Source organism: Microbulbifer aggregans (assembly GCF_020524005.1).
Classification (GTDB): domain Bacteria; phylum Pseudomonadota; class Gammaproteobacteria; order Pseudomonadales; family Cellvibrionaceae; genus Microbulbifer; species Microbulbifer aggregans_A.
Window position 1 is genome coordinate 1 of the sequence record NZ_JAIVKK010000008.1, and the last position, 115,343, is coordinate 115,343.

At 55.9% G+C, this 115,343-nt stretch carries 107 protein-coding genes (1 of these 107 running past the window's edge); 33 read left to right on the forward strand and 74 right to left on the reverse strand.

The window, feature by feature from the left end; genetic code table 11:
- Window positions 1–409: 409 nt before the first annotated feature.
- The 4 genes from pssA to LC093_RS14605 form a co-directional block, all read right to left on the reverse strand.
- Window positions 410–1,309 (reverse strand): CDP-diacylglycerol--serine O-phosphatidyltransferase, encoded by a 900-nt coding sequence (gene pssA, locus LC093_RS14590; protein WP_226666256.1) that lies wholly within the window; start codon window positions 1,307–1,309, stop codon window positions 410–412.
- Between the two features lie 113 nt (window positions 1,310–1,422).
- On the reverse strand, window positions 1,423–2,448 hold the full coding sequence (gene ilvC, locus LC093_RS14595; RefSeq protein WP_226666259.1) for a ketol-acid reductoisomerase: 1,026 nt from the start codon (window positions 2,446–2,448) through the stop codon (window positions 1,423–1,425).
- A gap of 72 nt (window positions 2,449–2,520) precedes the next feature.
- Window positions 2,521–3,012 (reverse strand): acetolactate synthase small subunit, encoded by a 492-nt coding sequence (gene ilvN / locus LC093_RS14600; RefSeq protein WP_226666273.1) that lies wholly within the window; start codon window positions 3,010–3,012, stop codon window positions 2,521–2,523.
- A gap of 15 nt (window positions 3,013–3,027) precedes the next feature.
- Window positions 3,028–4,764: an acetolactate synthase 3 large subunit gene (locus LC093_RS14605; protein ID WP_226666828.1), complete on the reverse strand. Its 1,737-nt coding sequence runs from the start codon at window positions 4,762–4,764 to the stop codon at window positions 3,028–3,030.
- 528 nt (window positions 4,765–5,292) lie between these two features.
- Here LC093_RS14605 and LC093_RS14610 point away from each other — a divergent pair.
- Window positions 5,293–5,763 carry a DUF4124 domain-containing protein gene (locus tag LC093_RS14610; protein WP_226666275.1) on the forward strand — a complete coding sequence of 157 codons (471 nt, stop codon included), beginning with the start codon at window positions 5,293–5,295 and terminating at the stop codon, window positions 5,761–5,763.
- Window positions 5,764–5,838: 75 nt separating this feature from the next.
- Here the strand turns inward: LC093_RS14610 and LC093_RS14615 are convergent, their stop codons facing one another.
- From LC093_RS14615 to rluD, 5 genes are all read right to left on the reverse strand, one after another.
- Window positions 5,839–8,940, reverse strand: a complete 3,102-nt coding sequence (locus LC093_RS14615) for an efflux RND transporter permease subunit (protein WP_226666277.1) — start codon at window positions 8,938–8,940, stop codon at window positions 5,839–5,841.
- Window positions 8,941–8,992: 52 nt separating this feature from the next.
- Complete coding sequence (locus tag LC093_RS14620) at window positions 8,993–10,150, reverse strand: efflux RND transporter periplasmic adaptor subunit (RefSeq protein ID WP_226666278.1); 1,158 nt, start codon at window positions 10,148–10,150, stop codon at window positions 8,993–8,995.
- 52 nt (window positions 10,151–10,202) lie between these two features.
- The gene (gene clpB / locus LC093_RS14625; RefSeq protein ID WP_226666280.1) at window positions 10,203–12,809 is read right to left on the reverse strand and encodes an ATP-dependent chaperone ClpB; all 2,607 of its coding nucleotides are present in this window, start codon (window positions 12,807–12,809) and stop codon (window positions 10,203–10,205) included.
- 219 nt (window positions 12,810–13,028) lie between these two features.
- Window positions 13,029–13,790: a peptidoglycan editing factor PgeF gene (gene pgeF / locus LC093_RS14630; RefSeq protein WP_226666282.1), complete on the reverse strand. Its 762-nt coding sequence runs from the start codon at window positions 13,788–13,790 to the stop codon at window positions 13,029–13,031.
- A 36-nt stretch (window positions 13,791–13,826) separates the two neighbouring features.
- Entirely contained in the window at window positions 13,827–14,780 is a 954-nt protein-coding gene (gene rluD, locus LC093_RS14635) for a 23S rRNA pseudouridine(1911/1915/1917) synthase RluD (protein WP_226666284.1), read from the reverse strand.
- A 127-nt stretch (window positions 14,781–14,907) separates the two neighbouring features.
- Here rluD and LC093_RS14640 point away from each other — a divergent pair, with 127 nt between their 5' ends.
- Window positions 14,908–15,837 (forward strand): outer membrane protein assembly factor BamD, encoded by a 930-nt coding sequence (locus tag LC093_RS14640; protein WP_226666287.1) that lies wholly within the window; start codon window positions 14,908–14,910, stop codon window positions 15,835–15,837.
- 86 nt (window positions 15,838–15,923) lie between these two features.
- On the opposite strand, the gene LC093_RS14645 is transcribed toward LC093_RS14640, so the two are convergent.
- On the reverse strand, window positions 15,924–17,552 hold the full coding sequence (locus LC093_RS14645; protein WP_226666289.1) for an NAD+ synthase: 1,629 nt from the start codon (window positions 17,550–17,552) through the stop codon (window positions 15,924–15,926).
- Between the two features lie 94 nt (window positions 17,553–17,646).
- On the opposite strand from LC093_RS14645, the gene LC093_RS14650 reads away from it, so the two are divergent.
- The 3 genes from LC093_RS14650 to LC093_RS14660 all read left to right on the forward strand — a co-directional run bounded on the left by LC093_RS14650 (window position 17,647) and on the right by LC093_RS14660 (window position 21,413).
- Window positions 17,647–19,305 carry a sensor histidine kinase gene (locus tag LC093_RS14650; RefSeq protein ID WP_226666291.1) on the forward strand — a complete coding sequence of 553 codons (1,659 nt, stop codon included), beginning with the start codon at window positions 17,647–17,649 and terminating at the stop codon, window positions 19,303–19,305.
- Window positions 19,306–19,350: 45 nt separating this feature from the next.
- On the forward strand, window positions 19,351–20,748 hold the full coding sequence (locus tag LC093_RS14655) for a sigma-54-dependent transcriptional regulator (protein WP_226666292.1): 1,398 nt from the start codon (window positions 19,351–19,353) through the stop codon (window positions 20,746–20,748).
- A 98-nt stretch (window positions 20,749–20,846) separates the two neighbouring features.
- A complete protein-coding gene (locus LC093_RS14660; RefSeq protein ID WP_226666295.1) occupies window positions 20,847–21,413 on the forward strand; it encodes a GspH/FimT family protein in 567 nt (188 codons plus the stop codon).
- Here LC093_RS14660 and LC093_RS14665 read toward each other — a convergent pair whose 3' ends face one another.
- From LC093_RS14665 to LC093_RS20570, 7 genes are all read right to left on the reverse strand, one after another.
- Window positions 21,414–21,869, reverse strand: a complete 456-nt coding sequence (locus LC093_RS14665) for a type IV pilin protein (protein WP_319004934.1) — start codon at window positions 21,867–21,869, stop codon at window positions 21,414–21,416. It abuts the gene before it with no gap.
- A gap of 59 nt (window positions 21,870–21,928) precedes the next feature.
- A complete protein-coding gene (locus LC093_RS14675; RefSeq protein WP_226666297.1) occupies window positions 21,929–25,312 on the reverse strand; it encodes a PilC/PilY family type IV pilus protein in 3,384 nt (1,127 codons plus the stop codon).
- Window positions 25,313–25,344: 32 nt separating this feature from the next.
- Window positions 25,345–25,881, reverse strand: a complete 537-nt coding sequence (locus LC093_RS14680; RefSeq protein ID WP_226666300.1) for a PilX N-terminal domain-containing pilus assembly protein — start codon at window positions 25,879–25,881, stop codon at window positions 25,345–25,347.
- The gene (locus LC093_RS14685) at window positions 25,881–26,852 is read right to left on the reverse strand and encodes a PilW family protein (RefSeq protein ID WP_226666303.1); all 972 of its coding nucleotides are present in this window, start codon (window positions 26,850–26,852) and stop codon (window positions 25,881–25,883) included. Before LC093_RS14685 ends, LC093_RS14680 begins: the two co-directional genes overlap by 1 nt.
- Window positions 26,853–26,854: 2 nt before the next feature.
- The gene (gene pilV, locus LC093_RS14690) at window positions 26,855–27,322 is read right to left on the reverse strand and encodes a type IV pilus modification protein PilV (protein ID WP_226666304.1); all 468 of its coding nucleotides are present in this window, start codon (window positions 27,320–27,322) and stop codon (window positions 26,855–26,857) included.
- Window positions 27,323–27,333: 11 nt separating this feature from the next.
- Window positions 27,334–27,945, reverse strand: a complete 612-nt coding sequence (locus LC093_RS14695) for a GspH/FimT family protein (RefSeq protein ID WP_226666307.1) — start codon at window positions 27,943–27,945, stop codon at window positions 27,334–27,336.
- A gap of 348 nt (window positions 27,946–28,293) precedes the next feature.
- Window positions 28,294–28,392, reverse strand: a complete 99-nt coding sequence (locus LC093_RS20570; protein WP_226666309.1) for a prepilin-type N-terminal cleavage/methylation domain-containing protein — start codon at window positions 28,390–28,392, stop codon at window positions 28,294–28,296.
- Window positions 28,393–28,840: 448 nt separating this feature from the next.
- On the opposite strand from LC093_RS20570, the gene LC093_RS20375 reads away from it, so the two are divergent.
- Entirely contained in the window at window positions 28,841–29,026 is a 186-nt protein-coding gene (locus LC093_RS20375) for a hypothetical protein (RefSeq protein WP_264193117.1), read from the forward strand.
- An 84-nt stretch (window positions 29,027–29,110) separates the two neighbouring features.
- On the opposite strand, the gene LC093_RS14715 is transcribed toward LC093_RS20375, so the two are convergent.
- The 12 genes from LC093_RS14715 to murJ form a co-directional block, all read right to left on the reverse strand.
- Entirely contained in the window at window positions 29,111–29,557 is a 447-nt protein-coding gene (locus tag LC093_RS14715) for a type IV pilin protein (protein ID WP_319004935.1), read from the reverse strand.
- A gap of 62 nt (window positions 29,558–29,619) precedes the next feature.
- Window positions 29,620–33,051, reverse strand: coding sequence for a pilus assembly protein (locus LC093_RS14725; RefSeq protein ID WP_226666317.1), 3,432 nt, complete (start codon window positions 33,049–33,051; stop codon window positions 29,620–29,622).
- A 40-nt stretch (window positions 33,052–33,091) separates the two neighbouring features.
- On the reverse strand, window positions 33,092–33,628 hold the full coding sequence (locus LC093_RS14730) for a PilX N-terminal domain-containing pilus assembly protein (RefSeq protein WP_226666319.1): 537 nt from the start codon (window positions 33,626–33,628) through the stop codon (window positions 33,092–33,094).
- Window positions 33,628–34,611, reverse strand: a complete 984-nt coding sequence (locus LC093_RS14735; RefSeq protein ID WP_226666321.1) for a PilW family protein — start codon at window positions 34,609–34,611, stop codon at window positions 33,628–33,630. The genes LC093_RS14730 and LC093_RS14735 overlap by 1 nt, the downstream gene beginning before the upstream one ends.
- A gap of 2 nt (window positions 34,612–34,613) precedes the next feature.
- Window positions 34,614–35,081 carry a type IV pilus modification protein PilV gene (gene pilV, locus LC093_RS14740; RefSeq protein ID WP_226666324.1) on the reverse strand — a complete coding sequence of 156 codons (468 nt, stop codon included), beginning with the start codon at window positions 35,079–35,081 and terminating at the stop codon, window positions 34,614–34,616.
- A gap of 8 nt (window positions 35,082–35,089) precedes the next feature.
- Window positions 35,090–35,602 (reverse strand): GspH/FimT family pseudopilin, encoded by a 513-nt coding sequence (locus LC093_RS14745; protein ID WP_226666327.1) that lies wholly within the window; start codon window positions 35,600–35,602, stop codon window positions 35,090–35,092.
- Between the two features lie 185 nt (window positions 35,603–35,787).
- Complete coding sequence (ispH, locus tag LC093_RS14750) at window positions 35,788–36,720, reverse strand: 4-hydroxy-3-methylbut-2-enyl diphosphate reductase (RefSeq protein ID WP_226666328.1); 933 nt, start codon at window positions 36,718–36,720, stop codon at window positions 35,788–35,790.
- Between the two features lie 32 nt (window positions 36,721–36,752).
- Window positions 36,753–37,193, reverse strand: a complete 441-nt coding sequence (locus tag LC093_RS14755; RefSeq protein WP_226666332.1) for an FKBP-type peptidyl-prolyl cis-trans isomerase — start codon at window positions 37,191–37,193, stop codon at window positions 36,753–36,755.
- Between the two features lie 11 nt (window positions 37,194–37,204).
- On the reverse strand, window positions 37,205–37,723 hold the full coding sequence (gene lspA / locus LC093_RS14760; RefSeq protein ID WP_226666334.1) for a signal peptidase II: 519 nt from the start codon (window positions 37,721–37,723) through the stop codon (window positions 37,205–37,207).
- Window positions 37,716–40,520, reverse strand: coding sequence for an isoleucine--tRNA ligase (gene ileS, locus LC093_RS14765; protein WP_226666343.1), 2,805 nt, complete (start codon window positions 40,518–40,520; stop codon window positions 37,716–37,718). Before ileS ends, lspA begins: the two co-directional genes overlap by 8 nt.
- 436 nt (window positions 40,521–40,956) lie before the next feature.
- A complete protein-coding gene (ribF, locus tag LC093_RS14770) occupies window positions 40,957–41,934 on the reverse strand; it encodes a bifunctional riboflavin kinase/FAD synthetase (RefSeq protein WP_226666350.1) in 978 nt (325 codons plus the stop codon).
- A gap of 53 nt (window positions 41,935–41,987) precedes the next feature.
- Window positions 41,988–43,616: a murein biosynthesis integral membrane protein MurJ gene (gene murJ / locus LC093_RS14775; RefSeq protein WP_413231511.1), complete on the reverse strand. Its 1,629-nt coding sequence runs from the start codon at window positions 43,614–43,616 to the stop codon at window positions 41,988–41,990.
- A gap of 186 nt (window positions 43,617–43,802) precedes the next feature.
- Between murJ and LC093_RS14780 the strand changes: the two genes are divergently transcribed.
- The 5 genes from LC093_RS14780 (at window position 43,803) to rpsT (ending at window position 48,261) form a co-directional block, all read left to right on the forward strand.
- A complete protein-coding gene (locus LC093_RS14780) occupies window positions 43,803–43,952 on the forward strand; it encodes a hypothetical protein (protein WP_226666352.1) in 150 nt (49 codons plus the stop codon).
- A 189-nt stretch (window positions 43,953–44,141) separates the two neighbouring features.
- Window positions 44,142–44,840 carry an OmpA family protein gene (locus LC093_RS14785; protein WP_226666355.1) on the forward strand — a complete coding sequence of 233 codons (699 nt, stop codon included), beginning with the start codon at window positions 44,142–44,144 and terminating at the stop codon, window positions 44,838–44,840.
- Window positions 44,841–45,058: 218 nt separating this feature from the next.
- Entirely contained in the window at window positions 45,059–45,751 is a 693-nt protein-coding gene (gene pdsR / locus LC093_RS14790) for a proteobacterial dedicated sortase system response regulator (protein ID WP_226666357.1), read from the forward strand.
- 25 nt (window positions 45,752–45,776) lie between these two features.
- Window positions 45,777–47,837, forward strand: a complete 2,061-nt coding sequence (locus LC093_RS14795) for an ATP-binding protein (RefSeq protein ID WP_226666359.1) — start codon at window positions 45,777–45,779, stop codon at window positions 47,835–47,837.
- A gap of 157 nt (window positions 47,838–47,994) precedes the next feature.
- Window positions 47,995–48,261, forward strand: a complete 267-nt coding sequence (gene rpsT, locus LC093_RS14800; RefSeq protein WP_226666362.1) for a 30S ribosomal protein S20 — start codon at window positions 47,995–47,997, stop codon at window positions 48,259–48,261.
- A gap of 102 nt (window positions 48,262–48,363) precedes the next feature.
- Here rpsT and proB read toward each other — a convergent pair whose 3' ends face one another.
- From proB to rplU, 4 genes are all read right to left on the reverse strand, one after another.
- Window positions 48,364–49,500, reverse strand: a complete 1,137-nt coding sequence (proB, locus tag LC093_RS14805) for a glutamate 5-kinase (protein WP_226666372.1) — start codon at window positions 49,498–49,500, stop codon at window positions 48,364–48,366.
- Between the two features lie 58 nt (window positions 49,501–49,558).
- On the reverse strand, window positions 49,559–50,776 hold the full coding sequence (cgtA, locus tag LC093_RS14810) for an Obg family GTPase CgtA (RefSeq protein ID WP_226666379.1): 1,218 nt from the start codon (window positions 50,774–50,776) through the stop codon (window positions 49,559–49,561).
- A gap of 256 nt (window positions 50,777–51,032) precedes the next feature.
- Window positions 51,033–51,290 carry a 50S ribosomal protein L27 gene (rpmA, locus tag LC093_RS14815; protein WP_010132157.1) on the reverse strand — a complete coding sequence of 86 codons (258 nt, stop codon included), beginning with the start codon at window positions 51,288–51,290 and terminating at the stop codon, window positions 51,033–51,035.
- A gap of 18 nt (window positions 51,291–51,308) precedes the next feature.
- On the reverse strand, window positions 51,309–51,620 hold the full coding sequence (rplU, locus tag LC093_RS14820; RefSeq protein WP_226666382.1) for a 50S ribosomal protein L21: 312 nt from the start codon (window positions 51,618–51,620) through the stop codon (window positions 51,309–51,311).
- 300 nt (window positions 51,621–51,920) lie between these two features.
- Here rplU and ispB point away from each other — a divergent pair, with 300 nt between their 5' ends.
- A complete protein-coding gene (ispB, locus tag LC093_RS14825) occupies window positions 51,921–52,883 on the forward strand; it encodes an octaprenyl diphosphate synthase (protein ID WP_226666384.1) in 963 nt (320 codons plus the stop codon).
- Window positions 52,884–53,261: 378 nt separating this feature from the next.
- Here ispB and LC093_RS14830 read toward each other — a convergent pair whose 3' ends face one another.
- Together LC093_RS14830 and galU are read right to left on the reverse strand one after the other, a co-directional pair.
- Entirely contained in the window at window positions 53,262–54,611 is a 1,350-nt protein-coding gene (locus LC093_RS14830) for a phosphomannomutase (RefSeq protein ID WP_226666386.1), read from the reverse strand.
- The gene (gene galU / locus LC093_RS14835) at window positions 54,608–55,450 is read right to left on the reverse strand and encodes a UTP--glucose-1-phosphate uridylyltransferase GalU (protein WP_226666389.1); all 843 of its coding nucleotides are present in this window, start codon (window positions 55,448–55,450) and stop codon (window positions 54,608–54,610) included. Before galU ends, LC093_RS14830 begins: the two co-directional genes overlap by 4 nt.
- A gap of 261 nt (window positions 55,451–55,711) precedes the next feature.
- Here galU and fabA point away from each other — a divergent pair, with 261 nt between their 5' ends.
- Both fabA and fabB read left to right on the forward strand, forming a co-directional pair.
- The gene (gene fabA / locus LC093_RS14840; RefSeq protein WP_226666391.1) at window positions 55,712–56,236 is read left to right on the forward strand and encodes a 3-hydroxyacyl-[acyl-carrier-protein] dehydratase FabA; all 525 of its coding nucleotides are present in this window, start codon (window positions 55,712–55,714) and stop codon (window positions 56,234–56,236) included.
- Between the two features lie 62 nt (window positions 56,237–56,298).
- Window positions 56,299–57,522, forward strand: a complete 1,224-nt coding sequence (gene fabB / locus LC093_RS14845; protein WP_226666394.1) for a beta-ketoacyl-ACP synthase I — start codon at window positions 56,299–56,301, stop codon at window positions 57,520–57,522.
- Window positions 57,523–57,606: 84 nt separating this feature from the next.
- Here fabB and LC093_RS14850 read toward each other — a convergent pair whose 3' ends face one another.
- The 4 genes from LC093_RS14850 to LC093_RS14865 all read right to left on the reverse strand — a co-directional run bounded on the left by LC093_RS14850 (window position 57,607) and on the right by LC093_RS14865 (window position 61,986).
- Window positions 57,607–58,479, reverse strand: coding sequence for a sugar nucleotide-binding protein (locus LC093_RS14850; RefSeq protein ID WP_226666396.1), 873 nt, complete (start codon window positions 58,477–58,479; stop codon window positions 57,607–57,609).
- Window positions 58,480–58,494: 15 nt separating this feature from the next.
- A complete protein-coding gene (gene ssb / locus LC093_RS14855; RefSeq protein ID WP_226666398.1) occupies window positions 58,495–59,097 on the reverse strand; it encodes a single-stranded DNA-binding protein in 603 nt (200 codons plus the stop codon).
- Window positions 59,098–59,281: 184 nt separating this feature from the next.
- Window positions 59,282–60,454: an MFS transporter gene (locus LC093_RS14860; RefSeq protein ID WP_226666400.1), complete on the reverse strand. Its 1,173-nt coding sequence runs from the start codon at window positions 60,452–60,454 to the stop codon at window positions 59,282–59,284.
- A 113-nt stretch (window positions 60,455–60,567) separates the two neighbouring features.
- Window positions 60,568–61,986 carry a mannose-1-phosphate guanylyltransferase/mannose-6-phosphate isomerase gene (locus LC093_RS14865; protein ID WP_226666402.1) on the reverse strand — a complete coding sequence of 473 codons (1,419 nt, stop codon included), beginning with the start codon at window positions 61,984–61,986 and terminating at the stop codon, window positions 60,568–60,570.
- Between the two features lie 113 nt (window positions 61,987–62,099).
- Here LC093_RS14865 and uvrA point away from each other — a divergent pair, with 113 nt between their 5' ends.
- From uvrA to LC093_RS14885, 4 genes are all read left to right on the forward strand, one after another.
- Window positions 62,100–64,928: an excinuclease ABC subunit UvrA gene (gene uvrA / locus LC093_RS14870; protein ID WP_226666412.1), complete on the forward strand. Its 2,829-nt coding sequence runs from the start codon at window positions 62,100–62,102 to the stop codon at window positions 64,926–64,928.
- Window positions 64,929–65,378: 450 nt separating this feature from the next.
- Complete coding sequence (locus LC093_RS14875) at window positions 65,379–66,188, forward strand: CheR family methyltransferase (RefSeq protein ID WP_226666422.1); 810 nt, start codon at window positions 65,379–65,381, stop codon at window positions 66,186–66,188.
- Window positions 66,185–72,061 carry a non-ribosomal peptide synthetase gene (locus tag LC093_RS14880; protein ID WP_226666424.1) on the forward strand — a complete coding sequence of 1,959 codons (5,877 nt, stop codon included), beginning with the start codon at window positions 66,185–66,187 and terminating at the stop codon, window positions 72,059–72,061. The genes LC093_RS14875 and LC093_RS14880 overlap by 4 nt, the downstream gene beginning before the upstream one ends.
- Before the next feature lie 47 nt (window positions 72,062–72,108).
- Window positions 72,109–73,377, forward strand: coding sequence for a GNAT family N-acetyltransferase (locus LC093_RS14885; protein ID WP_226666425.1), 1,269 nt, complete (start codon window positions 72,109–72,111; stop codon window positions 73,375–73,377).
- A 24-nt stretch (window positions 73,378–73,401) separates the two neighbouring features.
- On the opposite strand, the gene LC093_RS14890 is transcribed toward LC093_RS14885, so the two are convergent.
- The 5 genes from LC093_RS14890 to LC093_RS14910 all read right to left on the reverse strand — a co-directional run bounded on the left by LC093_RS14890 (window position 73,402) and on the right by LC093_RS14910 (window position 79,400).
- Complete coding sequence (locus tag LC093_RS14890; RefSeq protein ID WP_226666428.1) at window positions 73,402–74,247, reverse strand: hypothetical protein; 846 nt, start codon at window positions 74,245–74,247, stop codon at window positions 73,402–73,404.
- 1 nt (window position 74,248) lies between these two features.
- The gene (locus LC093_RS14895; protein WP_226666430.1) at window positions 74,249–75,211 is read right to left on the reverse strand and encodes a glycosyltransferase family 2 protein; all 963 of its coding nucleotides are present in this window, start codon (window positions 75,209–75,211) and stop codon (window positions 74,249–74,251) included.
- A 40-nt stretch (window positions 75,212–75,251) separates the two neighbouring features.
- Entirely contained in the window at window positions 75,252–76,598 is a 1,347-nt protein-coding gene (locus LC093_RS14900; protein WP_226666432.1) for a hypothetical protein, read from the reverse strand.
- Between the two features lie 58 nt (window positions 76,599–76,656).
- Window positions 76,657–77,931, reverse strand: a complete 1,275-nt coding sequence (locus LC093_RS14905; RefSeq protein ID WP_226666441.1) for a Coenzyme F420 hydrogenase/dehydrogenase, beta subunit C-terminal domain — start codon at window positions 77,929–77,931, stop codon at window positions 76,657–76,659.
- Between the two features lie 185 nt (window positions 77,932–78,116).
- On the reverse strand, window positions 78,117–79,400 hold the full coding sequence (locus tag LC093_RS14910; RefSeq protein WP_226666451.1) for a polysaccharide pyruvyl transferase family protein: 1,284 nt from the start codon (window positions 79,398–79,400) through the stop codon (window positions 78,117–78,119).
- A 351-nt stretch (window positions 79,401–79,751) separates the two neighbouring features.
- Between LC093_RS14910 and LC093_RS14915 the strand changes: the two genes are divergently transcribed.
- Together LC093_RS14915 and LC093_RS14920 are read left to right on the forward strand one after the other, a co-directional pair.
- The gene (locus LC093_RS14915; protein WP_226666453.1) at window positions 79,752–81,251 is read left to right on the forward strand and encodes an oligosaccharide flippase family protein; all 1,500 of its coding nucleotides are present in this window, start codon (window positions 79,752–79,754) and stop codon (window positions 81,249–81,251) included.
- Window positions 81,205–82,695 (forward strand): hypothetical protein, encoded by a 1,491-nt coding sequence (locus LC093_RS14920; protein WP_226666455.1) that lies wholly within the window; start codon window positions 81,205–81,207, stop codon window positions 82,693–82,695. Before LC093_RS14915 ends, LC093_RS14920 begins: the two co-directional genes overlap by 47 nt.
- 41 nt (window positions 82,696–82,736) lie before the next feature.
- On the opposite strand, the gene LC093_RS14925 is transcribed toward LC093_RS14920, so the two are convergent.
- Window positions 82,737–84,188: a right-handed parallel beta-helix repeat-containing protein gene (locus tag LC093_RS14925; protein WP_226666458.1), complete on the reverse strand. Its 1,452-nt coding sequence runs from the start codon at window positions 84,186–84,188 to the stop codon at window positions 82,737–82,739.
- A gap of 549 nt (window positions 84,189–84,737) precedes the next feature.
- On the opposite strand from LC093_RS14925, the gene LC093_RS14930 reads away from it, so the two are divergent.
- The 12 genes from LC093_RS14930 (at window position 84,738) to LC093_RS14985 (ending at window position 99,941) form a co-directional block, all read left to right on the forward strand.
- On the forward strand, window positions 84,738–86,147 hold the full coding sequence (locus LC093_RS14930) for an undecaprenyl-phosphate glucose phosphotransferase (RefSeq protein WP_226666460.1): 1,410 nt from the start codon (window positions 84,738–84,740) through the stop codon (window positions 86,145–86,147).
- Window positions 86,148–86,309: 162 nt separating this feature from the next.
- On the forward strand, window positions 86,310–87,494 hold the full coding sequence (locus LC093_RS14935) for an outer membrane beta-barrel protein (protein ID WP_226666463.1): 1,185 nt from the start codon (window positions 86,310–86,312) through the stop codon (window positions 87,492–87,494).
- A complete protein-coding gene (locus tag LC093_RS14940) occupies window positions 87,451–88,077 on the forward strand; it encodes a polysaccharide biosynthesis/export family protein (RefSeq protein ID WP_226666845.1) in 627 nt (208 codons plus the stop codon). The genes LC093_RS14935 and LC093_RS14940 overlap by 44 nt, the downstream gene beginning before the upstream one ends.
- An 11-nt stretch (window positions 88,078–88,088) precedes the next feature.
- Window positions 88,089–90,356, forward strand: a complete 2,268-nt coding sequence (locus tag LC093_RS14945) for a GumC family protein (RefSeq protein ID WP_226666466.1) — start codon at window positions 88,089–88,091, stop codon at window positions 90,354–90,356.
- Window positions 90,357–90,706: 350 nt separating this feature from the next.
- Complete coding sequence (wecB, locus tag LC093_RS14950; RefSeq protein ID WP_264193118.1) at window positions 90,707–91,840, forward strand: non-hydrolyzing UDP-N-acetylglucosamine 2-epimerase; 1,134 nt, start codon at window positions 90,707–90,709, stop codon at window positions 91,838–91,840.
- Window positions 91,818–93,173: a UDP-N-acetyl-D-mannosamine dehydrogenase gene (wecC, locus tag LC093_RS14955; protein ID WP_226666468.1), complete on the forward strand. Its 1,356-nt coding sequence runs from the start codon at window positions 91,818–91,820 to the stop codon at window positions 93,171–93,173. The genes wecB and wecC overlap by 23 nt, the downstream gene beginning before the upstream one ends.
- A 2-nt stretch (window positions 93,174–93,175) precedes the next feature.
- On the forward strand, window positions 93,176–94,201 hold the full coding sequence (locus tag LC093_RS14960; RefSeq protein WP_226666470.1) for a hypothetical protein: 1,026 nt from the start codon (window positions 93,176–93,178) through the stop codon (window positions 94,199–94,201).
- Window positions 94,202–94,325: 124 nt separating this feature from the next.
- Window positions 94,326–95,087: a WecB/TagA/CpsF family glycosyltransferase gene (locus LC093_RS14965; RefSeq protein ID WP_226666472.1), complete on the forward strand. Its 762-nt coding sequence runs from the start codon at window positions 94,326–94,328 to the stop codon at window positions 95,085–95,087.
- 138 nt (window positions 95,088–95,225) lie between these two features.
- Window positions 95,226–95,984: a 5-oxoprolinase subunit PxpA gene (gene pxpA / locus LC093_RS14970; protein WP_226666474.1), complete on the forward strand. Its 759-nt coding sequence runs from the start codon at window positions 95,226–95,228 to the stop codon at window positions 95,982–95,984.
- Window positions 95,981–96,763, forward strand: coding sequence for a 5-oxoprolinase subunit PxpB (gene pxpB / locus LC093_RS14975; RefSeq protein WP_226666476.1), 783 nt, complete (start codon window positions 95,981–95,983; stop codon window positions 96,761–96,763). Before pxpA ends, pxpB begins: the two co-directional genes overlap by 4 nt.
- A complete protein-coding gene (locus LC093_RS14980; protein ID WP_226666478.1) occupies window positions 96,760–97,701 on the forward strand; it encodes a biotin-dependent carboxyltransferase family protein in 942 nt (313 codons plus the stop codon). Before pxpB ends, LC093_RS14980 begins: the two co-directional genes overlap by 4 nt.
- A gap of 197 nt (window positions 97,702–97,898) precedes the next feature.
- Complete coding sequence (locus LC093_RS14985; protein WP_226666479.1) at window positions 97,899–99,941, forward strand: chitinase; 2,043 nt, start codon at window positions 97,899–97,901, stop codon at window positions 99,939–99,941.
- Window positions 99,942–100,321: 380 nt separating this feature from the next.
- Here LC093_RS14985 and LC093_RS14990 read toward each other — a convergent pair whose 3' ends face one another.
- The 29 genes from LC093_RS14990 to rpsJ all read right to left on the reverse strand — a co-directional run bounded on the left by LC093_RS14990 (window position 100,322) and on the right by rpsJ (window position 114,823).
- On the reverse strand, window positions 100,322–100,579 hold the full coding sequence (locus LC093_RS14990; RefSeq protein ID WP_226666480.1) for a YeaC family protein: 258 nt from the start codon (window positions 100,577–100,579) through the stop codon (window positions 100,322–100,324).
- A 107-nt stretch (window positions 100,580–100,686) separates the two neighbouring features.
- Window positions 100,687–101,079, reverse strand: coding sequence for a 50S ribosomal protein L17 (gene rplQ / locus LC093_RS14995; protein ID WP_226666481.1), 393 nt, complete (start codon window positions 101,077–101,079; stop codon window positions 100,687–100,689).
- 123 nt (window positions 101,080–101,202) lie between these two features.
- Window positions 101,203–102,207: a DNA-directed RNA polymerase subunit alpha gene (locus tag LC093_RS15000; RefSeq protein WP_226666482.1), complete on the reverse strand. Its 1,005-nt coding sequence runs from the start codon at window positions 102,205–102,207 to the stop codon at window positions 101,203–101,205.
- Between the two features lie 45 nt (window positions 102,208–102,252).
- Entirely contained in the window at window positions 102,253–102,873 is a 621-nt protein-coding gene (gene rpsD, locus LC093_RS15005) for a 30S ribosomal protein S4 (protein ID WP_226666490.1), read from the reverse strand.
- Window positions 102,874–102,888: 15 nt separating this feature from the next.
- Window positions 102,889–103,278: a 30S ribosomal protein S11 gene (gene rpsK, locus LC093_RS15010; RefSeq protein ID WP_043320820.1), complete on the reverse strand. Its 390-nt coding sequence runs from the start codon at window positions 103,276–103,278 to the stop codon at window positions 102,889–102,891.
- Between the two features lie 44 nt (window positions 103,279–103,322).
- Window positions 103,323–103,679, reverse strand: a complete 357-nt coding sequence (gene rpsM, locus LC093_RS15015) for a 30S ribosomal protein S13 (RefSeq protein WP_010133823.1) — start codon at window positions 103,677–103,679, stop codon at window positions 103,323–103,325.
- Window positions 103,680–104,078: 399 nt separating this feature from the next.
- Window positions 104,079–104,195 carry a 50S ribosomal protein L36 gene (gene rpmJ, locus LC093_RS15020; protein WP_010133825.1) on the reverse strand — a complete coding sequence of 39 codons (117 nt, stop codon included), beginning with the start codon at window positions 104,193–104,195 and terminating at the stop codon, window positions 104,079–104,081.
- 38 nt (window positions 104,196–104,233) lie between these two features.
- Window positions 104,234–105,580 (reverse strand): preprotein translocase subunit SecY, encoded by a 1,347-nt coding sequence (gene secY, locus LC093_RS15025; protein WP_226666492.1) that lies wholly within the window; start codon window positions 105,578–105,580, stop codon window positions 104,234–104,236.
- 12 nt (window positions 105,581–105,592) lie between these two features.
- A complete protein-coding gene (gene rplO, locus LC093_RS15030) occupies window positions 105,593–106,027 on the reverse strand; it encodes a 50S ribosomal protein L15 (RefSeq protein ID WP_226666494.1) in 435 nt (144 codons plus the stop codon).
- A 1-nt stretch (window position 106,028) separates the two neighbouring features.
- A complete protein-coding gene (rpmD, locus tag LC093_RS15035) occupies window positions 106,029–106,214 on the reverse strand; it encodes a 50S ribosomal protein L30 (protein ID WP_226666496.1) in 186 nt (61 codons plus the stop codon).
- Window positions 106,215–106,283: 69 nt separating this feature from the next.
- Window positions 106,284–106,793 (reverse strand): 30S ribosomal protein S5, encoded by a 510-nt coding sequence (rpsE, locus tag LC093_RS15040; RefSeq protein ID WP_161859409.1) that lies wholly within the window; start codon window positions 106,791–106,793, stop codon window positions 106,284–106,286.
- Between the two features lie 10 nt (window positions 106,794–106,803).
- A complete protein-coding gene (rplR, locus tag LC093_RS15045; RefSeq protein ID WP_226666498.1) occupies window positions 106,804–107,154 on the reverse strand; it encodes a 50S ribosomal protein L18 in 351 nt (116 codons plus the stop codon).
- 9 nt (window positions 107,155–107,163) lie between these two features.
- On the reverse strand, window positions 107,164–107,697 hold the full coding sequence (gene rplF, locus LC093_RS15050) for a 50S ribosomal protein L6 (RefSeq protein ID WP_226666500.1): 534 nt from the start codon (window positions 107,695–107,697) through the stop codon (window positions 107,164–107,166).
- 12 nt (window positions 107,698–107,709) lie between these two features.
- Window positions 107,710–108,102, reverse strand: coding sequence for a 30S ribosomal protein S8 (rpsH, locus tag LC093_RS15055; protein WP_226666502.1), 393 nt, complete (start codon window positions 108,100–108,102; stop codon window positions 107,710–107,712).
- A 27-nt stretch (window positions 108,103–108,129) separates the two neighbouring features.
- Window positions 108,130–108,435: a 30S ribosomal protein S14 gene (rpsN, locus tag LC093_RS15060; protein ID WP_226666504.1), complete on the reverse strand. Its 306-nt coding sequence runs from the start codon at window positions 108,433–108,435 to the stop codon at window positions 108,130–108,132.
- Between the two features lie 9 nt (window positions 108,436–108,444).
- Entirely contained in the window at window positions 108,445–108,984 is a 540-nt protein-coding gene (gene rplE, locus LC093_RS15065) for a 50S ribosomal protein L5 (RefSeq protein ID WP_226666507.1), read from the reverse strand.
- 14 nt (window positions 108,985–108,998) lie between these two features.
- Window positions 108,999–109,316: a 50S ribosomal protein L24 gene (rplX, locus tag LC093_RS15070; RefSeq protein ID WP_226666508.1), complete on the reverse strand. Its 318-nt coding sequence runs from the start codon at window positions 109,314–109,316 to the stop codon at window positions 108,999–109,001.
- A 20-nt stretch (window positions 109,317–109,336) separates the two neighbouring features.
- Window positions 109,337–109,705 (reverse strand): 50S ribosomal protein L14, encoded by a 369-nt coding sequence (rplN, locus tag LC093_RS15075; RefSeq protein WP_226666510.1) that lies wholly within the window; start codon window positions 109,703–109,705, stop codon window positions 109,337–109,339.
- Between the two features lie 49 nt (window positions 109,706–109,754).
- Window positions 109,755–110,018, reverse strand: coding sequence for a 30S ribosomal protein S17 (gene rpsQ, locus LC093_RS15080; RefSeq protein WP_226666511.1), 264 nt, complete (start codon window positions 110,016–110,018; stop codon window positions 109,755–109,757).
- 2 nt (window positions 110,019–110,020) lie between these two features.
- Complete coding sequence (rpmC, locus tag LC093_RS15085; protein ID WP_043320803.1) at window positions 110,021–110,212, reverse strand: 50S ribosomal protein L29; 192 nt, start codon at window positions 110,210–110,212, stop codon at window positions 110,021–110,023.
- Window positions 110,212–110,625, reverse strand: a complete 414-nt coding sequence (rplP, locus tag LC093_RS15090; RefSeq protein ID WP_066967193.1) for a 50S ribosomal protein L16 — start codon at window positions 110,623–110,625, stop codon at window positions 110,212–110,214. The genes rpmC and rplP overlap by 1 nt, the downstream gene beginning before the upstream one ends.
- 11 nt (window positions 110,626–110,636) lie before the next feature.
- Entirely contained in the window at window positions 110,637–111,317 is a 681-nt protein-coding gene (rpsC, locus tag LC093_RS15095) for a 30S ribosomal protein S3 (protein ID WP_226666513.1), read from the reverse strand.
- A gap of 19 nt (window positions 111,318–111,336) precedes the next feature.
- Window positions 111,337–111,669 carry a 50S ribosomal protein L22 gene (rplV, locus tag LC093_RS15100; protein ID WP_043320801.1) on the reverse strand — a complete coding sequence of 111 codons (333 nt, stop codon included), beginning with the start codon at window positions 111,667–111,669 and terminating at the stop codon, window positions 111,337–111,339.
- Between the two features lie 15 nt (window positions 111,670–111,684).
- A complete protein-coding gene (gene rpsS / locus LC093_RS15105; RefSeq protein ID WP_020411388.1) occupies window positions 111,685–111,963 on the reverse strand; it encodes a 30S ribosomal protein S19 in 279 nt (92 codons plus the stop codon).
- Between the two features lie 37 nt (window positions 111,964–112,000).
- Window positions 112,001–112,825 carry a 50S ribosomal protein L2 gene (gene rplB / locus LC093_RS15110; protein ID WP_226666515.1) on the reverse strand — a complete coding sequence of 275 codons (825 nt, stop codon included), beginning with the start codon at window positions 112,823–112,825 and terminating at the stop codon, window positions 112,001–112,003.
- 14 nt (window positions 112,826–112,839) lie between these two features.
- Window positions 112,840–113,136, reverse strand: coding sequence for a 50S ribosomal protein L23 (gene rplW / locus LC093_RS15115; RefSeq protein ID WP_078084419.1), 297 nt, complete (start codon window positions 113,134–113,136; stop codon window positions 112,840–112,842).
- Window positions 113,133–113,747 (reverse strand): 50S ribosomal protein L4, encoded by a 615-nt coding sequence (gene rplD, locus LC093_RS15120; RefSeq protein ID WP_226666517.1) that lies wholly within the window; start codon window positions 113,745–113,747, stop codon window positions 113,133–113,135. The genes rplW and rplD overlap by 4 nt, the downstream gene beginning before the upstream one ends.
- An 18-nt stretch (window positions 113,748–113,765) precedes the next feature.
- Window positions 113,766–114,401, reverse strand: a complete 636-nt coding sequence (gene rplC / locus LC093_RS15125; RefSeq protein ID WP_226666519.1) for a 50S ribosomal protein L3 — start codon at window positions 114,399–114,401, stop codon at window positions 113,766–113,768.
- 110 nt (window positions 114,402–114,511) lie between these two features.
- Window positions 114,512–114,823 (reverse strand): 30S ribosomal protein S10, encoded by a 312-nt coding sequence (gene rpsJ, locus LC093_RS15130; protein ID WP_010133849.1) that lies wholly within the window; start codon window positions 114,821–114,823, stop codon window positions 114,512–114,514.
- Window positions 114,824–115,029: 206 nt separating this feature from the next.
- Between rpsJ and LC093_RS15135 the strand changes: the two genes are divergently transcribed.
- On the forward strand, window positions 115,030–115,343 hold the 5' portion of the coding sequence (locus LC093_RS15135; RefSeq protein ID WP_226666522.1) for an aminoacyl-tRNA deacylase. 163 nt of this gene lie beyond the right edge of the window; 314 of the gene's 477 nt are visible here — the first part of the coding sequence; its start codon is at window positions 115,030–115,032; its stop codon lies off the right edge, out of view.

A 115,343-nucleotide genomic window follows, 5' to 3' on the forward strand; every position in this document is an offset into this window, starting at 1 on the left:
CCTGATGGGCTGCCGGAGCCCCGGTCGACTTCACGTTGCCGCCTGGCGACCCCGTCGAAGTGGCGCGCATTATAGCGAGCTTTCCGACCTTGGCAAGCTGCTTTTTTAAAATTTTCACAGAACAAAAGTCTTTGAAAATCAATAGCTTACTCACCTCCCACCACTGTCTCAGCAGCGATGAGGGCGCGAACTATACGTCCCTGCCTGGCCCACGGCAAGCACTTTTTCAAGAAAGTCACAAAAGTCTTTACTGCCGCAATTTCAGATTACTTCAGGTTCAAGTCTGGATACCTGAAGAATCATCAGCGGATCCCTTAAGGGTAGTATCAGCAGCGTAAAGTGCCAAACAATGGAAGGGGAAATATGAGGAACAACCGGTCAGCGAGGACCACTGACCGGTGTTAAGAAGTCAGTCTTTATCGCGCTCGGTATTCTCAGTGTTTACCGCGCTGTCAACAGTCTCGCTTGGCGCGACCGAACCAGCCCCGATCGCAGTTTTGCGCTCCCGAACGCGCCGCCAAACCCAATAAAGCGGACCGGAAAAGGTATATATCACTGCGAGAACCAAAAGCACCCTGGGGGGATCGATAGTCACCAGGCTAAAGACCAGAATGATCGCCAGCATCATGACAAAGGGAACACGGCCTTTGAAATCCAGCTTCTTGAAACTGCTGTAGTGGAAGTTGGACACCATCAACAAACCCGCAGCAACAGTAACCAGCGCTGCGACGATACCCAGCCCCGCGCCAACTTCGATTTCATGCCCAGCCCACACCATACTCGCGACGATCGCGGCGGCGGTCGGACTTGCCAGTCCGATGAACACGCCCTTGTCGACAGTATCTACCTGGGTATTAAAGCGGGCCAGGCGCAGGGCGGCGCATGCGGCATACAGGAACGCTGCCGCCCAGCCGAGCTTGCCCAATGGACCCAATCCCCAATTGAACACAACCAGCGCAGGAGCCAGGCCGAACGAGACCATATCTGACAGGGAGTCGTACTGAACCCCAAACGCACTCTGGGTATCCGTCAAACGGGCCACTCGCCCATCCAGGCCATCGAGAATCATTGCGGCAAAAATAGCAATCGCCGCCGCCTCGAAGTTGCCATTCATCCCCGCAATGATGGCGTAGAAGCCACTGAACAGTGCACCGGTTGTAATCAGGTTGGGCAGCAGGTACACGCCTTTCGCCCTAACTTTTTTACCGCTGGCCGAGACTTCCTCTTCGATATGCTCATCCACCGGCAGGCGAATCTCTTCATCAGTACGCGGGCTTTCAGCTGCCGGCGCGTCCTTTTTGTCGCTCATATAAGCTCCGTATCAGGTTGTTATGCCAGCGAGTGTACAGTGGGCGCAAGGCAAAAAAAAAGCGGCGGGGTTCTGCTTTCGCAAAACCCCGCCGCTTTTATCCTAGATCCGAATCAGCTGTTGCCTTCGGTCTTGTCGATGATTTTGTTTGCCTTGATCCAGGGCATCATCGCACGCAGCTTGGCACCAACCTCTTCAATCTGGTGTTCGCTGCCGATACGACGCTCTGCTTTCAGGCGAGGCTGACCAGCAAGGGATTCCAGCATGAAGTCCTTGGCGAACTTACCAGTCTGAATATCCTTCAGAACACGCTTCATTTCCGCTTTGGTTTCTTCAGTGACTACACGCGGACCGGTTACATAATCGCCATACTCAGCAGTATTGGAGATAGAGTAGCGCATATCGGCGATACCGCCCTGATACATCAGGTCCACGATCAGCTTCAGCTCGTGCAAGCATTCAAAGTACGCCATTTCCGGCGCATAGCCTGCTTCCACCAGGGTTTCGAAGCCCGCCTGAACCAGTGCGGACACACCACCACACAGAACTGCCTGCTCACCGAACAGATCCGTCTCGGTCTCTTCACGGAAGTTGGTTTCAATGATACCGGAGCGGCCACCACCGTTTGCGGAAGCATAAGACAGCGCCAGCTCTTTCGCGTTACCGGAAGCATTTTGGTACACCGCGATCAGGGTAGGCACACCGCCGCCTTCCAGATAGGTGGAACGCACAGTGTGGCCTGGTCCCTTGGGCGCGATCATAATCACGTCAACATTTTCAGGGGGCTCGATCAGCTCAAAGTGCACATTAAAGCCGTGGGCGAACGCCAGTGCGGCGCCCGCTTTCAGGTTCGGCGCTACCTGGTCGCGGTATACCGCAGCCTGGTACTCGTCCGGGGTCAGAATCATAACGACATCAGCGTCTTTCACTGCGTCGGTTACTTCAGCAACGCGCAGGCCGGCTTTTTCGGCTTTGGCCCAGGAAGCGGAACCCTTGCGCAGGCCGACAACAACATTGCTCACGCCGGAATCTTTCAGGTTGTTGGCATGGGCATGTCCCTGGGAGCCGTAACCGATGATGGCAACGGTCTTGGATTTGATCAGGGAAAGGTCACAGTCTTTATCGTAATAAACGTGCATAACTTACTTCCTACGTATGTGTGCTCAATTAAGTATTTGCCACCGTGAGAGCGGCGATTGATTCATTGCCTATCAGACACTGAGTACTTTTTCACCCCGGGCGATACCGGATACCCCTGAACGGACCACCTCCATAATGGTGTGCTCGCCCAGTGCCTGTAAGAAAGCGTCCAGTTTTTCACTGGTACCTGACACCTGTACGGTGTACATATTGCTGGTGACGTCGACAATCTGGCCGCGGAAGATGTCAACACTGCGTTTGACCTCATCCCGCTGGGCACCAGTTGCGCGCACCTTCACCAACAGGAGCTCGCGCTCGATATGTGAACCTTCGGTAAGGTCCACCAGTTTGACCACATCGATCAGCTTGTTCAGATTCTTGGTGATCTGTTCAATCTTGTGGTCATCCCCGATGGTCGTCAGTGTCAGGCGCGACAGGGTCGCATCCTCGGTCGGCGCTACCGTAAGGCTCTCAATGTTGTAGCCCCGCTGGGAAAACAGGCCAACCACTCGCGACAACGCACCGGGCTCGTTCTCCATCAGAACTGAAATGATTCTGCGCATTGTATTTACCTCCCTTTACGTCCGTTCCGTCTTGCTCAGCCACATATCCCGCATGGAGCCATTCGGCATGACCTGCATGGGATACACGTGCTCGGACGGGTCGACATAAACATCGATAAATACGGTGCGATCCTTGATCGCAAACGCTTCTTCGAGCTTGCCGTGAAGCTCGTCGCGATGCTCAATCTTCATACCCAGGTGCCCGTATGCCTCAGCCAGCTTGATGAAGTCCGGAAGCGACTCTTCATACACGCTGTTGGACAAACGTCCTTCGTACTGCATTTCCTGCCACTGCTTCACCATGCCGAGCGCCTGGTTATTGAGGCACAGAATTTTTACCGGCAAGTGATACTGGGTCGCCGTGGACAACTCCTGAATACACATCTGGATACTGCCCTCGCCAGTCACACAGACCACCTCGGCCTCCGGGTGCGCCATTTTCACCCCCAGAGCGGCCGGCAGGCCAAACCCCATGGTGCCGAGGCCACCGGAATTGATCCAACGGCGAGGCTTGTCGAACAGGTAGTACTGAGCAGTAAACATCTGGTGCTGCCCCACATCGGAGGTCACATAAGCATCCCCCTTGGTGATCTCATGCACGGCCCGGATAACTTCCTGCGGCATAATCATGTCGCCGTCGGTACGGAAACGCGGTGCGGTGTAGAGACCGTGGCGCTCACGCCAATCGTCGATCTGTCGCCACCAGTCCACAATCGCGGACTGATCCGGCATCTCATCTGCAGATTTCAGCATTTCCAGCATGTCACTCAGGACAGACTGGACGGTGCCCACAATTGGCACATCCGCGGTAATGGTTTTGGAGATGGAAGCCGGGTCCACATCGATGTGGATAACCTTGGCGCTCGGACAGAATTTGTCCGGGGTATTGGTAACTCGGTCATCAAAGCGAGCGCCCACCGCGAGAATCACATCCGCATGGTGCATCGCCGTATTGGCCTCAAAGGTTCCGTGCATACCGAGCATGCCGAGGAAGCGCTTGTCTGTCCCCGGGTAAGCGCCGAGCCCCATCAGGGTGTTGGTCACTGGATAGTTCAGGCGCTGAGCCAACTCGGTCAGAAGTGCGGAGCCATCACCCTGGACAACACCACCACCGGCGTAGATCACCGGGCGCTTGGCCGACAGCAATAAAGCCACGGCTTTACGGATCTGCCCGGTATGCCCCTTGCCAGCAGGCGTGTAGGAACGCATGCGCAACTTTTCCGGGAACTTGTACGGGAAGCGGTCAACCGGGTTGGTTACATCCTTGGGGACATCAATAACGACCGGGCCGGGGCGGCCGGTAGAAGCAATGTAAAACGCTTTCTTGACGACTTCAGGAATTTCCTCGGCGTTCTTGACCAGAAAACTGTGTTTCACGATTGGCCGGGAACAGCCCACCATGTCCGTTTCCTGGAACGCGTCTTCGCCGATTTTATCGGTGGGTACCTGCCCGGAAATCACCACCATAGGAATCGAGTCCATGTAAGCGGTGGCAATGCCGGTAATCGCGTTGGTCGCACCGGGACCGGAAGTCACCAGTACTACACCTGTCTTGCCCGTAGCACGCGCGTAACCGTCTGCAGCGTGGGTTGCACCCTGCTCGTGACGCACCAGAACATGCTTGATACCCTTCTGTCGAAAGATGGCATCGTAAATATGAAGCGCCGAACCGCCGGGATAACCGAATATCAGGTCTACCCCTTCATCCTGCAGCGCGCGAACCAACATATCGCCGCCGGAGAGTAATTCCACTTGAGCCCCCTCAATATCTTCCATTTTTAGGATCCGCATCATCCTATAACCACAAATCAGCCACGCGACGCGAAAGCCAGACGGCGATTCTAAAGGAAAAGCGAGATAAATATCAGCCTTTAACGCAGATTTCGTCCGTTTTTTAGGATAACTTCACGGTGACAGCAAACTGCGCGGATCCCGGCCGACAACCGGGCCGATTCCAGGGATCCAAGGCCTCCAGATGGGGAGGGCCTCCTCGACAGGAGTGGGCGGGCGGATGGCCCACCGGAGAGAGACAGCGACCCGCAGGGTGTTGCGGGGATATCTACTTAGCCGAGTGAAGGGCAAATTGTGCAGCTTGTACCCGGAGTGTCAATAGTCTGGGCAGTCACATACTTCTATTCCCGGCATAAACAAAAGATTTATCCGGTATGCCCGTACAAATTGTTAACTGGGTTGCTAGATCCCTACCTTCCACCGTTACAATGCCAGTACGGCAGCGTCCGCCAACAAATAGAAGAATCACGACAACACAAGGTAGTTCCCATGCGCATCCTGTTCGCAACCCTGATTCTGGGGCTTGGCCTAGCGGCATCCACCCATGCAGATGGCATTTACCGGTGGGTGGATGAAAATGGCGTGGTGCACTTTGGCTCACAACCGCCCAAGGCAAAGCAGGTCGAAGTTATCAAGGAACCCAAGTCTGCGCGCTACAAACAGTGGCAACAGGCACAGGATGCACTGGTCGAACAGAAACAAGTCTCGACTGACAGCCAGGTAGAGAAAGCCCCGGCGCCTGCAGCAAAAAGTGAAGAGCAGCAACAGTCGGAGCAAAACCGGGCTGAGTTGGCAGCCCAGGCTCAGCGCTGCGCCAGTGCCCAGCAGCGCTTACAGGAACTGCACAGCCACCCCCGCATACGGGAAGTCGATGCCAACGGAAACTACCGGATGCTGCCGGAAGAAGAGCGCCAACAACGTATTCAGCAAGCCAAGCAGGTTATACAAGACAACTGCTGATACCGGAAAGCGCGAAGGTCCGTACGATCTTCGCGCTCCACCACTCCCCTCTAAATCATTCTCTACATCCGCCCGCTACACTCCACCTCCCTTCTCCACAGGCTTCCGGGTAGTAGCCTGATCCGTAGCTGCCGCGTAGTCCCGCCCGAGATACAGATACATCGCCGGAACCACGAACAAAGTAAACAATGTGCCGATCGTCATACCGGTGGCGACGACCAACCCCATGGCAAAGCGCGCTCCCCCCCCAGGGCCAGCCGCAACCAACAGGGGAACCATCGCCAGGACCAGGGAGGCGGTGGTCATTAGAATTGGGCGCAACCGGATAGAAGCGGCTTCCTCGATCGCCTCGCGCTTACTCCTCCCCTGCAGTTGCAACTGATTGGCAAACTCCACGATCAGGATACCGTGCTTGGAAATCACACCAATCAATGTAACCAACCCTACCTGGGTGTAAATATTCAAAGTGGTGAGGCCAAGACTGACGAAGATCATCGCCCCACAAACACTCATCGGTACCGTAATCAGCATAATCAGTGGATCACGCCAGGATTCGAACTGCGCGGCCAGTACCAGGTAAATAATGATCAAGGCAAAAAAGAAAGTCAGGACCAGCTCCGAGCCTTCGTTTTTAAATTGCCGCGACTGGCCCGAGTAATCCGTTGAGTATTCACGTGGCAGTACTTCGCCGGCCGCAGACTCGAGTACGCTGAGCGCTTCCCCGAGGGTGATTCCCGGGCGCGGAACCCCGGATATAGTGACGGCATTCAATTGCTGGAAGCGTTTCAATTGCTGCGGCTCCACGGATTCCCGAATCCGTACCAGGGTGGAGAGCGGCACCAGGTTGCCATCGCCGGCACGAATGTAGTACTGCTCAAGCTGATCGCCGGTCAAGCGCTCAACCCGCTCCACCTGTGGAATGACTTTGTAACTACGGTTTTCCAGGGAAAAGCGGTTGGTGTAGGCACCCGACAACATGGCCCCTAGCTCGCGGGCGAGATCGGCCATATTCACACCGATGGACGCGGCCTTGTCACGATCAATCACCACCGACAAACGGGGCTTATCGAGTTTCAGGTCAGAATCGAGAAAAATAAATTTCTTGCTGGCAAGCGCGCGCCCCATGATCTCCGCAGAAAAACCCGCAAGGTTGACCAGAGGCTCAGTAGAGCCGATCACAAACTCCACCGGCAAACGTCCACCGACGGTAGGCAGACTGGGTGGTACCACGGTTGCCACTTTTAATCCGGCAATTTGCGCAACCTCGCCGGCAATCAGCTGCTGCATCTCCTGGGTACTTTTGTCCCTATGCGTCCAGGAAGAAAGTACGAAGCCCGCGATTGCGCTGTTGGTGCTATTGCCAGCACCGCCCACACCATTCAGCAGGAAGAGGTTCTCCACTTCAGGATGGCGATCCTTGATAGCGTTGATCTGATTGGTGTACTGCTCCACGTAATCGATCGTGGCAAAGGAGTCCGCACTGGCAATACCCAACACGAAGCCGCGGTCCTCTTTCGGCTCAAGTTCGGAAGGCGAAGATACAAAAAGGAAGTAGCAGCTTGCCAATACAATCAAACCGAACACCAGGATCACCAGACGCTCATCCAGGGCACCGTGCAACCAGCGTCGATAGCCAGACTGCATCCCGTCGAGGCGTCGCTGCAGCCAGACTTCAAATCGATTGCCGCGCTCGCCATCACGGGCCCGCAAAACTTTGGCAGCCATCATCGGTGACAGGGTCAGTGCGACTACGCCCGATAGTAATACCGCGCCAGCCAGTGAAAAGGCGAACTCGATAAACAATGTGCCTGTCAGACCACCGAGAAAACCGATGGGCAGATATACCGCTATCAACGTGGTGGTCATCGCGACCACCGGCCACGCCAGCTCGCGCGCCCCCTTGATCGCGGCATCCAGTGGCGACATCCCCTCTTCAATATGCCGGTGTACGTTTTCCAGCACGATGATCGCGTCATCCACCACGATGCCGATGGCCAGCACCATCGCCAACAGGGTCAACAAATTGATGGTGAAGCCCATCAACAACATCAGGAACAAGGCTCCCACCAGAGAGAGCGGAACTGCTATTGCCGGAATGATCACACTGCGCAGGGAACCGAGAAACAGGTAGATCACCACGATCACGATCACGACCGCTTCCGCGATGGTTTTCACCACTTCGTCAATGGAGTCCTGGATATACTCGGTGCTGTCATAGGGTATTTCTCCCAGCATGCCCTCCGGCAGCTGTGGGAAAATTTCATTGCTCAACAGGTCCCGCACGTCGGCAATCACATCCAGCGCATTGGCATCCGGCGCGACTTCGACCGCGACGAAGGTTGCCGAGCGTCCATTGAAGGTCACCGAGGTATCGTAAGATTCGGATCCCAGTTCAACCTCGGCGACATCCTGCAGGCGTACAAGCTGATCACCATCGGCACGGACCACCAGCTCCCGGAACTGCTGCTCAGAGGCAATATCCGTATCTGCACGGATATCCATCGCCACCCGCGTGCCCTTGGTACTTCCCACCGCAGCCAATACATTGTTCTGGCGCAGGGCGCTGCTGACATCCCCCGGCGTAACTCCCAGCGCAGCCATTTCCGCAGGCTTGAGCCAGATGCGCATGGCAAAAGTACGATTGCCGAGTAACTCTGCCCGCTGAACCCCCGCCACGGTAGATAGCTTGGGTTGCACGACCCGGGTGATGTAATCGGTGATCTGGTTGTTATCGAGCAGGTCGGAGGAAAAGGACAGGTACATAGCTGCGATAGTTTCACCTATCGCCAGATCGACGGTTGGATCCTCGGATTCCACAGGCAGATCGCTGCGCAGCTTGTTCACTTTGGCCACGACCTGTGTGAGCACTTCATTGGGATCGTAGTCCAGACGCACATACGCCTGAATTACCGAAATTCCCTGCACTGTGGTTGATACCAGATAATCCAGGCCATCCGCGCTGGCAATTTCCTGCTCCAGCGGCGTGGTAATAAAACCCTGTACCAGATCCGCGTCAGCACCGACGTATACAGTACTGACGGTGATTACTGCATTTTCAAGTTCGGGGTACTGACGCACGTTCAGCTCGACCGCGGAACGCAGCCCGAGCAGAAATATGAACAGGCTGACCACGCTGGCCAGCACCGGCTTGCGAATAAAGATTTCGGTAAAGTTCACGCAGACATCCCTGTCAGCATTGCCCACCAGGCCTGGATTCCGATTCGAGCGGCTAACTGTTATCCGGTTGCGGATTCTTTTGCTGGGGTGGCGGGTTTTCATTGTTGACGATAACGGCGCCTTCATTGCGCAGTTTCAACAATCCGCTGGTCGCCACCAGCTCACCGCCCTTGAGCCCCTCGACAATTTCGATCAGATCCCCACGCTCTTCACCGGTTTTTACAAACCGTTTCATGGCGATCAATTCAGGCGCTTTCGCCGGGTCGGAGCCGGCGGCCGGTTTTTGGATCACAAACACTGCATTGCCGTAGGGCGCAAAGCTGATTGCCGTTCGCGGTACTACCAATACATCGCGGGACTTCTCCACCTTTACCACCACGTCGGCAAACATCCCCGGGCGCAACCGTAGCTCGGCATTCTCAAGGGTCGCCTGTAACAGAAAGGTGCGATTGCGAGGATCGATGGCAGGATTAATCGCGGTGATGCGACCATCAAATTGCTGCCCGGGAATGGCAGGTGGAGAGGTCATGATCGACATACCTTCCCGCACGCGGGAAAAGTCCTGCTCCGACAACGAAAAGTCTACGTAAATCGGGTGCAGCTGCTGCAGGGAAACCACCGCATCCCCCGGCGCGACATTCTGGCCGAGATCTACCTGGCGAATTCCCAACTGCCCGGAAAACGGTGCGTGAATACTGCGCTCACTGATGGTGGCATGCTGCACCGCAAGGTTCGCGATGACCTGATCTAGAGTGGCCTGGGCGCGATCCAGTTCCTGCAGGGTTGCCACGCCTTTTTTATACAGGGCGGAAATGCGTTTGAAGTCCCGCTCGGCGAGTCGCCGCTCGGCTTCCAGTACCTGAACCTGGGCCGTTTGCGGCGCGGCGGTGAGCTCCATCAGCAGGTCCCCTTTTTTGACCTGCTGACCGGATTCAAAATAGATCGCCTTGACCTCACCCTGGGCCTGGGTGGTGACATCCACACCATTCACTGCGCGCAGACTGCCCACAGCACTGAGAATGACCTGCCAGCGCTGACGCTCAGCAGGCGCTGAGGTAATCGTGGCGGGCGGCAGGGACATGTTGTCGAACACTTTGTTCATCATGTACTTGCCGAACATCTTGAAACCGAAAATACCGCCGAATACCAGCAGGCAGCCCAGCAGCATCCACAGCATGCGCCGGTTAAATATCTGCCTTGCCAGTGTCATACATCAGTTCCATTGATCTCCGCACGTCCGTGTGCAAGATTCGCTAATCCAGCTATTTGTGGAAAACGGCTTTATCGCCTTCCAACGCCGCGTGAATGGTATCTCCGGGGACGAACTTTCCAGAAAGCACATCCTGTGCCAGCGGATTTTCCAGCCACATCTGTATCGCGCGCTTAAGCGGGCGCGCGCCATAGACCGGGTCGAAACCAACATCGGCCAGTTTGTTCAGCAGTGGCTCTGCCACCTCCAGCTTCAGGTCCCGGTCCGCCAGGCGTTTGCGCAGGTTCTGCAGCTGGATTTCCGCGATAGAGCGCACTTCGGCACGATTCAGCGGGTGGAATACCACCACTTCATCAATGCGGTTTATAAACTCCGGTCGGAAGTGCTGCCCTACTACATCCATAACAGCCGCTTTCATCTGCCGATAGTGAATTTCGCTATCCACCTCGTCGTCATCGCGGGCACTGGCGTACTTCTGGATCAGGTCCGAACCCAGGTTGGAGGTCATCACCACCACCGTGTTGCGGAAGTCCACTGTGCGTCCCTGCCCATCGGTCAGGCGACCGTCCTCGAGCACCTGCAGCAGAATATTGAATACATCCGGGTGCGCTTTCTCGACCTCGTCCAGCAACAGGACCGAATAGGGCTTGCGGCGCACCGCTTCGGTCAGGTAGCCGCCCTCTTCGTAGCCGACATAGCCGGGGGGCGCGCCGATCAGTCGGGCAACGGAGTGCTTCTCCATAAATTCCGACATATCGATACGCACCATGGCGTCTTCGGTATCAAACAGGAACTGCGCCAGCGCTTTGCACAATTCAGTTTTGCCCACACCGGTAGGGCCGAGAAACAGGAAAGAACCGTTGGGACGATTGGGATCCGCGAGTCCGGCGCGGGAACGCCGCACCGCATTGGCCACCGCCTCGACCGCTTCGTGCTGGCCGATCACACGGTCGTGCAGGGCGCCTTCCATTTTCAGCAATTTTTCCCGCTCGCCTTCGAGCATTTTGGACACAGGAATGCCGGTCCAGCGGGAAACCACTTCCGCCACCTCCTCGTCGGTGACGCGGTTGCGCAATAGCTGGTTGTCACTGGTGTCCTGACTTTCCGATGCCAGTTTGAGCTGCTCTTCCAGCTGCGGAATCACCCCGTACTGCAGTTCCGACATCCGGGTCAGGTCACCGGCCCGACGCGCCGCGTCCATATCCAGTTTGGCCTGCTCCAGCTTGTTTTTGACATCAGCACTGCCGGCGAGCTTGGCCTTTTCCGCCTTCCAGATTTCTTCCAGATCGGCATATTCTTTTTCGATCTTGTCGATATCCTCTTCCAGCTTGTCCAGACGCTTTTTCGCCGCTTCATCGTCCTTGTCTTTCTTTACTGCTTCACGCTCGATCTTGAGCTGGATCAGGCGACGTTCAAGCTTGTCCATCTCTTCCGGCTTGGAATCGATTTCCATGCGGATCCGGCTGGCGGCTTCATCGATCAGGTCGATGGCCTTGTCCGGTAACTGGCGGTCGGTAATGTAACGCTGGGAAAGCTTGGTGGCGGCGATAATCGCCGAGTCGGTGATATCCACACCGTGGTGCACCTCGTAGCGCTCTTTGAGGCCCCGCAGGATCGCAATCGTATCTTCCTCGCTGGGCTCATCCACCAGCACCTTTTGGAAGCGGCGTTCCAACGCTGCATCTTTCTCGATATATTTGCGGTATTCATCCAGCGTGGTGGCGCCCACGCAGTGCAATTCACCGCGGGCCAGCGCGGGCTTCAACATATTGCCCGCATCCATAGCACCTTCGGCCTTGCCGGCACCGACCATGGTGTGCAACTCATCAATAAACAGAATAACGCGGCCTTCCTGCTTGGAAAGCTCGTTCAATACCGCTTTCAGTCGCTCTTCAAATTCACCGCGGAACTTGGCTCCCGCGAGTAATGAGCCGAGATCCAGAGACAGCAATCGCTTGTCCTTCAGGCCCTCAGGTACCTCACCGTTCACAATACGCTGGGCCAAGCCCTCGACAATGGCGGTCTTGCCCACGCCGGGCTCACCGATCAGTACCGGGTTATTCTTGGTGCGACGCTGCAGTACCTGGATAGTCCGGCGAATTTCATCGTCGCGGCCGATCACTGGATCCAGCTTGCCCGACTCTGCGCGCGCAGTGAGATCCATAGTGTATTTGTCCAGCGCCTGGCGGGCTTCTTCGGCCTGCGGGTCGTTGACCTTTTCATCCCCACGAATCTTGGTGATCGCATCTTGCAGGTGTTTCAGGTCACCGTGTGCGTTAAGAATCTTGGAAACTTCACCGGCTGCCGGATCAAATGCGGCCAGCAATACGGTTTCACTGGCAATAAAGCTGTCGCCATTTTTCTGCGCTTTTTTATCCGCGAGATTGAACAGCCGCATCAGCTCTTGCGACATGCCTACGTCACCGGTAGGCGTACTGACGGTGGGCAGGTTATCGAGGCGCTTGGCGAGATCGTTACGCAGGCCGTTGATATTGAATCCGGCCTGGGAGAGAAACGCAGACGTGCTGCCATTGGACTGATCCAGCAGAGCCTGCAGTAAATGTTCCGGGTAAATCTGGTTGTGGTCACGACCCACAGCAATGGATTGCGCGTCAGCAATGGCGGCTTGCAGCGGGTTGGTCATCCGATCTATACGCATTATTTATTACCCTCTCCTGATCATTGGCGCGCCGGAAGGGAATATAGGCGACGCGCGGTAACGCAATGACGAATACAGTCTAGTGCTGTTCCGTAATTTGCGGGCGGAAGGAGGGTTTTCAATACCCCCTCGAAAAGAAGGGGTATTTAATCGAATCCGGGAAGGTGGGAAGAAACCACCTGGGAAGGTTTCAGGTCCTGCTGGCAGGAGGCCACAGGATCATTCAAACCAGATAAGAGAGGCCATACGACCAGTGTCGCCATCACGCCGGAAGGAAAAGAACTCTGATTCTTCGGTGACCGTACAACGGTCACCGCCATAGATTTCCGTAACACCCAGCTCGCTGAGCTCCGCGCGCCCCAGTGCATAGATATCGGCGAGGAAGTGCAATGGCTTTTTAGAATGAGGTACAAAGCATTTGGCAATCGCCTCCGCATGATCCTCACTCATCGTCGACTCAAACGCCGCCTCCAACACATCCACCCCACACTCGAATGTCTGTGGACCAATCGCCGGACCAAGCCACACCAGTAGATCCTTCGGTGCGCTCTGCATCGCATTGATCGTTTCCCGGATCACCCCTCCGGTAAGACCGCGCCAGCCGGCGTGAATCGCGGCAACTTCGGTACCCGCACGATTGCTGATCAGCAGAGGCAGGCAATCGGCAGTCAGCACCGCACACACCACACCGGTCTCAGTGGTAAAGCTGGCATCCGCGGTACGCACTATGCCATCGGCTTGCGCGACCACGGCCTTGTCACTGTGAATCTGCTCCAGCCACTGTGGTGTATTCGGCAAGTTCAATTCATCCGCCAGCTGCGCCCGATTGGCGGCAACGGCTTCCGGATCGTCGCCCACATGATCGGCAAGATTGAATGCGGCATAAGCGCCCTTGCTATGACCATCTTTACGCAGGGTAAAGAATGCGCGCACATTGGCCGGTACGGGCCAGTCAGGTATCAGAAAGTGTTCGGCAGCCATATCGTGTCCTGTTATCGGGAAGATGCCCGGATTCGATCAATCATTGTCGTCCCGCAGCAGCTGAATGAGTTGCAGCATATCCTCAGGCATTGGCGCCGACCAGTGCATCGGCTCGCCAGTCACAGGATGGTACAGCGCCAGCTCCGCGGCATGCAGGGCCTGACGGGGAAACTGTTGCAGCGCTGTAATCAACTCCGGGTAGGCGCCGGGCGGCAGCTTGCTGCGACCACCATAAAGCGGGTCACCCACCAGTGGATGGCGAATATGCGCCATGTGTACTCGAATCTGGTGTGTACGCCCGGTCTCGAGCTGACAGCGAACCAGAGTCTGCGCACGGAAGCGCTCCTGTAGCCGGTAGTGAGTGATTGCTTCCTTACCACCAAAATCCAGCACGGCCATTTTCAGGCGATTGGTACGATGCCGACCAATGGGCGCTTCTACCGTACCGCCACCACTGAGGGTGCCCTGAACAATGGCATCGTACTGGCGATTGACCGTCCGCTCTTTGAGCTGATCGACCAGGTCCACCTGCGCCGGCAGGGTCTTGGCAACCACCATCAAGCCTGTGGTGTCCTTATCCAGCCGGTGGACGATACCCGCGCGGGGAATATTCTGCTGCCCGGGGCAATGTGCCAGCAGGCCGTTCAATAATGTGCCGTCCGGATTGCCCGCGGCGGGGTGTACCACCAGATCGGCGGGCTTGTTGATCACCAGCAGGTGGTCATCTTCGTAAACGATGTCCAGGTTCATGTCCTGGGGCTGCCACTCTCCCTGGGGTTCCAGCTCGGCGCGCAACTGGAGCTGCTCGCCGCCAAACAGCTTGTCTTTTGGCTTGCCGGTGCGCCCGTCAACGGTGAGTTGGCCTCCCTTGATCCACCCCTGCAGGCGGGCGCGGGAATAGTCAGGGATCAAATCCGCTGCGATCTGGTCAAACCTCTGGCCAGCACACTCTGCGGGCACTTGGATATCGATATGTATTTGATTGCTCATCAGACGCGGTCTAATACTTTGGGCTGGACTGGCACTATGGTTAAATAGCTGCCCTTCAGCCCCCGGTGAATTTAAAAGGGCGGCTAGTTTAATAAGGTTGAGACAAATAATGATAGAGCGAGGCGCTATGCAGGCCTGGAAAACTCTGTGGCTGGCATTGCTGGCAGTACTGATGACGGCCTGTGCCAGTACGGACGAAGAGCAAGAAGGCCTGCCTTCAGGCAACCGGACCGAACAGGCATTTTACGAAGCGGCCCAGCGCCAGTTGAAATCCAGCCAATGGGAGCTGGCGATCAAGAACCTGCGAGCCCTGGAAGACAACTTCCCCTTCGGTAACTACGCCGAACAGGCGCAACTTGAGCTGATCTACGCGTATTATCGCGACTATCAGAACGATGCTGCGATATCTGCTGCGGATCGTTTTATCCGTCTGCACCCTCAGCATCGCAACGTGGATTACGCCTATTACATGAAGGGGCTGGCCTCCTTCACCGAGGGCAGCGGTCTGTTCGAGCGCTTTCTACCCACCGATATGACCCGCCGTGACCCGGGATCAGCACGCGAGTCATTCGCCTACTTTTCCCAGCTGATGGCGCGCTATCCGGACAGCCGCTACGCGCCGGATGCACAGAAGCGCATGATCCACCTGCGCAACCTGCTGGCGCGCTACGAGATCCACGTGGCCAATTACTACTTCAAGCGCGGCGCTTACCTGGCGGCAGCCAACCGCGGTCGCTTTGTGGTTGAGAACTTCCAGCAGACCCCGGCAGTACCGGATGCCCTGGCGGTCATGGTCCAGGCCTACCACCTGCTGGAAATGCCGCAGCTGGAAGCCAACTCCCTGGCCGTGTTGCGTACCAACTACCCGCACCACCCGGCCTTCGAAAAAGATGGCGCGTTTAACTACAAATACTATGCTGGCGCCAGTGACCGCAGCCTGATCCACTGGGCCACCCTGGGCCTGTTCGAGAAATCGGACCCCCGTGGATTCGACAGCCGCGAGCTGTACAACGCCGAATACCGCCCGGAAAGTGCACCTCTGCCTCCAGAGCTGTAAATATCGGCAAGGTGGTTTCAGACACAAAAAAGCCCCGCAGCGCGGGGCTTTTTTGTGTCTGACTGTAGAGCCTGCTAACGTTGCGATTACTCGCCGGCTTTCCAACCATTGGTAATTGGGTAGCGGCGATCTCGGCCAAAACCACGCTCGGATATCCGCACACCCACGGGTGCCTGGCGGCGCTTGTATTCATTGCGATCCACCAGCCGCACCACCCGCATAACAATCTCTTCATCAAAGCCCTGATCGATGATGTATGCCGCGCTGTGGTCGTGATCGATATACAGGCTCAGAATCTGGTCGAGAATTTCGTAGGGCGGCAAGCTGTCTGAGTCCACCTGATCCGGCGCCAGCTCAGCACTGGGCGGGCGGGTGATTACGGATTCCGGGATCACTTCCGAGATGGTGTTGCGGTAACGGGACAACTCAAACACCAGAACCTTGGGCACATCCTTGAGCGCGTTGTATCCGCCCACCATGTCGCCATAGAGAGTGGCGTAGCCCACTGACATCTCACTTTTGTTACCGGTGGTCAGCACCATAAAGCCTTTCTTGTTGGAAATGGCCATCAGTAGCATGCCACGGGATCGCGCCTGCAGATTTTCTTCCGTGGTATCCCGCTCGCTGCCGGCAAATTCGCTCTCCAGAGCCGCCATTGCCGCGTCAAAGATGCCCTCGATACTGATGACCCGATAGTGAATCCCCAGACGACGGGCTTGGTCCTCGGCGTCGTTTTTGGACAGATCCGAGGTATAGCGAAACGGCATCATCACCGCTTCAACGCGATCTGGTCCCAACGCATCCACGGCAATGGCCAGAGTCAGGGCCGAGTCGATACCACCGGAAAGCCCCAGCACCACGCCCTTGAAGCCATTTTTGTTCACATAATCGCGTACCCCGAGTACCAGCGCCTGATAGGTTGATGCCAACCCATCCAGTGGCTTGGCATCGCTGCCCTGTTCAAGGCGCACATCACCTTCTTCCGCAACTACGGTCACAGGCAGCAGGCTTTCGACAAACTCCGGGGCCCGCGCGCGCAGCTCACCGTTGGCGTCAACGGCAAAGGAACCACCGTCAAATACCAGTTCATCCTGGCCGCCAACAGAATTGACGTACACGATGGGCATATTGCCCGCCTGCGCCTGGCGTCCCAAGAGCGCCTGGCGCTGCTGGGCTTTGCCGCGGTGGAATGGCGACGCATTGATATTGAGCATCAGACGGGCACCGGCACGCTCTGCCTGCATCACAGGCTCCGGATGCCAGATGTCTTCACAGATGGTAATTGCGGTGGGGATACCCTTGATATCTACCACACAGGGTTGATCACCGGGCACGAAATAGCGCAACTCATCAAACACCTGGTAGTTCGGGAGCTTTTGTTTTGCGTACTCTGCCACCAGCTCGCCATCCTGAATCAGCCCCGCCATATTCAGCACGGTACCGGCGACTACGCGCGGATAGCCGACCAGAACAGCACAGGGCAGATCCGCCTGCTTGAGTTTTTCCAACGCACCATCGATACGCTTTTGCATGCTCGGACGCAACAGCAGGTCTTCTGGCGGGTAGCCGCACAGGGTCAACTCCGGAAACAACACCAGATCGGCCCCGTGCTCCCGGTGAGCACGCCGCGCGACCTCGACCACCTGGTCAGTATTCCCGGGGATATCCCCCACCAGCAGATTGATTTGCGCCAGCACTAGCTGCAAAGTAGACATCTTCATACCCCATTGAACTGAGGCGGCTATTGTAGCCGCGCCAGTCGGGTGCACAACTCCAGCACCACTAGACATCGTATAACGAGAATAAGTTTTGACCAGCGCGAGCCCAACCAAACCGGTGCTAGATACCCCGACGCAGCCACTCTCATCAACACCGGGCAACTTTGACCTTGGCGGCGGTAACCTGCACCTGCGCCAGAGAGATTTACTACGCATCTATGCGTGGTATCGGGTCGCCATCGCCCTGATCCTGCTCACACTGTTTACCAGTGGTGTCAGCCGCGGCACCGTCGGCACCCTGCTCCCCGCACTTTACCTGAACACCGCCATCACCTACTCGGTTCTCAACGTGCTGTGGCTGGTGTACCTGTTCGGTACAGGCTTCCACACTTCGCCCCGGCGTATCGGCAGTATCCTCGGTTGCGATGTCATCACCTTTTTGCTCCTGATCCAGGCCAGCGGCGGACTCGGCTCCGGCGTCGGTTACCTGCTGCTCACCACCTGCGCCGTAGGCTCCCTGTTGCTGGACCGGCGGATGGGCGCCTTTCTTGCAGCCATGGTCAGTATTGCGATTATCGGACAGCAGGTAACCGGGCTAATCCTCGGTACCGCCGAAACCCAGGATGTCGTCTCCGCAGGCAGCCTCGGCGTGCTGCTGTTTACATCGGTGAGCGCCCTGCAATACCTCTCCGGGCACATTCGACTCGCCAATCACAAAGCCGAACGGGTACGCCTGCAGGCCGCTCACCTGCAACGCCTGACCCAGCAGATTGTTGCGCAGATGGGCACCGGGGTTCTGGTGCTCGACAGAAACGACAAAATAGAGCTGGTCAATCGCGCAGCCCAGCAATTGCTGGGCGATCAGCGGCACGCGGGCGAACTCATCGAGCAAACACTGCGTTACGAGATCGACGCCTTACGCGACGACCCGGGTCAGAGACATCGATTGGCGCGCGGCGCGGGCAACAGCGAACTCAAACTGAGTCTGGCCAAAGTGCCTCCCGGCCCGGGCTCCAGCACATTGGTGTTTATTGAAGACAACCGCAAACTGACACAACAGGCACAACAGTTAAAACTCGCCTCCCTCGGCCGCCTCACCGGCTCCATTGCCCACGAAGTACGCAATCCCCTGGGCGCAATCAGCCATGCGGCACAGCTCCTCGCCGAGTCTGAGCAGATTTCCGACGAAGACCGGCAACTGACAGAAATCATCTGTCGCCACAGCCAGCGGGTGAACCAGATCATCGAAAATGTCATGCAGCTTTCCCGCCGCAAGGAAGCCAGCACACAACGCCTCGACTTGTGCCAATGGCTATCCCAGTTTATTGACGACTTTCACCGGGGGGCACCCGCGGACGCGCAAATCACCTTAACCCTGGGAAATGGCCCGGTCATGGCCCGTTTTTCACCGGATCAACTCGCGCAGATACTCACTAACCTTTGCAACAATGGACTTCATCACTCTATGTCTGCTACCGGCCGACGTGAAGTGGAACTGCGTGTACAGTATTTGTCCGAGCGGGGGTGCGCACAACTGGAAGTTCTTGATCGAGGACGCGGCGTTGCGGAGGAGCACAAAGACCAGATCTTTGAACCCTTTTTCACCACTGAGTCCAATGGCGCGGGCCTCGGACTGTATATTGCCCGGGAGCTCTGTGAAGCTATCCGCGCGAATATTTACTATTGCCGCAGCGACGACAAACGCAGCTGCTTCCGGGTAGAATTCGCCAATACCGAACAGATTTTCTAAACAGAATCGTGTTCATAATAATTCCAAAGTATCAACAATAAGCCCATGCCAGAACGCCACCCCCTAGCGCTGGTTGTCGACGACGAACCGGATATCTGCGAGCTCCTCACCATGACCCTGCGCCGCATGCATGTGCGTGCAGATGTCGCCATGTCGGTTGCGGAGGCCAGCCGACGACTGCAGGAAAAGCAGTACGATTTCTGCCTTACAGATATGAAGCTGCCGGATGGCGACGGTTTACAGCTAGTAGAAGAGATCCAGCAAAGAAGTCCGGATCGCGCACTACCGGTCGCCGTCATTACTGCCCACGGCAATATGGATACCGCTATCGCCGCACTTAAATTGGGAGCTTTTGATTTCGTCAGCAAACCAGTCAACCTGGGGCGCCTCAGAACGTTGACGCAGCTCGCACTCAAACTCAGGGCAGAACGTAAAGCGCCACCCGCCGATCTACCCCTTATCCTGCAGGGAGAATCCCCAGCTATTCAGGACCTGCGCACGCAAGTCAAAAAAGTAGCCCTAAGCGATGCGCCTATTCATGTGTATGGCGAAGCTGGATCTGGCAAAGAGCTAACCGCGCGCGCCATTCACTCCCTCAGCCCCCGATCCGAACGGCCATTTGTAACGTTCAATTGCCATGCCGCATCGCCAGCAAAGCTTGAAAAAGCCCTGTTCGGTAGCCAAGAAGTTGGGGAGCCCTGTATCGGGGTAATTGAGTCCGCGAATGGTGGCAGTTTATTTTTCGATAACGTCACCGCACTACCAGTAGAAACCCAGGCGAAGCTATTGCAAACCTTGCAAGAAAAATGCTTACGCCCACTAGGTTCTACCCAAGAAATTTCGCTCGACATTCGGATACTGAGCGCAAGTGATAAACTACTCGCTCGCGAAGTAGCCGCTGGGGACTTTCGCAGCGACCTCTACTACCGAATCAGCGTGATAGAGCTCACTGTACCGCCTCTTAGAAATCGTCCTGAAGACATTCCCCTACTAGCAAGAAGCACTATGCGAGAAATCGCCGCCCGTTCAGGATCACCTACGCCGAGGATTACGCAGGAAGCGCAAACAGCGCTGCAAGCCTATCCTTTCCCGGGAAACTTACCCCAGCTGAAGAATATTCTCGAACGGGCCTTCGCACTTTTCGACAACACTATCGTAAGGACCTCAGACCTCCAATTAGATCTGCTACATGCCTCTGAAGCCAGTCATGCGGAGGCATCCTCATATAACAAAACGCTCGTTCACAATATCTTGTTTCCCGCTGAAGCAGCTTGTGCGTCTCAAACCGGCTCACTCGATACTCACTTACAAGCCATTGAACGCCAAGCAATAGAAAAGGCACTCTGTGATACAGCAGGAAATAAAACTGCCGCTGCCGAGAAACTTGGGATCAGCTTTCGCTCTCTACGCTATCGGCTTAAAAAACTGGAAATGGAAGACTAGCCAAAACTGCTGGCACGCCAGTACTGCAAGCGGCTGTCATTGGCTTTCCTAATCAGGCTGTTATTCTGGTCGTCACTCAAGGATGAGGAGTATCGATTATGCGCCGCGCCAATGGATTCACGCTGCTCGAGTTTATTATTACAGCATCTATTCTCGCCATTCTAACAGCAATCGCCGCCGCACCGACGCGTAACCTTGTCCAACGTTATCGCAGTGAAATAAAAGCTCGGGAGCTCTTTGAAATTCTCACACTGATGCGCAGCCACGCATATGCTAAACGAAGGAAATATTCACTCTGCCCAAGTAGTGACAGCTACAATTGCGGTACAGACTGGGCGATGGGAGCTTTGCTGTTTGAAGATAAGGATGCAGACGGAACGAGGGATCAAGACGAAAGGGTAGAAAGGCTTTATTCCGGCGCCGAGCCAGGTGCAAGATTGACCTGGAACGGCTTCAATAACCAGGGCTATCTGATTTTTAACCCCGACGGCACCACCCCCGCCCAGAGTGGAAATTTCAAGTATTGCCCGCCAGGCGGCGACGCTAAATACGGCTGGATAATTGTTTTGAACGCCATCGGCCGACCTTACTTTGGCAAAGACAAGGATGGGGATGGCATTGCTGAAACAGGCGGCGGAGAAAACCTGAACTGTGACTACAATTGATTAATAGCAGGTTTTACTCCAACAGGCGTCTCCAGATGCAAAAGTACTACCTCCCGCACGAGCCCAGGCCTTCTCACCTGTGGATTGTAGCTGCAAATACCCATCGCCTGCCTGTCCATTCTTCGGCTGAGCTTGCAAAGTGTAGGACACCGCATCTGCCGCAGTTATACGAAGATTGTAGAATTTGGTACCGCCATCCAATGGTGCTTCCGTAGGAAAAATTGCAGGGGCTCCCGTCGTATTATTATTATCGGACCCAGCACCTACATAAGTACCATTCACAGTAAAGTGTTTCTCCATCGCCTGTGCCAAACCCATCAGAGCGCCCTGAGCATCAGCCCTACGTGCCTTTTTTACATGCTCCTGGTAAGACGGAATGGCAATACCAGCAAGTACTCCAATCACCGCAACGACAATCATTAACTCAATCAACGTAAAGCCACGTTGCTTTTTCATCCTGTATCTCTCTATATTCGAAGCCCAGGCCTCGGTAATATGAAGGACTGGGCAATCGATCAGTTTGGTGTCATTTCTTCCCAAGACAAACGCCCCTCGCGTTCGCCGCCGCCAATGTTAATATCCCGCTCGAGAATATCGCCATCACTCGTAGACGTATACTGTCGCTTTCCACCGAGGAACGCCGGAGCGTTAGGGATTGCAGTTACCTTTTGCCCAACATAGCCGATATCAGAGCTATTAATCGTGCCATCAAGATTGGCATCATAGACCGCTTCATCCGTCGGGGCCATGCCAGTGCCCACATCAACCGACATCAGCCAACCCTCACCATCGGCAGCACAGACTTGTCCGGTTGGGATCACTGTATTGAAAAACAATACATTTCTCAAAAGACTCGGCCGTGTTATCACCCGCTCACCACCATCAACGCCATTCCCCGTATTCAATCGCATATACCAACCTGCGTATTGTGACCAGTCTAATGGATCTCCCGTCGAAGTCCGATTCAGATTAATCACCTCATCACTGTCATCTAGGTCCTCTGTACCGATGGTCCGAGAGACCAAGTTCGATGCCGTCAGTCCATAAGTACCATTATCAGAAACCGCGTAAAAGCCCCCGGCACTCTGGACTTCCGTATCGGTTTCCGTCAAATACTGACCTGTGCCAAACGTCACCAGGAGGTTGGGCTGAGCACCCCCTTCATATGCAACATTCCGCGACACCAATGGTGCACCGGTAATCGGCTGCCCAGGCAATGAAATCAGTGGGGTCGCCTCGGTTATCGCAGCATCCCCCTCACCTGAGGTGGTCGTCACTACACCCCACATTTCAGGGTCCGTATTCTCGACATTAAATGCCCACATATTTCCGCGCAGGTCGCCGGCATAAATATGGTCAATCGTACCGTCGAGGTTTGCATCGACAATAGCAGGAGTGGACAGGCCATTTAAGTCATTCGTGCTACCAACAGAGGTCGTTAGGTATTTATACCCGGAGTTATCGAGATACACGATAAACAGTCCCGCATCCCCGGTCGAGCTGTTATAACCATTTCCGAAAATCGCGGCCCACTTCCCATTCGCCATACGGCCTATCTGCGGACGGCTGAATGTATAACCGAGATTATTATTCGAAGTATCGGTAAATTCCCACAATACTATAGAGCCAGCATTCGCGGCACTGAAGCTGGCCGGGTTGGTGATATCCAAGGCGAAATATCCCTTACCGCCACCACCAAGACCGCCAATCAACACGGTTTTCCAGCCACCACCATTCTCGAAATAGGCGTCACCGATCGTCGGCGTACCATCTACATAGTATTTATGGCGGTAAAGTTGCGAGCTCAGAGCATGCAATCCTTCATCCTGCTCGGTTTTTGCCAGGACTGCTGGCGCATACGCTATAAGCTCCTTGCCTTTATCCGGGGACAAACTATCGGTGTCAGCGTTGAAACCATGCAGAAACCCATCATTGGCCCCAACATAAACCATGGGTGTTCGATTTTGCTTACCAGCCCTGAATGCTGCATAACTGCTGGCCTCAGGAAAACTTGCCTGGTCCCACTTGGCCTCCGGCGCACCAATATAAACCGGGGTGGAATTTACAATATCCCCCAGGCGACTCCCCCGCCGACGAAATTGATTTAATGACAACCCTTCTTTTGATCTGTCACCGCGCAGGTACGCAACACGGTCAGCAGCCCGCTCGTCTGCCACGGATAGTCCAGAGGATGTATTGATATTGAGATCTGCTTCAGTAGAGCCATCACTATTATCAAAATTCAGTCCTGTGGTAGTAAATGCAACCCCGCCAACCCCTGGCACATAGGAAAGTATAGTTCGCTGATCTATATCAGTACTCTCTGCATCGAGTAAAGCACTAGCTTCCCAAGTTGAATTTTCTGAGATACTTCCATCCTGCGCTAGCGGAATGGCGAGGAGCTTCCCGCTCCAATCGCCGCTATCAAAACTGGCCGCATAAACTGTTGAATTAGCTTCTAGTGAAGTGGAGTTAAACGCAACAGAGCTGGAACTACCTGAGATTGCACGTACCCTATTTATAATCTGATTAAAGGTGACTTTTAGTTCTGTCGCGTCATTCGCACTATACACGTATGAACAGTCACCTCCACTACAGGCACTATCACCGACATGGTAGCCTGCACCAAAGTAGCCAGCATTAATCAATTCATCGCTATTATTGAGATTATTGTTGGCAAACCCAATCATGTAGCTGGTTATATTGTGTTTGACTGGGTCCTGATTTTCGTCCAAAAGATCTGGCCGTAAATCAAGGTCATACAGTGCCTTTACTACATCGTCCATCGATTCATTCCCGCCGGTTGTACAACCCTCCACCCCCTGACACGACGGGGAGTCATAATCGTCTAGCCGATCGGAAACACCATCATCACTGGTTGGATCACCATCAGTTAGCGCAACCATAAAGCTCTTCTGGCAGTAGTACTGAATAGCGCCACCTTCCACCGTGTCATCCGGCTGCGCCACATCCCCCCAAATAGGAGAACTCTCAAAAATTTCATTGCCGGCTACATCATCCGTCGTACCATTCTCAGTAAACTCTAAAGTTTCCTCATCGTATCCAGAAATAAAGTACCGCCCAACGTCCTCAAATGATTCTCCCAGAGGCGTACTACCACTAGCACCAATATTAGAAATAGCGCTAATGATAGCGGCTCTGGAATTACTATTAATACTGGTCAAGCCAGACACCATTTGCGCACCATGCGCATCACCAGAAGCATCAAACTGCATCAAACCGACACGAACATCTTCCAGCTCAGAAATCAGGTCCGATGCCGCAGTTTTCATAATATCCGTACGACGGATGTCTACTTTTGACCTGATCGTATTTTCACCGGACCTGAAAGCAGTCCTCTCATAGCCTCCAGCATCATTTGGCTGGGAAAAAAACCAATTTAAGAAATGACCACTTACCGAATTCTTCCTATATTCACCGTAAGATTCATTGTTGCCGGTAACAAAATAACCATTACTTTCATCTTTGGCGTATACCCAGGCTCGATAGTTCCCATCTTCATCGAAACAATTTGTACTACTATCCCATGTCCGCCAGTCATCCGAATTCCAAGCCTTAAATTCAACGTTTCCGTTTTCGACATCAACCCGGTAGTTCACTTCCCAGTTGTTAACGTTGTTTGGCTTGGTGATCCCGGACGTACAGCGATTTTCTCCATCCTCTGCATCGTAACCATTCGGGGGAAACATCGCTTGTCGCATGGATGCGGACGAGTCCAAAACAAACATAATATTCGGTTCAGCCGAGCCATTGGTAAATAGCGGAATATTAGACAGATTTCCGGGAGCGGCTGAAACACTGGTCGCGAGAGTTAGTAAAAACGCCGCACTCAATGCTCCAATAGGGAACTGATGACGATTTCTATTTGTCGATTTCATTTTTTATCTCTATTCATTTGGCAGGCCAAAACTTAGATCGAGCGCCCGTACAGAGTCACAATGACACGTTCAGTACCGCCAATTCCCTTACCCCGGGTTACGATTTTGAATACACGAATATCCGGAAAATCCAGGCCCGTACTACCAGTGCTGAGATCAACATCCGCCGGATTGGCGTCATCGGAGGCCAGCCCGGCTAATTCGATGTACATGCGTCCCTTCAGCTTTGTCGTGCCATCAGCGGCAAGCATAGGAACATCTTTCTCCACTGAATTGTCATTTGTCCAGGTTGCCGCTGCGAACAGGTCATCCGGGCCATTTCCTTCACTGCGCAGCCAACCTGTAGTAGTGAAAGCATTGAGGTTGTCGAGGCTATCAATATGTGCTTCCCCCAAACGCGCCATAGACTCCGCCACTTCCAATGCTATCTTGGCATCGCGGGAGGCAAACGTCATACGCTCCCCCATTAATGCGCTACGAGCGCCGGAGACTCCGATCAAGGTCAGCACTAGTAAAATGACCAGACTTACAATTAATACTGCGCCACGCTGGTTATTTATAGCTTTCATCACATACTCCCTCGATTACGCACTTTCACTGTCGCGACATAAAGCTTGCGCAAACGCCCATCGTTGTAATTGCTCTGTGTACCATCGAGACGCGTCACCGTCTGCGCCCCTACCGCCGCACCCGCCTCACTTGCTACCAAAAGTTCCAATTTGATAGCCGTGACTTGCTCCATATTGACGAGGTTATTTTCGGCGGATTGCCAGATGTTCACGACACCATCACCAGAGGTATCACGACCGTAAGACACTTGCATATCTTCGATACCCGGTACCAATTCCTGGGTATTACCAGACTCATCATTAACAAACAGGGAGTTTTCACCCGCCTGGCTGGCTGATATGAAGTACTTAGTGCGGTAGGGCTTCAGGATTTTTGAATCAGCACCGTAAACTTCCTGTAGCGTCGAACCCTGAGTTATCGTACGACTTGTCTCCCCGCTAATACTGGAGACGGCGACTACATCTCCAGCCTTACAATTTGCGAGCAAAACAATATCACCAGCAACTACAGGACAGTCTCCCCTAACTACAGGAGATCCTGGCGTCGCGACAGCCGGTGCAACCATCCGTCCACCGCCCGCACAAGCATCGACTGTTCCGCTCAGGATCAAGACATCCGTACCCGCTTTTACGGCCTTGCTTCCAATAGTTTCGGAGGCGGCATCGTTGATACCTTGTACCCCATCAGCACCAATCGAGTCGAACACCCCGGTCGGATTCACAAGGTGATTCACAATACTGTTCTGGTCAGGTGCACAACCCCAATAGTCTGCCGCACGAATTTTCTTACTCAAGAGGTCAATGGCAAAGCGCCCACTTTCCTGCACTCGGGAAAAAGCTGTCTGAGTTCTCGACGCTGATGTATTACTCTGAAACACCTGCAACACACCAAGCAATAACATGGAGCTCAGCAAGATCCCTATCATAAGTTCAATTAATGACAGGCCACGCTGCCGGGAAAACAATTTCATAATTACAGCTCCAAAGACATACTAAAGGATGCGTTTTCGGTTCCACCGTCCGCTCCGCCATAGTCTTCTCCCGTGTGTTGCTGTACCCAAGAGACTGTTACGGTGACCTCCTCACCAGCCCGAGTTATTACCCCAGCCCCAGATGGAAGATTTGTTTTCAATAGCTGCCCCCATTCGTATAGGTCAAATTCCGCAAGTTGCGTAACGGAGCAAGCGGATGTACAGCGATTAGTGACGGTCTCGTCACCATCAACAGTACCGTCATAACCTCCCTGCTCAAGTCCACTCGGGTTTGCCCGTATTCTTTCCACAATTTCCTGTGCAGCCAAAGCAGCCATATATCGTTGATTCGACCCACTACTATTTTTAAGAGTCATCATTTGCGTTGCGGCAATGCCTAGCAATCCAATTGCAATAACAAGAACGGAAACCAGAACCTCAATAAGAGTTGCGCCATTTTGCTTTTTCATCGAATCTTTCCTTAATTCGCGCAAGCTGTACCTTTCTGCATTCGCATGGAACCGGATACAAGCAATTCCAAGGTGCGCCCATGATTTCCGCTTCGGCCATCACATAATTCGAGCGAGAGTGTATTGGCCAAACCTGATTCGCCACGGGCGTTAAATTCAAGCTGGACATTTTGGGTATTAGTGCCTCCAATATCGGCTGTCAGCGCCAGAGAATCCTGTTCGACATTTAATACGCGCAACTCTTCCCCATCGTTGACACCGTTATTTCCATTACGGTCTACCCATATCCTAAATCCATTATCAACATCATTATTTAAGGCACTTACTTTTACTCCTCCACCCAAGCGCACCGCTTCGGCGCGGGCAAACTGTAAAACGTGACTAATATCATTGGATTTAGTAACGAGACGATAATCCTGAATAAGAGACCGAAATGACGGAATTCCTACTGCCAAAACTATACCGAGCACTACTACAACGACCATCAGTTCAATAATTGTGAACGCTGACTGATCCATTAATTTCTTCATTGTTGTTCTACCATAGATACACAATTGTGCCGCCTCCAATGCTTTAGCAAGTGCGCTGCTTTTTACATCAACCCCGAAGCCTGTAGAAAGCATATATTTCGCCTATTTCCACATGTAGTGATAAACGGCAACAAGAAGGCGACAAGCGGCACTATCTCATGCAAAATGTCACATTAATTTTGTGACAATCCACTCGAAAATGTTGTGCAATAAATTACAGTTGACGCTTTTCCAAACCATCCTCTACTGACCCCGAGCACTATCCAGAAAATTTTATTTCACTCGCTGAACGCAGCGAGGCCACACCTATCACGGCTTTGCAGAAGCGCATGGCTGCGGCATAAAGAAACGAAACCAACTATCCAGCGCGCGGGCGGGTGACTTTCGGATAATGCTTCGCGCGCTCACTCCCCCCCTGATTGAGAAAAGTATTGTTGCGATTCAAGAATGGAGAGAATTTTCGAAGAGAAAAATGATCGACACTACGGCAATAGATACCATTAGTTCTATCAGGGTGAACCCCTGTCGAATGGATTTCATGGAAACATCCCTATTCCAAAATGATTTTTCTATCAGTTATTTTCGTAACCTGAGTGTGCAGCCGTGCACCCGAGCATTGTTTTTCATGGGCAAAACCGATCAATTGACACTATCTCAGCGCGCAAACTACGCGCCATCTGTACAACTACTTAGCTTTGCCATTTCAACTAGGTTTAGAAAACCATTGAGCCAATAACTACTTTATTACGCTACCACAGCGACACTTAAAGTAACGCTTTCAGCCGACGAGTGGTATTAACTGAGGGAATAGACGGTCACCAGGGCGACGACCAGGAGATCTAGCTGTTGGCGTCAAAATCATCTCTCGAGCGACAACTTATTGCTTCCGCAAGTTTGTACCACTCGCTAGCTTCACTAATTTTTCCGCGATTGCCTTTCCGAGTGGAGGGGCTCACCCCGAACATTAGTATCAAAGACCCGCCCGTTAATGATCGCCAAAAAACACAGAACAATAATCAAGTATGAAAGTAGTTGGTTGGTTGGTTGGTTGGTTGGTTGGTTGGTTGGTTGGTTGGTTGGTTGGTTGGTTGGTTGGTTGGTTGGTTGGTTGGTTGGTTGGTTGGTTGGTTGGTTGGTTGGTTGGTTGGTTGGTGCTTTTCCATTAACCGAATAAGGAGAACGCCGATAAAAAATTATAGCCCTTGCCAACGATTGTACTCCATCGATAGAACCGCGGCATGGGCTACCTAAGCAACAATCAAAAACAGGATTTCCTCCAGCATTGATCACCGGCTGCAGCAAGATCGCCATCATTCCCTCGATCCCACGCTTTCTCACCACTTGATTTCAATTGAATGGTGCCATCACCCGCCTGACCATTCTTAGGCCGTGCCTGAATCACATAAGAAGAGCTGTCCGCAGATGTTACGATTAAATTATAGAACTTTGCTCCTCCATCCAAGGGGGCTTCGACAGCAAATATTGTGGGAGTGCCATTGCCATCTGCAGCCCCTGCATAAGTACCATTATGGGTGAAATGTTTTTCAAGTGCTTGGGCCAGCCCCATCAATGCCCCCTGGGCATCTGCGCGTCGAGCTGACTTCACACTCTCTTGGTAGGAAGGCCAAGCGACTCCAGCCAAAACTGCAATAATCGCTACGACAATCATTAGTTCAATCAGTGTAAATCCAAACTGCTTTTTCATTTTTTACTCTGAATAAAATTTTCATGGAAAATACCCCGGTATACTACCGGGGCTGATTCACATCACTTGGGCCTAATTTCTTCCCACGACAAGCGGCCTTCGCGCTCGCCGCCACCAACATTGATATCCCGCTCGTTGATGGTACCGGCACTAGTAGACGTATATTGTCTTTTACCACCGAGGAAGCCTGGCTTATTTGGGATACCTTCACTCACCATTGACCCAATTAGTCCCATATCTGCGCTGTCGATAGTGCCATCCCCATTGCCATCGTAGATGGCATATTTTTCCGGAGCCAAACCTGTGCGTACATCCACGGACATCAGCCAGCCATAACCACCTGCGGAGCAGACCTCTCCGGTGGGGATCAAGGTGTTAAAAAACAGGATGTTGCGCAGTAGGTCAGGCCGCGTGACAACTCGCTCACCGCCATCGGTATTTACACCTGTCTGTAACGGAATATACCAACCCGCTTTGCTACTCCAATCAATGGCATTACCGCTCAGTGTGCGGTGGGTAACCCCCTCAACAGTTCTCTCACCAAGAGTACGAATCTCAAGATTGTTTGCAGTCAGCCCGGTTTGTCCGTTATCCGATACGGCATAGAATCCACCGGCAGATGCGTCCGCAGTATCAGCTCCCGTAAGATATTGCCCTGTACCAAAGGTAACCAGCAGATTGGGAACTGCCCCTGATTCGTTAGCCGTATTTCTCGCCACCAGAGGAGCTCCGGTAATCGGCTGACCGGAACTGAACAGCTTTATCACTGTGCCTGATTGCGCCCCCGCGGACCATTTCTCATCAGTTTCCACATCAAAAACCCACATGTTACCGAACAGGTCGCCCGCATAGATGCGGTCGATAGTACCGTTGAGATCGGCGTCAACAATCGCGGGAGTGGAAAGTCCATTCTTAATAGCCTGAGTACCGATATTTGTGGGAAGGTAGACATGCCCACTGCCATCGAGATAAACGATGAAGAGCCCCGCATCCCCAGTTTCGCTATCGTAACCATTGCCAAATACAGCCGCCCACTTGCCATTAGACATGCGGCCAATTTGCGGGCGGCTAAATGTATAACCGAGATTTTCGTTACTGCTGCTAGTAAACTCCCACAGAACAATATCGCCGGCGTTATCTTCGCTGAACAAAGAAGGATTTGTGACATCCAGGGCAAAGTAGCCCTTGCCGCCACCACCGAGACCACCGACCAGAATACTTTTCCATGCAGCGGTATCGCCACTTTCAATATAAGCGTCCACTACAGTAGGCGTGCCATCTACATAGTATTTGTGCTGATAGAGTTGGGAGGTCAGGGCATGTAACCCGAGCCCTTCTTCAGAGCTAGTCAAAACTGCAGGGGAGTAGCCAATCAGCTCCTTACCGGCATTGGCTCCCGTCGCGGAAGCATTGAAGCCATGCAGGAAGCCGTCGTTGGCGCCAACGTATACCATCGGCGTACGACTGCTTTTATCGCTCTTGAACTGAGCGTAGCTATCCGACTCAGGGAAATCTGCACGATCCCAGCTGCCTGCTGGTGCACCAACATAAACCGGGGTGGAGTTCACAATATCTCCTAAACGGCTGCTCCGTGCCCGGAATTGGTCGACACTACCACCTTCGTTACTACGGTCACCACGAAGGTAGGCAAGTCGCTCTGCAGCCAGATCGTCCTCTACCTTACTACCTGTAGAGGTATTGATTTTCAGATCCAGCTCGGTGTCGCTTTCAGCACCGTCAAAGTCGAGCGCAGTATCGACAGTGGTAAATGGTACCCCGCCCCCATCTTTATAGGTAAGCAGAATCCGACCACTAACATCGTCTCCCTGGTCTAGAATATCGGCGGCCTCCCAGGAGGATGTACTGGAAATGCTGCCATCGCTGTTGATCGTCAGTGCAGACAATTCTCCACTCCAATCACCACTATCAAATTTCGCTGCATACAGTGCGGAGCCAGTTTCAAGTGAAGTGGAGTTAAAGGCAACAGAACTGGAGCTACCAACAATAGCATGAACCTTATTGATGATCCGGTTGAAGGTAACCTTCAGCTCGGAGGCATTGTTTGCGCTGTATACGTAATCACTGCTCGAACCACTATCACAACTGCCATCCCCCTCATGATGCCCGGATCCGAAGCAGCCCGAATTAATCAACACCTCGCTATTCGACAAGTTACTGTTCGCAAAACCAATCATATAGCTAGCAATGTTATTTTTGACCGGCGTTTGGTTGGGTTCCTTTAAATCAGGACGCAGATCTATGTCATATAGCGCTTTGACCACATCATCCATAGAGTCATTATTACCAGTCGTACACCCACTAACACCTTCACATGCGTAGTCAAACTCCGATAAATCTCCATCGACATCACCGTCACTAGTCGGATCTCCATCGGTGAGAGCAACCATAAAACTCTTCTGGCAGTAGTATTGAATGGCTGCACCATCTACTCCGCTGACCGGTTTTGAAACATCACCCCAGTCTGGCTCACTTGAAAAAATTTCATCTCCTCTTTTCGAAGCCGTAGTTATGCTGTCATCCCAATTTTTTTTCTTATAGGCAAGCTCTTGGTCGTCATATCCAGAAATAAAGTAGCGACCAACATCCTCAAACGTCTCACCTAGAGGAGTGCCTCCATTTGCACTGACCTCTGATATTGCACTGATAAGACTCAGCTTGGTTTCGTCATTGATACTAGTCAGGCCTTGCAGCATCCCGCCACCATTGGCCTCACCCTCCGGATCAAATTGCATCAAGCCCACACGAACATCACTCAAGTCTGAGATCAAGTCGGAGGCAGAATTTTTCATGATATCCGTACGGCGATCCACTCCGAGCTTTGATCGTCGAACGGTAGTCCCATCGACCTCCAAGAAATGATCGGCCACATAGCTGCCACCAATCTCACGAGAAAAAAACCAATTCAGGAAATGACCAGTCTGCCTAGGGCGGTCTCCATTTGAACCGCTATTGTGTAAGTTCAGATAGCTGTAGTCCTGGTGATTTCCAGTTTCATAATATGAACCTACTTCTCCGTCGGCGTAGAACCGGACATCAAAAGTCACATCATCTTTAAAGCAATTCCCCGATGAGTCCCATGCTCTCCAATTAGCATCACTTTCGGAGCTGTCCATCGGAGCAACCCGCTTGAATTCCACAGCACCGGTGTCCTGATGCACCCGGTAATTCACTTCGAAGGAATCAGTTCTGGTTCTCCCATTACGTCTATATGTATAGGTATTCTCAGAAATCGAGTTACTACAAGGTATCGAGGCATCGGGATCATATTCCTCAGCAGGCAATACTACCTGATACATGGACCCCGACGAGTCAAGTACAAACATAATATTTGGTTCTGCCCCACCCCGCGTATAAAGCGGAACATCGGACAGCTCTCCCGGTGCAGCAGAAGCACTGGTCGCTAGCGTCAACAGAAAAGCGCTGAAAAGGGCACGATGGGAAAAATGCATACTATTGCTTATTTTCAGTTTCATTTTTTAAGCTCTATACGAATTCTTTGCTTATTGACCGGGCTTACATAGCCTTCCCGTAGAGGGTAACGATGATTCGCTCGGTACCACCGATCCCCACACCACGAGCAACGATTTTAAAAACCTGAGTATCGTCAAAGTCGAGGCCGGTATTTCCCGTACTCAGATCCACGTCGGCGGCATTGGAGTCGTCGGAGGCCAGCCCGGCTAGCTCGATATACATGCGTCCACTCAACTTGCTGGTTCCGTCGGCAGCAAGCATGCCGACCTCGCGCTCGCTCGAATTGTTGTCAGTCCAGGTATCACCGGCCAGCAGATCGTTCGGACCATTTCCAGCAGTACGCAACCACCCAGACGTTCCGAATGAGCTCAAGTTTGCCAAGGAATCTACATGCGCTTCACCCAAGCGAGTCATGGACTCCGCAACTTCAAGTGCCACCTTGGCATCGCGGGAGGCAAAGGTCATTCGCTCCCCCATTAGCACACTGCGTGCACCAGAAACTCCTATGAGAGTCAGGACCAGTAACAAAATAAGACTGACGACTAAGACTGCCCCCTGTTGATTAGCAATTTTCCTCATCACATTGCTCCCCGATTCCGAACTTTCACCGTCGCAACGTAAAGCTTTCGCAGGCGGGTGTCTGTATAGGTAGTTTCAGTTCCATCCAGCAGAGCGACTGTTTGCGAGCTAGTGCCAGATCCAGGCTCGCTCGCAACCAATAGCTGCAACTTGACCGCGGTTACTTGAGACATGCTTAGCAAGTCGCTTTCCGCCGCCTGCCAGATATCCACAACTCCATCACCGGTGGTATCCCTTCCATATGTGATCTGCATGTCCTCAATCCCCGGAACCAACTCCTCGGTAGTACCGGTTTCATCGTTTACAAACAGGGAGTTGTCGCCCGCGGTACTTTGCGCAATAAAGTACGTTCGCTGGTATGGTTTTAGGATTTTGGCTTCCGCCCCATAGGCTTCCTGAAGGGCTGCCCCCTGAGTAATTGTGCGATTGCCCTCGCCAAGGCTGCCGGATATTCCGGTAATCGTGACCACGTCGCCCGCTCGACAATTGGCGATCAGCACAATATCGCCGGTTTCAATTGGACAGTTGGCTGTTACGACTGGCGATGAGGGTGTACCGGGGTTTGAATCAACAAGACGGCCTGCACCAGAACAAGCATCAATGGTGCCGCCAAGCGTTAGAACATCACTGCCGAGAGAGACAGAAGTTCCACCAACCTCCTCCGTTGCTCCCGCATTGTCGACACCACGAACTCCATCCCCGCCAATAGAGGCATAGAACCCACTTGGGGACGCTAAGTGATTTACAATGCTATTTTCGTCCGGTACGCAGCCCCAATAGTCTGCAGCTCTTATTTCCCGGCTCAGTAGGTCGATGGCAAACCGGCCACTGTCCTGAACTCGGGAAAACGCTGTTTGTGTTCTTGAGGTCGAGCTATTGCTTTGAAACACCTGTAAAACACCCAGTAACAATAGGGAGCTCAACAGAATTCCGATCATAAGTTCAACAAGTGACAGACCCCGCTGCCCGCTATATAACTGCATTGTCAAAGCTCCACCGTCATAGTGAATTGGGCGTCTTCCGTACCGCCATCAACACCACCATAGTTTTCACCGGTGTGCTGCTGTAGCCAGGTAATCGTTACCGTGACGTCATCACCGTTTCGGGCAATTACACCCTGTCCGGAGGGGAGGTTTGTTTTTAACAACTGCCCCCATTCATAGAGGTCCATACTTGCGAGCTCATTAACCGTGCAAACGGTCGTACAGTCTTTGCTAAGTGTGCCTGCACCACTAACCGTCCCATCATAAGCGCCCTGCTCCAAGCCACTCGGGTTAGCGCGCATCCTTTCTATTATTTCCTGTGTGGCCAAGGTGGCCATATAGCGTTGATTCGAACCATTGCTGTTTTTAAGGCTCATCATTTGAGTCGCCGCTATACCCAACAACCCTACCGAGAGCACGAGCACAGAGACCAACACTTCAATCAGGGTCGCCCCTTTCTGGTTTTTCATTTTTCACCTCAGTTGGAGCAAGCGGTATTAACCAACACACGCATAGCTCCAGAGACCAAGACCTCGAGTACACGCCCGTACGCGCCTGAGCGGTCATCACACAGAGCCAAGGTCAACTTGCTTGCGAGGTCTGTTTCCCCTTGGGCATTGAATACGAGCTGTAGTTGCGAAGCCTCATTTCCGCCGATATCCGCCGCTAGGCTCAGGGGTATTGAACTGACAACCCTCAGCTCTTCGCCACTGTCGAAACTGTTGTTGCTGTTACCATCGACCCATACCCTCAGGCCTTTATTGATGTCATTGTCGAGAGCACTTACTCGGACACCACCGCCCAGGCGCACAGCTTCTGCCCGCGCGAACTGCAGTAAACCCGCCGTGTCAGTGGATGTAGTGGTTATCCGATAGTTTTTGACCAGAGTATTAAAAGAGGGGACACCAAAACCAATGACGACCGAAAGAATCGCAATCGTTACCATCAGCTCTACCAGGGTGAAACCCGCGGAATGTCTTGGGAGCGTCATGTTCACTGCACTGTATTTTGTTTATTCAAATTAGCGCCAAAGAAATAGGCGCCACGAGGAAATGATTTTAACGCCAAAGTGGAACTATAGTTCTAAAAACTTACGAACGGGAGTAACAGGCCGACCAGTGGTCGACCCGAAGAGGTATTAGAAGGAAGGAGTTGAAAACAGGGGGAAGGAAGGACTCAGCGAAGCTCTTTAGGCAGGGAAAAGCTGATATTCTCAGGGATTCCGTCCACTTCAGCCGGAGCCTCAGCCCCCAGCTCACGGAGCTTCAGGATCACCCGCTCAACCAGTACTTCCGGCGCGGACGCACCAGCGGTAATGCCAACAGCGGTCTTGCCTTGCAACCACTTTTCGTCGATGCACTCCGGACCATCAATCAAATAGGCCTCGGAACCACAGCGCTCGGCCAGCTCGCGCAGTCGATTGGAATTGGAGCTGTTGGGGCTACCGACAACCAACACCAATCCGCACTCCAGGGCCAGCTGTCGCACAGCATCCTGGCGGTTCTGGGTTGCGTAGCAGATATCGTCTTTGCGCGGGCCGCGAATGTTCGGGAATTTGGTCCGCAGGGCATCGATCACCCGGGATGTATCATCCACAGACAGCGTGGTCTGGGTGACATAAGTAAGGTTGTCGGGGTCACGCACTTCCAGCCTCGCCACATCCGCCTCGTCTTCAACCAGGTAGATGGCGCCACCGTTGGACGCATCATACTGCCCCATGGTCCCTTCCACTTCCGGGTGCCCTTCGTGGCCGATCAGGATGCACTCGCTGCCGTCACTGCCGAATTTGCTCACCTCCATATGGACCTTGGTGACCAGCGGGCAGGTAGCATCAAACACTTTCAGCCCACGGTCGACGGCCTCTTTCTGCACTGCCTTGGACACGCCATGAGCACTGAAGATGACAATCACATCGTCCGGTACTTCGTGAAGCTCATCGACAAACACCGCACCGCGCTCACGCAGGCTGTCGACCACGAACTTGTTGTGTACGACTTCGTGGCGCACGTAAATCGGCGCACCAAAGACGTCCAGTGCGCGATTGACGATATCGATGGCCCGGTCAACACCGGCACAGAAGCCGCGTGGATTAGCGAGGCGAATTTGCATGCTGTTGCAACCCTTGCTGGTGGACAATCGATCTAGTTGACCGAGGCCACTTCGAGAATTTTTACGTGAAAGAAAACGGTTTGACCCGAAAGTGGGTGATTGAAATCCACCTCTACCTCGTCTTCGCCAATACTGCGGATAACCCCAGGCAGCTCGCCACTCCCGTTATCAAAAGAGACAACCAACCCTTCTTCCAGCTCCATATCCGGAGAGAAGTGATCCCGGCGAACGGTCTGGATATTGGAAGGATTGCGCTGGCCAAATCCCGCTTCCGGCGGAACTTCAATTTCCGCTTCATCGCCGGCCTTCAGACCAAACAGGGCCTGCTCGAACCCCGGCAGTAAATTGCCATCACCAACGATAAAGGTAGCGGGATCGCCCTCGAAATTGGAATCCACCACGGAACCATCATCCAGCTTGAGGCTGAAGTGCAGGGTTACGCGGCTGTGTTCGCCGATCACGTTATTGCTCATGAATACTGCCTTTAAACTTCTGCACTGTTTTCTGATGTTTTGTTGGCGCGGTCGCTGAAAAACAGCAATTCAATCACCAGCATCGCAGCACCAACGGAAATCGCCATATCCGCGACATTAAATACCGGGAAATGCCAGTTGCCGTAATACACGGAGATAAAGTCGCGCACATAGCCGAGCACCACACGGTCCCACAAGTTACCAATAGCCCCACCGAGAATAAGGGCCAGAGCTGCGGGCTCCCAGCGCTTGACCGCGGGCAGCCGCCAGATCCACAGGATCACGACGGCACTAAAACCCAGGGCTACGGCACCAAAAAACCAGCGCTGCCAGCCTCCGGCATCCGCCAGAAAACTGAATGCCGCGCCGTAGTTTTCCGCATAGGTAAATTGCAGCAGGCCCGGGATAATCTGCATGGCCGGACCGTACATAAACTTGTCGACGGCCCATACCTTGGTGGCGACATCCAGCAGGATGACCACAAACGACAGCAGGTACCAGCGCCAGGGCGCGCGCAAGATGTTAAGCATACTGGCGAACCTCACCGGAGCCACTCACGTTTTCGACACAGCGGCCACAGAGTTCCGGGTGCGCGCTGTTGCTACCCACATCTTCACGGTAGTGCCAGCAGCGGCCACACTTGGGCGCATCCACTTTATTTACCGCCACGCGCAGTCCAGTGAGCTCAGTCTCCTCCGCTCCCGCAGCATCAGACAGCGGCTGCACGGAGGTGGAGGAGCAGATCAGGACAAAGCGCAGCTCATCTTTGAGCGCTGCCAGTTTTTCCTGCAGAGCCGGATCGGCAAACAGGGTAACCGACGCTTGCAGAGAGCCGCCGATATTACCGGCACCGCGCTGCTCTTCGAGGACCTTGTTCACCGCCGTCTTGACGTCGGCAATAGCATCCCAGAATTCGGCGTCCATCAGAGCTTCAGCCGGCAGTTCCGGGAATTGATACCACTCTTCCAGCAGTATGCTCTCGCTACTGGCGCCCGGAACAAACTGCCACAACTCTTCTGCAGTGAAACTCAGGATCGGCGCAACCCAGCGCACGAAAGCCTGCACAATGTGATACAGCGCGGTTTGCGCGGAACGGCGCGCAACGCTGTCTGCCTGGGTGGTGTACTGGCGATCCTTGATGATATCGAGGTAGAAACCACCCATCTCAACCACACAGAAGTTGTGCAGCTTCTGGTAAATCTGGTGGAACTGGTAGCGGTCGTAAGCCGCAACGATTTCTTCCTGCAACTTTGCCGCCTGGTCCAGTGCCCAGCGATCCAGTGCCAGCAGCTCATCGACCGGCAGCAGGTCTTTCTCGGGTTCAAAACCGGCCAGGTTCGACAGGAAGAAACGTGCCGTGTTGCGCAGGCGACGGTAGGAATCCGCGGTGCGCTTCAGGATCTCGTCCGATACCGCCATCTCACCGCTGAAGTCAGTAGCCGAAACCCACAGGCGCAGTACGTCCGCGCCCAGCTTGTTGATCACATCCTGTGGCGCCACGGTATTGCCGATGGACTTGGACATTTTGCGACCCTGGGCATCCACGGTGAAACCGTGGGTCAGCACCTGCTTGTACGGTGCGCAGTCGTTGATCGCGATGGAGGTTTTCAGCGAGGACTGGAACCAGCCACGGTGCTGATCGGACCCTTCCAGGTACAGATCCGCCGGGAAGCGCAGGCCGTCACGGCGCTCCAGTACCGCATAGTGGGTCACACCGGAATCGAACCACACGTCCAAGGTATCGGTCACTTTCTGGTAGTTGTCAGCGTCGTCACCCAGCAGCTCTTTGGCATCCAGGTCGAACCACACATCCATGCCACCTTTTTCCACCAGTTCGGCAACCTTGTCCATCAGTGCCGGGGTTTCCGGGTGGATTTCGTGGGTTTCCTTGTGCACGAACAGTGCGATGGGCACGCCCCAGGTACGCTGACGGGAGATACACCAGTCGGGGCTCGCATCCAGCATGGAGTCGATGCGCGCTTTACCCCAGCCCGGGATCCACTCGACTGCATCGGCGGCCTTCTGGGCGTGATCCAGCAGGTCGTTCTGCTGCATGCTGATAAACCACTGCGGGGTGGCGCGGTAGATCAGCGGGGTTTTGGTACGCCAGCAGTGCGGGTAGCTGTGCAGCAGCTTGTCTTCGTGCAGCAGCACGTCTTTTTCTTTCAGCAGTTCGACGATCTTGCCGTCCACTTTGTACACATGCTCGCCGGCAAACAGCGGCACGGCATCGCGGAAAACGCCGTTGTCGTCTACGTAGTTCAGGGTCTCAATGCCGTAACGCTTGCCCACATTGAAGTCGTCCGGGCCGTGATCCGGTGCGGTATGCACACAGCCGGTACCGGCGTCAGTGGTGACGTGGTCGCCGAGGATGATGGGCAGTTCTTTGTCGTAGAACGGGTGCCTGATCTTCAGGTGCTCGAGCGCGGCGCCGCGGATATGGCCAACAACATCACCTTCCAGCCCGGCGCGGGCAAGTACGGCGTCTTTCAGCGCTTCCGCGACTAACAGGCGTTTGTCGCCAACCTGTACGACGACATATTCCAGCTCAGCATTGACGGATACGGCCTGGGAAGAAGGCAGGGTCCAGGGCGTGGTAGTCCAGATGACCACGGACAGCTGGCCGTCGCCGGCGTGACCGCCCGCGGCATCGGCAATCGCCAGTGCGGTTTCTTCAGTGGCCGGGTAGCAGACGTCGATGGAGAAAGAGGTTTTGTCCTGGTACTCCACTTCCGCTTCCGCCAGCGCGGAACCGCCGACCACACTCCAGTAAACCGGCTTGAAGCCGCGCGCCAGGTGACCATTTTTCACCACGCGGCCAAGCGCGCGAATGATGTCGGCCTCAAACTCGAAATCCATGGTGCGGTAGGGGTTGTCCCACTCGCCGAATACACCGAGACGGATAAAATCTTTTTTCTGACCTTCTACCTGCTTGGCAGCGTACTCGCGGCACTTCTGGCGGAAGGTTTTGTGGTCCACCTTTACGCCGGCCTTGCCGACTTTCTGCTCGACCTTGTGCTCGATGGGCAGGCCGTGGCAGTCCCAACCGGGCACGTAGGGGGCATCGTAACCACTCAGGGTTTTCGATTTGACGATGATGTCTTTCAGAATCTTGTTAACCGAGTGACCGATATGGATATCACCGTTGGCGTAGGGAGGGCCATCGTGCAGGATGAACTGCTCACGACCGGCACGGGCTGCACGGATTTTTTCGTACAGCTTGCCTTCTTGCCATTTTTTCAGAATCGCCGGCTCCCGCTGGGGCAGGTTGCCGCGCATGGGGAAGTCGGTTTCGGGCAGATTCAGGGTCGCTTTGTAATCGGTCATTGGTTATCTACTTCGGTTGTAGCAATTCAAAAAATAGTTGCTCAAAACTTCTCAGCACTTTTGCTGCCTCGCTTACGAAGCGCATCACTAAGAATTGAAGCGGGAGTGATGGGGATCAGGTTTCAAAACCGTCGGTGACATGGAAGTCACCGCCAGAGCGTACATGGATGTACTCGCAGCGATTTTGAAACCTGATACCCATTGCTTCCGCGCCACCGGACTCAAATCAGAGGTCCTCTCTCAAGCTCCGGGGCACCACTAAATCAAATTTAGTGGCGACAGATCACCGGGTGCAGGTTTTCAGGACCACTGTGAACCCATCCCTGGGCGTTGCGGCGGCGACTTCCTGTCGCCGACGCTCCTGAAAACCTGCACCCGGCGCTCTGTCTTCGCATCAAAGTCCAATACTTTGTCGGACGCGATGGGGTAATTTCATCTAGCCCGGTTTGCGGTTGGCAAACCACGCTTTTGCGTTTTCTATATCTTCGGCGATTTTCTGTTTAAGAATATCCAGTGACTCAAACTTCTCTTCATCGCGCAGTTTGTGGCAGAAAGTTACTGCGATTTCACGACCATACAGGTCACCACTAAAATCAAACAGGTGAACTTCCAGCAGCGGCTTGGCACCCTCGCCCTCTACAGTAGGACGGAAGCCCACATTGGCCACACCAGCCACTTCCATACAGCCCTCCTGCATCGGGCGGCCATCGGTGCGGCGAGCAGTCACCGTATACACACCCACCAGGGGTGAACAGTAGCGGTGCAGGCGCACATTCGCGGTCGGCGCACCGAGCTGACGCCCCAGCGCGCGGCCCCGGGCTACCAGACCGGTAATCCGGTAGGGTTTGCCGAGCAGGCGTTCCGCCAGCGCGAAATCCGCATCCTGCAACGCCGCGCGGATTCGGGTACTACTGACCCGCTCACCGACGATTTCCAGCGTCGCCGTATCTTCCACCGTAAAGCCGGACACCGCGCCGGCCTGTTGCAGCAGTTGGTAATCACCACTGCGATCGCAACCAAAGCGAAAATCATCGCCAACCACCAGGTGAGTAATTCCCAGCCCGTCCACCAGCACCTGCTGGATAAAGGCCTCTGCGCTCAGACTGCGCAGGCGTTCATTGAACTGAAGGCAGAGCACTCGATCCACACCGGCATCAAACAGCGCCAGTACTTTTTCCTTGAAGCGCATCAGCCTTGCTGGCGCCCGCTCACCGGAAAAGTACTCGTGCGGTTGGGGCTCAAAGATTATCGCCACCGACGGCAAGCCGGCCGCGGCCGATTTCGCCCGCAGCTGACTGATAATGGCCTGATGCCCCAGATGGACTCCATCGAATGAGCCGATGGTCGCCACACATCCCCGGTGGCACGGCCGCAGGTTGTGTAACCCGCGAATCAGCTCTCGCTGCTCGGTCACAGTGCTTCACTCACCCTTGCAAAATCAAGCGGCGCAGTATAACGGATTTGCGCTCATGATGTGGCCCGGAAATGCCGCGGACGCAGGCCACTGGCCAACAGAACCAGACCATAGGTCGCGCCCCCGGCCGTCACTACAGCTCCCATGCGCAACGCACGCTGCCACCACCCCCAATCGTTCCAGTGCGGCCAGAGGTACAGAAGACCAAGCAACACCGCCGCCATGGCCAGGTTGGCCAGCAACAGGCGTAACAGATAGGCCTTCCAACCCGCTTCAGGGCTGTACACGCCGCCCTGGCGCAAACCTCGGTACAGCAACCAGGCATTGAGCGCGGCCTGCCCTGCGGTTGCCATCGCCAGTCCCATATGCCCGAGCTGGAAGTACATATGCAGAGGTACCACAAACAGCAGGCTCAGTACCATTTTGGACGCAATGGCGATCAGACCGAAGCGCACCGGGGTGGCGGTGTCCTGACGGGCGAAGTATCCGGGCGCCAACACCTTGATCAACATGAACGCCAGCAGGCCGAAGGTATAGGCACGCAGTGACCATGCAGCCATCTGCATGTCGCGAGGGGTCATATTGCCGTACTGGAAGAGTACCGTCAGCAAAGGCTCGGCAAGTACAAAAAGCGCTACCGCGGCCGGCAGCGCAATCAGGGTCACGCTGCGCAGAGCCCAGTCGATTGTGTGACGGAAGCGCCGCGGGTCGCCACTGGCGTGCTGGCGCGACAGGTTCGGCAGAATCACCGTGGCCACGGCCACGCCGAAGACACCCAGCGGCAACTCGGTAAGGCGATCAGAAAAATACAGCCAGGTCACCGACCCCGTGGGCAGAAAAGACGCCAGTATCGTATCCAGCACCAGACTGATCTGGGTTACCGACACGCCAAAAATCGCCGGCGCCATCAGCCGCAGGATCTTGCGCACACCCGGGTGCTGCCAGTCCCAGCGCGGCCGCGGCAACAAGCCCTGGCCAACGAGGAACGGGATCTGGAACAGTAGCTGCACCACCCCGGCAACCAACACCCCCCAGGCCAGGGTCATGATCGGTGGCTCAAACCAGCCCGTTGCCACCGTGGCGGCGGCAATCAGTACGAGATTCAGAAAGATTGGAGTCAGCGCCGGAATCGCAAAACGATCAAAGCTGTTCAGGATCGCCCCGGAGAACCCGGTCAGAGAAATCAGCATCAGATAGGGGAAGGTAACCCGCAGCATGTCGCTGGCCATGGCGAACTTTTCCGGCTCGTTGCCGCCCCACCACCAACCGAATGCGAACAAACCGGCCACCAGCGGCGCACAGAGCACTCCGAACAGCGTCACCAACAGCAGGGTGCCACCCAGGGCACCGGCTACGCGGTCGTTCAACTCCCGTACCGCGGCAATACCGCCTTTCTGCCGATATTCAGCCAGTACTGGCACGAAGGCCTGAGAGAAAGCGCCCTCGGCAAACAGGCGCCGGAAAAAATTCGGGATTTTGAATGCTACAAAAAAGGCATCGGCCGCGTCGCTGGCGCCAGTAAAGCGGGCGAATACGATATCTCGCGCCAACCCCAGTACCCGGGAGAGCAAGGTGGCGCTGCCAACAACGGAGGTTCCCCGCAACAGGCCGCGATGGGGACTATCTTTCCTGACTCGCACGTTTTGTTCGGGCGACTGCTGATCCGGCGGTGTCTGTGTCACGTCCCTGAGTTCCTGTTGCGAAAAACAGCGGGACAAAATGAGCCCGCAATGGCCGGCAAGTCTACCGCAATCCCCGGTCAGACTGCAGACTGTGGAGTGCCCCCTACTTTTGGCGCCAACCGGAACTATACTCAAAACAAGCAGTGAGCGAGCCGCAGGGAGATGCGGCAACACCGGAGAAACGGAATGACATTAAACGCACTGATTATTGCACTGATTCTGGCGATCCTGTTGTACGCTGTGGTTGCCGCAGGGCCGCGCCCACAGAGGGTCCGGGTACGCATAGACGCTCCGCGCGACCGGCGCTATCACCGCCGGCAAAATCGCCAGCGTTAAATCGCCGGAGCCGGAACTGAATCACAGGGCAGGACGCCACAATTCGTCATAATTGTTGCGGAATTCGCCCCGCTGGCGCCACGCTAGTGCCTCCTTGCGAGGTTTAAATGACTCTCAACCGGGCAGGACACACAGCCCACCCGGAAAAGAGCAGTCCATTTCAAACCGATATTCGCAAGGAACACGATCATGAAAAAGATGTTGATGGCAGTAACCCTGAGCAGTCTGACCCTGAATGCCGTGGCCGCCACTGACTCCGAGAACAGACACCAGGGCTCTGCCCTGACCCCGGCCAAGCAGGCCACTGTATTTACCGGCGCCGCAGTAGCGGGCGCTGCCGTAGGTGGCCCGGTCGGTTTTATCGCGGGCGCCCTTGGTGGAGCCTGGCTGGGCGAACAGATCAAGCAAGCAGAAGAGGCTGACATGCTCGCAACTCAACTGACCGAAAGCCGCGCAGAACTGGGCAACCTTGCACAACAACTGGACGCAGCGCAGCTGTCAGCCAACGATGCCCAGAAGCTCGCCCTCGACAGCCTCCAGTTTCAAATGCTGTTCACCACCGGGGACGACCAGCTGGCGGAAGCCCAGGAGCGCCAGGTGGCCGCCATGGCCGATTTCCTGGTTCGCCACCCGCAATTACAGATTCAACTGGAAGGACACTCCGATCCCCGCGGCAGCGACGGCTACAACAATGTCCTGTCCGACCAGCGTGCCCTCAGTGTCCAGCGCGCTTTGGAAGCCTACGGTGTTGCCCCCGAGCGCATCAGCCGTCGCGCCCTAGGCGCCAGCCAGTCCAAGGCCGCCAAGGGCGATGTCGATGCCTACGCCCTGGAGCGCCGGGTAGACATCCACTTCGCCGCCCCGGAGTCCATGGCCGGCAACTTCTAAGCCGCTATCGCAGGCCCCCTATCACCCACGGTGCAGCGCTCCACAAAAGCCTGCGCCGCGGGGAACCCGATCTCCAACAGTGCAACCCTGTAAGATGTAACCTTGCGCGCGGCTCTGCTGCGCGCCTTTTTCAGCCCACCACATATCTTTGCCATCCCCCCCGACAATCGGGCATGATTTTGCGCCAATAACTGTATAAATCCGGTGCCGACCCCACTATGAGCAGCCCCACCATTGCCATCGTCGAAGACGAAATCGCCATCGCCGAAAACTACCGCGACGCCCTGCGCCGCACGGGATACCAGGTCAACCTGTACCACACACGCCCACAGGCACTGGAGGCGTTTCGCCAGCGGCTGCCGGATCTCGCGGTCATCGACGTTGGGCTGGGCGCGGAAATTGAAGGTGGTTTCGACCTGTGCCGCGAGTTGCGCGCCATGGCACCAACCCTGCCGATCCTGTTTCTGACCGCGCGGGACTCCGAGCTCGATATTATCTCCGGGCTGCGCCTGGGCGCCGACGACTACCTCACCAAGGACATTTCCCTACCGCATATGCAGGCCCGCATCAGCGCGCTGTTGCGCCGGGTCAGCGTGATGCAGTCACAGACCGATGCCAGTGACCTGCTCACCCAGGGCGATCTCGCCCTCGACGTCTCCCGGCTCCACTGCCACTGGCAGGGGGAGCCGGTAGACCTGACGGTGACCGAGTTCTGGATCGTCCACGCCCTGGCCAAGCGCCCCGGGCACGTAAAATCCCGCAGCCAACTGATGGAGGCCGCACGGGTGGTGCTGGACGACAACACCATCACCTCTCATGTGAAGCGGATCCGCCGCAAATTCCAGAGCCTGGACAGCGACTTCAATGCCATCAGCACCGCGTATGGCATGGGGTATCGCTGGCAGGTCTGACAAAAGACTATTCCGGGAAAGTATTTTGAACCTTCGCCGCCAACTGGTTCTGCTCAGTCTGTTCACCCTCGCACTGCCCTGGGCCGGCTGCCAGTACCTGCGCCAGGTCGACAAGGCCCTGGCCCAGGGGCAGATGCAGACCCTTGAGGCCACCAGTAGCGCGATCGCGGCACGTCTCGCCAGTGCACCGCAACTGATCGCACCTGACCCCACCCGCAGCGGCCGCCCGCCCGGCGCGCAGCTGTACCTCAATCCGCTACCCCAAGCGCCACGGCTCGACGGCTACGGCGAGGAGTGGCGACTGCAACAATTAAGCCCGCGACAGTTGACCGGTGAAGACGGGGATCCCTTCGCCCAGATCACCCTCGGCAGGCACGGTACGCAGGTATTCCTGCTTCTGACAGTGAAAGATCGCAGCCCGAGCTACCATGACCCGCGCAGTGGCATGGTTTCCAGCGGCGACACCGTCGAGCTATTCACTGCCAATCACCGCTATACGCTGCCAGTGGCCAGTCAGGGGCCCACCTACGCCATGTGGCACAACGCGCGCAGCGGCAAATATGAACGGGAGCTCCGGCTCCGCGGCCGCTGGACATCATCTCCCCAGGGCTATCAACTGGAACTGAAATTCCCCCTCGCCCTGACCGGGGGCGAACTGGCCGTGCGCATACTCGACCGGGAAGACAGCCGCGGCGGGAAACCGGCACGCGCAACCAGCACGCTGCCCGCCGACGGCCGCCCCGGCGCCCTTATCGAGCCGATGCCGACGCTGCAGCAAGAGCTGGAACATTTCGCACGCCCGCACCTGCGGCTGACGGTGGTGGATCAGGAAGGGTTTGTGTTGGCCCACAGCGGACATAGCTCCGAAGCAGGCACAGCTTCAGAGGAAGACACAGACTCGCCGCAGGATACCCCGGGACACTGGCTGAAGGCCTGGCTGTATCGACAGATTCTCGGCACCAACAACCTGCCGCCATTGCCAGAGGACCGCTACCCCGACAGCCTGACCATGAACCGGAAAACCGCGGGTAAATGGTTCAGTGCAGCCGGCACCGGCGATGAGCGTATCGGCGCCGTCAGTGTGCCGGTGATCACCCGCGCCGACGACATCATTGAGCGCCCCCTGCTCGGCCGGGTCATCGCAGCCCAATCCGCAAGTGCAGTGCAGTCCCTGACCGAATCCGCCGCCAGGCGCCTGTGGCTGACGACGGCCGGCGCCACTGGACTGGTCCTGCTGCTACTGCTTGGCTATGCCAGCTGGCTGTCCTGGCGCATCCGTACGCTGCACCGGGCAGCCCGCAACGCAGTGGATGCGAGTGGACGCCTGCGCGGCGACTTCCCCCGCCCGCTGGTTAAAGATGAGCTGGGCGCTCTAAATCGCGCCTTTGCCAGCCTGCTTGCGGAGCTGGATCACTACCACCAGTACCTGCGCAGCCTGGCGAGCAAGCTTTCCCATGAATTGCGTACTCCACTGGCCGTAGTGCGCTCTTCCCTCGACAACCTCAACGCCGGAGAACTGGATCCGGACAGCCGCCGCTACGCCGAGCGGGCTGCGGATGGCAGTGCGCGCCTGTCGTCGATACTGAATGCACTGTCCGCGGCCACCCACCTTGAGGCCAGTATCAGCCAGGCAGACAAGGAGGAGTTCGATCTCGTTGACCTGTTACAGGTACTTGCCCAGTGCTACGCCGATGCCCATCCGGCGCACAAGATCCAGTTGCACAGCCCTGAGGGCCCGAAACCCTATTACGGCGCTCCGGAGCTACTGGCCCAGTTGCTGGACAAGCTGGTGGACAACGCGGTGAGCTTTGCGCCCGCCGGCAGCGAAATCACGATCGGGCTCACCGAAACTGCACACACCTTCGAGGTTGCGGTGAGCAATATCGGCCCACCACTCCCTCCGGGCTTTGGACAAAAGCTGTTCGACTCGCTGGTATCAGTACGCGACGACGGCGGCAAGGCCGGCCATCTCGGTCTCGGGCTTCATATTGCCCGCCTGATTGCCGACTTCCACCAAGGCCGCCTCGAGGCCCGCAATCAGGAGGGTGGCCAGGGCGTCACATTCGGCCTGACACTGCCCCGGTGAACAGCAGCGCAGACAGCACCGAGACATTGATCACGGAGCAGTCACATTCTGCTGATCTGAGCGGTTGACAAACAACCAACGCTGGGGATAATGTCGCGTCCCAAACGGGCCCCCGGCCCGATGTTCGAGTTTTACAGATTCCAGACAGGAGCAACCGGTGGCCAACTCACCTCAAGCGAAGAAACGCGCGCGCCAGAACGAAAAGCGCCGCAATCACAACGCCAGCCTGCGCTCCATGGTGCGCACCTACATCAAAAAGGTAGTTGCGGCCATCGATGCAGGTGATGCGGAAAAAGCCAAAACTGCGTATGCAGCTGCTGTGCCGGTCATTGACCGTATGGCTGACAAAGGCATCATTCACAAAAACAAGGCTGCTCGTCATAAGAGCCGCCTGAATGCCCAGATCAAGAAGCTGGCTGCCTGATTTATCCGACAGCCCGCTCCCTGAGCATAAAAAACCCCGCCACGGCGGGGTTTTTTATTGCCTCAAATTCCACACATACAGATGGCATCAGCCTCCCGGCCGCTAGAGCAAAATCAGGTTGTCGCGATGGATCAGCTCGTCATCATCGCGATACCCCAGTAACTCGACGAAACGCTCTGATGGGTGGCCCTGAATCTTCTGGGCCTCGGAGCTGTCGTAATTCACCAGCCCCCGGGCAATCTCCACGCCGTCAGTGCCGCAACAACTCACCAGGTCACCGCGCTGAAAGCGCCCCTCAACTGCAGTGACACCTACCGCCAGCAAACTTTTACCTTGGGCTGCCTGCAACGCTTGTTCCGCGCCGGCATCGAGCAACAGGCGACCGCGCACCTGCAACTGGCCCGCAAGCCAGCGCTTGCGCGCAGTGAGCGGATCCGCTTCTGGCAACAACAGGCTCCCCAGCGACTCACCGGCGGCAACCCGCTCAATCACCGAGTCCATAGTGCCCCCCACAATCACCGTGCGCGCACCAGAGCGCGCCGCCAGCTGCGCGGCGCGCACTTTGGTGGCCATGCCGCCACGCCCCAGGCCACTGCGAGAGCCTCCCGCCATTGCCACCAGCCGGGGATCGGTAGCCACCGCCTCCGCCACCAGCTCGGCGGCCGGGTTGTCCCGCGGATCTTCGGTAAACAGGCCATCCGCATCGGTCAGTATCAGCAACACATCTGCCTCCACCAGGTTGGCCACCAGAGCTCCCAGAGTGTCGTTGTCGCCGAAGCGGATCTCATCGGTCACCACCGTATCGTTTTCATTAATGATCGGCACCGCCCCCAGAGACAGCAGGGTCTTCAGGGTACTGCGGGCATTGAGGTAACGGGTGCGATTGGAGAGGTCGTCGTGATCCAGCAGGATCTGTGCGGTGCGACAGTCAAACTGGCCGAAAGCGTGCTCGTAGACTTGTACCAGGTGGCTCTGGCCGACGGCAGCTGCCGCCTGGAGCTGATGAATGGATTCCGGGCGCTTGCGCCAGCCCAGGCGATCCATACCTGCAGCCACCGCTCCCGAGGACACCAGCAACACTTCAATCCCCTGGCGGCGCAGGGCCGCGATCTGCCCGGCCCAGTTGTGGATCGCTGCGCGATTGACCCCGCGCCCGTTATCCGTAAGCAGTGCGCTGCCGATTTTTACAACCCAGCGCTTGCTGGCGGGTAGTTGCTGGCGTGCCGAGATGGAATCCATTTCTTCCTCGTGATGTGGACTGCGCCCCGCAGCTATTGGGCGGGGCGCAACAGATGACTTATGGCCGGTATTCTATATCGACGTCGTAGTCATCGTCGTCCCAATCTTCGTCATCTTCATCGGTTTCTTCAGTGAAACCTTCACCTGCCTTGCGCTTGGCCCGCTGGGCAAGACGCACTTCCTCGATACGCTCACGCGCCTCGCGCTGCATCTGCCGCTGAGCTTCCTGCTCCGCTTCAAACAGGTCGCCATCCAGCTCTTCCTGCTGATGAATATCTTCCAGGTAGTCCATCAGCTGGCCGCAGAGAACATCAGTACCCTCGCCGCGAATGGCAGCCACACGGAATACCGGTCCCTGCCATCCCAACGCATTGACGATACCCTGACACCGATCCTCCAGCTCATCCGCCGGCACCAGGTCGGTCTTGTTCAGCACCAGCCAGCGTTCACGGCCAGCCAGGGTGGGGCTGAAGGCCTCCAGCTCGCGCTCGATGGCGAGTGCATTCTGCACCGGATCCGAGCCGTCGAACGGCGACAGATCCACCAAATGCAGCAGAACCCGGCAGCGGGTCAGGTGCTTGAGGAAGCGAATACCCAGTCCCGCCCCCTCGGAAGCGCCTTCGATCAGCCCCGGAATATCGGCAATCACGAAGCTACGATATTTCTGCACCTTCACCACACCAAGGTTCGGCACCAGCGTCGTGAACGGGTAGTTCGCTACTTTCGGCTTCGCCGCCGATACGGCGCGAATAAACGTGGACTTGCCTGCATTTGGCAATCCCAGCATACCGACATCCGCAAGTACCTTGAGCTCAAGCTTGAGGTTGCGGGCCTCTCCGGGATAGCCCGGGGTCGTCTGACGTGGCGCGCGGTTGGTACTGGACTTAAAGCGCGTGTTACCGATGCCGTGGAATCCACCTTGGGCCACCAGCAGCTTCTGCCCTACCTCCAGCAGATCTCCCAGGGTTTCCCCGGTGTCCACGTCAATGGCGGTAGTGCCCACTGGCACCTTCAGCACAAGGTCTTCGCCCTTGGCCCCGGTACAGTTGCGCCCGCGCCCTGCTTCGCCATTCTGGGCCTGGTAATTGGGCTGGTAGCGATAATCCACCAATGTATTCAGTGAATCGTCAGCCATCAGATATACGGAGCCGCCGTCGCCGCCGTCACCGCCATCGGGCCCACCCTTGGCAACGAACTTCTCGCGCCAAAAGCTACAACACCCTTTACCGCCGTTGCCGGCCTGCACCTTGATCGGCGCCTCATCTACAAATTTCATGACTCTACTTACCGGTTACCCGGTCTTCAGTGTAATTTGCCCAGGATAAATACAGAAAAGTGGGCAAGATACAAAAAAGCCCCGCGATTGCGGGGCTTTTTTTATTTGGCGACCGTAAGGGGCGCTGCAAAGCGTAGCGAGCGAGTGGCTGCTGGTGACCGCCGGAGCGGAGCAAGCGGAGCGTACTGAAGTACGTGAGCATTGCGAGCACCGCCGGACGCCATCAGACGCTTGCGCAGTAGCTTTTCAGTGCCACTTAGGCTGTTTCGATAGAAACAAACTTACGGTTGTTGGCGCCTTTCACCTCAAACTTCACTACGCCATCAGCGGTAGCGAACAGGGTGTGATCTTTGCCCATACCAACGTTAACACCAGCGTGGAACTTGGTTCCGCGTTGACGAACGATGATGCTGCCTGCGGAGACAGCTTGGCCGCCAAAGCGCTTCACGCCCAGGCGTTTACTTTCGGAATCGCGACCGTTTCGCGTACTACCGCCAGCTTTCTTGTGTGCCATGAGTCGTTACTCCTCTGCTTATGCCTTGATGCCAGTGATTTTAACTTCGGTGTACCACTGACGGTGACCTTGACGCTTCATGGAGTGCTTACGACGACGGAACTTGATGATTTTCACCTTTTCGCCGCGACCATGGCTCAGCACTTCTGCAGTCACCTTGGCGCCTTCCACAACCGGCGCGCCGATGTTGATGGCGTCGCCGTCAACTACCATCAGAACCTTGTCGAAATCGACAGATTCACCGGTAGCCACTTCAATTTTTTCCAGGCGCAGAACTTCGCCTTCTTCTACACGGTGCTGTTTACCACCGCTTTCAATAACAGCGTACATATTTCTATGCTCCAACAAAATGGACGACACGAAGCAGCTGTAGGGTCATATGACCGGCTAGCCAGCATTTCGGGAGCTTGCGCCGTGTTGTTTAAAACGTCTTCCCGGCTCGTAGACCTTCCCAAATGGGACAGACCCGGATCGAGCGGGGCGCAGATTCTAATCAATTCGCCCGATTGATACAATAGTGAACAGTTTCAGCCACCAAAGACAACCTCACGGAAAGAGGTCATGGACTTATGCGGAGGTTCCTATTACCTTGCCGCGGGTCTTTAACGGAGTACAACAAGGAAACTGCCCATGCTGCCTTTCCACCGGGTGGCCGCTGACGACTTTAGCGCGGTCAATCAACGCATCATCGATCAACTGCACTCTGATGTCCCGCTTGTGGAGAACATCGGCCATTATCTGGTCGAGGCCGGCGGCAAGCGGCTGCGCCCGTTGCTGGTACTCCTGTGCAGCCGTGCAGCCGGCTATCAGGGGCAGAACCATATCGACCTGGCGGCCATTATCGAGTTTATCCACACCGCCACCCTCCTGCACGATGACGTGGTAGACACTTCAGATTTGCGCCGCGGCCGTATCACCGCCAACGCCCAATGGGGCAATGCGCCCGCAGTCCTCGTAGGCGACTTCCTGTATTCCCGCGCCTTCCAGATGATGGTTGCCCTGCAGGATATGGACATCATGGCGATCCTGTCTGACACCACCAATACGATTGCCGAGGGCGAGGTACAGCAGCTGGTAAATGCAGGTGACCCGGCGGTTACCGAAGAAAACTACCTGAAAGTTATCCACAAGAAGACCGGCGCCCTGTTCGAAGCGGCCTGCGAAACAGCGGCAGTACTCGCCGGCTGCAGCGCTGAAGAACGCCAATCCCTGAAACTCTACGGCCGTCACCTCGGCTCCGCATTCCAGCTGGTGGACGATGCGCTGGATTACCGCGGCAATTCGGAAGAACTGGGCAAGAACGTGGGTGACGACCTGGCCGAGGGCAAACCTACCCTGCCACTGATTTACGCGATGGCCAATGGCACCGAAGAGCAGGCGGCGCTGGTAAAGGAAGCTATCGAGCAGAAATCCGCAGACAAGTTATCGGAGATTGTTGCGGCAATCGAGGCTTGCGGTGCTTTGGATTACACATTTGATCGCGCAAAGAAAGAAGTAGAGCTTGCACTCGAAAAGCTCGAGTTTTTGCCAGATGGCGAATACAAAACAGCCCTACAGCAACTTGCTAGCTTTTCAATTGAACGAACTGTTTAATGCAAAAAGCCCCGGCAATGCCGGGGCTTTTTGTTTGTGCGCTTGAGAAGCTGGGGCACTGGCGGCGCGGTACCGGGGACGGGTTTTCAGGACCGCTGTAAACCCATCCCTGGGCGCTGCGGCGCAAACATCCTGTTTGCGACGCTCCTGAAAACCCGTCCCCGGCACCCCTCCTTCGCATCCTACAATTACACTTCGCCTCACGCGGGAATCACGAAGCACAAAATTTCTATGCGAAGGCCCTGATGCCGAGAACCCTTTGCAGGACCGTCTGCGGCCAGGACGGCCGCAGCCGAGCCCCCAGGGATGGGTTTACGGCGTGTCCAGCAAAGGGTTCTCGGCAGCAGGGCCGCCACCATACCCAAATACGAAGTAAAGCTACCCGCGAATCAGGCCAAGCAGCTCTTCAGTCTTGGCCTTCATCAACGCCTCATCCCCACGGGATTCAACGTTCAAACGAACCACCGGCTCAGTATTGGACATACGCAGGTTGAATCGCCAATCGTCAAAGGCAACGCTCAGGCCGTCTACATGCTCAACGCTATTAGCGCCGGCCCCGTATTTTTCCTCTGCAGCCAGTAACAGCGCCTTCGGGTCTTCGACCTTGGAATTGATTTCACCGCTGCACGGAAACGCCTTCATACGCTCACCCACTAGCTGCGACAAGGGCTTGCCGCTACGGCTCACCAGTTCAGCCACCAGCAACCACGGAATCATACCGCTGTCACAGTAGGCGAAATCGCGGAAATAGTGGTGTGCACTCATCTCGCCGCCGTAAATGGCATCTTCTTTGCGCATGCGCTCTTTAATAAATGCGTGACCGGTTTTACTTTCCACCGGCTCACCGCCCGCGCTGCGCACGATATCCTCAGTGTTCCAGGTCAGGCGCGGGTCGTGTACCACCTTGGCGCCATGGTGCTTGGCCAGGAAGGCTTCCGCCAGCAGGCCCACCACGTAATACCCTTCGATAAAATCACCGCTTTCGTCAAAGAAGAAGCAGCGATCGAAGTCGCCATCCCAGGCAATGCCGAAATCAGCACCACTGGCTTTAACCGCTTCTGCCGTTGAAGCCCGGTTTTCCGGCAGGATCGGATTGGGAATACCATTCGGGAAGTTGCCATCCGGCTCATGGTTAACACGCACGAACTCAAACGGCAGGTGCGGAGCCAACGCATCCACTACTGAACCTGCGCCACCGTTGCCCGCATTGACTACCAGCTTCAGCGGCTTCAGTTCGGATACATCCACATAGCCCAGCAGGTGTTTCACGAAGTCTGCACGGTGCGCAAACGTGTGCATTTCACCGCGTTTTTCTACCGCGGCGAAATCGTTCTCCTCCGCGAGGCGCTTGATATCCAGCAGCCCGGTGTCACCACTGATCGGCCGGGAACCTGAGCGCACGAACTTCATACCGTTGTAATCCATCGGGTTGTGACTGGCGGTGACACAGATGCCACCATCAAAATCACCGTGGAACGTAGAGAAATAAACCTCTTCGGTACCGCACTCGCCAATGTGGTACACGTCGGCACCCGCATCACGCAGGCCATTTGCCAGCGCATCCGTCAGCTCGCCGCTGGTCAGGCGGATATCATGCCCCACCACCACACGTCGAGCGCCGAGGAACTGGGCAAAGGCGCGACCTACCCGGTAGGCCACATCAGTATTGAGTTCATCCGGCACACGGCCGCGCAGGTCATAAGCTTTGAAACAAGTTAATTCTGTCATTTATGTCCTTCCCCCTCGGACAAGTAAATATTTTTATAAACAAAATTGGTGGCCTCGATAAAGCCGTCAACAGAGCCGCAATCAAAGCGACGACCTTTGAATCGATAGGCCAGTACACAGCCATTCCCGGCTTGCGCCAGCAAGGCATCGGTAATCTGAACTTCGCCATTCTTGCCTGGCGATGTTTCGCGAATAATATCGAAGATATCCGGTGTCAGGATGTAACGGCCAATAATAGCCATGTTGCTCGGTGCATCTTCAGCCGCAGGCTTTTCCACCATATCGGTAACCTGAAACAACCCGGGCTTGATTTCATTGCCGGCAATGACACCGAACTTGTGGATCTGATCCTTTGGAACCTCTTCCACAGCGACAATGCTGCAACGAAACTGGTTATACAACTGCACCATCTGTGCCAGTACACCATCGCCGTCATTCAGGCACAGGTCATCCGCGAGGACAACCGCAAATGCTTCATCGCCCACCAGGCGTTGCCCCTGCAAAATAGCGTCCCCCAGGCCACGCATTTCGCCCTGACGGGTATAGGAAAAACTGGCTTCATTGATGACGGAGCGAACGCTGTCGAGATAGCGCTCCTTGCCGGTTCCGGCAATCTGGTGCTCCAGCTCAAAATTGGTATCGAAGTGATCCTCGATCGCGCGCTTGCCGCGCCCGGTCACAAAACCGATTTCTGTGAGCCCCGCCTGTATCGCCTCTTCTACCCCGTACTGCACCAGGGGCTTGTTCACCAGTGGTAGCATCTCCTTGGGCATGGCCTTGGTCGCGGGCAGAAAGCGCGTACCGTACCCGGCAACCGGAAACAGACACTTCTTGAGCATTTTTCCCCCTGAACAGTTCTCGGCGATCGGTACACTCCCGCACCGATTCCCGGCAAGTTACCATAAAAAAGTAGCAAGGATCAGCCCAACAACGACGGGGCCTGCGCTGAAGTTAGACAGAGCTCCGATCAAAGGGCAAATCTCCGTCAAGGGTTAATTGAGACAAATCCGGTCACAAAAAGGTTTATGACCGACTGGACAAGCTATCCTTAGCCCTTAGAATGCCGGCACGTGTATAAAATGCCCAGAGTCGGGGACCCAATGAGTAATTTCGTTCAAAAAAGCAGCTACACCCGTGAAGAGCTCCTGGCCAGCAGCCGTGGAGAGATGTTCGGCCCGGGTAACGCCCAGCTCCCAGCCCCCAACATGCTGATGCTCGATCGCATCACACAAATCTCCAAGGACGGCGGAGAGTTCGGCAAAGGCGAACTGATTGCGGAGCTGGATATCACCCCGGACCTCTGGTTCTTCGACTGCCACTTCCCCGGCGACCCGGTAATGCCCGGCTGCCTCGGACTCGACGCCATGTGGCAGCTGCTCGGTTTCTTCCTGGCCTGGAAAGGCAACCCCGGCCGCGGTCGCGCACTGGGTTGCGGCGAAGTGAAATTCACCGGCCAGATCCTACCGACCGCGAAGAAGGTCACATACCATATCCAGATGAGCCGCCTGGTAGAGCGCAAGTTGGTAATGGGCATCGGCAACGGTTCCGTATCCGTGGATGGCCGTGAGATCTACACCGCAAAAGACCTGCGCGTAGGCCTTTTCACCCGCACCGACAATTTTTAAGTCGGCAGCCGGACCAAACACAACAATAACGATTCACTAGACAAGTTTTACTGGAGATCACTATGCGCCGGGTAGTCATTACCGGAATGGGCATCACTTCCTGTATAGGTACCAACACCCAGGAAGTGTTGTCCTCCCTGAAAGCCGGCCGCAGCGGCATCCGCTATATGGATGAATACGCGGAACTGGGACTGCGCAGCCAGGTGGCGGGCGTGGTAGATATCGATTTCAAAGAGCACATCGACCGCAAGCATTTGCGTTTTATGGGCGACTCCGCAGCTTACGCCTACATTTCGATGGCGGAAGCCATTGCTATGGCGGGACTGGAAGAATCCGATATTTCCAACCCCCGCACCGGCCTGGTGATGGGCTCCGGCGGAACCTCTACCACCGCGGTTATCGAATCAGCTGAGATTCTGAAAACCAAAGGGGTGCGCAGAGTTGGTGCGTACCGGGTACCGCAGACCATGGGCAGCACCGTATCTGCCTGCCTTGCCACCCCCTTCAAGATCAAGGGTGTGAACTACTCCATCTCGTCCGCGTGTGCCACGTCCGCCCACTGCATCGGCCACGGTGCCGAACTGATCCAGATGGGCAAGCAGGACGTCATCTTTGCCGGCGGCGGTGAAGAGCTGGCCTGGAGCCTGACGCACCTGTTCGACGCCATGGGCGCCCTGTCTTCGAAGTACAACGACACGCCGGCAAAGGCGTCTCGTCCATACGACGCCAACCGGGATGGTTTCGTCATCGCTGGTGGTGGCGGCTGTGTGGTACTTGAAGAGTACGAGCACGCGAAGGCCCGCGGCGCCAACATCATCGCCGAACTGGTTGGCTACGGCGCAACCTCCGACGGCTATGACATGGTGGCACCAAGCGGTGAGGGTGCGGCACGCTGTATGCAACAGGCCCTGGCCGGTATGGATGGCAAGGGACTGGAAGGCGGTGTGGACTATATCAACACCCACGGCACCTCCACCCCGGTGGGCGACGTAGCTGAATTGCGCGCGATGAAAGAAGTATTCGGGGACAAGGTACCGGCTTTCGCCTCCACCAAATCCCTGACCGGCCACTCTCTGGGTGCTGCCGGAGTACAGGAAGCCATTTACTCCCTGCTGATGATGCAGAATGGCTTTATCGCGGCATCCGCCAACGTGGAAACCGTGGACGAAGCCGCGGAAGGCCTCGACCTGGTGACCGAGCTGCGCGAGACCGAAATCCGTCGTGCGCTCTCCAACAGCTTCGGCTTCGGCGGCACCAACGCAAGCCTGATTTTCGACAAAATCTGAGGCCTCTGTCGCTAAAACAAAAGCCGCTGAAACAAAAAAGGGCGAACCCTCACAGGTTCGCCCTTTTTTGTTTACACGCTTGTGTTAGGCATCTGCTTTCTGCAGGCGCTCCAACCACAACTCGACCTGCCGAGTCAGCCCCTGGCGCCAGCTGCGCTGCTGGATCCCAAAGACATCCCGCACTTTCAGGCAACTGAGTACCACCGACCGGCTTTCCACATGCGGTGTATTCTCCGATGTACCCGCATCGGCCTCAAGCGACACCAGATCCGCAGAAAAGTCCTCTCCGTAAAGAGATTTCACCCGATCCAGCACCTCACAGCCAAACTCCATCGCCGTACAGGTATCCGCGGAGCCGTAGTGGTAAATACCAGTGCGGGGCGCACCGCTCGCCAGCTGCTGGACAATGGCAGTCACCACGCGAACCAGATCGGATACGGTCACCGGATTACCTCGGCTGACGTCATCCAGCGCCACCGGCCTGCCGGCCAACATGGCCCGGACTACGCGGCCGAGCAGTGCTTTATCGCTGCGATCCACCAGCCACCCCAACCTCAGGATGCTGACATTCTCCGCATCCGCCAAGGCATCTTCACAGGCCAGCCAGCGCCGCCCACTATCCGATTCCGGAGCAGGCGGTTCATCTTCATCAATTTTCTTGCGCGCGCCGCCACCGGTCAGCACGCAATACGATGAGAGGTGCAGGACAGCACTGTATGGGAGGTTCGGCAAGGTGCGGCAAACCGCCTCCGCCCGGGCCCGGTTCGCACCACCACCGCAAGCGGCAGCATTGACCACCAGAGTGCCTTTGCGCAGTTCACCCAGCTGGTCGTCTCCGAGCAATTGCACCCGGAAGCCAACCCGCTGGAGCCCTTTTTGCAGCGCGCTGTCGATGGCATTACCGGCCCCGATCAGCGCAATGGTGTCCGGCTGGTAGCCGGTATGAAGCATGGGCATGCGCGACCCTGTGTCTTAGAAGGGGATGTCGTCGTCAAAACTGTTGTCAAAACCACCGGCCGGAGGCTGGGACTGGCCCTGGTTGCCCATGGGGTTGCCCTGCTGCCCCTGGGGCTGGGAAGGTGCCATGGGTGACGGCGCCGAGCGGCCCTGAGCATATTCGTCCTGGTATCCGCCCTGGTTGTAGCCACCCTGGCCACCGCCTTGACCACCACCCTGTTGCTGGCCATATCCACCCTGGCCACCCTGCTGGAAGCCACCGCCACCCTGTTCGCCGCGGCTGTCCAGCATTTGCATTTCGCTGGCCACGATTTCAGTGGTGTAACGATCCTGGCCAGACTGCTTGTCCTGCCACTTGCGGGTGCGCAGGGAGCCTTCCAGGTAAACCTTGCTGCCTTTGCGCAGGTACTCACCGGCAATTTCCGCCAGACGATTGAAGAACACCACACGGTGCCATTCGGTACGCTCCTGCTGCTGGCCGGTCTGCTTGTCTTTCCAGGTCTCGGAGGTCGCCAGAGTCACGTTGGTGACGGCACCGCCGCTGGGCAGATAGCGGGTTTCCGGGTCTCCGCCCAGGTTGCCAACCAGAATTACTTTGTTTACGCCCCTGCTGGCCATATGCCTCTCCTATCGGTGTGCCTGTCAATGACACAGTGAAATTACTAATTCAAATTACGGAATTCGGAAACGCCGCCGGCAATAGGCCTGAACGCTTCCAACAGTGTATTTTTATCCAGCAGGATACAACACTCGCCCGGGAGGCGTCACGGATCGCCGCCGGGTATATGGATATTCGATTTGCTTAACTGCTGACCACTGGTGTCCGGGAAGCCCGCATCTGCCACCAGCCCAGGGACCAGAGCAGCAAAACCCCCAGTGCCAGAGTGGCAACCGAGCCGGCCCCGCCGTGGCCAAAGGCCACTCCGCCGAGCGTGCCACCGACAAACGCGCCCAGGAACTGGAACGTCGCATAGAGTCCGGTAGCAGCACCGCGGCACTCGGCCGGCGCCACCCGGGTCAGCTGGGCCGGTAACAGTGCTTCCAGCAGGTTGAAGGCCAGGAAGAATACGCCCAGGCAGACAATAATCCAGGTGCCGTGCACCTGGGGCATCAATGCTACACCACCAAAGACAAGCCCCAGCAGCGCCAGCCGCATGGCTGCGGGCACCTTGCTGCGCTTTTCCGCCATCCGCATCAGCGGCAGCATGAATATAAAAGCTCCCAGCATCAGCGGTGCATAGAGCTTCCAGTGCAGGTTACTGGCGAGGTGCAGCTCCTCTACCAGAAGCAGCGGCAAGGGTACAAACATCATGGTCAGCAGCAGATGCAGGGCAAAGACACCGCCTACCAGCCGCCATACCGGCGCCTGCCCCAAGAGCTTGCGAAAATCGCCCGGCTGCGGCGCCCGGCGCTCCGCCCGGTTCGGATTAGGCACCAGCTTCCAGACCAGCAGTATGCCCAACAGTGCCAACAGCGCGGTCAACCAGAATATGGCCGGTAAACCGCCGGCCGCCGCCAGCAAAGGTCCCAATACCACCGCAAGTACAAAGGCCACACCGATAGACGCACCGATCACTGCCATCGCCTTACCGCGGTTCTCATCCCGGGTCAGATCGGCCGCCAGGGCCATGGTCGCAGCGGCAATAGCACCTGCCCCCTGAAGCATCCGCCCGGCAATCAGCCCATAAACGGAGTCGGTTGCCGCTGCCACCACGCTGCCAAGCGCAAATATCACCAGCCCCGTATATATCACCGGTTTCCGCCCCCAACTGTCACTCAACATGCCCAGCGGGATCTGCAGGATGGCCTGACTCAGGCCGTAGGCCCCCAGCGCCAGTCCCAGCAGGGCCGGCGTACTGCCTATATAGTCAGTGCCATAGAGGGACAGCACCGGCAGCACCATAAACAGGCCCAGCATGCGGAAAACGTAAAGGGAGGCGAGGCCGGCGAGCGCGCGGCGTTCAGTGGGATTCATCAACAGGTTCCGGACACGGCAAAACAGGGCGCGCATTGTAGCAGCCGCAGCGGCAGAGATTGATCCCCTGCCGCCTAATAAAGATATAGCCTGAAACTATTCTTCAAGAAGGATCAATTGCGCCCGTACTGATCCTCGATGCGCACAATGTCATCCTCACCAAGGTAACTGCCAGACTGCACCTCGATCAGCTCCAGTGGTATGGATCCAGGGTTCTCAAGGCGGTGCACCACCCCCAGCGGAATGTAAGTGGATTCATTTTCACTCAGCAACAGCTTGTCTTCACCACGGGTGACCATCGCGGTACCGCGCACCACAATCCAGTGCTCGGCGCGGTGATGGTGCATCTGCAGCGAGAGCTGGCAGCCGGGCTTGACCACAATGCGTTTGACCTGGAAGCGCGGACCGGCGTCGATGGAGTCGTAATAACCCCAGGGGCGGAACACCTTGCGATGGTTTTCAGCCTCACTGCGCGCTCCCTGTTTCAGGCGCTGCACAATGGTTTTCACTTCCTGTACGCGATCCTTGTGCGCCACCATCAGGGCGTCATCGGTATCCACCACCACCAGGTCCTGCACCCCGAGAATGCCGACGAGACGCTCGCCGCCATGCACCAGGCAGCCGGCGGCGCTTTCGGCAATAACATCGCCGCGTAGCAGGTTGTCGTTCTCATCCCGCTCCGCCAGTTCCCACAATGCAGACCAGGAACCCACATCGCTCCAGCCTGCCTGCATCGGCACTACCGCAGCGGATTCGGTTTTTTCCATTACCGCGTAGTCGACGGAGTCGGACGGACAACGTGCGAAGGCATCGGCATCGATACGTGTGAAGTCCAGATCGCGGGCGGCACCGGCAAAAGCGGTGCGGCAGGCTTCGAGCATATCCGGGTGATGGTGTCCCAGCTCTTCGAGGTAGCGGGTTGCGCGGAACAGGAACATGCCGCTGTTCCAGTTGTACTCCCCGCTGGCCAGATAGCGCTCGGCGGTGGCCAGGTCCGGCTTCTCCACAAACTCGGCCACCTTCCAGCCGCCACCGACAGCATCGCCACTGCGGATATAGCCATATCCGGTTTCCGGGCTACTCGGCACGATGCCAAACGTCACCAGGTGACCGTCTTCCGCCAGTGGACGAGCCGAGGCAATGGCCGCCTGAAATGCCGTCGTATCCGCCACCACATGGTCCGCTGGCAGAACCAGTAACAGCGGATCGTCACCAGACTCAGCCGCAGCCAGGGCCGCCAGGGCGATAGCCGGAGCGGTATTGCGTGCGCAGGGTTCCAGCAGAATGGCCTGGGCTGCTCGGTCAATTTCCTGCAACTGCTCGGCGGCGGCAAAGCGATGATTTTCGTTACACACCAGAATCGGTGCCTGCACATTTTCGAGACCGTGCAGACGCAATGCCGTGGCCTGCAGCATGGTATGGCTGCCCGCCAGGTTCAGGAACTGCTTCGGATAAGCCTCACGGGACAGCGGCCACAGGCGCGATCCGGTACCACCACAGAGAATCACAGGAATCATAATTTCCGTATCCATACTGAATTATTGACGGGAAGGGATTTTGGCACACTCAGGCACCGGATTATACTTGACCGTTTTCTGCCGCCCGGTTCACTGGCGGACAATTCCGCGACAATACAGGACAGAGTGTGGATACGATTTACGTACGGGGTGCTCGCACCCACAACCTGAAGAATATCGATCTGGATATTCCCCGTGACAAACTCATCGTAATCACCGGACTTTCCGGTTCTGGTAAGTCCTCACTCGCCTTTGACACCTTATACGCCGAGGGACAGCGTCGCTACGTGGAATCCCTCTCCACCTACGCGCGCCAGTTCCTGTCGATGATGGAGAAGCCGGATGTGGATCACGTGGAAGGGCTGTCGCCAGCCATCTCCATCGAACAGAAATCCACCTCCCACAACCCGCGCTCCACTGTGGGTACCATCACCGAGATCTACGACTACCTGCGCCTCCTGTTCGCCCGCGTGGGCGAACCACGCTGTCCGGAACACCACGAACCCTTGCAGGCCCAGACCATCAGCCAGATGGTGGATCAGGTGCTGGCACTGCCGGAGGGCACCAAGATCATGCTGCTGGCACCAGTGGTGCGCGACCGCAAGGGCGAACACCTGCACGTGTTCGAACAGCTGCGCCGGGACGGCTTTGTACGCGCACGTATCGACGGCACCGTATGCGACCTGGACGACACCCCCAAGCTCGACAAACGCAAGAAACATACCATCGAAGTGGTCGTGGACCGCTTCAAGGTGCGCGACGACCTGCAACTGCGGCTGGCCGAATCCTTCGAGACCGCCCTGAACCTTACCGACGGTATCGCCGCCATCAGTTATATGGACGGCAACAAGGACGACCACCTGTTCTCCGCCCGTCACGCCTGCCCGGTATGTGATTACTCATTGGACGAACTGGAACCACGCTTGTTCTCGTTCAACAACCCCGCCGGTGCCTGCCCCGGCTGCGACGGCCTCGGGGTAAAACAGTTCTTCGACGAGGACAAAGTCATCCTCGACCCGGAGAGCAGCATTTCCGAAGGTGCCATCCGCGGCTGGGACAGGCGCAATATCTACTACTACCACATGCTCACCTCGCTGGCAGAGCACTACGACTTTGATATCGACAAGCCCTGGCTGAAACTGCGCAAACGCGACCGCGAGGCCATCCTCCACGGCAGTGGCGACACCGCCATCGACTTCAGCTATGTGAACGACCGCGGTGACGTGACCATCCGCCGCCACACCTTCGAAGGCATCATCCCCAACTTCCAGCGCCGCTACCGGGATACCGAGTCCCAGTCCGTGCGCGAAGAACTGGCCAAATACCTGAGCACCCAGAAGTGCCCGGACTGCCAGGGCACCCGCCTGCGCCGGGAAGCCCGCCATGTGTTTGTGGACGACCGCACCCTGGCCCAGATCACCGAGCTGCCTGTAGGCGACGCCTTCGACTACTTTGCCAACCAGCTCAAGTTCAAGGGCGCACAGAAAGAGATCGCCGACAAGATCCTGAAAGAACTGCGCGACCGCTTCCGCTTCCTGGTGGACGTGGGCCTCAACTACCTGACCCTGAACCGCAGTGCCGAGACCCTCTCCGGCGGCGAGGCCCAGCGCATTCGTCTGGCCAGCCAGATTGGCGCCGGCCTTGTGGGCGTGATGTACATTCTCGACGAGCCGTCCATCGGCCTGCACCAGCGGGACAACGAACGCCTGCTGAACACCCTCACCCACCTGCGGGATATCGGCAACACCGTGATTGTGGTGGAGCACGACGAAGACGCGATTCGCGCGGCCGACTTCCTGATTGATATCGGCCCCGGCGCGGGGGTACACGGTGGCGAGGTGGTGGCCGCGGGCACGCACAAGGAAGTGGCCGCTTGCGAGCGCTCACTTACCGGCCAATACCTGTCCGGGGTCAAGCAGATCAAGGTACCCGAGAAACGCATTCCTGGCACCGGCGAGGTTCTACGCATCGAGGGCGCTACCGGCAACAACCTGCAGAACGTGGATCTGGAAATCCCGGTGGGCGTGTTTACCTGTGTCACCGGTGTGTCCGGCTCCGGCAAGTCCACCCTGATCAACACCACCCTCTATCCGCTCGCCGCTACCGCGCTGAACAAGGCCACCACACTCAAGGCCTCACCGCACAAAGCCATCCACGGGCTGGACCACTTCGACAAGTGCGTGGACATTGACCAGAGCCCCATCGGCCGCACGCCGCGCTCCAATCCCGCCACCTATACGGGCATTTTCACACCCATCCGAGAACTCTTTTCCGGCACCCAGGAAGCACGATCCCGCGGCTACAAACCCGGGCGCTTCAGTTTCAATGTGAAAGGCGGCCGCTGCGAGGCCTGCCAGGGCGATGGCGTGATCAAGGTGGAAATGCACTTCCTGCCAGACATCTATGTGCCCTGCGATACCTGTAAGGGCAAGCGCTACAACCGGGAAACCTTAGAGGTGCACTACAAGGGCAAGAGCATCCACGAAGTGCTGGAAATGACCGTGGAGGATGCGCGGGAGTTTTTCGATCCGGTACCGGCCATCGCCAAGAAGCTGCAGACCCTGATGGACGTCGGTCTGTCCTATATCAAGCTCGGCCAGGCGGCGACCACACTCTCCGGCGGTGAGGCACAGCGCGTCAAACTCTCTCGCGAGCTGTCCAAACGCGACACCGGCCAGACACTCTATATTCTCGACGAACCCACCACGGGTCTGCATTTTGCCGATATTCAACTGTTACTGGACGTGCTGCACCGCCTGCGCGACCACGGCAATACCATCGTGGTGATCGAGCACAACCTGGATGTGATCAAGACCGCCGACTGGATTGTGGACCTCGGCCCGGAAGGCGGCTCCGGCGGCGGCCAGATCATTGCCACAGGCACGCCTGAGCAGGTCGCCAAGGTCAAAGGCTCCCACACCGGACGCTTCCTGAAACCGATGCTAAAGAAAAAATAGTCGCAGAGATCAAACCCCGCCTTTGTGCGCGCGGTACCGCCAGAGTTGGTGGTACCGCGCCTGTACAGCCAGCCCCGACAGCGGCCCTCGAAACACACTCAGTCGATCACTCAACCAGGCTGGGCCAATCAAATTACGGTTCTCCCTCCCGCCCGGATTTAATACCGTTGGCGCACGCCATTTACCCCTTTCTCGCCAACCAATAATTGACCTTGATTTCCTCGCCACGCCCGGCGAACTCCGCACCAAACCCTATAATTTCCGCAAAACGCCGAAGCCATTCGCTTTCAGAAAATATTCCTCCCTCGAGTAAAAAGGGGAAGAAAATTAGCATCCGCGCCACGCTCCGGAATCAACAGGCGAAAACTATCCCGCCGGTAATTTCCGGTTATCGAACACTTGTTTCACGAAAATTTTTGCCAGGAACAGCAAAGACAGGGAGCCTTTTACATGGAAAGTCCGTCTCGTTTTAAAAACCTTGTCCGGCATATAAAGCATTGGTTCATCGTCAAAACCTCTCCGCGTAAAAATCGCGTTTACACCCAGTTCTACCGCTTCCCGCATCAGTACCGCGTGCTGGTAGAGCAAGTAGTGCCACAGATGACCGACACCAAAGGCGCGCCTTTGCGCATTCTGGTATTTGGCTGCTGCAGCGGCGCGGAACCCATTTCACTATCCGCCGTATTGCGCCGCAATTTCCCGCAGCTGGAATACCGTATAGAAGCATTTGACATAGTGCCATCGGTGATCGAGCGCGCGCAGAATCCCTGTTACAGCCGCGACGAGGTATACCAGGGCCCCTTCGTCAGTGAGACATTTGTCAGTGAAACATTCGATCTGGCAGACGATGCCTACCGGGTAAAACCGGAAATCCTGCAGACCATATCATTCCATGTCGGCGACATGCTGGATGCAAATTTTATCGATGAGCTGGGCCAGGCGGATCTGGTGTTTGCACAGAATGTCCTGTTCCACCTGCCGGCGCAAAATGCGCGCCGCGCTTTTGCCAACTTGCAATGCTTACTAAAACCGGGCGCCGCATTGTTCGTAAACGGTATGGACACCGATATGCGCGTGCAACTGACAAAGAAATTCCAGCTGCAACCGGAAGCCTACCTGATCGAGGAAATTCACAACGATGCCCGCCAGGACCGCGGCGATTCATGGGCCGGCGCCTACTGGGGCAGAAAGCCGTTCAGCCGGCGTTCCCGCGAATGGATTCGTGAACACTGCACCATTTACCGCAAGGCCAGCGTATGAATATCGTCGAGGAATATTCGCAGAAATCTCGCCACTTCAGCCTTCAGGACACCGAGCTGTCGGTCGCGCGACGCTTTGAAAAACAGGTGGCCCTGCACGGCGAACGACTCGCAATTACCGACGCCAACGCCTCGCTCAGCTACAGCGCCCTCAATCAACTCGCCAATGTCATGGCGCGAAAGATCCTCGCCCATGCGCCGGCCGGCGAACCGGTGCGTATTGCGCTGTTTCTGGAAAAGGGGATCGCCCAGATCGCAGCCATTCTGGCGGTACTCAAGTGCGGGCACGCCTATGTTCCGATAGACCCCGCCTTCCCCACCGAGCGCAACCGGTATATCTACCGGGAATCGCAAGCCGCGTTGATCCTGAGCAACGGTGCCAACCGCTCGGTAGCCTCCGCACTCGCCGACAATAGCGTATACATTCTCGATCTCGACGATATTCCCGACCATACCCCCAGTGAGAACCTCGATATCGAAGTAGCGCCGGATGCACTGGCCTACATCATCTATACCTCTGGTTCCACTGGCCGTCCCAAGGGCGTGGTACAGAACAACCGCAATCTGCTGCACGGCTGCATGCGTCGCAGTAACCTGCAGAAGGTGGTGCCCCATGATCACATGACCCTGTTTTATTCCTGCAGTGTCATCGCTTCGGTCTACTGTATTTTCGGCGCGCTGCTTAACGGCGCCGCCATCTTTCCCTACGATTTCCATCGCGACGGGGTGGACAACCTGGGAGACTGGCTGAAGTCCAGGCGCATTACGATCTACCATTCGGTCGCGTCCCTGTTTCGGGAGTTCGCCGCCCAGTACCACGGGCCGGGCGATGTGTTCAGCATCCGCCTGGTCACCTTTGGCGGTGAGCGCGTGCTCACCAGCGACGTGGAGCTGGCGCGCAGGGTATTCACTTCGGATATCGAGTTCTATACCGGTCTCGGCTCCACCGAGACCGGCACTATCCGCTATTTTCACATCGGCCCCGACACCCGGCTCGAGGGCGACGTGGTGCCGATCGGCTACCCGGTTGAAGGCGTTGAAGTAGTACTGCTCGGCGACGACGGGCAGGAGGTAGCCCAGGGCGAAATCGGGGAAATTACAGCGCGTAGCCGTTACCTGGCTCAGGGTTACTGGCAAAACCCGGAAGCAACAGCGAAGTCCTTCGGCATCGACCCGGCGGATCCCGGCATCATCATCTACCGCACCGGCGACCTGGGACAAATGGACCCGGACGGACTTATCCACCACCGCGGACGCAAAGATTTTCAGGTAAAAATTCGCGGTTTTCGTGTGGAGGTGGGGGAAGTCGAGGCGCGCCTGCTGGCACACCCACAAATCGCCGAAGCCGTGGTCGTGGCCCGCGATGTCCGGGGCGAACTGCAATTGGTTGCCTATCTGGTGCCCGAGCAGGATACGGAAAGCGGCGCATCGCCGAACGTACAGCAACTGCGTGATTACCTCGCCGAACAGCTCACCTATTACATGATTCCGACGTTGTATGTACGCCTGGGCAGCCTGCCAAAAACTCCGAACAACAAGGTGGACCGCAATGCGCTACCGGCACCGGACGACGACAACCAGTTACCAGGCGCCCCTAGGATCGAAGCCCAGGGGCGCACGGAGGAATATCTTGTAGAATTCTGCAAAGAATTGCTCAACCGCGACACCATCAGTGTGGGCGAAAACTTTTTCGCTCTCGGCGGACATTCACTGAACGCCGCTCAACTGCTCGCACGCATCAATGAGCAGTTCGGCACCAGCCTGGATATGCGCAGTATTTTCGAGGCTGGCGACCTGCGCGCACTTGCAGAGAAGATCGATCACGCTGTTTCCACAACAACGGCAACGGTCGGCGACACCATCAAAGCCAACCATGCCGAAGGCAATGCACTGGTCGCCGCTCCCCGCGGCACGCGTATCCCACTCAGTTCGGCACAGAAGCGCATGTGGCTGTCAGAACAGCTGTGGGGCAACAGCAGCGCCTACCAGATTTCCAATACCGTGCACCTGAGAGGTCCACTGGACAGCAGTGCGCTGGAACAGGCGCTGAATGCCGTAGTCGCGCGCCACGATATTCTGCGCACCTGTTTTCCTGTTGACGAGGAAGGCCCCCGGCAACAGGTTCTGGCGAGCGGCGACGTCCCTCTTCCCGTGTCCAGATTGCGCGCCCGTCCACGCAACCGCTGCACCACCCGCGTTGCCAAATATCACGGGCGGCGGATGGATAAGCAGACACTGGCCTCGGGCCCACTGTTTCGTGCGCGGCTGCTACAAATCGATGACGATGCCGCTATTTTGGCGCTGACGTTTCACCACATCATCTACGACAATATCTGGTCCAGTGGCATCTTCTTTCGCGAGCTGGGTTACTTCTACCAGGCACTTGTCCAACAGTGCCCGGCGTCACTGCCCTCCCTGCCATTCCAGTTTGCCGACTATGCGCACTGGGAACAGCAGCGCAGTAACAGTACCCACAATCAGGAGCAAATGGACTACTGGCGGCAGCAGCTCACCGATGTCCCGGGACCGCTTGAACTCCCCACGGATCATCCGCGCCCCGAAACGGCGGACTTCAGTGGCGGTCAGGAAACATTTCATGTTCCGGCCTCACTGTCTGCCGCACTACATGCGCTCGCACGACAGGAGTCTGTCACGCCGTTTATGCTGCTGCTCGCCGCCTGGCAGTTACTGCTTCACCGCTACACCCAGCAATCGGACATCATTGTGGGCACGCCCAGCGGACGGCGCCAACATACCCAGACGGAATCGGTGATCGGGCTCTTTATCAACACCCTGGTATTACGTACCGATTTTTCCGGGCAGCCGGATTTCCGCACCCTGCTACAGAAGGTTCGCGAGACCACCATCGACGCGTTTGCCAACGACCAGGTCCCCTTTGAAGAGTTGGTCGCAACACTGAATCCACCCCGCGGCACCGGTGAATCCCCGTTCTTCCGGCACTTGTTCATTCACCGCAAAGTGCCGGCGGACCACTGGCAGATTCCGGGACTCGAAGTCACGCCGCTGAACAGTCACAGTGGCGGGGCAAAATTCGATCTCACCCTGTCGGTGCTTGAAAACGACGAAGCCTTATGCGGCACACTCGAATACCGGCGCGCGCTGTTCGACCGCGAAACCGCCGCCAGCCTTTGCCAGAACTTTGTCCAGTTGCTGACCAGTATTGTGGAAACGCCAGATTGCCCGGCGACAAAACTGTCCATCGTGGCGCCGACGGAGCGCAAACGGCTGTGCACCGAGTGGAACCAGAGTGCAATGACACTACCTCCGCAGTGCACGGTGACAGCACTGTTCGAGCAGCAGGTACAGGCGTGCAGCGAGCGCACGGCCCTGAGTGACCAAATCGAACACCTTAGCTATCAACAGTTAAACGAGCGTGCTGATGGCATCGCACAGCAGCTGCTGGCGCGTGGCTTACGCAAGGGAGAGCGGGTAGCCGTATGTATGGCCCGCTCCGCGGATCTCGTGGCCGCACTGCTCGCCGTATGGAAGACGGGCGCAGCCTTTGTGCCTCTGGACCCGATGTTTCCCGCCGAGCGCCTCGCCTACATACTGCAGGACAGTGCAGCAGCGCTGCTGATAAGTGATACCGAGAGCCGGTGTACACTCGGAGACCTGACCAGCTTCGGCGGCGAAATATTCCTGCTGGATGATCACACGTCGCCACTGGAAAACGCCGCAACGCACATATCATCTCCGCCGGCAGGCCCCGACGACCCCGCTTACGTGATCTACACCTCCGGTTCCACCGGCAACCCCAAGGGTGTGCAGATTTCCCAGCGTAGCCTGGTGAACTTCCTCAGCTCCATGCAGGCAAAACCAGGATTTTCTGCGGACGACTCATTGCTCGCCGTCACCACCGTATGTTTCGATATCGCCATGCTGGAACTCTTCCTGCCCCTGTTGAGCGGCGGGCGTTTGGTGATTCAGGACTGGCGGCAGTCGCGCAATCCCCAGGCGATTCTAGATGCCCTGCAGCGCGAGAATATCACCGCGATGCAGGCCACCCCTTCCACCTGGCGCATGCTGCTCGACCACGGCTGGCAGGGAGATCCGGCCGTGCGTGTTCTGTGCGGCGGGGAGGCGATGGGACGCGACCTGGCGACGCGCCTGCTCGACTGCGGCCTGGATATCTGGAACCTCTATGGCCCTACTGAAACCACCATCTGGTCTTCCATCAACCCGATTCATAAAGCGGATGATGCCGCCTGTATCGGCGGTCCCATCGCCAATACCAGCCTCTACGTACTGGACCCGGCTGCGCAGTTGCTACCGGTGGGGGTTCCCGGTGAACTGTGTATCGGCGGCGAGGGACTGGCAACCGGATACCTGAATCGAGCAGAGCTTACCCGCGAAAAGTTCTTTCACTGCGAGGCTCTCAATGGCGAGCGGCTGTATCGCACCGGTGATCTGGTTGTACGCCACCGCGACGGGCGTATCGAATATCTGGGACGTATGGATCACCAGGTAAAAATCCGTGGCTTCCGGGTCGAAGTCGGTGAGATAGAAGCGCTGTTGGCCGAGGATCCCGCGATACGCCAGAGTGTAGTGATTGCCCACGATGACGATTGCGGCGGCAAATACCTGGCGGCCTACCTGATCGCCGCCAACACCGCCGAGCCGAACAGTGAAGTCCTGCGCAGCACACTGCGAAATTCACTGCCGGAATATATGGTTCCCAGCACCTTTATCACCCTGAGCGAGTTCCCCCTGACGCCCAACGGCAAGGTAGACCGCAAGGCATTCCCGCCGCCATCCGCCACCGGGGAAACGCTGGCGAACAGCTCGGACAAGCGGTTGCGCGGGAATTCTGCTGAAATTACCGAAGGAGTCACAACAAGTCCGGCGGCACACATTGCAGATATCACCGCATCGATTCGCGGAGTTTTCGAAGCCCAACTCAAATCACCGGTATCTTCCGACGAAGCCAGCTTCTTCGATCTCGGTGGACATTCCCTGTCAGCATTGAATGCCATCGGCAAGCTCAACGCGCTCCTCGGCCTCGAGTTGCCTCCCACCCTGCTGTTTGATTTCCCGAGTGTAACGGCACTGGCACAGGCCGTTGTGAAACTTCGCGATGGACAATCCGAACAACAGGTGCTGGCCGAGGCGGGCGTGGATCCGAAAACCGAACAACAGGTCAACGATATACTCGCAAGGCTACAGCGTCACCGAGACGCAGAAGACCTGCCGCAATTTCCTCACGGCATGAAAATGCGTCGCTCCTGGTTCGCGGCCCGCGTGTTGGCGCCGCTATATGCGATACCGCGGATCATGGTTCGCAAGCCGGTGCAGAGGCTGATTCTCAAGTTGGAAGGCGGTTCTACGTTGAGCCTTACGATGCGCGAGCTTTACCGCAAACACTTTAATATCGATGTGGGTGATTTCAGCAGCGTCACCTTTGATCCGGTCAACCTTAAGTCCTCCACCCGCATCGGCAAATACTGCACCATTTACCGTACCGCACGCTTTCAGAATGCCGACCATCCGCGCAACACCCTCTCGACTCATGGCATTTTCTACTACGCCGGGATGGGGTTCAGCTCCGGCTATGCCCTCGACCGTGTCAACCTTGAAGTGGGCAACGATGTATGGATTGGCGATGGAGCCAAAATACTCTACCCCACACGTAAAATTGGCGATGGTGCAGTGATCGCCGCCGGCGCCATCGTTATTGACGATGTCCCCCCTTACGCCGTGGTCGCTGGCTATCCCGCGCAGGTAGTGCGCTACCGTTTCTCACACGACACCATCGCCAAGTTGCTGGAACTCAAGTGGTGGGAGATGTCCGGTACCGAGCTGCACCACAGCAGACGCGAATTCCTCAAACCTCTGGAAGGCGAAAAAATCCGCTAACCGATCGATGATCGCTGACCAAATAAAGGGCTCAGCAAGGAGATGGCATGGCTATGGATGCAGAGACCGGGGATACGGAAATAGAAGTCTCGAGTATCAACGCGAGTAAAACAAACCGCGACAGGATCCCGAAGAGCCCAACCGGAACCGAGCCCCCTCCCCTTGTCGCCCGTGAAACCGTCGCCGCACGTGCGCTGCTGGAATCGTGGGAACACAGTGAACAGCAGCGTGATAGCGAGCCCTATCCCATCTATGCCTCTGCCGAATTTTTCTTTCCCTTCCTGGAAGACAATGCATCCTATCGGGCGCCACACATAGCATTATGGGAACATCAGGGAGCGCCAGCGGGTATTCTGGTTGGCCGTATAATGGTGGCGCGTCCCAAGCGGGCTCTGGGCCCTGTAGCTATCCCCATGCCGCAACTGACTACACTGGAAATCCTGCACGGTGGACTGGAATCCAACTCAACGGAAGTCGCGCACCGTCAGCTGGAATACCTTCGCCAACTCCTCGCGTCCGCGGAGGTAGATTGCATATCCATCCATCATCTGCCCGCAAATAGCGAAGCGGGGAACCTGCTGTGTAGCGGGCTACGAGCCCCAGGTGATGGCAACCCCACCCGCTCGCGACGCTGGTTGATCCAACTCACCGACGCCAACGGGCAACCGCTCTCCAGCAACTCGTCGAAAACCCGAAGTTCCTTTCGTCGCCAGGACCGCAAGCTGGAAGAAGCCTTCGAAGGGCGTGTATGTGTGCGGGAAGTACGTACAGCAGAAGAGGTATCCGCCTTTATCGAGGCCGCCGCCACTATCAGTGAGCACAGCTACCACGGCGGCATGGGTGTAGGTGTGTGCAACAACGAGCACTGGCGAAGAATTCTTAACATAGTCGCCGCCAGTGGCAATCTTCGCGGCTACCTGCTGAACGCAAATGGGATCAATATCGCCTATGGCGTTGGAGCGGTTTATCGCGGCACGTTCAATGCCATGGCAACCTCATTCCTGCCTGAGTACCGGACGGTGCGGCCAGGTACTTTTCTACTCCGACGCACAATCGAGCGATTACAAAACGAAGGCATTCACTGGTTTGACTTCGGCTACGGTGGGGCTGCCTACAAGGAACTCTACGGCAACCATTGCGAAGAAGAAGCGACATATCACCTTTACGCCCACTCGCGCGCCGCGACCATCGCCCGTTTTACAGATGCCCTCGTGCTATCGATAAACCGTGGTGCCCGGCGGTTGCTGGCGTCGGCCGGCGTACTGGATCGCCTGCGTCAACTCTGGCGACGAAGCCTGGAGCGGTTCGCCCGTTAGCCCGCATGCCGCCGGGTGACCGAATCAGGAAACCTGGCGGCTGGACTCATCACGGTGCCAGCGATAATGCGCATAGCGCCCCTGATAGCGCAGCGCATTGGCGTAGGCGATCAGGTTAACCGCGTAGTACACCAGTAATTCCCACAGCGACGGCCGCTCGGTGAAGGTAGGTGTCCCGCGCGCGATGGGAACGCTGCAGCTCTTCAGGTGAGCCAACTGCAATTTTCCCAACTTGCTGCGCGTTTTAATTCTGAGTAAATCCAGGAAATTACCCGGCGTGCTAACTTCACTCAATGCCTGTTCACACACGGCAATATTCTGGTAGGCAAATAGCGCGCGGATATACCCATCATCGGAAATAATATCGGGGAACAGGGTAAATGCCTCCCGCGCCGACCGGTTCAGGGCGTAGACACCGGCCCCGTATCCGTATTCACTGAAAAAACGGGTTTTCTTCCACGCTCTGTAATATGCCCTGACCAGGCGGCTGCTGTGTGCCGTATCCAGCAGTCCCCGCGGGGCAACAACCAGAGGCTCACTGGTGCCGTCACAGACCTCGATCAGCTGCACCAGCGAAGCCCGCCCGATATTTACATCCGCGTCCACATAAATACGCGGAAACCCCAGCCCTGTAGCTTCCGCCTCGTTCAGTGCGCACGTTTTACCCGCACGCTCGATATCCAGGCAATGCACCAGCGGGAAACTATCGCGCACTATCGAAACTGTATTATCACTGCAACCGTTACAGGCAACAGTTACCGAATAAAGCCCATCGACTACGCCGGAATATATGGCCTGCAGCAACCTGTAAATAATGGACTCTTCATTGTGTGCGGGAATAATCACCGCCGGCTTGGTTTTATCAGGCATATCAGAGTTTCCACTGTCGTTGGCTGGCTATGAAATTTCGCCAAAGATCGCGCCGCGAAACAAAACGCGAGTCGCCCAGGGAAAGCACCGCGAATCCGAGGAAGCGCAGCTGGCTTCCCAGCGCAATCAACCGGCGTGCCACAGCTACCTTCAGGGCAGAGCCATGCTTGTGGAAATACCTGACTTTAGAGCGGTAAAGATGGTTGAGTTTATTGAAACCTGACAGAGTCTGACTGCCCGCATGCATGATCAGTGCGCGCTCGGTCACCCGCGGTCGCGCCCCCAAACAGCGAGCTCGACGGCAAAGGTCGATTTCTTCCGAGTACAGAAAGAAATCCTCATCGAAGCCATCAAGCCGCCGGAACAGCGTATGATCAATCAACAGGAAACACCCGGAAATCGCGTCCACTTCGCCACTTTTCTGCAACGACCGCCGGGAATAACCACCACTGGTGCGACCGAGTACCCGGCTGAATAGCCTGTCGAGACCGAGACTCCAGCACACAAGGTCGAGCAGTGCAGGCTCACGCCAGGCTGACTTTCCATCCAACTCGCCCTGTGTATTGCAGGTAAAGCCGCCCCAGATACCACAATGGGGATTTTCCCGCGCAAACGTTAACAGGTTGCTCAAGCTGTCGTGCTGCAAGCGCACATCCGGATTCAGAAAAAGGATTGGCGCCTTATTAGCGTCAGTTTTCGTACCCAGGTTTGTAATCGCGCGGGCACCCAGATTACAACCGGCGGCGAAGCCCAGGTTGTGCTCGGATTCAATAAGATGGATTCGCGGCAACTGAAGCGCGCGCAGGAGAGTGCGTGAATCATCGCTGGAAGCATTGTCCACCACAAAAAAATTGATGGATTCGAGAGGGAGATCCCCTTCGACAATATCCGCCAGTAAACGACAGATTTCCACCCCGCAGTTGTAACAGACAATCACGATATTGAGTTCAGAAGATCTCTGCACGCCTATACCTCAACCAGGTAAATTGGACACTACGCTAGCGTCATGTGCTGGCGGCTGCCGCCACAGCTGCGCCGGGCCGCACTGGCGCTCGCTGCGGATGTCTCACTTCACTGACCGCGGCAACGGCACCGACAAACAGATAGAAAATGCATACCATCTGGCCAAAATAGGAAACCGCAAGAAAACTGACACAATGCACAAAGAGCGTTACCGCCATACCCCACAGAAGCCGGCTCTCGGCCACAGTCGTAGCCAGGCGCTGCGCGCGCCCGATTCGCATAAACAATACAAATAAAAACGCAAGAAATAGCAGCAGCTGAACAATGCCACCGTTCACGCCCTCAAGAACATACTGATTGGTAATATCCTGCAGCCCCCAACCCCAATGCCCTGTCGTATTAGTGCCGAATGCCCACCACTCACTAAAATGATTGATCGCCTGCTGGATAAGATTGTAGCGATGCCAGCCGGTGGAACCGCCGGCAATATCGATGCGGGAAATCAGGTGCCAAACAGACATTTCCATCGACAGCTGTAAAATCAGTAATACCGCTGCCATAGCCATAAACATCGGTCGCATATAGCGGCGCCAGGCATAAAGTGCGAGCCCGATATATCCACACATCAATGCGACGACCGGCGTACTGGAGGCCGAAGCAACAACAATCAACGGCATCGCGACGATCGCAGCGCTGATCAACAGACGTGCACCGGTTTTCCCCTGCCACAGAGCAATGAGACATGGCACTATGGTTGCCCAGCAAATACCAGCCATAATCGGGTGCGAAAACGGTCCCTGCGCGCGCAGGCGGCCATTGCGCAACATGGTTTCTTCAGGCACACCGCCAAATATTGAAAACAGGTTCCGGCCGCTAAGTTGCTCAAGCGCAAAGAATGCAAGCATTGGGATCGATACCACCGCGAAACACAGCAGCACTCGACGCATATCCTGATAAGAACGCAAATAGGCTCGCCCCAGCAGATAGGCCCCAAACGTATCGATGGCACCACCAGCGCTGGTGACCACCCCGGCGAGGCCGCCGCTTAAAACCCCCGTAGCCAGCAGGCTCCACGCAGCCGCAAGCGCGATTAACGTGTCCGGCATGCCCCAGCGTATCGTACGCAACTGGCCATGCAGCATCGCCACAAACAACGTGGCAAGAATCATGATGCGTACAAAGGTAAAGTCGAGAGAGAGGATGGCGATACGCTGAGCGCCAGGTAGCGCTACCGCGATCAGCATTAATGGCAGCAAATGATAGCGCCTTGGGAGAATCAGCAACGCACCAATCGCGCACAAAAGCATTGCGAGCCCAATCGGGTGCACTACCGTCTGATCGGCCCAGAGCGACCCACCAAAGTGCTCCGGCATTACCCGTTCATTCATCGACTGTTACCTCCAGTGCGACGTGCGTAAAAAATTATTGATGGCTGGAACCTTGAAGTCATCTGGAGGCTCCCGTAACCGGATGTCGCAAGCGCTTTCTATAGATGCGTTTCACCGTACCGAATATCGAGCGCGCCTTGTCGACAAAATTGAGCTCGCGCCACCAGAAAGGAAAGAGCGTAAAACCGGAAAAGCGTGGCACCGCGGCGCCAAACAAACGCAGGGTGTGCAACCGCGCCCACAGACTGCCGCGTGCCGCCAGAAGATTGGGCTGTGATCGGGGCAGCAAGCTGGCCTCGCGCTTGGTCACGGTCAGGTAACCGGCGGCAATGGCACCGTCGAGAATCTGCTGCCCGCGCGGCGTACGCGCCACAATCAGTGAGCTACCGGGCTCGCCCGGAATTATTTCCCGGTACCAGGGATCCCCAACCGCGATGTCAGCAAATTCCCCGGTGTGATCAGGACAGATGTAACAGCGCCACTGGCGGTGACGCTGAAGAAAACTCCAGGACTCGGCATAGCTCAATGTACGGCGCCGGGGTTCGCCGCCCGTCGCGATTTCGTCTGCCGGGACCATATAGTCCAGCGACCAGACACCGGGCCAACCATTGCCCCGATAGCGCAGGGCGCGAATCGATTCGGGGCTATCCGCACCCTGCATCGCGGCCAACTGCAGCGACGCACTGGTGGAAGGTACACCAGCACAGAAGAACGCGATGCTGAGTCCAAGGTTTTCATCCAGCTGGGGCGACTGTTTACGGGCAGCATTTACCGCCGCCGCATCGCACGGTTTGCCAATAAATACACACTCACCTTTGGCATCAATGATCTGCTGCAACTCTGTGCAGGGGCTGGAGGGCGCGTAGCGGGAGCCGGTCGCGGCCAGCAATGCCGCGCGGTCACGACTGAATACGGTACGGTTGCGGTATGGTTGTTCAGGATCGACACTGGTGTGCAATACACCGCGCATCTGTCGCTGTTCGAGGCAGTAGAGCGCGAGCGCGCTGGCGGCACCACCACTGGAACCGGCAAAGCGTATTTCTCCATCGCTGGCGTGGCCTTCAAGCACCTCGTATACCGGTCCCCAGGCGCTACCCAGTTCAGCGTTCAGAGCCCGATCATCTTTGTCGAAATCGTGTTCCAGGCGAGCGCCAGGGCAAGCGTGAAACGCAGCCCCGCTGGCAGCGGGCGCCCCTTCTTTCACTCGCGGCCGAATGCCCTCCTCAGGTACATCTTCCATTGCATAGCGTTCGCGCTCAAGCGCGGCGCAAACACCGCACCCGGTACACAACTGGAAATTTCTGACTTCTTCGATGGTCTTGATAATCTGCATGGACTTCCATGTCCGGCCGACAACTGCGCATTAAAAGCGACCCAGCGCAAAAACGAATGAACAACCCGTTTCGCGACTGCATCAATATTAGCAGGCTACTGACAATATATTTTCAGCAGCCAGTGAGTCCGATCATCACCGTTCTATCGGATAGAGCGGGGAAAGCTTCGCCACTCCCCGCTACCCTAGGCAGGAACAGCGGAAGGCTCCGGCGCACAACTGGCCGCGATGGCATCCATCTGCGCCCGGGCCTGTGCCAATACGCTGGGTAACCGCTGTTGCAGCGGCTGCCGCAACATCACACGCTGTTGAAATGCGTGAAAAACGCCATCCACCAGATCAGCCGTCTCCAGATTCCGCGGGTCGAACACCTGCGCCTGCTGACCACAGCTGGCAAATACACCACGGGTTTTATCGCTGTAAGCAATCGCAGCTGTGGGAACACCGGATGAGAGTGCGGCGATGGTCGAGTGCATGCGCGTTCCGCAAAACCATTGCATCTGTGCAATCACCCATTTAATTTCCATCTCGTTGTATTGGTCCTCAAGTACCTTCACGCGATCGCTGACACCCGGCCCCAGGCACGCAATCAGGTTCCGGCAGGCGCGCAAGTCAGATTCACATTGATCCGGGGACGCCTGAACATGTGGCAGCAGTAGAATATTTACCGAAGACTCCGCCAGCATTCGTTGGATCAGGCGCTTCAGCGCGAGCGGGTAGTCGGCAGTAATACCATAGCGCCGTGCCGCATCGCGACCACCGTTATAGATCAGGCCGCTTACATTAAGCCCAACGGTTTCCTCACTCTGCCCGCAAAGCCACGGCCGAAGCGAGTCATCCACTTTTGGCGGCGCCACCGCCGGCAACATAAAAGCCACATCCACCCCGCAGCGATGGCGCTCCTCGTCGAAGTCCGACCCGAGTAATTCGCGCAAGATGGCAAAGCTTTCGGTATCGCGAGCCCATGCGGAATGACACCGCCGCACTATATCTTCCGCCTGTGCGCGACTTTTTTTCTCGCGAAAAGGACCATATGTCTGGGGCAACAGGATAAGCGGACGGTTTGCGCGTAGCGCTATCAGTTTTGGTTTGGTGATCAATGCGAAACGGTGGGCACCGTACAGATCGGTAAAACTATCGCCGCCACTGATGTCGAGTACTGCGCGAGATTGTTCGATGGCCATTACTCCGGGGTTGCGAAACCCGGGTAATACCTGGCTGAGCTGCATATGCGCGAGGCTCTCGCTGCGATAGAAGCGACGACTGTTACTCAGCCCGCAGCGGCGAACTGGCCACCGTTCCGATCCAGTCTGCAAATGGTCCGTACGTATTCCACGGCCGTTGTCAAAAATGCACAAATCCACGTCAGGGATACGCTCCCTGATTCCGAGCGCAACAGAACGCGACAGAGCACTCACGCCCAGGTTGCCCGTATCCGGTGCGGCTCCAAGTAGGGAGATAACAGTCATGGACGGCCCTGTAGATTACTGATCCTGGTTATTCGTCGATACCCGTTGTCGTTGCCTGCGCTCGTATCCTTACAGCACAGACAGGCCGGCGGCGGTCCACCTCAGATTAGTGTACGAGCGACAAGTTCGCTCACAGGCCGACGCCAAAAATTCCGCTAAAAATCACCCTACAAATGGCATCGAAGCACACCCGAGCCAATTCAGTCTGTCTAAACTCAGGTGGCTTGACGCTCCTGCTACAGCGCGGGCCATCATAACTATTGCTGTACAGGCACGCCGCACGCCCGCCACCATCGGCACGTGCCCGGTAATCCCACCAGGCGAAACGAAAGGCGAAATCAGGAGCCAGCTTTGTCTGTCCGTCAGAGAATCGTGAGAGGTGCCTCGGTACTCAGCGTGAGCCAGGGCGTCGTCGCCATCAGTTCAATGCTGCGCAACATCATCATTGCGCGACACATCGATAGTGAAAATTTTGGTATTGCCACTACTTTTGCCCTCACCATTTCACTAGTGGAAATGACCAGTAACCTGGCCCTTGATCGGGTGTTGGTTCAAGACGATGAAGGCGACAGTGATGCCATGCTCGCTTCTGCTCATTTAATGCAGTTCGTGAAGGGGCTGCTACTTGCGCTACTGCTGATCCTAATCGCTGCGCCAGTAGCCAACCTGTTCGGTGTTCCGCACCTGATATATGGGTTCCAGCTAATTGCTGTGGTTCCTGCGCTACACGGGTTGATGCATTTCGACCTGGTGGTACGTCAACGGCAATTGGACTTTCTGCCGACGGCACTGTTCGATACGGTGCCGGAGCTGCTGACGCTGCTCGTCGCCTGCGCCGCTGCGCTACTGTTTGACGACTTCAGAGTGATGCTGGTGGTGATCATTCTGCAGGCACTGCTCTATGTGATCGCATCACATTTACTGGCACGGCGCCCCTATCGTTGGACGTTTAACTGGCCACTGGCGCGGCGCAAACTGCGTTTCGGCTGGCCGCTGCTGATCAACGGATTTTTGATGTTTGGTATTTTTCAGGGTGACCGCGTCATTATTGGCTCGCTGTTCGACATGCATACACTTGGCTGGTACAGCGTGGCGTTTTCCCTGTGTATGTTACCGACACTGATTTTTGCAAAGTTGAGCGCCTTCCTGCTGATGCCAGTACTCGCACGCAGCCGCGATAACCCGTTATTTTTCCGACGCTGTAGCACCCTGGCACTGACTGCCTGTACCTGCTTCGGTCTGCTGATGGTGAGCGGCTTTGCACTCGCGGGGCCAGCACTGATCCAGCTCAGTTTTGGTACGCAATATATACAGGCTTCCAGCGTGATCACGCTGCTTGGCATCATGCAGGCTCTGCGGGTTCTCAGGATCGCGCCTTCCGTTATTGCCAATAGTCAGGGGCGTACGGAAAACGCCATGATCGCGAATATATTTCGCAGTTTTTCACTGCCGCTGGCACTGTATCTTGCCCACGCCGGCTACCCTGTTCAGGCTGTGGCGGCGAGTGGTATCGCCGGGGAGGTGGTTGCTCTGGCTGTGTCGGTATATCTGGTGCCTCTCGCTGAAGGCAAGCATTTGTTCGTTCGCCGATTACTGATACTGACCAGTTGCGCGATAGCCGCCGGGGCAACAATCTTCATCTTTGATGACGCCGTACCTGAAGCAAAAGGTATTGGTGGACTACTACTGCAAGTCACCTACGGCGCAGGTGTCGCGCTGCTACTCGCAGGCACACTGGCACTCTCAGATCCCGATCTGCGCGGAGAATGCCGACGCCTGTGGCAAATACGGGGAAAACGTTTCCATGCAACTTCCAAAACAATTCCTGCTGGCGAAAACACCACGCGCTGAGCTCCCCGGCTGGCGCAAAATGGAATACCTGGACTGGTGGCTGTCCCTCGCACCAGAAGTACCATTGATAAGAGTGCGCAACAGTAGCGGCTGCGACATCGGCCTGCTTCTCGGCTGGGTATTGTGGCGAGGCCGGCTACTGGCGGACGGCGATACGGTTGAATCGAGTGCGCAAAAACAGGGCCTGCCAGAAGAATACGATGAATATGGCGGGCGCTTCATATTCCTGTTTCCCCACAATGGAGATCTCGCAGCGGTAACAGATCCCGGCGGTCTGATGTCTCTGGTTTACAGTGCAGAGCGCGGCATCGCCGCCTCGACGCCTGCGGCCATGCAATTATTAGGCGAATTACAGTGGGACGAAAAAATACGCCAAGCGTTTTCCGGTGGGAAGCGGGAGCAGTGGTATTCCTTTGGCGCAACGCCTTACGCTGGCGTGCAGCGCCTCATGCCCAATCACCGATTGACACTATCCGATTTCCGCAGCACGCGGTTCTTCCCTTTGCCCGAAGGCGATGGATTGCGCGGAAACCCGGAAATTGATACGCAGAGTGTGGCAAAGTCTATCGCCCAATGTTTGCGTACCAACGTCAAAGCGCTGGTTGATGCCGGACACAATGTAGCGCACCTCACCGGGGGCTTCGATTCCCGCATGGTATTGGCTGCATCGCGGGATTTTCGCACAAAAATGCGCTTTCAGACGGTAGCTGTGGATGACCCGCGCACGCGTCTCGACTGCCATATCGCTGCACAGATAGCCCGGGAGTTTTCCCTGGAGTATCGCAAACTGCCGTTTGTGCCCCCCGCTGAAGGTGAGATCGAGCAGTGGCTCGCCCGTACTGGCGGCTGTATCGAAGACACTGTTGCCAGCTTCTGTACCACCGCACGTGTCTACAACAGCTACTGTCACGAGATTACCGGCACCTGTGGTGAATCCATGCGCACTGCCTATTGGTACTCGGGCGATGAGCAAAAGGAAACCTTGAGTGCACGGGAGCTGATGCGCCGTTGCGAATTCGTTGAAAATGAAGTGACGGAGAATCTGGCGAAACAGTGGCTGGCGTCATTGCCATCGGGTATCAGTGTCGGCAATGCGCTCGATATCGCTTATGTGGAACTTCGCCTGGGCTGTTGGGCGGGCCCAAGTATGTACGGACACGATATCGCCCTGCCTTCTATCAGCCCATTCAACTGCGGCCGCTACTACAAAGCGCTACTCTCACTACCTGAACCGCTTCGTGCTCAAAACAGGCTGTGTCACCTGCTGATCCAATACCTGTGGCCAGAGCTATTAAGATTCCCCATCAACCGTGCACGGGGTCTGGCCAAGCTGCTCTTCCTGCAACAGGAAATCAGGCTGATGTTGCCAGCGGAACTACGGGATCACATCAAACGACTACTGCACGGCCTCCGTGGTCGCGATCGAGAGGTACTGGAAAAATAGTGGGCCATACCTATTGGCTGGCCCAAGGATTTACATTTCGGTCAATGCACTACTTCGCGGTGGGATACTGGCACATTGGCGGATTTCTCTGGTGACTGCGCCGGACCGGGCACGGGTCGTATCAGTCGACTCCGTGACACCGGCGCGCCGAGGAAACCGCTGGCCTCAAGAGGAGGAAGGAAAAACGCTGGCAACTGCGCCTCATCAACTTTCGGCAATTCGGCAGTAGGCAATGAAAGCGTAAGATCGAGCACCGATTTATCCGGGAAATTGAGATCGTTCTTCACCCTGAAGAATCCACCATCTTCCATCAGCGTCGGATGGCGCCCACAGCGCTTTCTTTCATCGACGATCAACCGGGAATCACTACTGATTGGACGTTCGCGCCATTCCTTTCCCGACCGCAGAGACCAGAACAGATTACTGCGCTCGACTGCATTTTCAGGGATTAGCGCCGCACCCAGAAAGATATTGTTGTACAGCTCCAGTCCAGACCCATCAAATCCCTCCGCGACTGAATGTACGTTTAAGGCAACATTGTATCGGTAGTGCGCATCGCCGGTGACCCCGTCGCAGTCTCCAGGACGCTTCTTGGAAAAAAAGAAATTATTGCGCAGGACGATATTGTCGCCGAGATTGTATATCCGGAGCGCACTGTTGTTCGAGGTGTCGTACAACGCATTACTCTCAATCAGGATGTTGCTGTAGGTATCGGCGTCCGAGGGCATATTTTTGGGGTACAACATCATCCCTGAAGAATTTCCAATCCCGTGCAACAGATTGCCACGCACGACAAGATCATTGGCACTGATTGCGATGATACTCTGGTGGGGACGATCAAAGGCGCGTGGGTCCTCTGGATAGCGGGTGTACTCCTCACCGGTGACATGATTGTACTCGATCAACCCGTAACGGCTGCCGCTCATGTAAATGACACCGGATGAACCTTTAACAGTAATGAAGTTACCCCGAACTGTCACATGTTCCGACTTGCGAATCAGCACACCACGAAACACCTCGTAGAGCCGGTTTCGCTCAATCAATACGTGGGCCGTGCGGCGAAGGTTTATGGCAAAAACCCCCTGGTGCGGGCCGCGCGACCAGTGATCTGAGTGCAGCACACTGTTTCGGACACGCAGGTGGCGCACATTAAATGCCTGCACCAGACGCAGGCGTCCTTCACTGTAAATTTCGAAGCCGTCAAAAGCCAGGTAAGCATCAGTAGGTTCGCGGTATTCGAGCTCGATGCCCTCGAGGCGCGGTTGTGTACCGGGCGCAGCCTTAAATTCGAGAAACTGGCTAACGTCTGGCGCCCTGCGCTCTACAAAAGCGGGATAACTACCGCCGTGGACGATAACCTGCGCGCCGCCCCTGAGCGTGCGTCGGGCTTTTTCCAGAGTGGCCCAGGGGGCAGCGGCGGAACCGTCATTCGTGTCCTTGCCGGCATTTGCATCCACATGGTACTCCGCCATCACCGTGGCACTGAGTAGCATCCCCAGCAGGATTCCGAATAGCCTGCCGAAAGATCTTCGGAGTACTTTTCGCGGAGGCTTACTGACTTGTAACGCCTTTGAAGTAGAGTCCATGGCCTGTCCTCGCACTTGGTATTTCAGGGTCAACAAGAGCAGGTTAGCGGTTGCGGAGAAGCCCGTGGGAATATGTCGCGCTACTTTGCAATACAATCCAAGCGGAATCGACCGCGAATTAAAGCGCTGGTATTTTCGGTCTCTATGTGACACCACTTACCACCAGTGCCTCGCATCCGCATAGTATTCAAGTTCAACGTACTGCCAGATTGTCGCTATTCCGTGATGCAAGTCGCTCTACACAGCAAGTAATGTCGTCTAAGCCACTGCGTTATAGGAAAGTTCTCTGGCGACTTAACGTTTCGTAACCATCGATGACAATATTTAAACAGTGAACTTGCACTCCTGCGATGCATTGCCAACCTTAATGATTAATTGATACCCAAAATGTTCAGTTAGCATTCTGTAGGTATCTGATGCCGAAGTTGTGGTTAGGGGAAACCCTGGAGGTAGGTAGTGCATCAGGGATGGATTCGCGCGCACCAGAGTGATCTGGCCGCGGTTTATCGGGCAGTAGACGGCATTCTGATTTTGGCTGCTCTGGTGGTTTGCACGACGCTGTTGGGGCAAGGGTTCAACAAGGACTGGTTGATCGCCGGCCTAAGTGCCGGGATCCTGTTTGCCTTTATCGCGGAATCTCTTGACCTCTACCGATCCTGGCGTACCGATAGCTTTCGCAACATGCTCGCAACCGCCACCCTCGCCTGGGCAATGGTTTGCCTGCTCCTCTTGTTAATGGCGTATTTTTCCGGACATGGCCCGGACTATTCCCGCCTTTTGGTCGGCACCTGGTTCTGCGTGACACTGACAGGTCTGGGACTCTGGCGTTACACCCTGCGCCGGGTTTTGAGCTACTTACGACGCAACAACCATAATACACGCTCAGCAGCCATCCTCGGTCTCACTGATGCGGCCTTAAGCCTCGCCCAGGATCTGGAAAACAACCCGCAACTCGGTATTCGGCTACGGGGAATCTACCGTATTCCCGGGCACGATCCCGTGCCGAATTCCGCGCACCCCGGGGCACGTCAACGTATCACCGGTGAACTGGAGCAGGCCCTGGAAGCTGCGCGCAACGGTGAGTTAGATCTCATATATATCGCACTGCCGACCAGCGAAGCAGGCCATATTGGCAAGCTGCTGGCCGCGCTCGCTGACACCACTGCCACAGTCTATCTACTGCCAGATATATTCGGCAGCAATCTCCTCCGTGCACGCTGGCAGCGTATCGGCACAAGCACAATCCTGAGTATTTACGACACTCCAATCCAGGGGTTAAACAGCTGGTTAAAACGGCTGGAGGACCTCGTCGTTGCATCCCTTGCCCTGATTCTATTGACGCCTCTTATGCTTCTGATTGCCGGAAGTGTCAAATTGACCAGCGCGGGCCCGGTACTTTTTAAACAGCGGCGCTACGGCCTCAATGGCCACACCATCGACGTATGGAAATTTCGCACCATGTTCTGCACCGAAGACGGCACCGATATTCGGCAGGCCTGTCGCAACGATGCGCGGATAACTCCGCTGGGTCGGTTCCTGCGCTGTACATCACTGGACGAACTGCCTCAACTGTTCAATGTGCTGAGTGGAAGTATGTCCATCGTCGGACCTCGACCGCACGCTGTGGCACACAATGAACAATATCGCTCTATTGTCAGCGGCTACATGCTGCGTCACAAGGTTAAACCGGGCATCACCGGCTGGGCACAAATCAACGGATGGCGCGGCGAAACCGACACACTGGAAAAAATGCACAAGCGGATAGAACACGACCTGGACTACATACGCAGCTGGTCACTACACCTGGATATTTACATCCTATGCATGACACTCGTGCGCGGGTTTACCGGAAAAAATGCGTATTAAAAAAAGTGTGCGCCGTTCAGAAAATATTTACAGCGTAATCCGTGCGATTTTCACGGGTGTTTCTAAACTCACATATTAAGCCGGCAAGGTAATCCGGCATCTTGCGGACGGGTAATAAGCAGTCCCCGCCTGTAAGCGATATCGCATACAGGAAGGTATATCGTGCTCGGCAAATTTTTACTCGGTGCAGGCCAAATTACGTGTCTTGCTCTCTCGTTGCAGTGGACATCCGCACTGGCTGAACCTATCAAGCTCGGTTCCGGTTTTTTACTGTCACCGGCACTCGGGATGGACCTGCGTTACGACGACAACATCAATAGTTCGCCGGATAACCCCATCGACAGCTATCTGCTGGTGACAAACCCCAGTGTACTGGTGGAGTACGATCGCGGCGCCACAGTTTATTCCATGCAGTACGCCCTTTCCCACGGTAACTATCTCGATGGCGGGCGCGCCTCATATACCGATCATGCGCTGACCGCTGGTGCCGATTGGGAAATAAGCCAACGTCATAGCCTCACGCTTGGCGCGGCATACCTGGATATTCACGAAGAGTTCAATGATCAGGTTGCCAACGATCTCGACAGCCTCATATTCGAACGGGATCGCTACCGGGAGTCCAACCTGTTCGCCACCTATGGCTATGGTGCCGAGGGCGCTCGTGGCCACCTGGATCTGACACTCGGCGCGACAGACCGCAATTACCTTGAAGAGATAAATTCCCTCGACAGACGCGTGCCCTATCTCAGTGCGCTTGCGTCAGTGAATGTCGGCAGTAATAGCGCCCTCCTCGGGCAACTCGATGCGCGCAGCATCCGCTATGAGCCGGGTATTAACCCACTGCCGGACCGCGACAATCGCGAGGCGTCCCTAATGCTCGGTGGTGAACGTGAAACGGAACAACTGACCGTCCTGCTCCTCGGCGGCATCGTCAAAAAGCATTTTGAGAACACCGACATCCAGGATTACCAACGCCCGCGCTGGATCGCGTCCGTGGACTGGCGGCCGATTGAAGCAAGCGAGCTTACCTTTTCAGCCGAGCGGCGCCCGGTGGATTCCATTGCAAGCGTTGCCAATTATGTCGATGCGATATCCGGCCTCCTTGCCTGGCAACACTCCTGGAACGAAAAGGTCAGCAGCAATACTTATTTTCGCTACACAAAGGCAGATTTTGCCGGAACCGGTGTGGAGCAAGACATTCGTCGCTGGGGGCTCACGGTACGTTATCAATTTCGCCCCTGGATGGATATTCGCACGGGTATTTCTTCTCTGGATCAAGATGCCAACGAGGAAATTCTTGGCTATGAACGCAATCAGGTATTTCTCGGATTTGATGCATCCTATTGATAAGGAAAGGACTCTGGACATGCTGAAAAACGCAAAAAAATGGGCCATCCCGCTATCGGTTTTGTACACCCTGGCCAGCGGGATTCACATTGCCTGCGCCGATACCCCGGTATCTGTGCTCGAAGAGCAATATCAACTGGGCACTGGCGACGTCATATCGATCCGGGTTTTCGGGGAGGATGAACTGACGCTTGAAGTACGGCTCAGCGATAGCGGGGTAATCAATTATCCGTACCTGGGTGAAATTGAGGTGACAGGGTCCACCGCATCCCTCCTGGAGAAAAAAATATCCGCAGGATTGCTCGATGGCTACCTGGTGAACCCCAGTGTGGATGTGACGATCAAGGAGTATCGCTCCTTCTATGTTGATGGAGAAGTAAACACCCCGGGAAGCTATGCCTATCTTCCAGGCCTCACTATCAACAAGGCGATCGCTATGGCCAGCGGTTTAACACCAAGAGCTTCTCAGCAAAAAATCATCATAAAACGTGGGCAGGGTACGGATCAGGAAATCATCGAAGCTGATCTGGATACCAAACTACGTCCGGGTGACATCATTACCGTCAAGCAGAGCTTTTTCTAGAGAGAACCCCAATGAATTCAACCAATAGCACTGAAATCGATGAGCTCCTGCTAAACCAGGGTCCGGACCTGCATCGCTACTGGAAAATACTACTCGCGCATCGCTGGACAATTCTCTGTCTCACGGTGGTCATCACGACTGCGGCTATTACCGTAATCTCAAAGCTACCATCGCGCTACCAGGCTACGGCGTCGCTGGTTTTCGAGATGGATCAGTCGAACCCTGTGGCGGTGGATGAAATTTACGATATAGGACCACAGCGCCGGGATTACATTCTTACACAAATAGAAATTCTGCAATCCCGACAGTTGGCCGAACGCGTTATCCAGCGCCTCGATTTACTGAGTCACCCGGAATTTTCCAACTCGGGTTTACACAACCCTGTGGAAATTATCAAAGGCATGTTTGGCATAGAAACTGCTCCCAGCACCCTTGAGCCGGTCAATCTGGATATGGTGACCAGTGCGTTCCTGAAACGCCTGACGATAGACCCGGCAAGGAATACCAACCTGGTACGGATACGGTTCGAGGCGACATCTCCGGAACTTGCCGCCCTGGTGGCCAACACCCTTGTAGAGGAATTTATCGTTGAACAATCCGAGGTGAAAGTTCAATTTACCAGCCGTGCAACCTCCTGGCTAAATGAGCGCCTCGAAACATTGCGAGGAAAGCTTGAGGCGTCTGAAAATCAGTTACAGTCGTTCAGAGAAAGCGAGGATCTGGTAGATATCAGCGGCGTACTCGGCCTGGCGGAGCGCGACCTCGACGTGATGACGACACAACTTCAGGAGATGCGTCAGGACCTGAAGCAGATCACCAGTGTGTATGAGCAGTTCGAAGCTCAGGCAGACAATGATCTCGCACTGGTAAATCTTCCGGAAGTCATCAGCAACCCGCTGATTCAGGAAATCAAACGCAACGAAGCCACCGCGCAACGGAATGTCTCCGAACTGGCACGGCGATACAAAGCCAAGCACCCGGAAATGATTGCAGCTCAAAACGAGCTGGACATGCTGCGCAATCAACTCAATGGCGAAGTACGTAACATTGCGGACGCTATAAAAAGCCAGTATGAAACCGCAATTTCACGGGTTCAGGCCCAGGAACAGGAAGTCGAGCGCGCCAAACAAAGCTATCAGAAATTATCGCAAAAAGAATTCCGATACCAGGAGCTGGTTCGCGAAGTTGACGTCAACCGTCAACTCTATGAAACCTTCTTTACCCGGGTAAATGAAACCCGTGAAACATCAGGTTTCGATATAGCACCGGCACGCTTCGTGGATTCAGCAGCCGTACCGAACCAGCCAGTGCGGCCTGACAAAGCAATGCTCGCGGCCATCAGTCTGGCCATGGCCACATTTTTCTCCGTCCTGGTCGCATTCCTGCTGGACTCTCTGCGCCTGGGGATACGTGGCCCGGAAGATGTGGAGACGTCCCTCGGACAACAACTCATCGGTGTAATACCAGATTCAAAGAAAACCACAGGATCAAAGCTACACCTGCGTGCATTTTTCGATCCCAAGCAGTATGCATTTGGCGAGGCCGTGCGAACCCTGCGGACAGGCGTCATCTTATCGAGCCTTGCCAAGCCCCGGAGGGTCATCGCGGTGACTTCCACGGTACCGGCAGAGGGGAAAACTACCGTATCGGAAAACCTCGGTTTCTCACTGGCTCAAGTCGAAAAGGTACTTCTTATTGACGGGGATCTGCGCAAACCAGCTCTGGGCATAGACTTCGGAATAGAGCAGGAACACCCGGGCCTTACCGACCTGATCTCAGACATGCACTCCGTCGACGACTGCATTTTTCACGACGAAAATAGCGGACTCGATATAATGCCTGCAGGTACCTACCACCCTGACCCGCAAAAACTTCTGGTTTCGCCCAGATTCTCGCAAGCTATTGAGACCTTGTGTGAGATCTACGACCGTATAATCATCGACACCCCGCCAGTGAAAGCGGTCAGTGATGCGTTGATCATATCTCGCATTGCCGACTCACTTCTGTATGTTGTTCAGTGCGACTCAACCAAAAAGCGCCTCGTCAAAAAGGGAATGGATCGATTCACCCAGGCCGGATCTCAAATTGACGGCGTAGTACTAACTCGGGCGAATCTGAATAAAGATTCCATATACTCCGATGAGTACTACGGTTACGGGTACGATATGAACAACCGTAAGGATACTCGACGCGCATCAGTATCCCCAAAGAGTACGGATCCGGAGATTCCAGAGAAAACTGACAGCTCCGAACTGGAGACCTCAGAGAACGATCGGTAGCAAACCCCTTCGGCTACGCCATCATTGTCTTCAATGATGGCGTAGCCTGCTTATCCCTCCCGCCCCTTTTCCACAATCAAGTGCGTTTGAAATTCCCATTTCTGGAATTCATTTAAAAAACCAGTTTTACGCACACAGATATTTAGACAGCCGCCTAGAAACACAAATAGCTACGCCATGAAAAATGGGCAGTTATTGCAACCGAGAACCTCAAGTTCGACTGCGACACAACGCTCACCCAACTATAACTAAATTGCAGCGAAAAAAAATTTGGCTGTGCAGAAGCTTCTAAAAAATTCGGAAAGAGCTTCTCAAAGGATTAACAAAGGCGAATCTCGAGACGACGGATTATGCGTGTATTGGTAGTTTTCGGAACCCGTCCCGAGGCCATTAAAATGGCTTCTCTTGTTAAATCCCTGCGCCGGGATTCCAGATTTAGCGTCAGGGTTTGTGTAACCGGGCAACACAGGGAAATGCTCGACCAGGTACTTTCCCTGTTCAATATTTCTCCTGACTATGACCTGGATGTCATGGAGGCGAACCAGGATTTATTTCAACTCACTTCGCGGATTCTGCTGCGAATGCGTGATGTGCTGGAAGACTGGAACCCTGACCGGGTCATCGTACACGGTGACACCACAACCACCATGGCAGCAGCACTTTCTGCCTACTACTGCAAGATACCGGTGGCTCATGTGGAAGCAGGTTTACGTACAGGTGACATCTACAGTCCCTGGCCCGAAGAAATCAACCGCAAGCTTACCGGATCTATCGCACATCACCATTTCGCACCTACTGCTCTATCACGGCAGAACCTGCTCAACGAATCCGTACCCGCAGAACGCATCTCGGTAACAGGAAATACGATTATTGATGCCCTGATCGACGTTGTGCGCCAGATTGAGACCGACGACCAGCTTAGTGCCGATCTCAAAGCGCAGTTCCCATTCCTGGACCCTGAAAGAAAAGTCATTCTGGTTACCGGCCACCGCCGGGAGAATTTTGGTGGCGGCATGGAGAATATCTGCCGGGCCATTCGCGAACTGGCCGCACGGCCAGATGTGCAATTTGTTTATCCGGTACACCTTAACCCGCGGGTACGCGAACCGGTAACCCGGATACTTGATGGCCTTGACAACGTTCATCTGATCCAGCCACTTGAATACCTGCCGTTTGTCTACCTTATGCACCGGGCCTATCTGATTCTGACCGACTCCGGGGGTATTCAGGAGGAGGCGCCGTCACTCGGAAAGCCAGTACTCGTGATGCGGGATATCACCGAGCGCCCCGAGGGCGTGCGCGCGGGCACAGCAAAACTGGTCGGAGCCAACAGTAAAAAGATCGTCGCCGGCGTTACCGAATTGCTGGATGACAGCTTCGCCTATGAGGCCATGAGCTGCGCACAGAACCCCTATGGGGATGGCTTCGCCTGCGAAAAAATTATTCAAGGGATTTACCAGGATGTACAGGAAATTGCCGTTTAACCGCGTATCCGTTGTTGGTCTCGGATATATCGGGTTACCAACGGCTGCGGTCCTCGCCGCAAGTGGAGTCAATGTTGTTGGCGTGGATATCTCTCAGCGCGCCGTGGACGCGGTGAATGCCGGACACGTGCACATCGTTGAGCCGGGGCTAGAGGTGTTGGTACAACGGGCGGTACGCGCAGGCCTGTTGCGCGCCGTTGAAAAGCCAGAGGAAGCAGAGGTCTATATGATCGCTGTTCCCACGCCATTTTCACATCCCCCCGCGGAATATAGCGAGACGCATAAAAACTGCCCCGAGCCGGATCTGAGCTACATTCGTGCCGCTGCCGAGTCCATTACGCCGCTACTGAAAACCGGCGACCTGGTAGTACTCGAGTCCACCTCTCCCGTCGGCACCACCGAACAGCTATCGCGCTGGTTTGCGGCGATACGGAGCGATTTGGTTTTTCCACACGATGCCGGTGATGTACCCGCCGACATCAATATTGCCCACTGCCCCGAACGGGTGCTGCCAGGTCGTGTGCTGGAAGAACTGATCGAGAATGACCGTATAGTGGGTGGCCTGAGCCCAGCCTGCAGTGAGGCTGCCAGAGCGTTCTACCGCCGTTTTGTGCGCGGCGAATGCATCATCACCGATGCCCGTACCGCCGAACTGACCAAGCTCACTGAAAATGCATTTCGCGATACCAATATCGCTTTTGCCAACGAAATGGCACTGATCTGTGACCATCTCAATATCGATGTCTGGGAACTGATTCGCCTGGCAAATCGTCACCCCCGGGTAAACATCCTCAACCCGGGGCCCGGCGTAGGTGGTCACTGCATCGCCGTGGATCCCTGGTTCATTGTCAGCAGCGCCCCTGAGCAGGCACGCCTGATCCATCAGGCGCGCTCAGTGAACGACACACGTCCGGCTTATGTCGTCGAACAAATACACCGCGCCGCCAGCACTTTCGACAACCCGGTAGTCGCCTGTCTGGGGCTCGCCTTCAAACCCGACATCGACGACCTGCGCGAGAGTCCCGCTATGGAAGTAACCAAGCAGCTGGCATCGTTTGGTGACGTTACGCTGCTTGCGGTGGAACCGAACATCGACAGCCTTCCGCCGGTACTGGCAGCGCGTGGAGTGGAGCTCTGCGACCTGGCCTCGGCACTTGCGCGCGCCGATGTGGTAGCCATTCTGGTGGATCACAGTGCATTTCTGCACGCCGATGCTGCGCTATTTACTGATAAGGCAATCATTGACACCCGCGGCTTGATACCGCGGCTCAACACGGACGGTGGCAACCCGACCGATCAGGGAAGCCGGACATCGATCACTGACATGGTCTGATCATGCGGATCTCACTGACGCTGGATTACGAGCTCTTTTTTGGCAAACGTACCGGCACGCCACAGGCCTGTATGATCGATGCCAGTAATCGGTTGCTCGAGATATTGGATGAGTTTGCCGCGCCGGCAGTGTTTTTCGTCGACGCCAGCTATCTCGTGCGGTTAAGGGAATACCGCGCGCAATCGATACAACTCGCGCGGGAATATGAAGCGATAGTAGAGCATATTCGCGGACTTGAAGCCTGTGGCCATCAGATACAACTGCACATCCACCCCCACTGGTTCGATTCCTTCCACGACGGCCAGCGCTGGAACATGGTGACGGATCGCTACCGCCTGGCACAGTGGACCGACGATAAAATAGCCCAATTGATATCGCGCTGTACCACAGAGCTGAATGGGCACCTGAGAAATAAAGTGTTTGCTTTTCGCGCCGGCGGCTGGTGCATTCAGCCTTTCCCGGCGATTGCCGACGCACTGCAGGCAAACGGAATTCGCGTAGACAGTTCCGTATTTTATGGCGGCCGCGGCACATCAGGAGCACATCAGTTCGATTTTCGCACCGCACCGCCGCTCGCCAGCTGGCGCTTCGGCAGCGACCCCTGCCAAGCGGATGCGGCCGGCGCTTTCACCGAACTCCCCATTTCCGCCCTGCGTGTCTCGCCCATTTTTTACTGGCGTTTTGCCCTCAGTCGGCTCTTTGGCAGTCGACAATGCCACGCAAGATTTGGTGATGGTGTACCGATCGAAAATGAACGCCGGGCGCTGCTGCAGCTATTAACACGGCCTTCATACATGGCTGTCTCTGTGGACGGCTACAAGGCCACTTTACTGCGCAGCGCCTTTCGTCAGGCCAGGCACCGTGGTCGCAGCCATTTTGTAGCTATGGGACACCCGAAGTCGCTTACCCCCCACTCCCTGCAACACCTGCGCACGTGGCTCTGCGACGTTTACGAGAGCGGCGCGCAACTCGAAGGGTACTCGATACCAGTCCAGGTGCCGCGCGTACCGGAGGTCGTCACGGGTTAGCTACACAGCGATTTCAACTTTGCCGACAACGTGAGCGAGCAGATCTCGCGACACATGCCATAAAAACACATACACGGCCATTCATAACGGGGGCAAGTCATTACGCGCACAGAGGTATCCGAACATGCGCAGAATCGAACTGCTGGGCGTACCAATGGACGTGGCGTCCATGCACGAAACCGTCGCATTGATCGCCGACAAAATTCGTTCCCGCCGCTTTACTCAGCATGTCGTCGTCAACGTGGCCAAGCTGATTCATATGCAGCGCGACCCGGAACTATCCGCTTCGGTGAAGTCCTGTGACCTGATCAATATCGACGGCATGGGAGTTGTCTGGGGTGCTCGCTTTCTCGGCCACGAGATTCCCGAACGCGTGGCCGGTATAGACTTGTTTTATGCCCTGCTGAAAATGAGCGCAGAGCAGGGATTTCCGGTGTACTTTCTCGGCGCCCGCGAAGAAGTGGTGGATCAGGCTGTGGCACAACTGAAACGGTGCTACCCGGAACTTCCTGTCGCCGGCTCGCATCACGGTTATTTCTGGGAAGACGAAGCCGCAGTTGTGGAAGAGATTCGTCGCTCGGGAGCCCGGCTCCTGTTCGTCGCGATCACCTCCCCCCGCAAGGAAAATTTTATCAATCGCTGGCGCGATACACTGGGCGTCGACTTTGTCATGGGCGTAGGTGGGACTTTTGATGTGGTGGCGGGAAAGGTAAAACGAGCTCCGGTGTGGGCGCAACGTGCCGGGCTAGAGTGGCTGTACCGCATGCTACAGGAGCCCGGACGCATGTGGCGGCGGTACTTGTTCACCAACAGCGCTTTTGCCTGGCTATTGCTACGGGAAAAATTCCATCACCGGTTTGGTCGCAGTCGGCGCGCGCGCCTGTAGGGCGTGCGGCCCTGAATAGTACGTGAACACTCGGCGTCGATTTTTACAATCTATACCAAGACAGAATTTTCCTCCGACACACCAACTCGGCTAGACTGGGCGCACACAGAATTTGAGCCCGCCAATGGAGCCGTGAAGGTGGCTGGAAAACATATCGATATCAACTGCGATCTCGGCGAGGGAAGTACAGCCGAGGATTGCACGCGCGATGCCCGCATCATGCCGTTTATATCCCGCTGCAATATTGCCTGCGGCGGGCACGCGGGCAATGCCACCACCATGGCCCTCTCACTGGAAAATGCACACCGATTCAATCTGACCATCGGCGCTCACCCGGGCTATCCGGATCCGGAAAATTTCGGCCGCAAAACCCCGCAGATGGAGATAGTGGACCTGGTCGAAAGTGTGTCAAAACAGATTGAGGTCTTGAGCAGGGAAGCGCACCGACAAGCCGTAGAGCTGGCCCACATTAAATTGCACGGTGCACTCTATAACGATGCGGAAGCGAACCGACAACTGGCCGATGCGATTGTGCACATGATCCACGCTCGATATCCCGACCTGACAATTCTGGGGCTCGCAAACGGAGCCATGGAAGCCAGTGCAACAGCCCAGGGGCACCCTTTTCTGCGGGAGGGGTTTATGGATCGCCGCTATCTGAACGATCACCAGCTGGCACCGCGGGCCCTTCCCGGCGCAGTGATAGCTGCATTCGATCAGTGCCTGCAACAGGTTCTGAGCCTTTGCGCTGGTACCCCATTCCTCTCCATTCACGGTGATCCTCTGCAATTTACCGCGGACAGCATTTGTCTGCACGGTGACAACCCCAACGCGGAAGCCATCGCGCGCGACCTGTCCCGGGCCTTGTCACAAGCAGGCTACGACATCCAGTCATGAGCCGAGCCTACTCCCTGCTACAGAACGGCGACGCCGCGCTGGATATACGCTTCAAAGACGCTCCCAGCGAACAGCTGAGCGAATGCATTATCGCCCTGGCCTGTGCCATCGAAGCCGCGAAGCTGCCCGGTGTTCGGGAACTAGTGCCGGCCTACCAATGCCTTACCGTATGCTACGACCCGCTGCATTTGCCTGCGCGCGACTTTGAAACCGCCCCGGGAATCGAAACCGAGCCTGCGTTGACCAGTCGCCTGAGAACGCTAATCGAAGACAGCCTCGCGCAGCCTGCCCGCCCAGCGGACCCGCGGCGCGTGATCAGGATTCCAGTTTGCTACCAGGGCGAATACGCTCCAGATATGCACACCCTGAGCGAACACACCGGCCTCACCGCAAGCGAAATCATCGAGCGGCACAGTACACCTCACTATTTAGTCCACATGCTGGGGTTCACCCCTGGCTTCCTCTATCTGGGAGGCCTCGATACCAGCCTGCACTGCCCGCGCAAGCACCGGCCGGCACTGCAGGTTCCCGCTGGATCTGTCGGCATAGGCGGCAGCCAAACCGGAATTTATCCACAGGCGACTCCGGGCGGCTGGCAGATTATTGGCCGCACCCCGCTGCAACTGTTTCTGCCCCGGGAAACACAGCCGTTTATCGCGCAGCCGTTGGACCGGGTGCAATTTGTACCGATTTCTCCCGAGGCTTTCGTCGGCTGGGATGCGTCGGCCAAGCCGGAAACTGAGCGACTTCAGTTGCCCGCGACGGAGTCCACCCGGTGAGCCTGCACTTTCTCAAGCCCGGTCTGCAGACCAGCATCCAGGACAGCGGGCGTCCGGGGATGCTGCGCTGGGGGCTGCCCCGCGGCGGGGCAGCGGATACGTTTGCCATGGCCCTCGCCAACCTTCTGCTGGGTAACCCCGCCACCCACCCCTGTCTTGAGGTTGCCCTGACCGGGCCGGTGATCGAGTTTTCCGAAACGCTCTCGATCGCTATTTGCGGCGCACATTTCGAGCTGACATTGAACGGTACAACAGTTGAAAACGACCGGGTAATTCCAATCAAGAAGGGGGATCAGCTGAGTTTCGGCAAGCTCAAACATGGTTGCAGGGCGTACCTCGCTTTAAGCGCCGAATTTGGGCTCCCCGAAGTTTTCCACAGCCAGGCTACACACTTACTTTCCGCCTTTGGCGGGCTGGATGGACGCGCGATATGCGCCGGTGACATTGTGGCCCTGCGCCACTGCCGCCGAGTTCAGGAACGGGCACTACCCGATCAGTTTCACCTGCGGTATTCGAACCGGCCGCTGGTGCGTATTCTGCCCGGCACCGAGGCGCACCACTTCCCTCAGGAAGCGCTGGAGGTCTTTAACCGTGGCGGGTACGCCGTTTCGTCGCAGAGCAACCGTATGGGGATTCGCCTCGATGGCACACCACTGGTTACCGACGGGTTGCCACAAATGGTGTCCTCGGCACTCTGCCCCGGCACTGTCCAGATCCCCCCCAACGGCCTGCCTATCATCAGCTTTGTCGAAGGACAGACGATCGGAGGCTACCCCCGGATTGCCCACGTGATCAGCGCAGATCTAAACCTGCTGGGACAACTGCAGGCTCGCGACCGGATCGACTTTGAACCGGTGTCCTTATCCGCGGCCCACCAGATATTGCGCGATAAATCCCGACTACTGGAAACACTCTCCGAGCAACTCGCTCGCGTTTAACGCATCATCCTACGCCCATAAGGTCGACTGGTTCATTAAGCGCACGAGAAATACCGCGGACTTTACCTGAATGGCGCGCCTTCCCCTTCCCGTTACCCACCCTATTGGCTAAGTTCCGGCCACCCTTATGACAACGCTGTCAGGTCCTGCATCGACAGTCGTTGCGCCCCAGCCAATAACAATAAATTGGAGACAACATGCGCGATAGCTCCCCTTCCACACCAGCGACCTGCCACAACCGGCCCAGGTATAAAATCCCCACGACTGTCGGTGCAGCCCTGTTACCTCTCCTAGGTATTTACAGCGGCCTTGTGCAGGCAGAATTACCAGCCGAGGTGTACGACTCAAGCCGTAGCTACCCCGGCGGCAGTATGGTGTGCTACCAGCAGGATCTGTTCAAAGCCCAGTGGTGGGCGAGTGCCGGAGATTCCCCCGAAGTCGTTTATACCGCCACCAACAGTTGGGAGAGCCCCTGGGTTCTGGATACCGAAGGCGCCTGCGATACCTCCAGCACCGGCAACCTCCCCCCGGTAGCAGCCGCGATTGCCACTCCGGCGGAAATCACCGGTGCCGGCTCGATCGCCCTGGACGGCAGCCAGTCGGCGGATCCTGACGGTACTCCCCTATCCTATACGTGGGTACAAATCGCCCCCAGCTCGCCCATCGCCAGTATTCAGGCGGCGGATGCCGCAAGCACACAGGTGGACCTGCCAATCGTCAGCGCGGATACCACTTATCAATTTAGGCTGACGGTCAGCGACGGCGCCCTCTCCTCACAAACTGCCATAAGCGTGCTGCAGCGCGCAGAAACTACCACAGGCAACCAGGCCCCGATCGCCGCAGCCAGCACCTCCCAGGCAAATGTAGGCTGCCCAGCCAGCGTGACCCTGAACGGCGCCAACTCCTCTGACCCTGACGGCGATACCCTGAGCATTCAGTGGCTGCAACTAAATGGCCCGCAAGCAACCATCGCAACACCCAACGCGCTGCAGACGGCCGTAGACCTTCCTGATACCGGTGCAGATACGACCTATACCTTCGAGCTGCAAGTGAGCGACGGTGAGCTGAGCGATACAGCAACGGTCGCGATTGATCAGCAGTGTGGAAACACCGGCTTTACCTTGCCCTTGAGCACCCTCGAAGCGAAAGAAGCCGAGCTGACCTCCAGCGAGCTCTTCGCCCAGGTCAAAGCGTCAATCGCCACACTCGAAAATGACGCCGTGGAAGCGGTAACCCCGGGCCGCGCGCAAAACCCGGCCAATGTGCTGCGGGTCGAATCCCTGATCGACAACGCAGACTGGGAATACCTGTTCCCCGTGCGCGCAGCGGACTACTCCTACACCAACTTCCTGCGTGCCGTTGCCAAGTTCCCGGCGTTTTGCGGTGACTACAGTGACGGGCGGGATGCCCTGGCCATCTGCCGCAAATCCCTAGCCACCATGTTTGCCCACTTCACCCAGGAAACCGGTGGCCACACCCCGCACTGGGAACAGGCTGAATGGCGCCAGGGGCTGTACTTCATCCGCGAGCAGGGCTGGAACGAGAGCATGCCGAACGGTTATGGCATCTGCGATCCATCCACCTGGCAGGCGCAACAGTGGCCCTGCGCCACCTTCGCAGACGGCAGCTACAAGAGCTATTTCGGTCGCGGCGCCAAACAGTTGAGTTACAACTACAACTACGGGCCATTCTCTGCAGCCATGTTCGGCGACGTCAGCGTGCTGCTTGAGCAGCCGGAGCTGGTTGCAGACACCTGGCTGAACCTGGCCAGCGCGGTGTTCTTTTTCGTTTATCCACAGCCACCCAAGCCAAGCATGCTGCATGTCATCGATGGTACATGGCAGCCCAATGCGCAGGACCTCGCCAGCGGCCTGGTTCCCGGATTCGGCGTGACCACCATGGTGATCAACGGCGGTATCGAATGCGGCGGCACCAATGAGCACGCTCAATCCCAGAACCGTATCGACTACTATCGCAACTTTGCCGACTACCTTGCCGTTCCCATCGAAAGCAGTGAAGTGCTCGGCTGCGCGGGCATGGATCGCTTTGCCGTCGGCGGGGCGGGAGCAATGGACATTTACTGGGAACAGGACTGGAGCTGGGATCCGCAATACCCGAATGGTCAGAGTTACGCGTGCAAGCTCGTCGGCTATCAGACCCGCTTTTCCGCGTTTATTGAGGGAGACTACGCACGCTGCGTAGAACACTTCTTCGATGTGAATATTGACTATTCGCGCTAATCAACACAGGCACAAGCAAGCCCCGCAGGAAAATGGCCGGAAAATTCCGGCCTTTTTTTTCAGCATGCCCTCCATCTGCATATTCGCAGGAACCGCAGCTTTGGCTGATCACTCGGTTTTGGGAGGAAGTTTCGATTTGGCACCGGCGTCGAATTGAAACCCGCCAACTGAGAAGGGGAAAAACGTGTTACGAATAGCAGCGCTACACAGAACACCACAAAAGCCACGCACATAGATCAAATATTATTGCGCATTTGCGTCTCTGCGCATTGATTACAGAGACGTTGTCTATCCATTACGAATAGCCAAGCGGCCTAGCCGGGTACAACGACTACTTGCGCGCTCGCCGGAGTTCTACCAGAGAGACTATCCAAAAAGGATCAGGAATCTACCCAGGAAACCTTCTGCTCTTCATCCTTGTCGCCACAGGGAGTCGCTTTCGGCGGCACATAACCCACGCGAGATCGCGGATCCATATGACGCATTTCCCACTGTGCCACGGCTTCGCCACACAGGGATTTCTGTTCGTCCGTCAGTACAACACCATTCGGCCACTTGCCGAGCTCGATCGCGCGCTTGAGGCTACCCACAACCTGCGGATTAAGGATTTGCAGCAAATCGTCAAGAGACTGGAACATGTTCGATCCCGAAAAAACCACTATTCAGAAAACAGAAAAGCCGGTCAATGACCGGCTTTCCCTAGCTCAGTACCACAGGGGTACCGATCTTCCCAAAACGCAAGGTCTTAGGCTTCTGCTACTTCTGCAGCTTCGTCCACTTCCGGACGATCTACAAGCTCAACATAAGCCATTGGAGCCTTGTCGCCTGCGCGGAAACCACATTTCATAATGCGGATATAACCGCCCGGACGGGCTTCGTAACGGGGACCCAGCTCATCGAACAGCTTACGCACGGCATCCTTATCACGGATACGGGCAAAAGCGAGACGACGGTTGGCAACACTGTCTTTCTTAGCCAGGGTGATCAGCGGCTCAGCGACGCGGCGCAGCTCCTTGGCTTTCGGCAGTGTGGTTTTGATCAGTTCGTGCTCTACCAGAGAAGCGGTCATGTTCTTGAACATGGCCTTACGGTGAGAGCTGGTACGACTGAATTTACGGCCACTATAGCGATGACGCATAACTCAATTCCTCACGACTTAAATTGCTTTCACAGCAAGTCGTTTGTGAGTGATGTTTGCCGAAGCGGGCACCACTCGGGTTTTCTTCAAACTGGACGGGCGGATGCCCGCACCACAAACGCTTTACAGGGAGCTCAGCTTGCTGTCGCCCTTGAGGCTGGCCGGCGGCCAGTTCTCGAGGCGCATACCCAGGGACAGACCACGAGAAGCCAGAACGTCCTTGATTTCGGTCAGGGACTTCTTACCCAGGTTCGGAGTCTTCAGCAGCTCTACTTCGGTACGCTGAATCAGGTCGCCGATGTAGTAGATGTTTTCTGCTTTCAGACAGTTCGCCGAACGCACGGTCAGTTCAAGGTCGTCAACCGGACGCAACAGCACCGGATCAACTTCCTCTTCCTTAGCTTCGGGCTGGGCATCCTTCTCGCCTTCCAGGTCTACAAACACAGCGAGCTGCTGTTGCAGAATGGTAGCGGCGCGACGGATAGCTTCTTCCGGGTCCAGGGTACCATTGGTCTCCAGGTCCAGAACCAGCTTGTCCAGGTCAGTACGCTGTTCTACACGCGCGGATTCCACGCTGTAAGAAACGCGACGGACAGGGCCGAAAGAGGCGTCCAGCTGCAGGCGACCGATAGCACGGGTTTCTTCCTCGTCATCGCGACGTGCATCGGCGGGCTGGTAGCCACGGCCGCGCGCAACGGTCAGACGCAGGTTGAATTCAACATCACCAGTGATGTTGGCAATCACGTGCTCAGGGTTCACGATTTCGATGTCGTGATCCACTTGGATGTCACCCGCGGTAACCACACCGGGGCCCTTTTTGCTCAGGCTCAGCACTGCCTGGTCCTTGCCGTGCATCACCACCGCAATTTCCTTCAGGTTGAGCAGGATTTCGATTACGTCTTCCTGCACACCTTCAATCGCGCTGTACTCGTGCTCAACACCGTCGATCTCAACTTCAGTGACGGCGCAGCCCGGCATGGAGGACAGCAGGATGCGGCGCAGTGCATTGCCGAGAGTGTGGCCGAAACCACGCTCCAGCGGTTCCAGAACCACTTTGGCGTGATTCTGGTTGTACTCGGTGACGTCAATACGACGAGGTGTCAAAAACTCGTTGACAGCAGTCTGCATAGCCATACCTGTATTACAGTTTTATTCCTTAAATGGAACAGAGCCTTACTTGGAGTAGAGTTCCACGATAAGGTTTTCATTGATCTCTGCCGGCAGATCAACACGATCCGGAACACGCTTGAAAGTGCCTTCCAGTTTGGTCGCGTTAATGTCTACCCACTCTACGTCGCCACGCTGTGCAGCGAGAGCAACGGAGTTTTGGATACGCATCTGCTTTTTGGCTTTTTCACGAATAGCGATTACGTCGCCTTCCTTCACTTGGTAGGAAGGAATGTTAACGGTGCTACCGTTTACCAAGATCGCTTTGTGGGAAACCAGCTGACGTGCTTCTGCACGAGTGGAGCCGAAGCCCATGCGGTAAACCACGTTATCGAGGCGTTTTTCCAGCAGTTGCAGCAGGTTTTCACCAGTTGCACCTTTCAGGCGCGCCGCTTCCTTATAGTAGTTACGGAACTGCTTTTCCAGCACACCGTAGATACGGCGTACTTTTTGTTTTTCACGCAGCTGAACGCCGTAGTCGGACAGACGACCGCGACCGGCGCCATGAACGCCTGGCTTGGATTCCGCGCGGCACTTTGACTCGTGCGGGCGAACGCCACTTTTCAGCTGAAGATCGGTACCTTCCCGACGGGAAAGCTTACATTTTGGTCCAATATAACGTGCCATTTCGTCAACCCCCTCTTACACGCGACGTTTCTTGGGCGGACGACAACCGTTATGCGGGATCGGCGTCACGTCGGTGATGTTGGTGATCTTGTAGCCGCAGTTGTTGAGGGCGCGAACGGCAGATTCACGACCCGGGCCTGGGCCCTTTACTTCGACATCAAGGTTTTTCAGGCCATATTCCTGAGCAGCAGTACCTGCACGCTCAGCGGCAACCTGGGCTGCGAACGGGGTGCTCTTACGAGAGCCGCGGAAACCGGAACCACCAGCGGTAGCCCAGCTCAGGGTGTTGCCTTGGCGATCAGTGATCGTCACGATCGTATTGTTGAACGATGCGTGGATGTGGGCAACACCGTCGACAACGGTCTTTTTGACCTTTTTGCGAACAGTAGTTTTTGGCTTAGCCATACCTGTATCCTAAATCCTGTACTTATGAAGACTTAAGCGATCGCTTACTTGCGGATCGGCTTGCGCGGACCCTTACGGGTACGGGCGTTAGTCTTGGTGCGCTGACCGCGAAGCGGCAGGCTGCGACGATGACGCAGACCGCGGAAGCAACCCAGGTCCATCAGACGTTTGATGTTCATGGACACTTCACGACGCAGATCACCTTCAACGGTCAGTTTTGCAACTTCACCGCGGATGGTTTCGATCTGGTCTTCGGACAGATCACGAAGTTTGGTGGATTCAGCGATACCTACCGCTGCCAGAATAGACTTAGCCGTGGTGCGACCGACGCCATAGATATGGGTCAGGGAGATCACGGCGTGCTTGTGGTCTGGTACATTGACACCAGCAATACGTGCCATAGAGGCTTACTCCACGTATTGTGAACCGGCTTATTTTGGTAACAAACACGGTTCAATTCTTAATTCGGCGCTGACAGCGACTAAAAAGCCAACAACGCCACCAAAAAGGCGCGCAAGAATAGCTCTTCAGACACCAAATTGCAATAGCCCACCGTCTCCGGAGCCGGAACCCTGGAGATTGTGGACGACAGTCAACGCCCCCTTTTGAAACCCGCAAGTCTAACTGCGAATCTCCACCCGCCTGACAATTGCCAAACGGGGATGCCTTTTAGCACGGGGCTGCACTAAAAAGCAAATTCTCACGAATAGTTGATGTCGGCAACGTTCCATCGTTTTGACATCTGGCTTACCGTCCCTGGCAAACCCGTAATCAGAAGCACAGACAAACTGTGCCACTGATTAGCCCTGCCGCTGCTTGTGACGCGGTTCGGCGCTGCAGATTACCCGCAGAACACCTTTACGACGTACGATTTTGCAGTTACGGCAGATCTTTTTAACAGAAGCGCGTACTTTCATGACCTTACCTCAATTCAATCCTGCTGCTGTGGCGCCGATTAGCGACGCCCGTAGCCTTGCAGATTTGCCTTTTTCATCAACCCTTCGTACTGGTGTGACATCAAATGCGACTGCACCTGCGCCATAAAGTCCATCACTACAACCACAACGATCAGCAGTGAAGTACCTCCCAAATAGAAGGGAATGTTCAGCCCAACTACCAGGAACTGCGGCAGCAGGGATACCAGCGCGATGTAGACAGCACCCACCAGGGTAAGACGTGTCAGCACGGTATCGATGTAACGTGCAGTCTGCTCACCTGGACGGATACCGGGCACATAGGCACCGGACTTTTTCAGGTTGTCCGCCACTTCATTCGGGTTGAACATCAACGCCGTATAGAAGAAGCAGAAGAAGCCGATCAGCAGTGCGAACAGAATGATGTTCAGCGGCTGACCTGGACCAAGTTGCAGCGCCATCCATTGAAGGATCTGCGCACCGACACCTTCGCCACCCTGACCGAACCACTGCGCCAGAGTCGCAGGGAACAGCAGGATACTGCTGGCGAAGATCACCGGGATTACACCGGCCATATTGACCTTCAGGGGCAGGTGGCTCGATTGAGCCGCCGGCGCCTGAGAGTAACGACCAGCCTGACGTCGGGCGTGGTTAATCGTGATTCGGCGCTGACCGCGCTCCATCACCACCACAAAATAAACGACAGCAATCGCAACAAAACCAATCGCCAGCAGCATCAGGATATGTAACTCACCCTGACGCGCCTGCTCAAAGGCCTGACCAATGGCGCTAGGTAACCCAGCGACGATACCGGCGAAAATCAGCATCGAAATGCCGTTACCGACACCGCGCTCGGTGATCTGCTCACCCAGCCACATCATGAACACTGCGCCGGTCACCAGTGACACAACGGCCACAAAGTAAAATCCGAACGCGGGTTCAGCGGAGTACGCCAGATTCTGACCGGCAAGACCGAAGGTCATACCGATACCCTGAATCAGCGCCAGCAACACCGTCAGGTAACGGGTGTACTGGTTGATCTTACGCCGGCCTGCATCTCCTTCCTTCTTAAGCGCCTCCAGAGAAGGCGTCACCGCGGTCATCAACTGCATGATAATGGACGCGGAGATGTAAGGCATGATGCCGAGCGCGAGAATACTCATCCGCTCCAGTGCACCACCGGAAAACATGTTGAACAGTCCCAGGATCGTGCCCTGGTTCTGGTTAAACATATTTGCCAGCTTTTCCGGATCAATACCGGGCACCGGAATGTGAGTCCCTACGCGATAAACTACGATCGCCAGAAACAGAAAACGAAGGCGAGCCCAAAGCTCGCCTAATCCCTTACCGTTACCCAGGGAGTTAACACCAGATCCTGGTCGTGCCATTGGGGCCTCGATTTAGTCTTCTACTTTTCCGCCAGCAGCTTCGATGGCTGCTTTAGCGCCCTTGGTAACACCCAGACCTTTCACGGTAACCGCTTTGGTCAGTTCACCAGACAGGAACACTTTGGCGCGTTTAATGTGGCTGCCGATAATATCGGCATTTTTCAGCGCTGCCAAATCAATCGTGTCACCTTCTACCTTCGCCAGCTCCGCCAGACGTACTTCCGCAACAAAGCGGCCAACACGAGAGGTGAAACCGTACTTCGGCAGACGCTTCTGCAAAGGCATCTGACCGCCTTCGAAGCCTGGACGCACGCTGCCGCCGGAACGGGACTTCTGACCCTTATGGCCGCGACCGCCGGTTTTACCCAGGCCGCTACCAATACCGCGACCAACGCGCTTGGCGCTGTGCTTGTGACCCTCAGCGGGAGACAGTTCATTCAAACGCATGTTACGCCTCCTCTACTTTTACGAGGTAGTTCACTTTGTTGATCATGCCGCGCACAGAGGGAGTGTCTTCCACTTCCACGGTGTGACCGATGCGGCGCAGACCCAGACCAGCAACGCACGCCTGATGGTTCTTCAGACGACCAGCGATGCTCTTGATCTGGGTGACTTTGATGGTCTTTTTAGCCATGACTCATTCACTCAAAGCAAGTTTCGGATCGGGCCGACAGGTGAAATCACGCTGCGGCCCGAAGCCGAATCAGTTCAGGATTTCTTCCACAGACTTGCCACGCTTGGCGGCTACGTCTTCCGGGCTACTCATTTTGCCCAGCGCACTGAAGGTGGCACGTACGACGTTTACCGGATTGGTAGAGCCGTAGCACTTGGCCAGTACGTTGTGGACGCCAGCCATTTCCAGTACGGAGCGCATGGCACCGCCGGCGATAACACCGGTACCCTGGGAAGCGGGCTGCATGTATACCTTGGAACCACCGTGGCGACCGTTGGTAGCGTACTGAATGGTGTCACCATTCAGGTCTACCTGGATCATGTTGCGACGTGCGGATTCCATTGCTTTCTGGATAGCAACCGGCACTTCACGAGCCTTGCCACGACCGAAGCCAACACGGCCATTGCCGTCGCCAACTACGGTCAGAGCGGTGAACGCGAAGATACGACCACCTTTTACGGTTTTGGCAACGCGGTTGACCTGGACCAGCTTTTCCTGGAGGCCTTCGTCGTTGCTCTTCTCGACTTTATCTCTAGCCATAACTCAACCCTTAGAATTTCAGACCGGCTTCACGGGCAGCGTCAGCCAGGGCCTTAACACGACCGTGGTATTTGAAACCGCTGCGATCGAAGGCTACCGCTTCAACGCCAGCGGCTTTCGCACGCTCAGCGATCAGGGAGCCAACGGCTTTTGCAGCGTCGACGTTGCCGGTTTTGCTTTCACGCAGGTCCTTGTCCAGAGTAGAGGCTGAGGCCAATACCTTGTCGCCGTCGGCAGACAGGATCTGTGCGTAAATGTGACGCGGAGTGCGGTTCACTGTCAGGCGAACGGCGCCCAGCTCACGGAACTTGGCGCGGGCACGACGTGCACGACGCAAGCGAGATTGCTTTTTAACGTTCATATCTATGCCTTACTTCTTCTTGGCCTCTTTGCGATACACGCGCTCATCGGCGTAGCGGACACCCTTACCTTTGTAAGGCTCCGGCGGACGGAATGCGCGGATCTCTGCGGCCACTTGACCCAACAGCTGCTTATCGCTGCTCTTCAGTACGATTTCAGTCTGGCTCGGAGTTTCGGCACTAACGCCTTCCGGCAGTGCGTAATCCACCGGATGAGAGAAACCCAGAGTCAGGTTGACGGTTTTACCAGATGCTTTCGCACGGTAACCAACACCGATCAGCTGAAGTTTCTTTTCGAAACCCTGACTGACACCGACCACCATATTGTTAACCAGCGCGCGGGTAGTACCTGCGAGGGCACGTGCCTGCTTGGAACCATTGCGTGCAGCAAAGGTCAGCTGGTTTTCTTCCTGCTTCACTTCCACATCGCTGTGAACAGCGAGGTTCAGGTTACCGTTACCACCTTTTACAGCGATATCCTGACCTTTAAGGTCAATGGATACGCCAGCGGGGATGCTTACTGGACTATTAGCTACTCGAGACATATCAACCCCCGCTTAGAATACGGTGCAGAGCACTTCGCCACCGACACCAGCCTGACGGGCGGCACGATCAGTCATCACACCCTGAGAGGTGGAAACGATCGCGATACCCAGGCCACCACGTACGGACGGCAGAGCTTTCTTACCTGCGTAGTTACGCAGGCCAGGACGGGAAACCCGGTCCAGCTCGGCGATAACAGGCTTGCCCTGGAAGTATTTCAGTTCAATAGTCAGTTCAGGCTTGGCGCCTTCGCCGACGGATACTTCGGTAACGTAACCTTCGTCTTTCAGTACTTTGGCTACGGCTACTTTCAGTTTGGAAGAAGGCATAGAAACGCTGCCCTTTCCGCGCGACAGTGCGTTGCGGACGCGGGTCAGCATATCTGCCAACGGATCTTGCATACTCATTAAATAAGACTCCTCAAGTCTGCCGTATTACCAGCTGGACTTAACCAGGCCGGGGACATCACCACGCATAGCTGCTTCACGCAGTTTGTTACGGCACAGGCCGAACTTACGGTAGACAGCGTGGGGGCGACCAGTGATACGACAGCGACGTTGCTGACGTACCGGGCTTGCATCGCGCGGCAGTTGTTGCAGCTTGAGTTGAGCCTCCCAGCGCTCCTCGTCGGAAGCGCTGGCACTGGCGATGATCGCCTTCAGCTCTTGACGCTTTTCGGCGTACTTAGCTGCGGTTCGAGCGCGCTTGTTCTCGCGCGCAATCATGGATTTCTTCGCCATGGAATCCTCTTAACCCTTGAAAGGGAAGTTGAATGCTTTCAGCAGTGCGCGACCTTGGTCGTCGTTGGCTGCTGTAGTAGTGATACAAATATCCAGACCGCGAATCTTGTCTACTTTGTCGTAGTCAATTTCCGGGAAGATAATTTGTTCGGTTACACCCATCGAGAAGTTACCACGACCGTCGAACTGCTTCGGACTAATGCCTCGGAAGTCGCGGATACGCGGAATCGCGATACCAACCAGACGCTCCAGGAACTCGTACATGCGCTCGCCGCGCAGAGTTACCTTACAGCCGATCGGCCATTCCTCACGGATCTTAAAGCCCGCAATAGATTTGCGCGCTTTAGTCACGATGGGTTTTTGACCAGTAATCGCTGTCATGTCACTGACAGCGTGTTCCAGTACCTTCTTGTCACCAATCGCTTCACCGACACCCATGTTGACGGTGATTTTGGTGATGCGCGGCACGGACATTACGTTCTCAAGTCCCAGCTCTTCTTTCAGCTTGGACGCGAGTTCTTTGGTGTAGAGCTCTTTAAGCCTTGCCATTTTTTCCACCTGACTTATGCGTCAACAGCGTCGCCGCTGGATTTGAAGACGCGAATCTTAGTGCCATCTTCCAATACTTTGAAGCCTACCCGGTCAGCTTTTTGAGTTGACGGGTTAAAAATGGCTACGTTGGAAGCCTGAATAGCGGCCTCTTTCTCAACGATGCCACCAGCAACGCCCAGCTGGGGGTTCGGCTTCTGGTGTTTCTTGATCATCTGAACACCGGCAACAATCAGACGGCCATCGTTGAGCACCTTGCGTACGGTGCCACGCTTGCCTTTGTCGCGACCGGCGATAACGATCACTTCGTCGTCACGCTTGATCTTGCGCATAACTCTTCTCCGCTCGAGGCTTAAATAACTTCGGGAGCCAGTGAGATGATCTTCATGAACTTCTCACTACGCAGCTCGCGAGTTACCGGGCCAAAAATACGGGTGCCGACCGGAGCATGGTTCTGGTTCAGCAACACCGCTGCGTTATCGTCAAACTTGATCAGGGAACCATCGGTACGGCGCACACCTTTTTTGGTGCGAACCACTACCGCGTTCATTACCTGACCCTTTTTCACTTTACCGCGAGGAATTGCTTCCTTAACGGTTACTTTGATGATGTCGCCAACGCCAGCGTAGCGACGGTGGGAGCCGCCCAGCACCTTGATGCACATGACACGGCGAGCCCCACTGTTATCGGCTACTTCTAAGTAGGATTCTGCTTGAATCATTGTTCCTCTCCGAAAACCTGTTTAGGTCTTCACAGTCAATGGGCCAGGATTAAACCTTCGCCGCACGCTCTACAATTTTCTGCAAGGACCAGGACTTGCTCTTGGACAGCGGACGAGATTCTTCGATGGTTACGACATCACCGATGCCGCAATCATTGTTTTCGTCGTGTGCCTTGAGCTTGGTGGACTTGCTCACGATTTTGCCGTAGATCGGGTGCTTAACACGGCGCTCGATCAAAACGGTGATGGTTTTATCCATCTTGTCACTCACGACCTTACCGGTCAGAGTCCGCTTCAGTTGTGCTTCAGCCATGATTAATTACCTGCCTTCTCGGTCAACACAGTCTTAATGCGAGCAATGTCGCGACGAGTCTGCTTCAGCAGATGAGTCTGAGTCAGCTGACCGGTGGATTTCTGCATGCGCAGCTTGAATTGTGCTTCAAGCTGGCTCAGCAGTTCCTGGTTCAGTTCTTCAACAGACTTTGAGCGTAGATCTGCAGTCTTCATTACATCACCGAACGCTTAACGAAAGTTGTCTTTACAGGCAGCTTGGCTGCAGCGAGCTCAAATGCTTCGCGAGCCAGTTCTTCGGATACGCCTTCCATTTCATAGAGGACTTTACCCGGCTGAATCTGAGCCACCCAGTATTCTACGTTACCCTTACCTTTACCCATTCGAACTTCGAGGGGCTTACTGGAAATGGGCTTGTCCGGAAACACACGAATCCAGATCTTACCGCCACGTTTAACGTGACGAGTCATTGCGCGACGAGCCGCTTCGATCTGACGCGCAGTAATGCGTCCACGACCGATGGCCTTGAGGCCGAACTCGCCAAAGCTCACTTTAGAGCCGCGCTGGGAAAGACCGCGGTTACGACCTTTCTGTACCTTGCGGAATTTTGTACGCTTTGGTTGTAGCATCTGCGCACCCCTTAATTAGCAGCTTTTTTGCGAGTCTTCGCTGGCTTCTCTTCGGGGATTTCGTCACCGATGACTTCGCCTTTGAAGATCCAAACTTTCACACCGATGATGCCGTAAGTAGTACTGGCTTCAGCAGTGCCGTAGTCGATGTTTGCACGCAGAGTGTGCAGCGGCACACGGCCTTCGCGGTACCATTCAGTACGAGCAATCTCGGCACCGCCAAGACGACCACTTACCTGAATTTTGATACCTTCGGCACCCTGGCGCATAGCGTTCTGAACGGCACGCTTCATAGCGCGACGGAACATAACGCGACGCTCCAGCTGCTGAGCAACGTTCTGGCCAACCAGAGTGGCGTCCAGATCAGGTTTGCGCACTTCTTCGATGTCGATGTGCACAGGCACACCCATCTTGGCGCTAACTTCGTTGCGCAGACGCTCTACGTCTTCACCTTTTTTACCGATCACGATACCCGGACGCGCAGTGTGAATAGTCACACGAGCGGTGTTTGCCGGACGTTCGATCTCGATGCGGCTCACAGAAGCGTGAGCCAGTTTCTTGCGAATGAATTCGCGAACTTTCAGATCCGTGTACAGCTTGTCTGCGTACTCGTCGCTGCCCGCATACCAAACAGAGGTATGCTTTTTAACGATACCCAGACGAATGCCGGTAGGATGTACTTTTTGTCCCATGGTTTTTCCGCCTGCTCTCTTATTTCTCGGCCACTTTCACAGTAATGTGACAAGTACGCTTCAGAATGCGGTCAGCACGACCCTTTGCGCGCGGTTTAATGCGCTTCATGGTCATACCTTCGTCTACGAAAATGGTGGACACCTTCAGCTCGTCAACGTCAGCACCTTCGTTGTGCTCAGCGTTGGCAATTGCAGATTCCAGAACTTTCTTGACGATCGCAGCACCTTTCTTATGGCTAAAAGCCAGAATGTCCAGGGCTTCCTCAACACCTTTACCGCGAATCTGATCAGCTACCAGACGCGCTTTTTGTGCCGAAAGACGAGCACCGCGTAATTTTGCTTGCACTTCCATCTCTATAACCTCGGCTTAGCGCTTCTTCGCTTTCTTATCCGCAGCGTGGCCACGGTAAGTGCGGGTAGCCGCGAATTCGCCCAGCTTGTGACCAACCATTTCTTCGTTGACCAGCACAGGCACGTGTTGACGACCGTTATGAACGGCAATCGTCAGGCCCACCATTTCCGGCATAATCATGGAACGGCGGGACCAGGTTTTAATCGGCCGGCGATCATTGGCTTCGATCGCTGCCTCCACCTTCTTGATCAAATGCAGATCAATAAAGGGACCTTTCTTTAATGAGCGTGGCACTGTCGATTCCTCTCTAGCAGCTCAGACATCGCGCGGCTTATTTGCCGCGACGACGTACTATCATTTTGTCGGTGCGCTTGTTCTTACGCGTTTTCTTACCCTTGGTCGGAACACCCCAAGGCGTCACAGGGTGACGACCACCAGAGGTACGACCTTCACCACCACCGTGCGGGTGGTCTACCGGGTTCATCGCCACACCGCGAACGGTAGGACGAACACCGCGCCAGCGTTTGGCACCAGCTTTACCCAGCTTGCGCAGGCTGTGCTCAGAGTTGCTCACTTCACCCAGGGTGGCGCGACACTCAGAGAGAACTTTACGCATTTCGCCAGAGCGCAGACGGATAGTCGCGTACTGACCTTCACGGGCAACCAGCTGAACAGAGGCACCAGCAGAGCGGGCCAGCTGTGCGCCTTTACCAGGCTTCAGCTCGATACCGTGAATCACGGAACCAACCGGAATGTTGCGCAGCGGCAGGGTGTTACCCACGCTGATCGGCGCAGCATCGCCAGACTGGATTTTTGCACCCGCTTTCAGGCCTTTCGGCGCAATGATGTAGCGGCGCTCACCGTCGGCGTAGCAAACCAGAGCGATATGAGCGCTGCGGTTCGGATCGTATTCCAGACGCTCAACGGTGGCTGGAATGCCATCTTTATTGCGTTTGAAATCCACTACACGATAGTGATGCTTGTGACCACCACCGATGTGACGGGTAGTAATGCGACCGTTGTTGTTACGGCCACCGGTCTTGGACTTCTTCTCCAGCAACGGCGCGTAAGGTGCACCTTTATGCAGATCAGAATTAACAACCTTGACCAGGTGACGACGGCCGGCAGAGGTCGGTTTTGCTTTTACAATTGCCATTGTAACTGTCCCCTTTACTCAGCAGCTTCAAAGTTGATGTCGCTGCCTTCGGCCAGGCGAACGTAGGCTTTTTTCCAATCGTTGCGCTGACCCATGCCGTAGCGGGTGCGCTTGGTTTTGCCCTTAACGTTCACGGTGCGAACCTGCTCAACAGATACGTTGAACAGCTTTTCAACCGCGGCCTTGATCTCGGCTTTAGAAGCGTCGGTGGTTACCTTGAACACTACCTGGTTGGCGGCATCCGCCAGCACAGCAGCTTTCTCGGAAATTACCGGACCCAGCAGTACTTTGTAGATACGCTCTTGGTTCATCCCAGCACCTCATCAATTTTCTTGAGTGCAGAAACGGTAACCACGACTTTATCGAAGCGAATCAGGCTTACCGGATCGATACCCTGTACATCGCGAACATCGATCTTGTGCAGGTTGCGCGCGGCCAGGTAGAGGTTTTCATTAACCTCTTCGGTCACGATCAACGCATCAGACAGATCGTACTGAGCAAGCTTGGTTACCAGTTGCTTGGTTTTAGGCGCGTCCACATCGAAGGACTCAACTACAACCAGACGCTCCTGACGAGCCAGCTCGGAGAGAATGCAACGCAGTGCAGCGCGGTACATTTTCTTGTTCAGCTTTACGCTGTGATCACGTGGTTCAGCAGCGAAGGTTACGCCACCGGAGCGCCACAGCGGGCTGCGGATAGTACCGGCACGAGCACGGCCAGTACCTTTTTGGCGCCAAGGCTTCTTGCCGCCACCGGAAACCGCAGCGCGGTTTTTCTGAGCCTTGGTACCCTGGCGAGCGCCTGCCATGTAGGCGACAACTGCCTGGTGCACCAGGTCCTGATTGAATTCACGACCGAAAGCCACTTCAGAAACTGCAACAGTGCCTTTAGCGCCTTCGGGAGTAGCGATATTCAGTTCCATATCTATTTCCCCTCAGACTTAGGCTTTAACGGCCGGACGAACGATTACATTGCCACCCGGAGCGCCAGGAACGGCACCTTTAACGAGCAGCAGATTGCGTTCGGCGTCCACACGAACTACTTCCAGGTTTTGCGTGGTAACACGCTCGGCACCCATGTGACCAGCCATTTTCTTGCCTTTCCACACGCGGCCAGGAGTCTGGCACTGACCGATAGAACCGGGAGCGCGGTGAGACAGAGAGTTACCGTGAGTAGCGTCTTGGGTACGGAAGTTCCAGCGCTTGATAGCACCTTGGAAACCTTTACCTTTGGAAGTGCCGGTTACGTCAATCTTCTGACCAGCTTCAAAGCCAGCAACAGTGATTTCAGAACCGATTTCGAAAGACTCTTCAGAACCATCAGTACGCAGTTCGAAGAGTGCAGAGCCAGCCTCAGTGTTGGCTTTGGCGAAGTGGCCCGCTTCGGGCTTGGAGACACGGGAAGCTTTACGAGCACCCACAGTTACTTGAACCGCGGAGTAGCCGTCAGTTTCCAGAGTTTTCACCTGAGTGACGCGGTTTGGAGCTACCTCGATAACAGTTACCGGGATAGACGCGCCGTCTTCGGTGAAGATGCGAGTCATGCCGCTCTTGCGGCCGACAATACCTATAGTCATCTTATCAACCTCTCAGTGCACGGGGCTTTAACCCACTGCGGCCGCCCAATTTCAGAGCGTTACACTACCCAAACCTTTTTCGTTTGGGATTCGGTGGTTAGTTTGAAGTGTTAGCCGAGACTGATCTGAACCTCAACACCGGCCGCCAGGTCGAGCTTCATCAGCGCGTCGACGGTTTTTTCGGTGGGTTCTACGATGTCCAGCAAACGCTTGTGAGTACGGATCTCGTACTGGTCACGCGCATCTTTGTTGACGTGCGGAGAAATCAGTACGGTGTACTTCTCTTTACGAGTCGGCAGCGGGATAGGACCGCGTACTTGCGCGCCAGTGCGCTTGGCCGTCTCGACGATCTCCTGAGTAGACGCGTCAATCAGTTTGTGATCAAAGGCCTTCAGGCGAATTCGAATGCGTTGACCCTGCATGGAATCAAACTCCAATGTAAAACTAAAGAACGTCCTTTTACGCAGCCCCGAGGGCGGGCGAAAAGGAGCGCGAAGTCTACGGGTGATTTTTTGGCCTGTCAACTCCCATCAGGAGGCGCGACCGAGAGCACGCATTTCGTTCCGGTAACGCCCGAAACTACACTGGGGACATACGCTGTATAAGCGCAATGCAGGAGGGAATCCCCATGACCATAGCCTCCACAGTAAGCCGGTATCTCGACGATCACGCCGTGAACTACAGGGTCATCCCCCACGACCACAGCGCGACAAGCCGGGAGAGTGCACACAAGGCCGACGTACGGGAAGACCGCGTAGCGAAAGCGATCCTGTTGAAGGATCAGGAGGGGATGGTAATGACCATCATTCCCGCCAGCAATAGCCTCGACATGGCAGCCGTACACGACGCGACAGGGCGAAACCACCTTGAAATGGTGAACGAGAGTGAGTTCCAACAGGTATTCAGCGATTGCGAAATCGGTGCCCTGCCGCCACTGGGGCA

What these genes read in the sequence shown, in the direction of transcription:
- pssA (WP_226666256.1), bottom strand. Translation starts at nt 1,309, where the DNA reads ATGAGCGACAAAAAGGACGCGCCGGCAGCTGAAAGCCCGCGTACTGAT.
- ilvC (WP_226666259.1), bottom strand. Translation starts at nt 2,448, where the DNA reads ATGCACGTTTATTACGATAAAGACTGTGACCTTTCCCTGATCAAATCC.
- ilvN (WP_226666273.1), bottom strand. Translation starts at nt 3,012, where the DNA reads ATGCGCAGAATCATTTCAGTTCTGATGGAGAACGAGCCCGGTGCGTTG.
- LC093_RS14610 (WP_226666275.1), top strand. Translation starts at nt 5,293, where the DNA reads ATGCGCATCCTGTTCGCAACCCTGATTCTGGGGCTTGGCCTAGCGGCA.
- LC093_RS14620 (WP_226666278.1), bottom strand. Translation starts at nt 10,150, where the DNA reads ATGACACTGGCAAGGCAGATATTTAACCGGCGCATGCTGTGGATGCTG.
- clpB (WP_226666280.1), bottom strand. Translation starts at nt 12,809, where the DNA reads ATGCGTATAGATCGGATGACCAACCCGCTGCAAGCCGCCATTGCTGAC.
- pgeF (WP_226666282.1), bottom strand. Translation starts at nt 13,790, where the DNA reads ATGGCTGCCGAACACTTTCTGATACCTGACTGGCCCGTACCGGCCAAT.
- rluD (WP_226666284.1), bottom strand. Translation starts at nt 14,780, where the DNA reads ATGAGCAATCAAATACATATCGATATCCAAGTGCCCGCAGAGTGTGCT.
- LC093_RS14640 (WP_226666287.1), top strand. Translation starts at nt 14,908, where the DNA reads ATGCAGGCCTGGAAAACTCTGTGGCTGGCATTGCTGGCAGTACTGATG.
- LC093_RS14645 (WP_226666289.1), bottom strand. Translation starts at nt 17,552, where the DNA reads ATGTCTACTTTGCAGCTAGTGCTGGCGCAAATCAATCTGCTGGTGGGG.
- LC093_RS14655 (WP_226666292.1), top strand. Translation starts at nt 19,351, where the DNA reads ATGCCAGAACGCCACCCCCTAGCGCTGGTTGTCGACGACGAACCGGAT.
- LC093_RS14660 (WP_226666295.1), top strand. Translation starts at nt 20,847, where the DNA reads ATGCGCCGCGCCAATGGATTCACGCTGCTCGAGTTTATTATTACAGCA.
- LC093_RS14665 (WP_319004934.1), bottom strand. Translation starts at nt 21,869, where the DNA reads ATGAAAAAGCAACGTGGCTTTACGTTGATTGAGTTAATGATTGTCGTT.
- LC093_RS14675 (WP_226666297.1), bottom strand. Translation starts at nt 25,312, where the DNA reads ATGAAATCGACAAATAGAAATCGTCATCAGTTCCCTATTGGAGCATTG.
- LC093_RS14680 (WP_226666300.1), bottom strand. Translation starts at nt 25,881, where the DNA reads ATGAAAGCTATAAATAACCAGCGTGGCGCAGTATTAATTGTAAGTCTG.
- LC093_RS14685 (WP_226666303.1), bottom strand. Translation starts at nt 26,852, where the DNA reads ATGAAATTGTTTTCCCGGCAGCGTGGCCTGTCATTAATTGAACTTATG.
- pilV (WP_226666304.1), bottom strand. Translation starts at nt 27,322, where the DNA reads ATGAAAAAGCAAAATGGCGCAACTCTTATTGAGGTTCTGGTTTCCGTT.
- LC093_RS14695 (WP_226666307.1), bottom strand. Translation starts at nt 27,945, where the DNA reads ATGCTTTCTACAGGCTTCGGGGTTGATGTAAAAAGCAGCGCACTTGCT.
- LC093_RS20570 (WP_226666309.1), bottom strand. Translation starts at nt 28,392, where the DNA reads ATGAAATCCATTCGACAGGGGTTCACCCTGATAGAACTAATGGTATCT.
- LC093_RS20375 (WP_264193117.1), top strand. Translation starts at nt 28,841, where the DNA reads ATGATCGCCAAAAAACACAGAACAATAATCAAGTATGAAAGTAGTTGG.
- LC093_RS14715 (WP_319004935.1), bottom strand. Translation starts at nt 29,557, where the DNA reads ATGAAAAAGCAGTTTGGATTTACACTGATTGAACTAATGATTGTCGTA.
- LC093_RS14725 (WP_226666317.1), bottom strand. Translation starts at nt 33,051, where the DNA reads ATGAAACTGAAAATAAGCAATAGTATGCATTTTTCCCATCGTGCCCTT.
- LC093_RS14730 (WP_226666319.1), bottom strand. Translation starts at nt 33,628, where the DNA reads ATGAGGAAAATTGCTAATCAACAGGGGGCAGTCTTAGTCGTCAGTCTT.
- LC093_RS14735 (WP_226666321.1), bottom strand. Translation starts at nt 34,611, where the DNA reads ATGCAGTTATATAGCGGGCAGCGGGGTCTGTCACTTGTTGAACTTATG.
- pilV (WP_226666324.1), bottom strand. Translation starts at nt 35,081, where the DNA reads ATGAAAAACCAGAAAGGGGCGACCCTGATTGAAGTGTTGGTCTCTGTG.
- LC093_RS14745 (WP_226666327.1), bottom strand. Translation starts at nt 35,602, where the DNA reads ATGACGCTCCCAAGACATTCCGCGGGTTTCACCCTGGTAGAGCTGATG.
- ispH (WP_226666328.1), bottom strand. Translation starts at nt 36,720, where the DNA reads ATGCAAATTCGCCTCGCTAATCCACGCGGCTTCTGTGCCGGTGTTGAC.
- LC093_RS14755 (WP_226666332.1), bottom strand. Translation starts at nt 37,193, where the DNA reads ATGAGCAATAACGTGATCGGCGAACACAGCCGCGTAACCCTGCACTTC.
- lspA (WP_226666334.1), bottom strand. Translation starts at nt 37,723, where the DNA reads ATGCTTAACATCTTGCGCGCGCCCTGGCGCTGGTACCTGCTGTCGTTT.
- ileS (WP_226666343.1), bottom strand. Translation starts at nt 40,520, where the DNA reads ATGACCGATTACAAAGCGACCCTGAATCTGCCCGAAACCGACTTCCCC.
- LC093_RS14780 (WP_226666352.1), top strand. Translation starts at nt 43,803, where the DNA reads ATGACATTAAACGCACTGATTATTGCACTGATTCTGGCGATCCTGTTG.
- LC093_RS14785 (WP_226666355.1), top strand. Translation starts at nt 44,142, where the DNA reads ATGAAAAAGATGTTGATGGCAGTAACCCTGAGCAGTCTGACCCTGAAT.
- pdsR (WP_226666357.1), top strand. Translation starts at nt 45,059, where the DNA reads ATGAGCAGCCCCACCATTGCCATCGTCGAAGACGAAATCGCCATCGCC.
- proB (WP_226666372.1), bottom strand. Translation starts at nt 49,500, where the DNA reads ATGGATTCCATCTCGGCACGCCAGCAACTACCCGCCAGCAAGCGCTGG.
- cgtA (WP_226666379.1), bottom strand. Translation starts at nt 50,776, where the DNA reads ATGAAATTTGTAGATGAGGCGCCGATCAAGGTGCAGGCCGGCAACGGC.
- rpmA (WP_010132157.1), bottom strand. Translation starts at nt 51,290, where the DNA reads ATGGCACACAAGAAAGCTGGCGGTAGTACGCGAAACGGTCGCGATTCC.
- rplU (WP_226666382.1), bottom strand. Translation starts at nt 51,620, where the DNA reads ATGTACGCTGTTATTGAAAGCGGTGGTAAACAGCACCGTGTAGAAGAA.
- ispB (WP_226666384.1), top strand. Translation starts at nt 51,921, where the DNA reads ATGCTGCCTTTCCACCGGGTGGCCGCTGACGACTTTAGCGCGGTCAAT.
- LC093_RS14830 (WP_226666386.1), bottom strand. Translation starts at nt 54,611, where the DNA reads ATGACAGAATTAACTTGTTTCAAAGCTTATGACCTGCGCGGCCGTGTG.
- galU (WP_226666389.1), bottom strand. Translation starts at nt 55,450, where the DNA reads ATGCTCAAGAAGTGTCTGTTTCCGGTTGCCGGGTACGGTACGCGCTTT.
- fabA (WP_226666391.1), top strand. Translation starts at nt 55,712, where the DNA reads ATGAGTAATTTCGTTCAAAAAAGCAGCTACACCCGTGAAGAGCTCCTG.
- fabB (WP_226666394.1), top strand. Translation starts at nt 56,299, where the DNA reads ATGCGCCGGGTAGTCATTACCGGAATGGGCATCACTTCCTGTATAGGT.
- LC093_RS14850 (WP_226666396.1), bottom strand. Translation starts at nt 58,479, where the DNA reads ATGCCCATGCTTCATACCGGCTACCAGCCGGACACCATTGCGCTGATC.
- ssb (WP_226666398.1), bottom strand. Translation starts at nt 59,097, where the DNA reads ATGGCCAGCAGGGGCGTAAACAAAGTAATTCTGGTTGGCAACCTGGGC.
- LC093_RS14860 (WP_226666400.1), bottom strand. Translation starts at nt 60,454, where the DNA reads ATGAATCCCACTGAACGCCGCGCGCTCGCCGGCCTCGCCTCCCTTTAC.
- LC093_RS14865 (WP_226666402.1), bottom strand. Translation starts at nt 61,986, where the DNA reads ATGGATACGGAAATTATGATTCCTGTGATTCTCTGTGGTGGTACCGGA.
- LC093_RS14875 (WP_226666422.1), top strand. Translation starts at nt 65,379, where the DNA reads ATGGAAAGTCCGTCTCGTTTTAAAAACCTTGTCCGGCATATAAAGCAT.
- LC093_RS14880 (WP_226666424.1), top strand. Translation starts at nt 66,185, where the DNA reads ATGAATATCGTCGAGGAATATTCGCAGAAATCTCGCCACTTCAGCCTT.
- LC093_RS14885 (WP_226666425.1), top strand. Translation starts at nt 72,109, where the DNA reads ATGGCTATGGATGCAGAGACCGGGGATACGGAAATAGAAGTCTCGAGT.
- LC093_RS14890 (WP_226666428.1), bottom strand. Translation starts at nt 74,247, where the DNA reads ATGCCTGATAAAACCAAGCCGGCGGTGATTATTCCCGCACACAATGAA.
- LC093_RS14900 (WP_226666432.1), bottom strand. Translation starts at nt 76,598, where the DNA reads ATGAATGAACGGGTAATGCCGGAGCACTTTGGTGGGTCGCTCTGGGCC.
- LC093_RS14905 (WP_226666441.1), bottom strand. Translation starts at nt 77,931, where the DNA reads ATGCAGATTATCAAGACCATCGAAGAAGTCAGAAATTTCCAGTTGTGT.
- LC093_RS14910 (WP_226666451.1), bottom strand. Translation starts at nt 79,400, where the DNA reads ATGACTGTTATCTCCCTACTTGGAGCCGCACCGGATACGGGCAACCTG.
- LC093_RS14920 (WP_226666455.1), top strand. Translation starts at nt 81,205, where the DNA reads ATGCAACTTCCAAAACAATTCCTGCTGGCGAAAACACCACGCGCTGAG.
- LC093_RS14925 (WP_226666458.1), bottom strand. Translation starts at nt 84,188, where the DNA reads ATGCTACTCAGTGCCACGGTGATGGCGGAGTACCATGTGGATGCAAAT.
- LC093_RS14940 (WP_226666845.1), top strand. Translation starts at nt 87,451, where the DNA reads ATGAACGCAATCAGGTATTTCTCGGATTTGATGCATCCTATTGATAAG.
- LC093_RS14945 (WP_226666466.1), top strand. Translation starts at nt 88,089, where the DNA reads ATGAATTCAACCAATAGCACTGAAATCGATGAGCTCCTGCTAAACCAG.
- wecB (WP_264193118.1), top strand. Translation starts at nt 90,707, where the DNA reads ATGCGTGTATTGGTAGTTTTCGGAACCCGTCCCGAGGCCATTAAAATG.
- wecC (WP_226666468.1), top strand. Translation starts at nt 91,818, where the DNA reads ATGTACAGGAAATTGCCGTTTAACCGCGTATCCGTTGTTGGTCTCGGA.
- LC093_RS14960 (WP_226666470.1), top strand. Translation starts at nt 93,176, where the DNA reads ATGCGGATCTCACTGACGCTGGATTACGAGCTCTTTTTTGGCAAACGT.
- LC093_RS14965 (WP_226666472.1), top strand. Translation starts at nt 94,326, where the DNA reads ATGCGCAGAATCGAACTGCTGGGCGTACCAATGGACGTGGCGTCCATG.
- pxpB (WP_226666476.1), top strand. Translation starts at nt 95,981, where the DNA reads ATGAGCCGAGCCTACTCCCTGCTACAGAACGGCGACGCCGCGCTGGAT.
- LC093_RS14985 (WP_226666479.1), top strand. Translation starts at nt 97,899, where the DNA reads ATGCGCGATAGCTCCCCTTCCACACCAGCGACCTGCCACAACCGGCCC.
- LC093_RS14990 (WP_226666480.1), bottom strand. Translation starts at nt 100,579, where the DNA reads ATGTTCCAGTCTCTTGACGATTTGCTGCAAATCCTTAATCCGCAGGTT.
- rplQ (WP_226666481.1), bottom strand. Translation starts at nt 101,079, where the DNA reads ATGCGTCATCGCTATAGTGGCCGTAAATTCAGTCGTACCAGCTCTCAC.
- LC093_RS15000 (WP_226666482.1), bottom strand. Translation starts at nt 102,207, where the DNA reads ATGCAGACTGCTGTCAACGAGTTTTTGACACCTCGTCGTATTGACGTC.
- rpsD (WP_226666490.1), bottom strand. Translation starts at nt 102,873, where the DNA reads ATGGCACGTTATATTGGACCAAAATGTAAGCTTTCCCGTCGGGAAGGT.
- rpsK (WP_043320820.1), bottom strand. Translation starts at nt 103,278, where the DNA reads ATGGCTAAGCCAAAAACTACTGTTCGCAAAAAGGTCAAAAAGACCGTT.
- rpsM (WP_010133823.1), bottom strand. Translation starts at nt 103,679, where the DNA reads ATGGCACGTATTGCTGGTGTCAATGTACCAGACCACAAGCACGCCGTG.
- rpmJ (WP_010133825.1), bottom strand. Translation starts at nt 104,195, where the DNA reads ATGAAAGTACGCGCTTCTGTTAAAAAGATCTGCCGTAACTGCAAAATC.
- secY (WP_226666492.1), bottom strand. Translation starts at nt 105,580, where the DNA reads ATGGCACGACCAGGATCTGGTGTTAACTCCCTGGGTAACGGTAAGGGA.
- rplO (WP_226666494.1), bottom strand. Translation starts at nt 106,027, where the DNA reads ATGCGTTTGAATGAACTGTCTCCCGCTGAGGGTCACAAGCACAGCGCC.
- rpmD (WP_226666496.1), bottom strand. Translation starts at nt 106,214, where the DNA reads ATGGCTAAAAAGACCATCAAAGTCACCCAGATCAAGAGCATCGCTGGT.
- rpsE (WP_161859409.1), bottom strand. Translation starts at nt 106,793, where the DNA reads ATGGCTAGAGATAAAGTCGAGAAGAGCAACGACGAAGGCCTCCAGGAA.
- rplR (WP_226666498.1), bottom strand. Translation starts at nt 107,154, where the DNA reads ATGAACGTTAAAAAGCAATCTCGCTTGCGTCGTGCACGTCGTGCCCGC.
- rplF (WP_226666500.1), bottom strand. Translation starts at nt 107,697, where the DNA reads ATGTCTCGAGTAGCTAATAGTCCAGTAAGCATCCCCGCTGGCGTATCC.
- rpsH (WP_226666502.1), bottom strand. Translation starts at nt 108,102, where the DNA reads ATGAGTATGCAAGATCCGTTGGCAGATATGCTGACCCGCGTCCGCAAC.
- rpsN (WP_226666504.1), bottom strand. Translation starts at nt 108,435, where the DNA reads ATGGCGAAGAAATCCATGATTGCGCGCGAGAACAAGCGCGCTCGAACC.
- rplE (WP_226666507.1), bottom strand. Translation starts at nt 108,984, where the DNA reads ATGGCAAGGCTTAAAGAGCTCTACACCAAAGAACTCGCGTCCAAGCTG.
- rplX (WP_226666508.1), bottom strand. Translation starts at nt 109,316, where the DNA reads ATGCGCAAGATCAAGCGTGACGACGAAGTGATCGTTATCGCCGGTCGC.
- rplN (WP_226666510.1), bottom strand. Translation starts at nt 109,705, where the DNA reads ATGATTCAAGCAGAATCCTACTTAGAAGTAGCCGATAACAGTGGGGCT.
- rpsQ (WP_226666511.1), bottom strand. Translation starts at nt 110,018, where the DNA reads ATGGCTGAAGCACAACTGAAGCGGACTCTGACCGGTAAGGTCGTGAGT.
- rpmC (WP_043320803.1), bottom strand. Translation starts at nt 110,212, where the DNA reads ATGAAGACTGCAGATCTACGCTCAAAGTCTGTTGAAGAACTGAACCAG.
- rplP (WP_066967193.1), bottom strand. Translation starts at nt 110,625, where the DNA reads ATGCTACAACCAAAGCGTACAAAATTCCGCAAGGTACAGAAAGGTCGT.
- rpsC (WP_226666513.1), bottom strand. Translation starts at nt 111,317, where the DNA reads ATGGGACAAAAAGTACATCCTACCGGCATTCGTCTGGGTATCGTTAAA.
- rplV (WP_043320801.1), bottom strand. Translation starts at nt 111,669, where the DNA reads ATGGAAGTGCAAGCAAAATTACGCGGTGCTCGTCTTTCGGCACAAAAA.
- rplB (WP_226666515.1), bottom strand. Translation starts at nt 112,825, where the DNA reads ATGGCAATTGTAAAAGCAAAACCGACCTCTGCCGGCCGTCGTCACCTG.
- rplW (WP_078084419.1), bottom strand. Translation starts at nt 113,136, where the DNA reads ATGAACCAAGAGCGTATCTACAAAGTACTGCTGGGTCCGGTAATTTCC.
- rplD (WP_226666517.1), bottom strand. Translation starts at nt 113,747, where the DNA reads ATGGAACTGAATATCGCTACTCCCGAAGGCGCTAAAGGCACTGTTGCA.
- rplC (WP_226666519.1), bottom strand. Translation starts at nt 114,401, where the DNA reads ATGACTATAGGTATTGTCGGCCGCAAGAGCGGCATGACTCGCATCTTC.
- rpsJ (WP_010133849.1), bottom strand. Translation starts at nt 114,823, where the DNA reads ATGCAGGGTCAACGCATTCGAATTCGCCTGAAGGCCTTTGATCACAAA.